111 protein-coding genes, 1 tRNA gene and 1 riboswitch (2 of these 113 only partly in view) are annotated in these 113,616 nt (G+C 70.2%); of the genes, 26 read left to right on the top strand and 86 right to left on the bottom strand.

Features of this window, described 5'->3' with window-relative positions:
• The 4 genes from EW117_RS20465 to EW117_RS20450 all read left to right on the top strand — a co-directional run.
• On the top strand, nt 1-1,136 hold the 3' portion of the coding sequence (locus EW117_RS20465) for an acetate/propionate family kinase (RefSeq protein ID WP_129788541.1). Its footprint begins 139 nt before the window's first position; 1,136 of the gene's 1,275 nt are visible here — the last part of the coding sequence; its start codon lies beyond the left edge, outside the window; it ends in the stop codon at nt 1,134-1,136.
• A 163-nt stretch (nt 1,137-1,299) separates the two neighbouring features.
• Nucleotides 1,300-4,590, top strand: a complete 3,291-nt coding sequence (locus EW117_RS20460) for an RICIN domain-containing protein (protein WP_129788540.1) — start codon at nt 1,300-1,302, stop codon at nt 4,588-4,590.
• Nucleotides 4,591-4,662: 72 nt separating this feature from the next.
• Nucleotides 4,663-5,574, top strand: coding sequence for a DUF4031 domain-containing protein (locus EW117_RS20455; protein WP_129788539.1), 912 nt, complete (start codon nt 4,663-4,665; stop codon nt 5,572-5,574).
• A gap of 98 nt (nt 5,575-5,672) precedes the next feature.
• A complete protein-coding gene (locus EW117_RS20450) occupies nt 5,673-6,296 on the top strand; it encodes a SanA/YdcF family protein (protein ID WP_129788538.1) in 624 nt (207 codons plus the stop codon).
• Nucleotides 6,297-6,341: 45 nt separating this feature from the next.
• On the opposite strand, the gene EW117_RS20445 is transcribed toward EW117_RS20450, so the two are convergent.
• From EW117_RS20445 to EW117_RS20430, 4 genes are all read right to left on the bottom strand, one after another.
• Nucleotides 6,342-6,824, bottom strand: a complete 483-nt coding sequence (locus EW117_RS20445; protein ID WP_129788537.1) for a hotdog fold domain-containing protein — start codon at nt 6,822-6,824, stop codon at nt 6,342-6,344.
• A 57-nt stretch (nt 6,825-6,881) separates the two neighbouring features.
• A complete protein-coding gene (locus tag EW117_RS20440; RefSeq protein ID WP_129788536.1) occupies nt 6,882-8,516 on the bottom strand; it encodes a succinic semialdehyde dehydrogenase in 1,635 nt (544 codons plus the stop codon).
• Nucleotides 8,517-8,642: 126 nt separating this feature from the next.
• Entirely contained in the window at nt 8,643-9,131 is a 489-nt protein-coding gene (locus EW117_RS20435; protein ID WP_242504407.1) for a GNAT family acetyltransferase, read from the bottom strand.
• Complete coding sequence (locus tag EW117_RS20430; RefSeq protein WP_129788535.1) at nt 9,128-10,252, bottom strand: GuaB3 family IMP dehydrogenase-related protein; 1,125 nt, start codon at nt 10,250-10,252, stop codon at nt 9,128-9,130. Before EW117_RS20430 ends, EW117_RS20435 begins: the two co-directional genes overlap by 4 nt.
• A 174-nt stretch (nt 10,253-10,426) precedes the next feature.
• Here EW117_RS20430 and EW117_RS20425 point away from each other — a divergent pair, with 174 nt between their 5' ends.
• Nucleotides 10,427-11,149 (top strand): exonuclease domain-containing protein, encoded by a 723-nt coding sequence (locus tag EW117_RS20425; protein ID WP_129788534.1) that lies wholly within the window; start codon nt 10,427-10,429, stop codon nt 11,147-11,149.
• 32 nt (nt 11,150-11,181) lie between these two features.
• Here the strand turns inward: EW117_RS20425 and EW117_RS20420 are convergent, their stop codons facing one another.
• Nucleotides 11,182-11,826 carry a Rid family hydrolase gene (locus EW117_RS20420; protein ID WP_129788533.1) on the bottom strand — a complete coding sequence of 215 codons (645 nt, stop codon included), beginning with the start codon at nt 11,824-11,826 and terminating at the stop codon, nt 11,182-11,184.
• 355 nt (nt 11,827-12,181) lie between these two features.
• Here EW117_RS20420 and EW117_RS20415 point away from each other — a divergent pair, with 355 nt between their 5' ends.
• The gene (locus EW117_RS20415) at nt 12,182-13,795 is read left to right on the top strand and encodes a flavin monoamine oxidase family protein (protein ID WP_129788532.1); all 1,614 of its coding nucleotides are present in this window, start codon (nt 12,182-12,184) and stop codon (nt 13,793-13,795) included.
• A 102-nt stretch (nt 13,796-13,897) separates the two neighbouring features.
• Here EW117_RS20415 and guaB read toward each other — a convergent pair whose 3' ends face one another.
• Together guaB and EW117_RS29825 are read right to left on the bottom strand one after the other, a co-directional pair.
• Nucleotides 13,898-15,412 (bottom strand): IMP dehydrogenase, encoded by a 1,515-nt coding sequence (gene guaB, locus EW117_RS20410; protein ID WP_129788531.1) that lies wholly within the window; start codon nt 15,410-15,412, stop codon nt 13,898-13,900.
• Between the two features lie 67 nt (nt 15,413-15,479).
• A complete protein-coding gene (locus EW117_RS29825) occupies nt 15,480-16,706 on the bottom strand; it encodes a MerR family transcriptional regulator (protein ID WP_207211956.1) in 1,227 nt (408 codons plus the stop codon).
• Between the two features lie 190 nt (nt 16,707-16,896).
• Here EW117_RS29825 and EW117_RS20400 point away from each other — a divergent pair, with 190 nt between their 5' ends.
• Nucleotides 16,897-17,184: a WhiB family transcriptional regulator gene (locus EW117_RS20400; protein ID WP_020016179.1), complete on the top strand. Its 288-nt coding sequence runs from the start codon at nt 16,897-16,899 to the stop codon at nt 17,182-17,184.
• Nucleotides 17,185-17,274: 90 nt separating this feature from the next.
• On the opposite strand, the gene groES is transcribed toward EW117_RS20400, so the two are convergent.
• The gene (gene groES / locus EW117_RS20395; protein ID WP_129788530.1) at nt 17,275-17,571 is read right to left on the bottom strand and encodes a co-chaperone GroES; all 297 of its coding nucleotides are present in this window, start codon (nt 17,569-17,571) and stop codon (nt 17,275-17,277) included.
• Between the two features lie 333 nt (nt 17,572-17,904).
• Here groES and EW117_RS20390 point away from each other — a divergent pair, with 333 nt between their 5' ends.
• Both EW117_RS20390 and EW117_RS20385 read left to right on the top strand, forming a co-directional pair.
• Nucleotides 17,905-19,173, top strand: a complete 1,269-nt coding sequence (locus EW117_RS20390) for a class I SAM-dependent methyltransferase (protein WP_129788529.1) — start codon at nt 17,905-17,907, stop codon at nt 19,171-19,173.
• Nucleotides 19,170-20,342, top strand: coding sequence for a glutamate--cysteine ligase (locus tag EW117_RS20385; RefSeq protein WP_129788528.1), 1,173 nt, complete (start codon nt 19,170-19,172; stop codon nt 20,340-20,342). Before EW117_RS20390 ends, EW117_RS20385 begins: the two co-directional genes overlap by 4 nt.
• A gap of 76 nt (nt 20,343-20,418) precedes the next feature.
• Here EW117_RS20385 and EW117_RS20380 read toward each other — a convergent pair whose 3' ends face one another.
• Nucleotides 20,419-21,033 carry a malonic semialdehyde reductase gene (locus EW117_RS20380; RefSeq protein ID WP_129788527.1) on the bottom strand — a complete coding sequence of 205 codons (615 nt, stop codon included), beginning with the start codon at nt 21,031-21,033 and terminating at the stop codon, nt 20,419-20,421.
• A 111-nt stretch (nt 21,034-21,144) separates the two neighbouring features.
• Between EW117_RS20380 and tsaD the strand changes: the two genes are divergently transcribed.
• A complete protein-coding gene (gene tsaD / locus EW117_RS20375; RefSeq protein WP_129788526.1) occupies nt 21,145-22,188 on the top strand; it encodes a tRNA (adenosine(37)-N6)-threonylcarbamoyltransferase complex transferase subunit TsaD in 1,044 nt (347 codons plus the stop codon).
• 24 nt (nt 22,189-22,212) lie between these two features.
• On the opposite strand, the gene EW117_RS20370 is transcribed toward tsaD, so the two are convergent.
• The 6 genes from EW117_RS20370 to EW117_RS20345 form a co-directional block, all read right to left on the bottom strand.
• Nucleotides 22,213-23,085: a sulfurtransferase gene (locus tag EW117_RS20370; RefSeq protein ID WP_129788525.1), complete on the bottom strand. Its 873-nt coding sequence runs from the start codon at nt 23,083-23,085 to the stop codon at nt 22,213-22,215.
• A gap of 115 nt (nt 23,086-23,200) precedes the next feature.
• Complete coding sequence (rimI, locus tag EW117_RS20365) at nt 23,201-23,743, bottom strand: ribosomal protein S18-alanine N-acetyltransferase (protein WP_129788524.1); 543 nt, start codon at nt 23,741-23,743, stop codon at nt 23,201-23,203.
• Nucleotides 23,740-24,483, bottom strand: a complete 744-nt coding sequence (gene tsaB / locus EW117_RS20360; RefSeq protein ID WP_129788523.1) for a tRNA (adenosine(37)-N6)-threonylcarbamoyltransferase complex dimerization subunit type 1 TsaB — start codon at nt 24,481-24,483, stop codon at nt 23,740-23,742. The genes rimI and tsaB overlap by 4 nt, the downstream gene beginning before the upstream one ends.
• A gap of 9 nt (nt 24,484-24,492) precedes the next feature.
• Complete coding sequence (gene tsaE / locus EW117_RS20355; protein WP_242504406.1) at nt 24,493-25,077, bottom strand: tRNA (adenosine(37)-N6)-threonylcarbamoyltransferase complex ATPase subunit type 1 TsaE; 585 nt, start codon at nt 25,075-25,077, stop codon at nt 24,493-24,495.
• Nucleotides 25,074-26,309, bottom strand: coding sequence for an alanine racemase (gene alr, locus EW117_RS20350; protein ID WP_129788522.1), 1,236 nt, complete (start codon nt 26,307-26,309; stop codon nt 25,074-25,076). The genes tsaE and alr overlap by 4 nt, the downstream gene beginning before the upstream one ends.
• An 80-nt stretch (nt 26,310-26,389) precedes the next feature.
• The gene (locus tag EW117_RS20345) at nt 26,390-27,421 is read right to left on the bottom strand and encodes a pseudouridine synthase (protein WP_129788521.1); all 1,032 of its coding nucleotides are present in this window, start codon (nt 27,419-27,421) and stop codon (nt 26,390-26,392) included.
• Nucleotides 27,422-27,589: 168 nt separating this feature from the next.
• On the opposite strand from EW117_RS20345, the gene EW117_RS20340 reads away from it, so the two are divergent.
• Both EW117_RS20340 and EW117_RS20335 read left to right on the top strand, forming a co-directional pair.
• A complete protein-coding gene (locus EW117_RS20340) occupies nt 27,590-28,930 on the top strand; it encodes a dicarboxylate/amino acid:cation symporter (RefSeq protein ID WP_129788520.1) in 1,341 nt (446 codons plus the stop codon).
• Between the two features lie 39 nt (nt 28,931-28,969).
• Nucleotides 28,970-29,452 (top strand): glutathione peroxidase, encoded by a 483-nt coding sequence (locus tag EW117_RS20335; protein WP_129788519.1) that lies wholly within the window; start codon nt 28,970-28,972, stop codon nt 29,450-29,452.
• A gap of 34 nt (nt 29,453-29,486) precedes the next feature.
• On the opposite strand, the gene EW117_RS20330 is transcribed toward EW117_RS20335, so the two are convergent.
• Nucleotides 29,487-29,789, bottom strand: a complete 303-nt coding sequence (locus EW117_RS20330; protein ID WP_129788518.1) for a hypothetical protein — start codon at nt 29,787-29,789, stop codon at nt 29,487-29,489.
• Between the two features lie 130 nt (nt 29,790-29,919).
• On the opposite strand from EW117_RS20330, the gene EW117_RS20325 reads away from it, so the two are divergent.
• A complete protein-coding gene (locus EW117_RS20325) occupies nt 29,920-30,393 on the top strand; it encodes a GNAT family N-acetyltransferase (protein ID WP_129788517.1) in 474 nt (157 codons plus the stop codon).
• 27 nt (nt 30,394-30,420) lie between these two features.
• Here the strand turns inward: EW117_RS20325 and EW117_RS20320 are convergent, their stop codons facing one another.
• The 3 genes from EW117_RS20320 to EW117_RS20310 form a co-directional block, all read right to left on the bottom strand.
• Nucleotides 30,421-31,062 (bottom strand): response regulator, encoded by a 642-nt coding sequence (locus EW117_RS20320; protein ID WP_129788516.1) that lies wholly within the window; start codon nt 31,060-31,062, stop codon nt 30,421-30,423.
• On the bottom strand, nt 31,055-32,269 hold the full coding sequence (locus tag EW117_RS20315) for a sensor histidine kinase (RefSeq protein WP_129788515.1): 1,215 nt from the start codon (nt 32,267-32,269) through the stop codon (nt 31,055-31,057). The genes EW117_RS20320 and EW117_RS20315 overlap by 8 nt, the downstream gene beginning before the upstream one ends.
• 126 nt (nt 32,270-32,395) lie before the next feature.
• Nucleotides 32,396-33,505, bottom strand: coding sequence for a hypothetical protein (locus tag EW117_RS20310; RefSeq protein ID WP_129788514.1), 1,110 nt, complete (start codon nt 33,503-33,505; stop codon nt 32,396-32,398).
• Nucleotides 33,506-33,629: 124 nt separating this feature from the next.
• Between EW117_RS20310 and EW117_RS20305 the strand changes: the two genes are divergently transcribed.
• Nucleotides 33,630-34,391: a class I SAM-dependent methyltransferase gene (locus EW117_RS20305; RefSeq protein WP_129788513.1), complete on the top strand. Its 762-nt coding sequence runs from the start codon at nt 33,630-33,632 to the stop codon at nt 34,389-34,391.
• Nucleotides 34,392-34,406: 15 nt separating this feature from the next.
• Here EW117_RS20305 and EW117_RS20300 read toward each other — a convergent pair whose 3' ends face one another.
• The 5 genes from EW117_RS20300 to EW117_RS20280 all read right to left on the bottom strand — a co-directional run bounded on the left by EW117_RS20300 (nt 34,407) and on the right by EW117_RS20280 (nt 44,192).
• A complete protein-coding gene (locus EW117_RS20300) occupies nt 34,407-35,741 on the bottom strand; it encodes a copper amine oxidase (protein WP_242504404.1) in 1,335 nt (444 codons plus the stop codon).
• Nucleotides 35,742-35,904: 163 nt separating this feature from the next.
• Entirely contained in the window at nt 35,905-38,838 is a 2,934-nt protein-coding gene (locus tag EW117_RS20295; protein WP_165362791.1) for a choice-of-anchor G family protein, read from the bottom strand.
• A 403-nt stretch (nt 38,839-39,241) separates the two neighbouring features.
• The gene (locus EW117_RS20290; protein ID WP_129788510.1) at nt 39,242-41,596 is read right to left on the bottom strand and encodes a helix-turn-helix transcriptional regulator; all 2,355 of its coding nucleotides are present in this window, start codon (nt 41,594-41,596) and stop codon (nt 39,242-39,244) included.
• A gap of 281 nt (nt 41,597-41,877) precedes the next feature.
• The gene (locus EW117_RS20285) at nt 41,878-42,342 is read right to left on the bottom strand and encodes a hemerythrin domain-containing protein (RefSeq protein ID WP_129788509.1); all 465 of its coding nucleotides are present in this window, start codon (nt 42,340-42,342) and stop codon (nt 41,878-41,880) included.
• An 83-nt stretch (nt 42,343-42,425) separates the two neighbouring features.
• Nucleotides 42,426-44,192, bottom strand: coding sequence for a bifunctional ADP-dependent NAD(P)H-hydrate dehydratase/NAD(P)H-hydrate epimerase (locus EW117_RS20280; protein WP_129788508.1), 1,767 nt, complete (start codon nt 44,190-44,192; stop codon nt 42,426-42,428).
• Between the two features lie 98 nt (nt 44,193-44,290).
• Here EW117_RS20280 and EW117_RS20275 point away from each other — a divergent pair, with 98 nt between their 5' ends.
• Nucleotides 44,291-45,340 (top strand): TIGR03560 family F420-dependent LLM class oxidoreductase, encoded by a 1,050-nt coding sequence (locus tag EW117_RS20275; RefSeq protein ID WP_129788507.1) that lies wholly within the window; start codon nt 44,291-44,293, stop codon nt 45,338-45,340.
• A 132-nt stretch (nt 45,341-45,472) separates the two neighbouring features.
• Here EW117_RS20275 and EW117_RS20270 read toward each other — a convergent pair whose 3' ends face one another.
• The 4 genes from EW117_RS20270 to glmS all read right to left on the bottom strand — a co-directional run bounded on the left by EW117_RS20270 (nt 45,473) and on the right by glmS (nt 49,343).
• Nucleotides 45,473-45,823 (bottom strand): holo-ACP synthase, encoded by a 351-nt coding sequence (locus EW117_RS20270; protein ID WP_129788506.1) that lies wholly within the window; start codon nt 45,821-45,823, stop codon nt 45,473-45,475.
• Nucleotides 45,824-46,121: 298 nt separating this feature from the next.
• The gene (locus tag EW117_RS20265) at nt 46,122-46,949 is read right to left on the bottom strand and encodes an alpha/beta fold hydrolase (RefSeq protein ID WP_207211955.1); all 828 of its coding nucleotides are present in this window, start codon (nt 46,947-46,949) and stop codon (nt 46,122-46,124) included.
• A 28-nt stretch (nt 46,950-46,977) separates the two neighbouring features.
• The gene (locus tag EW117_RS20260) at nt 46,978-47,367 is read right to left on the bottom strand and encodes a nucleoside triphosphate pyrophosphohydrolase family protein (RefSeq protein ID WP_129788504.1); all 390 of its coding nucleotides are present in this window, start codon (nt 47,365-47,367) and stop codon (nt 46,978-46,980) included.
• Between the two features lie 74 nt (nt 47,368-47,441).
• Entirely contained in the window at nt 47,442-49,343 is a 1,902-nt protein-coding gene (glmS, locus tag EW117_RS20255; protein ID WP_129788503.1) for a glutamine--fructose-6-phosphate transaminase (isomerizing), read from the bottom strand.
• Nucleotides 49,344-49,466: 123 nt separating this feature from the next.
• Here glmS and coaA point away from each other — a divergent pair, with 123 nt between their 5' ends.
• Nucleotides 49,467-50,462, top strand: coding sequence for a type I pantothenate kinase (coaA, locus tag EW117_RS20250; protein ID WP_129788502.1), 996 nt, complete (start codon nt 49,467-49,469; stop codon nt 50,460-50,462).
• 36 nt (nt 50,463-50,498) lie between these two features.
• On the opposite strand, the gene EW117_RS20245 is transcribed toward coaA, so the two are convergent.
• The 4 genes from EW117_RS20245 to rplM all read right to left on the bottom strand — a co-directional run bounded on the left by EW117_RS20245 (nt 50,499) and on the right by rplM (nt 53,878).
• The gene (locus EW117_RS20245; protein ID WP_242504402.1) at nt 50,499-51,182 is read right to left on the bottom strand and encodes a DedA family protein; all 684 of its coding nucleotides are present in this window, start codon (nt 51,180-51,182) and stop codon (nt 50,499-50,501) included.
• A gap of 227 nt (nt 51,183-51,409) precedes the next feature.
• A complete protein-coding gene (glmM, locus tag EW117_RS20240) occupies nt 51,410-52,774 on the bottom strand; it encodes a phosphoglucosamine mutase (protein WP_129788501.1) in 1,365 nt (454 codons plus the stop codon).
• A gap of 125 nt (nt 52,775-52,899) precedes the next feature.
• Nucleotides 52,900-53,385 (bottom strand): 30S ribosomal protein S9, encoded by a 486-nt coding sequence (gene rpsI / locus EW117_RS20235; RefSeq protein ID WP_129788500.1) that lies wholly within the window; start codon nt 53,383-53,385, stop codon nt 52,900-52,902.
• Nucleotides 53,386-53,428: 43 nt separating this feature from the next.
• On the bottom strand, nt 53,429-53,878 hold the full coding sequence (gene rplM, locus EW117_RS20230; RefSeq protein ID WP_129788499.1) for a 50S ribosomal protein L13: 450 nt from the start codon (nt 53,876-53,878) through the stop codon (nt 53,429-53,431).
• Between the two features lie 283 nt (nt 53,879-54,161).
• Between rplM and EW117_RS20225 the strand changes: the two genes are divergently transcribed.
• Complete coding sequence (locus EW117_RS20225) at nt 54,162-54,587, top strand: DUF5709 domain-containing protein (RefSeq protein WP_165362789.1); 426 nt, start codon at nt 54,162-54,164, stop codon at nt 54,585-54,587.
• A gap of 119 nt (nt 54,588-54,706) precedes the next feature.
• Here the strand turns inward: EW117_RS20225 and EW117_RS20220 are convergent, their stop codons facing one another.
• Complete coding sequence (locus EW117_RS20220; RefSeq protein ID WP_165362788.1) at nt 54,707-55,615, bottom strand: tRNA pseudouridine synthase A; 909 nt, start codon at nt 55,613-55,615, stop codon at nt 54,707-54,709.
• Nucleotides 55,616-55,663: 48 nt separating this feature from the next.
• Between EW117_RS20220 and EW117_RS20215 the strand changes: the two genes are divergently transcribed.
• Nucleotides 55,664-56,422, top strand: a complete 759-nt coding sequence (locus tag EW117_RS20215) for an ROK family protein (protein WP_129788498.1) — start codon at nt 55,664-55,666, stop codon at nt 56,420-56,422.
• Between the two features lie 153 nt (nt 56,423-56,575).
• Here the strand turns inward: EW117_RS20215 and rplQ are convergent, their stop codons facing one another.
• The 49 genes from rplQ to EW117_RS19970 form a co-directional block, all read right to left on the bottom strand.
• Nucleotides 56,576-57,145, bottom strand: a complete 570-nt coding sequence (gene rplQ, locus EW117_RS20210; RefSeq protein WP_129788497.1) for a 50S ribosomal protein L17 — start codon at nt 57,143-57,145, stop codon at nt 56,576-56,578.
• Between the two features lie 55 nt (nt 57,146-57,200).
• Nucleotides 57,201-58,217 carry a DNA-directed RNA polymerase subunit alpha gene (locus EW117_RS20205; protein WP_129788496.1) on the bottom strand — a complete coding sequence of 339 codons (1,017 nt, stop codon included), beginning with the start codon at nt 58,215-58,217 and terminating at the stop codon, nt 57,201-57,203.
• A gap of 185 nt (nt 58,218-58,402) precedes the next feature.
• Nucleotides 58,403-58,807: a 30S ribosomal protein S11 gene (gene rpsK / locus EW117_RS20200; protein ID WP_020016139.1), complete on the bottom strand. Its 405-nt coding sequence runs from the start codon at nt 58,805-58,807 to the stop codon at nt 58,403-58,405.
• A 75-nt stretch (nt 58,808-58,882) separates the two neighbouring features.
• Nucleotides 58,883-59,257 (bottom strand): 30S ribosomal protein S13, encoded by a 375-nt coding sequence (rpsM, locus tag EW117_RS20195; RefSeq protein WP_129788495.1) that lies wholly within the window; start codon nt 59,255-59,257, stop codon nt 58,883-58,885.
• 183 nt (nt 59,258-59,440) lie between these two features.
• Nucleotides 59,441-59,554, bottom strand: coding sequence for a 50S ribosomal protein L36 (rpmJ, locus tag EW117_RS20190; RefSeq protein ID WP_003956441.1), 114 nt, complete (start codon nt 59,552-59,554; stop codon nt 59,441-59,443).
• A 128-nt stretch (nt 59,555-59,682) separates the two neighbouring features.
• Nucleotides 59,683-59,904, bottom strand: a complete 222-nt coding sequence (gene infA / locus EW117_RS20185) for a translation initiation factor IF-1 (protein WP_020016137.1) — start codon at nt 59,902-59,904, stop codon at nt 59,683-59,685.
• 295 nt (nt 59,905-60,199) lie between these two features.
• Nucleotides 60,200-60,658 carry a hypothetical protein gene (locus EW117_RS20180; RefSeq protein ID WP_129788494.1) on the bottom strand — a complete coding sequence of 153 codons (459 nt, stop codon included), beginning with the start codon at nt 60,656-60,658 and terminating at the stop codon, nt 60,200-60,202.
• A gap of 55 nt (nt 60,659-60,713) precedes the next feature.
• Nucleotides 60,714-61,601 (bottom strand): type I methionyl aminopeptidase, encoded by an 888-nt coding sequence (gene map, locus EW117_RS20175; RefSeq protein WP_129788493.1) that lies wholly within the window; start codon nt 61,599-61,601, stop codon nt 60,714-60,716.
• Between the two features lie 3 nt (nt 61,602-61,604).
• Nucleotides 61,605-62,162 carry an adenylate kinase gene (locus tag EW117_RS20170; protein ID WP_129788554.1) on the bottom strand — a complete coding sequence of 186 codons (558 nt, stop codon included), beginning with the start codon at nt 62,160-62,162 and terminating at the stop codon, nt 61,605-61,607.
• An 80-nt stretch (nt 62,163-62,242) separates the two neighbouring features.
• Nucleotides 62,243-63,538, bottom strand: a complete 1,296-nt coding sequence (gene secY / locus EW117_RS20165) for a preprotein translocase subunit SecY (protein ID WP_129788492.1) — start codon at nt 63,536-63,538, stop codon at nt 62,243-62,245.
• 214 nt (nt 63,539-63,752) lie between these two features.
• Nucleotides 63,753-64,205, bottom strand: coding sequence for a 50S ribosomal protein L15 (gene rplO / locus EW117_RS20160; RefSeq protein WP_129788491.1), 453 nt, complete (start codon nt 64,203-64,205; stop codon nt 63,753-63,755).
• Nucleotides 64,206-64,207: 2 nt separating this feature from the next.
• Nucleotides 64,208-64,390, bottom strand: coding sequence for a 50S ribosomal protein L30 (gene rpmD, locus EW117_RS20155; RefSeq protein ID WP_020016131.1), 183 nt, complete (start codon nt 64,388-64,390; stop codon nt 64,208-64,210).
• The gene (gene rpsE, locus EW117_RS20150; RefSeq protein WP_020016130.1) at nt 64,390-65,043 is read right to left on the bottom strand and encodes a 30S ribosomal protein S5; all 654 of its coding nucleotides are present in this window, start codon (nt 65,041-65,043) and stop codon (nt 64,390-64,392) included. The genes rpmD and rpsE overlap by 1 nt, the downstream gene beginning before the upstream one ends.
• A 31-nt stretch (nt 65,044-65,074) precedes the next feature.
• Nucleotides 65,075-65,446: a 50S ribosomal protein L18 gene (rplR, locus tag EW117_RS20145; RefSeq protein WP_129788490.1), complete on the bottom strand. Its 372-nt coding sequence runs from the start codon at nt 65,444-65,446 to the stop codon at nt 65,075-65,077.
• Between the two features lie 2 nt (nt 65,447-65,448).
• Nucleotides 65,449-65,985, bottom strand: coding sequence for a 50S ribosomal protein L6 (rplF, locus tag EW117_RS20140; RefSeq protein WP_129788489.1), 537 nt, complete (start codon nt 65,983-65,985; stop codon nt 65,449-65,451).
• Nucleotides 65,986-66,006: 21 nt separating this feature from the next.
• The gene (gene rpsH / locus EW117_RS20135; RefSeq protein ID WP_129788488.1) at nt 66,007-66,405 is read right to left on the bottom strand and encodes a 30S ribosomal protein S8; all 399 of its coding nucleotides are present in this window, start codon (nt 66,403-66,405) and stop codon (nt 66,007-66,009) included.
• Between the two features lie 73 nt (nt 66,406-66,478).
• Nucleotides 66,479-66,664 carry a type Z 30S ribosomal protein S14 gene (locus EW117_RS20130; RefSeq protein WP_021480434.1) on the bottom strand — a complete coding sequence of 62 codons (186 nt, stop codon included), beginning with the start codon at nt 66,662-66,664 and terminating at the stop codon, nt 66,479-66,481.
• A 1-nt stretch (nt 66,665) separates the two neighbouring features.
• The gene (rplE, locus tag EW117_RS20125; protein WP_129788487.1) at nt 66,666-67,238 is read right to left on the bottom strand and encodes a 50S ribosomal protein L5; all 573 of its coding nucleotides are present in this window, start codon (nt 67,236-67,238) and stop codon (nt 66,666-66,668) included.
• The gene (rplX, locus tag EW117_RS20120; protein ID WP_129788486.1) at nt 67,238-67,579 is read right to left on the bottom strand and encodes a 50S ribosomal protein L24; all 342 of its coding nucleotides are present in this window, start codon (nt 67,577-67,579) and stop codon (nt 67,238-67,240) included. The genes rplE and rplX overlap by 1 nt, the downstream gene beginning before the upstream one ends.
• A gap of 2 nt (nt 67,580-67,581) precedes the next feature.
• On the bottom strand, nt 67,582-67,950 hold the full coding sequence (gene rplN, locus EW117_RS20115) for a 50S ribosomal protein L14 (protein ID WP_129788485.1): 369 nt from the start codon (nt 67,948-67,950) through the stop codon (nt 67,582-67,584).
• 136 nt (nt 67,951-68,086) lie between these two features.
• The gene (rpsQ, locus tag EW117_RS20110) at nt 68,087-68,377 is read right to left on the bottom strand and encodes a 30S ribosomal protein S17 (RefSeq protein ID WP_129788484.1); all 291 of its coding nucleotides are present in this window, start codon (nt 68,375-68,377) and stop codon (nt 68,087-68,089) included.
• Between the two features lie 4 nt (nt 68,378-68,381).
• Nucleotides 68,382-68,621: a 50S ribosomal protein L29 gene (gene rpmC, locus EW117_RS20105; protein ID WP_116673593.1), complete on the bottom strand. Its 240-nt coding sequence runs from the start codon at nt 68,619-68,621 to the stop codon at nt 68,382-68,384.
• Entirely contained in the window at nt 68,621-69,037 is a 417-nt protein-coding gene (rplP, locus tag EW117_RS20100) for a 50S ribosomal protein L16 (protein ID WP_129788483.1), read from the bottom strand. Before rplP ends, rpmC begins: the two co-directional genes overlap by 1 nt.
• 2 nt (nt 69,038-69,039) lie before the next feature.
• A complete protein-coding gene (gene rpsC / locus EW117_RS20095; protein ID WP_129788482.1) occupies nt 69,040-69,876 on the bottom strand; it encodes a 30S ribosomal protein S3 in 837 nt (278 codons plus the stop codon).
• A complete protein-coding gene (gene rplV, locus EW117_RS20090) occupies nt 69,876-70,235 on the bottom strand; it encodes a 50S ribosomal protein L22 (RefSeq protein WP_116673591.1) in 360 nt (119 codons plus the stop codon). The genes rpsC and rplV overlap by 1 nt, the downstream gene beginning before the upstream one ends.
• A 67-nt stretch (nt 70,236-70,302) precedes the next feature.
• A complete protein-coding gene (gene rpsS / locus EW117_RS20085; RefSeq protein ID WP_119139906.1) occupies nt 70,303-70,584 on the bottom strand; it encodes a 30S ribosomal protein S19 in 282 nt (93 codons plus the stop codon).
• 14 nt (nt 70,585-70,598) lie between these two features.
• The gene (gene rplB, locus EW117_RS20080) at nt 70,599-71,435 is read right to left on the bottom strand and encodes a 50S ribosomal protein L2 (RefSeq protein WP_129788481.1); all 837 of its coding nucleotides are present in this window, start codon (nt 71,433-71,435) and stop codon (nt 70,599-70,601) included.
• Between the two features lie 31 nt (nt 71,436-71,466).
• Nucleotides 71,467-71,769 (bottom strand): 50S ribosomal protein L23, encoded by a 303-nt coding sequence (rplW, locus tag EW117_RS20075; protein WP_129788480.1) that lies wholly within the window; start codon nt 71,767-71,769, stop codon nt 71,467-71,469.
• Nucleotides 71,766-72,458: a 50S ribosomal protein L4 gene (gene rplD / locus EW117_RS20070; RefSeq protein ID WP_129788479.1), complete on the bottom strand. Its 693-nt coding sequence runs from the start codon at nt 72,456-72,458 to the stop codon at nt 71,766-71,768. Before rplD ends, rplW begins: the two co-directional genes overlap by 4 nt.
• 5 nt (nt 72,459-72,463) lie before the next feature.
• Nucleotides 72,464-73,117 carry a 50S ribosomal protein L3 gene (gene rplC / locus EW117_RS20065; protein ID WP_129788478.1) on the bottom strand — a complete coding sequence of 218 codons (654 nt, stop codon included), beginning with the start codon at nt 73,115-73,117 and terminating at the stop codon, nt 72,464-72,466.
• A 14-nt stretch (nt 73,118-73,131) separates the two neighbouring features.
• The gene (rpsJ, locus tag EW117_RS20060; protein ID WP_019146773.1) at nt 73,132-73,440 is read right to left on the bottom strand and encodes a 30S ribosomal protein S10; all 309 of its coding nucleotides are present in this window, start codon (nt 73,438-73,440) and stop codon (nt 73,132-73,134) included.
• Nucleotides 73,441-73,968: 528 nt separating this feature from the next.
• A complete protein-coding gene (gene tuf, locus EW117_RS20055) occupies nt 73,969-75,165 on the bottom strand; it encodes an elongation factor Tu (RefSeq protein ID WP_129788477.1) in 1,197 nt (398 codons plus the stop codon).
• A 122-nt stretch (nt 75,166-75,287) separates the two neighbouring features.
• Nucleotides 75,288-77,390, bottom strand: a complete 2,103-nt coding sequence (gene fusA / locus EW117_RS20050; protein WP_129788476.1) for an elongation factor G — start codon at nt 77,388-77,390, stop codon at nt 75,288-75,290.
• A 93-nt stretch (nt 77,391-77,483) separates the two neighbouring features.
• On the bottom strand, nt 77,484-77,954 hold the full coding sequence (rpsG, locus tag EW117_RS20045) for a 30S ribosomal protein S7 (protein ID WP_020016110.1): 471 nt from the start codon (nt 77,952-77,954) through the stop codon (nt 77,484-77,486).
• Nucleotides 77,954-78,328 (bottom strand): 30S ribosomal protein S12, encoded by a 375-nt coding sequence (gene rpsL / locus EW117_RS20040; RefSeq protein WP_020016109.1) that lies wholly within the window; start codon nt 78,326-78,328, stop codon nt 77,954-77,956. The genes rpsG and rpsL overlap by 1 nt, the downstream gene beginning before the upstream one ends.
• Before the next feature lie 438 nt (nt 78,329-78,766).
• Nucleotides 78,767-82,651, bottom strand: coding sequence for a DNA-directed RNA polymerase subunit beta' (locus tag EW117_RS20035; protein ID WP_129788475.1), 3,885 nt, complete (start codon nt 82,649-82,651; stop codon nt 78,767-78,769).
• A gap of 98 nt (nt 82,652-82,749) precedes the next feature.
• Complete coding sequence (gene rpoB / locus EW117_RS20030) at nt 82,750-86,262, bottom strand: DNA-directed RNA polymerase subunit beta (protein WP_129788474.1); 3,513 nt, start codon at nt 86,260-86,262, stop codon at nt 82,750-82,752.
• A 405-nt stretch (nt 86,263-86,667) separates the two neighbouring features.
• Nucleotides 86,668-87,054 carry a 50S ribosomal protein L7/L12 gene (gene rplL / locus EW117_RS20025; RefSeq protein WP_129788473.1) on the bottom strand — a complete coding sequence of 129 codons (387 nt, stop codon included), beginning with the start codon at nt 87,052-87,054 and terminating at the stop codon, nt 86,668-86,670.
• Nucleotides 87,055-87,138: 84 nt separating this feature from the next.
• Nucleotides 87,139-87,669 (bottom strand): 50S ribosomal protein L10, encoded by a 531-nt coding sequence (gene rplJ, locus EW117_RS20020; RefSeq protein ID WP_129788472.1) that lies wholly within the window; start codon nt 87,667-87,669, stop codon nt 87,139-87,141.
• A gap of 305 nt (nt 87,670-87,974) precedes the next feature.
• Nucleotides 87,975-90,572 carry a CHAT domain-containing protein gene (locus EW117_RS20015; RefSeq protein ID WP_129788471.1) on the bottom strand — a complete coding sequence of 866 codons (2,598 nt, stop codon included), beginning with the start codon at nt 90,570-90,572 and terminating at the stop codon, nt 87,975-87,977.
• Nucleotides 90,573-90,716: 144 nt separating this feature from the next.
• Nucleotides 90,717-93,320, bottom strand: a complete 2,604-nt coding sequence (locus tag EW117_RS20010; RefSeq protein ID WP_129788470.1) for a CHAT domain-containing protein — start codon at nt 93,318-93,320, stop codon at nt 90,717-90,719.
• A 20-nt stretch (nt 93,321-93,340) separates the two neighbouring features.
• On the bottom strand, nt 93,341-94,864 hold the full coding sequence (locus tag EW117_RS20005) for a S8 family peptidase (RefSeq protein WP_129788469.1): 1,524 nt from the start codon (nt 94,862-94,864) through the stop codon (nt 93,341-93,343).
• Between the two features lie 99 nt (nt 94,865-94,963).
• Entirely contained in the window at nt 94,964-95,524 is a 561-nt protein-coding gene (locus EW117_RS20000; protein WP_129788468.1) for a peptidase associated/transthyretin-like domain-containing protein, read from the bottom strand.
• Entirely contained in the window at nt 95,515-96,147 is a 633-nt protein-coding gene (locus EW117_RS19995) for an RNA polymerase sigma factor (RefSeq protein WP_129788467.1), read from the bottom strand. The genes EW117_RS20000 and EW117_RS19995 overlap by 10 nt, the downstream gene beginning before the upstream one ends.
• 275 nt (nt 96,148-96,422) lie before the next feature.
• Nucleotides 96,423-97,139: a 50S ribosomal protein L1 gene (rplA, locus tag EW117_RS19990; protein WP_129788466.1), complete on the bottom strand. Its 717-nt coding sequence runs from the start codon at nt 97,137-97,139 to the stop codon at nt 96,423-96,425.
• A gap of 94 nt (nt 97,140-97,233) precedes the next feature.
• Nucleotides 97,234-97,665, bottom strand: coding sequence for a 50S ribosomal protein L11 (gene rplK / locus EW117_RS19985; protein WP_129788465.1), 432 nt, complete (start codon nt 97,663-97,665; stop codon nt 97,234-97,236).
• Nucleotides 97,666-97,739: 74 nt separating this feature from the next.
• A complete protein-coding gene (gene nusG, locus EW117_RS19980) occupies nt 97,740-98,567 on the bottom strand; it encodes a transcription termination/antitermination protein NusG (RefSeq protein ID WP_129788464.1) in 828 nt (275 codons plus the stop codon).
• Nucleotides 98,568-98,760: 193 nt separating this feature from the next.
• Nucleotides 98,761-99,006 carry a preprotein translocase subunit SecE gene (secE, locus tag EW117_RS19975; RefSeq protein ID WP_129788463.1) on the bottom strand — a complete coding sequence of 82 codons (246 nt, stop codon included), beginning with the start codon at nt 99,004-99,006 and terminating at the stop codon, nt 98,761-98,763.
• Between the two features lie 101 nt (nt 99,007-99,107).
• A tRNA-Trp gene (locus EW117_RS19970) sits at nt 99,108-99,183 on the bottom strand.
• 261 nt (nt 99,184-99,444) lie between these two features.
• On the opposite strand from EW117_RS19970, the gene EW117_RS19965 reads away from it, so the two are divergent.
• Genes EW117_RS19965 through EW117_RS19945 form a run of 5 tightly spaced genes read left to right on the top strand, consistent with a single transcriptional unit; the run spans nt 99,445 to nt 103,455 of the window.
• On the top strand, nt 99,445-100,380 hold the full coding sequence (locus tag EW117_RS19965) for an ABC transporter ATP-binding protein (protein ID WP_129788462.1): 936 nt from the start codon (nt 99,445-99,447) through the stop codon (nt 100,378-100,380).
• A complete protein-coding gene (locus EW117_RS19960) occupies nt 100,380-101,246 on the top strand; it encodes an ABC transporter permease (RefSeq protein WP_129788461.1) in 867 nt (288 codons plus the stop codon). The genes EW117_RS19965 and EW117_RS19960 overlap by 1 nt, the downstream gene beginning before the upstream one ends.
• A complete protein-coding gene (locus EW117_RS19955) occupies nt 101,236-102,507 on the top strand; it encodes a sensor histidine kinase (protein ID WP_129788460.1) in 1,272 nt (423 codons plus the stop codon). Before EW117_RS19960 ends, EW117_RS19955 begins: the two co-directional genes overlap by 11 nt.
• On the top strand, nt 102,504-103,115 hold the full coding sequence (locus tag EW117_RS19950; RefSeq protein ID WP_129788459.1) for a response regulator: 612 nt from the start codon (nt 102,504-102,506) through the stop codon (nt 103,113-103,115). The genes EW117_RS19955 and EW117_RS19950 overlap by 4 nt, the downstream gene beginning before the upstream one ends.
• Before the next feature lie 43 nt (nt 103,116-103,158).
• Nucleotides 103,159-103,455 (top strand): hypothetical protein, encoded by a 297-nt coding sequence (locus tag EW117_RS19945; protein WP_129788458.1) that lies wholly within the window; start codon nt 103,159-103,161, stop codon nt 103,453-103,455.
• Nucleotides 103,456-103,480: 25 nt separating this feature from the next.
• Here the strand turns inward: EW117_RS19945 and EW117_RS19940 are convergent, their stop codons facing one another.
• On the bottom strand, nt 103,481-105,385 hold the full coding sequence (locus tag EW117_RS19940; RefSeq protein WP_129788457.1) for a serine/threonine-protein kinase: 1,905 nt from the start codon (nt 105,383-105,385) through the stop codon (nt 103,481-103,483).
• Between the two features lie 184 nt (nt 105,386-105,569).
• Between EW117_RS19940 and EW117_RS19935 the strand changes: the two genes are divergently transcribed.
• Nucleotides 105,570-106,643, top strand: a complete 1,074-nt coding sequence (locus EW117_RS19935) for an adenosine deaminase (protein ID WP_129788456.1) — start codon at nt 105,570-105,572, stop codon at nt 106,641-106,643.
• A 206-nt stretch (nt 106,644-106,849) separates the two neighbouring features.
• Entirely contained in the window at nt 106,850-107,827 is a 978-nt protein-coding gene (locus EW117_RS19930; RefSeq protein ID WP_242504399.1) for a L,D-transpeptidase family protein, read from the top strand.
• A gap of 10 nt (nt 107,828-107,837) precedes the next feature.
• Here the strand turns inward: EW117_RS19930 and EW117_RS19925 are convergent, their stop codons facing one another.
• Entirely contained in the window at nt 107,838-109,031 is a 1,194-nt protein-coding gene (locus tag EW117_RS19925; protein WP_129788455.1) for a UDP-N-acetylmuramate dehydrogenase, read from the bottom strand.
• Nucleotides 109,032-109,189: 158 nt separating this feature from the next.
• Nucleotides 109,190-110,434: an MFS transporter gene (locus tag EW117_RS19920; RefSeq protein ID WP_129788454.1), complete on the bottom strand. Its 1,245-nt coding sequence runs from the start codon at nt 110,432-110,434 to the stop codon at nt 109,190-109,192.
• 112 nt (nt 110,435-110,546) lie between these two features.
• Here EW117_RS19920 and EW117_RS19915 point away from each other — a divergent pair, with 112 nt between their 5' ends.
• Nucleotides 110,547-111,668 carry a LacI family DNA-binding transcriptional regulator gene (locus EW117_RS19915; RefSeq protein WP_129788453.1) on the top strand — a complete coding sequence of 374 codons (1,122 nt, stop codon included), beginning with the start codon at nt 110,547-110,549 and terminating at the stop codon, nt 111,666-111,668.
• A gap of 79 nt (nt 111,669-111,747) precedes the next feature.
• On the opposite strand, the gene thiC is transcribed toward EW117_RS19915, so the two are convergent.
• Nucleotides 111,748-113,553, bottom strand: a complete 1,806-nt coding sequence (thiC, locus tag EW117_RS19910; protein WP_422891272.1) for a phosphomethylpyrimidine synthase ThiC — start codon at nt 113,551-113,553, stop codon at nt 111,748-111,750.
• Nucleotides 113,548-113,616: riboswitch (TPP riboswitch) on the bottom strand (it continues 37 nt past the right edge of the window). (Overlaps the previous gene by 6 nt.)

Here is a 113,616-nt window from a genome sequence, read left to right as displayed (position 1 = left end):
CCGCGGGCATCGTCGAGCGCATCGGCGAGACCACCGGGACGGTCAAGCACGAGGCGAAGGGCGAGAAGCTGGTGCGCGACCTGCCGGTGCCCGACCACGGCGAGGCGCTGCGGATCGTCATCGGCCTGTTCGACGAGGTGGGCCCGTCGCTCGCGGAGGCGGGCATCGCCGCCGTCGGGCACCGGGTGGTGCACGGCGGCGAGGTGTTCAGCACCCCCACCCTGATCGACGACGACGTCGTGGCCGGCGTCCGCGACCTCATTCCCCTCGCCCCGCTGCACAACCCGGCCAACGTGACCGGCATCGAGGTGGCGCGCGAGCTGCTGGACGTACCGCACGTCGCCGTGTTCGACACCGCGTTCTTCACGACGCTCCCGCAGGCCGCCTCGACGTACGCGCTGGATCGCAAGGTGGCCGGCGAGCACGGCGTGCGGCGGTACGGGTTCCACGGCACGTCGCACCAGTTCGTGTCGTCCGCAGTCACCGCGCACTCCGCGGTCGCCGAGAAGCTGGCTGCCGAGGGCCGCGGACCGGAAACGCTGCGCCAGGTGGTGCTGCACCTGGGCAACGGTGCGTCGGCGTCGGCGGTGCTGGGCGACCGGCCGGTCGACACCTCGATGGGCCTGACGCCGCTCGAAGGCCTGGTCATGGGCACCCGCTCGGGCGACCTGGACGCGGGCATCGTGTTCCACCTGATGCGCGGCGGGATGTCCGGCGAGGAGGTCGACACCCTGCTCAACAAGCGCTCCGGCATCCTCGGCCTGTCCGGGGTGGGCGACATGCGGGAGCTGCAGAAGCTCGTGGCGACCGGCGACGCCGACGGGCGCCTGGCGCTGGACGTCTACCTGCACCGGCTGCGCAAGTACGTCGGCGCGTACGCGGCGGTGCTGGGCGGTATCGACGTGCTGACCTTCACCGCGGGCGTCGGCGAGAACGACCACCGCATCCGCTCGGGAGTGGTGCACGGGCTGGAGTTCCTCGGGCTGACCATCGACCCGGCGGCCAACGAGGCGCGGTCGGACGACGCTCGCGTGATCTCGGCTCGGCCGGGAGCTGGGAAGCCGCTGGTCATGGTCGTTCCCACGAACGAGGAGCTGGCGATCGCGCGGCAGGCCGTGGCGCTCGTCGAGGCCTAGGCGCGCCAGGAGCGGCAGCCGGGGCTTGACGTCTGCGGCGCGGCCGAGGAGGATCGCCCTCAACCATGATGACGTCAACATGGTTCAGTGACGAGCCGAGTGTTGACGTCAACATCCACCCGCACGTCCTGACATCGCACCGGCGCGAGAGGAGGGCTCATTGATGAGCTCGATACGAAGGAAAGCAGGACGACGACGCGCAGGCGTCGTCATGACGGCGAGCGCGCTGCTCGCGGCCGGTCTCCCGGCGTCGGCCACTGCCCAGCCCGCCGTCGCCTCGCCCACCGTGCTCGCGGCGGCGGCCTCGGCCACCGACGACGCGGTGACCGTGCGCCCGGACCCGTCGTACGCCGGAAAGCCGTTCGAGGGGTGGGGAACCAGCCTCGTGTGGTTCGCCAACGCCACCGGCGGCTACCCGGACGAGATCAAGAACGAGCTCGCCGACATGCTGTTCGGCCCGGACGGGATGAACCTCAACATCGCCCGGTACAACATCGGCGGCGGCAACGCTCCGGACGTCCCGGACTACCTGCGGGCCGGAGCCGACGTCGAGGGCTGGTGGAAGGCGCCTGACGGCACCACCCGCGAGGACGTCGACTGGTGGGACCCGGCGAACCCGGCCCACTGGAACCCGGACGCCGACGCCACGCAGCGCTGGTGGGTGGACCGCATCAAGAGCGACATCACCCACTGGGAGACGTTCAGCAACTCCCCGCCGTGGTTCCAGACCGTCAGCGGCTACGTCTCCGGCGGGTTCGACGCCAACGCCGACCAGCTGAGGCCCGAGAGCATCGACGAGTTCGCGGCCTACGTCGTCGGCGCGACCGAGCGCCTCGAGGACGCGCACGGCATCGACGTCGACACCATCGACCCGTTCAACGAGCCGAACACGAACTACTGGGGCACGCAGCTCGGTGCGGACGGCAACCCGACGGGCGGGCGGCAGGAGGGCGCCCACATGGGGCCGGGCCTGCAGCAGCAGGTGATCCCGGCGCTCGCGGACGCCATCGGCGGCTCGACGACGGACGCCGTGATCTCCGCGATGGACGAGACCAACCCGGGCCGGTTCGCCACCAACTGGAACGCGTACCCGGCCGCCGTCCGCGACCAGGTCTCCCAGCTCAACGTGCACACCTATGGCACCGGGCAGCGCACCACCGTGCGCGACATCGCCAAGGGCGAGGACAAGCCGCTGTGGATGAGCGAGGTCGGCGGCTCGTGGTCCAGCACCGGCCAGGACTTCGAGTCGATGGAGTCCGGTCTGGGCAGCGCGCACCAGATCGTGGACGACCTGCGTGAGCTCGAGCCGTCCGCGTGGGTGTTCTGGCAGCCCGTCGAGGACTACGACAACATGGCGCCCGGCGGCGAGAGCCCCGAGGGCGGCAACTGGGGCGAGATCCAGATCCCGTTCTCCTGCACCGCGCAGGACACGCTGGAGACCTGCCCGATCTACACGAACACCAAGTACTGGGTGACCCAGAACTTCACGCACTACATCACGCCCGGCGACCGGCTGATCGGCGTGGACGACACGGACAGCACGGCCGCCGTGTCCGCCTCGGGTTCCGCCGCGACCGTCGTGCACATCAACGACACGACCGCGGAGCGCGACGTCACCCTCGATCTCTCGGGGTTCGCTGACATCGCCGCCGGCGCGACGGTCACCCCCGTCGTGACCAGCGTCGACGGGTACCTCGTCGAGGGCGAGCCGGTGACCGTGCAGGACGGCGCCGCGACGCTCACGGTTCCCGCCGAGTCGGTCACGACGTTCCTCGTCGACGGCGTGTCCGGCGTCGCGGACGACGCGGCGCTCGCGCAGGACGGCCACGTGTTCCGGCTCGACGGTGTCCAGTCCGGCCTCTCGCTGGCGCCCGACGGTGACGGCGGCGTGCAGATCTCGACCGACGACCCCGCGGCGGCCGAGCAGCTGTGGACGCTCACCGACCTCGGCACGCCCGAGGGTTCCGGCACCCACCGCACGCGCTACGCGGTGACCAATGTCGGCACCGGCGAGCAGCTCGCGATCAGCGCGGACACCTCCGCGGTGCTCGCCGCGGCCCCGGCCGATCCTGCCGACACGCCGGCCGCCGCGCGCTGGGTGCTGTCCACCACGGGTGACGGCACGTACACGCTGGTCAACGCGGTATCGGGTACCCTGCTCGAGGTCGGCGGTGAGGCCAGGGCCGACGGGTCGCCGGTCGGCACCTACCTCGCCAACTCCAACGCCAACCAGCGCTGGGCGATCATCGACGAGACCGTGCTGGGCACCAGCCCGGTCGACGTGTTCACCGTTCCGGGCACCACGCCGGAGCTGCCGCAGACCGTCACCCCGGTGTACCCGGGCGGCCCGCGCGGCGCGCTGCCGGTGACCTGGGACGTGCCCGGGGCCGAGACGTGGGAGCAGGCCGGGGTCGTCGAGGTCAGCGGGACCGTGGCCGTCCCGGCGGGCGGCACCGTGGATGCCACGGCTACCGTCGTCGTCGACACCCTGGACCGGACCCTGCCCGCCGAGGGCGCGGCGTACGTGGGTGGCGCGGCCGAGCTGCCCGCCACCGTCACCGCGGTCGCCACCGGCGGCCCGTTGGTGGAGCGGCCTGTGGCCTGGGACGACGCGCCCGCCGGCGCGTTCGACGAGATCGGCGTGGTCGAGCTGACCGGCGCTGCCGACGCCGGGGACGGCACGACGCTGCCCGCGACGGTCCGGGTGCTGGTCACCGAGCCGGGCGAGACGAACGCGGCCCTCGCGGACGGCACCACCGCGTCCGCGACCTATACCGAGCCCGGCTACCCGGTCGAGCGGGTGATCAACGGCGACCTAGGCGACAAGGGCTGGTCGAACTGGCGGTCCGGCGACAAGAACCCGGAGGACACGCTGACCGTCACCCTCGCCGGTCAGCGCGACCTCACCCGCGTCGTCACGCGCTTCTACCGCGACGGCTCGCACCTGAGCTGGGCGAGCGCGGTAGCGCTCGAGGCCCGGGTCGACGGCGCATGGCAGTCCGTCGGCGACCCGGTCCCGGTGGCGTCCGACGGCGCGGCGCCTGTCGTCGACCTCCCCGCCGGCGTCCGCGCCGACGCCGTCCGGGTCGTCCTGACCGCCCGGGAGAACACGCACATGATCGTCAGCGAGATCGAGGTCATGGCGAAGGCGCCCGGTGAGCCGTCGCCGGTCTGGGACGCGTCGGTCCGGTACCGCACTGGTGACGAGGTCTTCCACGACGGGGCCTTCTACCGTGCTGCCTGGACCACCCGCCAGGAGCCGGGTGGCTCAGCGAACGGACCGTGGCAGGAGATGGTCCGGGCGGGGGACGGCACGGCCGTCTGGACCGCGTCGCGGATCTTCGTGCGGGGAGACGTCGTGGTGCACGACGGCGACCGGTACCGGGCGAAGTGGTGGACCCGCAACCAGGAGCCCGGGGACCGGCACGGCCCCTGGCAGGTCGTCGGGTCGTGACGCGACCGGCCCACGTCAGCGCAGTCCGCTGACGTGGGCCGGGACCGGTCGACCCGCGCGTAGGCTCGCCCTGTGACCGTCTTCATCGACCCGCCGGCCTGGCCCGCGCACGGGACGCTGTTCTCCCACCTGGTCTCGGACGGATCCCTGCAGGAGCTCCGGCTCTTCGCGCGGGCGGCCGGGGTGCCCGACCGCGCGTTCGACCTGGACCACTACGACGTCCCGGCGGCGCGGTACGACGAGCTGGTCGCGGCGGGTGCGGCTCCCGTCGAGGGCGGCGACCTGGCCCGGCGTCTGGCCCGCTCAGGCCTGCGGGTCTCGGGCGGCGAGCGGAACCGGGCCAAGCGGGCCGCGCTCCTGACGCGCTGGGACGGCCTCTGGGCCGACCCGGGCCTGGCCCGCAAGGCCGGCGAGGAGCTCGTGGACCGCTGGCGCGAACCGCACCGCGTCTATCACTCGACCCTGCACCTGGCCGTCGCCCTGGACGCGCTCGACGCCGTCGCGGGCGAGGCCCGGGTCTCCGAGCGAGCGCTCTGGCGCGCCCGCCTCGCCCTGTGGTTCCACGACGCGGTGCACGACGGCGTCGCACGGCAGGACGAGGAGCGCTCGGCGGACCTCGTCGCCGAGCTGCTCGGTCCGCTGGCCGGCGCCGGGGTCTCCGCCGAGGACATCAGCGAGATCGCGCGCCTGGTCATGGTCACCGCCGAGCACGACCCGGCGCCGGACGACGTCGTCGGCGGCCTGGTCAGCGACGCAGACCTGGCGGTACTGGGCGGGAGCCCGGCGGTCTACGTCCGGTACACGCGCCAGGTCCGGGCCGAGTACTGCGACGTGCCCGAGCCGCTGTTCCGCGCGGGCCGCGCCCAGGTGCTGCGCGCCCTCCTGGACGGCGGGCCGCTGTTCCGCACCGCGCCGGGCGCCGCCCGCTGGCAGGACGCGGCCGAGGCAAACCTCCGCGACGAGCTGGCGACGCTCGCGGCGTGAGACTGCGGGCGGCAAAATGTCAGGTCACCGGCATTTCGAGTTACCGACCACCTGACTTTCTGCCGACCACTCGCAGACGGACGCGGTAGCGTTCCGGCGTGACTCCCCTCAAGGTTGCCTCCGTTGTCGCGGGTGCGCTCGCGCTCGCCTTCACCGTGCCTGTCGCCGTCGTGCAGGCCACCGGCCACGCCCGGGTGCGGTACGACGCGACCGAGATCGAGAAGGCCGACGCCGTGATCGTGCTCGGCGCCGGGCTCCGCCCCGACGGCACGCCGTCGACCTACCTGCGCCGCCGTGTCGAGGGTGGCGCCGAGCTGTACCGCGCCGGCGTCGCGCCGACCGTGATCCTGAGCGGCGACGCGCACGACAACGCCGACGGCACCAGGTACGACGAGCCCGGCTCGATGCGCCGCTGGATCCTGGACAACGACCTCGGCGTCCCCGATGACGCGATAGTGCTGGACCGCGAGGGCTTCAACACCACTGCCACGTGCCGACGCGCGTACGACCTGTTCGGTGTGCGCACCGCCGTCGTCGTCACGCAGGACTATCACCTGCGCCGCACGCTCTACTCCTGCGTGGAGGCGGGACTGGACGCCGTCGGGGTGGGCGTGAGCGCCGCGAGCACGGTTCCCGTGCAGGCGGCCTGGTGGCACGTGCGGGAGCTGCCCGCCAGCTGGAAGGCCGCGGTCCGATCCCTGGCCCGCCGCCGCCCCCGCTGACCTGTCAGACGCGCAGGTCGCCCGGGGACGTGAAGGTCTGACAGGTCACTTCTTCTTCGGGGTGACCCACAGGTGGATCGTGCCCTGCACCACCACCGTGCCGTCGTCCAGTGTCGCGCGCACGCGCACCGGCAGGTCCCGGTCGTCGCCGTCCCACTGGTCCTGGTCGGTCTCGGCAACGCAGGTGACGTCCCCGGTCGACTTCGCGAGGTAGGCGACCTCCATACCCTTCGGCAGCCAGCGCTTGTCATCGGGCACCGTGGCCTCGGCGAGCGCGCCCATGGCCATCTCGAGCCCGTTGCAGACGGCGATCGCGTGCACCGTGCCGATGTGGTTCCGGTTCCGCCGCCGGTTGGGCACCACCACCTCGGCGCGGTTCGGCAGCATGTTTACCACTCGCGGCGCGATGCTGCCGAAGTAAGGGGCCTTGAAGGTGTAGGCCAGCGTGAAGATCCGCTTGCCGAGCAGCCCGCCGATGACCGGCAGGGAGTTGGCAGACTTCCAGAAGGCGTGGAGCGGCGTCGTCATGCGGGCGAGCGTACCCGCGCGCGGTGACGACCGTTCACCGCACGCTCGACCTTCGCCTCACGGCATGCGCAGCTTGCGCATCGCCTCCAGGGCGATCGTCAGCACCCGGCTCGGCGTGTCTCCGCCCAGGCCGTAGAGGCTGTCGAGCGTGGCGCCGAACCGCGCGCCGCGGGACGTCACGACGGTCTGCTGCCGCGTCATCCCGTCGATCGACGCCACCCCGTGCCGCGCGCCGACGCCGGAGGCCTTCCAGCCGCCGAGCGGTGCGGAGACAGAGCCCCAGGCCATCGTGTACCCGTCGTTGATCGCCACCGAACCCGTCTCGACGCGCGCCGCCACGCGTCGTGCCCGGGCGATGTCCCGGGACCAGACGGCGGCGTGCAGGCCGTACTCGGTGTCGTTCATCACGGCGACGGCGTCCTCGTCGCAGTCGACGCGCGTGATCGTGACGACGGGTCCGAACGTCTCCTCACGGGCGACCGCTGCCTGCGCCGGGACGTCGTCGAGCACGGTCGGCGCGTAGAAGTACGGGCCGACATCGGCGCGGTGCACACCGCCGGCGAGCACGCGCGCGCCCCGGGCCAGTGCGTCGTCCACGTGCGCCGACACCTTGTCGAGCTGCGCGGCGGACGTCAGCGATCCGACCTCCGCCGAGTAGTCCAGGGCTGGGCTGAGCCGTAGGTTCCGCACGGCGCGCACGAACTTCGCGATGAACTCCTCGGCGATGGCCTCGTGCACCACGAGCCGTTCGATGGACACGCACAGCTGGCCCGCGTTCGAGAAGCAGGCCCGCACAATGCCCGGAATGGCCGCGTCGATGTCCACGTCGTCGGCCACGTAGAGGGCGTTCTTGCCGCCCAGCTCCAGCGTGGCGCCGATCAGGCGTTCGCCCGCGCGCGCCGCGACCTTGCGGCCCGTGGCGGTCGAGCCGGTGAAGGCGATGTGGTCCACGTGCTCGATCAGCGACTCGCCGACGTCGGGACCGCCCGCGACCACCTGGAACAGTCCGGCGGGCAGACCGGCGTCGTCCAGGGCCTCGGCCGCCCACAACGCCGTGAGAGTGGTCTGCGGGTCGGGCTTGAGCACCACGGCGTTGCCGGCCAGGAGCGCGGGCAGCGCCTCCGAGAGCGCGAGCACCAGCGGGTAGTTCCACGGCGAGATCGCGCCGACGACGCCCACGGGCCGGCGGTGCACCTGCACCCCCGCGAGCAGCGGCACCATGCCCGGCACCCGGCGGGCCGTGAGGTAGCGCTCACCACGCACGGCGTAGTGCCGGGAGACCTGGGCGATGTCCGCGACCTCCTCGAAGGCCGCACGCCGCGACTTGCCGGTCTCGAGCTGGATGAGGTCGAGCGCCTCCGACTGCCGTTCCAGGACGATCCGGCCGAGCCGCTGGAGCACACCGGCACGATCTCGTACCGACAATCGCGCCCAGCCGCGCTGCGCCACGCGCGCTCGGACGGCGCACGCGGCGACGTCCTCGGCGGAGGAGACCGGGAACGTCACGAGCGGTGCGCCCGTGAACGGGCACATGGACCGGTGCGTGCCCGATCCCTCGGAGGTCGCGATCCGAGCCACCAGCGGGGCCATCACCCCTGGCTCGAGGACGAAAGTCCCCTGCGGGTGCTCCGGGTCGAGCACACCGCCGACCGCACCACTAGCCGCTGCGTCGGCTGCTGCGTCGTCGATCATGGCGGCCACCCTACGCGCAAAACCCTGCGCCACGTATTGATAGGTGTGTGAAACTGACTTTCATAGCGGTCCGCCCCTGCGACTGCAAGCGCAGGGCCCTCCGCCCTGTGGAATCAGCCCTTGAAATCAGCTCGGCTCGACCCAGCGGCCGAGCACCGCGCACTGCTGGTCGGCATAACCCAGGCGCTCGTAGAAGGCGACCACGTCCTCGTTGGTGGTCCGCACCATGAGCTGGATCTTGCGCGCTCCACGTGCGACCAGCCATGCCTCGGCGGCGACCACCGCCGCCCGGCCCAGGCCCGTGCCCCGCGCCTCGGGTGCCACGGCCACGTAGTAGAGCCAGCCCCGGTGGCCGTCGTGGCCGGCCATCGCGGTGGCGGCGACCCTGCCCTCGGCCCGCGCGACCAGGACCGTCGAGCCGTCGCCCGCGCGGGCCTCGGCGATATCGACGTACGGGTCGTTCCACGGCCGGGTCAGCCCGCAGGCCTGCCACAGCTCGACGACCTGCTCGACGTCGGCATCCGTGATCTCGACGAACACGCCGTCCGCCGCGGGAGCGGCGGCGAGGACAGGGGCGAGCGGCTCTCCGCCGGACAGCGCGTGCACAGAGGTCACCGCGGCTGGTACGGCGACACGACGACCTCGACCCGCTGGAACTCCTTGAGGTCGGAGTAACCGGTCGTGGCCATGGCGCGCCGGAGCGCCCCCACGAGGTTCAGGGTGCCGTCGGCCTGCTTGCCCGGCCCGAAGAGGATCTCCTCGAGCGTGCCCACCGTGCCCACCTCGACGCGCTCGCCGCGCGGCAGCTGCGGGTGGTGCGCCTCGGGGCCCCAGTGGAAGCCCTGGCCGGGCGCCTCGGCCGCCCGCGCGAGCGCGGCGCCGAGCATGACGGCGTCGGCGCCGCAGGCCACGGCCTTGACGACGTCGCCGGAGTGGCCCACCCCGCCGTCCGCGATGACGTGCACGTACCTGCCGCCGGACTCGTCGAGGTAGTCGCGGCGGGCCGCCGCGACGTCGGCGACCGAGGTAGCCATGGGCGCGTGGATGCCGAGGCTGACGCGGGTGGTGTGCGCGGCGCCGCCGCCGAACCCGACGAGCACGCCCGCCGCGCCCGTCCGCATGAGGTGCAGCGCGGCGGTGTACGTCGACGCCCCGCCGACGACGACCGGCACGTCCAGCTCGTAGATGAACCGCTTGAGGTTGAGTGGCTCGGCGTTGCCCGACACGTGCTCGGCCGAGACCGTGGTGCCGCGGATGACGAACAGGTCGACGCCGGCGTCGACCACGGTCTTGTAGAACTCCTGCGTGCGCTGCGGGGTGAGCGCACCGGCGACGGTCACACCGGCGGCCCGGATCTCCTTGAGCCGCTGCGTGATGAGCTCCGGCTTGATGGGCTCCGAGTAGATCGCCTGCATGCGGCGCGTCGCCTCGTCACCGGGCAGGGCCGCGATCTCGGCGAGCAGCGGCTCGGGCGACTCGTAGCGGGTCCACAGGCCCTCGAGGTCGAGCACGCCGAGGCCGCCGAACCGGCCCAGCGCGACGGCACTGGTCGGGCTCATCACGGAGTCCATCGGGGCCGCGACGATCGGCAGGTCGAAGTGGTAGGCGTCGATCTGCCAGCCGACCGAGACGTCCTTCGGGTCGCGCGTGCGACGGGACGGCACCACCGCGATGTCGTCGAAGGAATAGGCGCGCCGCCCGCGCTTGCCGCGTCCGATCTCGATCTCGTTGCTCACCCGGCAAGCCTACCCATCGGACCTGCCACTGCGCGCCGCGGCCCCGTGATGTGCGCGGGTGTCGTGAGCCTCAGTGTCAGTGACCGGTGGCAAGGTTCTCCATGGACGCACCGGGCGCCCCGGGCACAGCTGGACGACACGGCCCGGAAAACCCGGACGAGCAGGGAGGACACCATGAACGAGACCTGGATCAACAGGCCGCTGCTGGGCTTCGACACGGAGACGACAGGGGTGGACGTCGCGGGCGATCGCATCGTCACGGCGGCTCTCGTGCTGCGTACGCCGGGCGTGGGCACGGAGGTCCGCACCTGGCTGATGGACCCGGGCGTCGAGATCCCCGAGGAGGCCGCGGCCATCCACGGCATCTCGACGGAGCATGCGCGGGCGCACGGCGTCGAGCCGTTGGAGGCGCTCGAGGAGATCGCCGCCGTGCTCGCCGGCCACCTGGCTGACGGCGTGCCCGTCGTTGCCTACAACGCGGCCTTCGACCTCTCCCTGCTCGACGCCGAGCTGCTGCGCCACGGGCTCAAGAGCCTCCCCCAGCGCCTGGGTCGCCCGGTCGAGCCGGTGGTGGACCCGCTGGTCATCGACCGCTGGCTCGACCGGTACCGCCCGGGCAAGCGCCGTCTCGGGGACCTGTCCGAGTGGTACGGCGTCACGTCGGACGGCGACCTGCACACTGCCGAGGTCGACGTGCTTGCCACGCTCGACGTCCTGGAGGCTCTGGCCCGCAGGTTCCCGCAGCTCGCCCGGATGCCCCTGACTGACCTGCACCAGCAGCAGATCGGCGCGCACCGCCAATGGGCGGTGAGCTTCAACGACTGGCGCCGTGAGCAGGGCATGGAGGGGCCCGGGGCGTCCGGGACATGGCCGGTGCAGCACGCGGCGGGCGCCTGACCTGCCGTCCCGGACGCCCGGCGCGACTGGGGTCAGCGGGAGCGGGGATACACGGCGTCGACCTCGACCTCGACCAGCCAGCCGTCCACCGGGAGGTTCTCGACCTCCAGGGCGAATCGCGACGGGCGGGCGTCGTTGACGACCATCGGCTCGGTCGTCGCCGACCCGAGCTGGACGTCGAGCACCTCGCCGGTGGACAGGTTCGTGTTGGCGAAGAACTGGCGGTAGGCCCGGTTCCAGCCGGCGAAGTCCATCTTCTCCTCGCCCTCGGGGTTCTGCAGGAACACGCGCATGGAGATGACGTCGTCGTACCCGAGGCCGGCCCGCTCCAGGTTGTCACCGATGCGTGTGAGGGCGTTGATGCCCTGGGCCTCGGTGAGGGTCACGCCGTCGGACAGCTCGCCACCGGGAAAGACGTCGGTCGGGATGTAGCGCTCCTCCGGTGACGCGCCCGGGGTGGTGTTGCTCGCGGCCGGACCCAGCCCGGAGGACTTGTACCAGGAGACGTTCTTGCCGATGGCCACGCCGTCGGCGATGAGCGGAGTCTCTCCGGTGACGAACGAGTGGGCACGATCAGGATCGGGCCGGAAGACGTGCGCGGCGGCGAATGCGGTGCCCGGGACGGCGACCGCGGCGGTGACGACGACGGCGGCGATGAGCTTCGTGCGGTTCTTCATGGTGCTCCTCCAGCTGACCGGTCGGGCACCACGACGACGCCCGGATCCGGCGGCCCGGCGGCTGGCACCGGATGGCGCGTGACGCTAACCACGAGGCGTTTCCGAAGGATGACCGTCGCGGGTCGGTCCGGGAACTTGTCCGGCGACGGCGGCGGCGTTCTCCCAGCAGGGACGGTGATCTGCGGGAATGCCCCGAAACAGCATCGTTACTCCGGGCAATTGCGTCGAAACCGCGCAGACCTGGCTCCGTGACCTGGCTTACATAGCGTCCGACGTGGTGCTGACGGCGGCTCCCGGCGTTCGGGACAGGATCTCGCCGCCCCGTCAGGCCTTTCGAGACGAGAGGTAGTCCAACGTGGTCACCGAGAACAACACCACCAGCGTCTCCCGCCGCAACTTCCTGCAGGCCGTCGGCGCGGGGTCCAGCGCCGGCGTCATGTTCGCGACGATGGGCGCCATGGGGCTGGCGCCTACCGCCGCGGCCCAGCCGAGAGCCGAGTCCTGGGCTCCCCCGCGAGGAAGCGACTTCACGCTCACCGGCCGTTCCGCGAAGAAGGTCGTCGTCGTCGGAGCGGGCCCGGCCGGCCTCACGACCGCCTATGAGCTGCAGAAGGCCGGCTACCAGGTCACAGTGCTCGAAGCCCGGCACCGGCCAGGTGGACGCACCCTCACCATCCGAGGCGGTGACTCCGAGACCGACGTCGACGGGGTCACGCAGACCGCGCGGTTCGCCGACGGCATCTACCTGAACGCCGGCGCGGCCCGCATCGCGCAGTGGATGGTCACCATGGACTACCTCCGCGAGCTGGGTGTGCCGTACGAGGTCTTCACGAACGCGAACGCCGACGCCTATATCTACAACGAGCGGTCCGGCGCGACGCCGGGCAACCCGGTGCGCTACCGGACCGCCAAGGCAGACGTGCACGGCTACACCTCCGAGCTGCTGCACCATGCCACCGACCAGGGGGCCCTGGACCAGAAGCTGACTGCCGAGGACAAGGAGAACCTGCGTGCCTACCTGCGCACCTGGGGCTCGCTCGGGTCGGACGGCACGTACGCAGGCGGCAGCAACCGCGGTTTCGAGGTCTATCCGTCCGCATGGAACGAGCACGGGACCCCGCTACCCGGCCCGGGCACGGTCTCCGACGTGCTGGCCTCGAAGGTGGGTCAGTACTTCCCGTTCGAGCTCAACTGGGAGCAGTCGATGCTCATGTTCCAGCCGAAGGGCGGTATGGACACGATCTACCGGTACTTCGTCCGTGCCATCGGCGAGCGCAACGTGAAGTTCAGGTCCCCGGTCACCGGCGTCGAGAACACGAGCGGCGGGGTCAAGGTCACCTACACCACGCCGAACGGCAGGGAACGGCAGATCGAGGCGGACCTCGCGGTCGTCGCTGCGCCAGCGGGCCTCATGCGCGGGTGGGACACGAACTGGGGGCCGGAGATCGACGCGGCGCTCGGCGAGTTCGCCGTGGGTGCCCCGTCCGGCAAGATCGGCCTGCAGTACCGGTCGCGGTGGTGGGAGGACGACCACCGGATCTTCGGCGGGATCACCGAGACCGACATGGATCTCGCCCACCTCTGGTACCCGTCCTACGGGTACGGCGAGCGGAAAGGGCTGATCGTCGGCTACTACAACACCGGCGCCAACGCCCGCGCGTACGCCGACATGGCTCCGAGGCAGCGCGAGCTGCGCGCCGTCGAGCAGGGTGTGAAGATCCACGGGGAGAAGTACCGCACCGAGCTGGACAGCTCGTTCTCCATCGCCTGGCACAAGGTGCCCTACATCGAGGGCGCCTGGGCCTTCCCGAACACCACCTCGGCGGGCTTCAAGCTACTGCAGCAGGGGGCGGGCAACGTGTATTTCGCGGGCGACTGGATGTCCGAGATCTCCGCGTGGCAGCACGGCGCCTTCTGGTCCGCGAGATACGCGGTCCAGACTCTGCACGAACGCGTCATGTCCAGCTGACGGCCCGACACGTCGATCATGGTTGTGGGCGCGATCGTGCGCCTAAACCGGGCACGTAGGCGCAACGATCACGCCCACAACCAAGATCGAGCAGCGCAAGAATCAGAAGCCGCTGTAGTTGGGGGACTCCACGGTCATCTGCACGTCGTGCGGATGGCTCTCCTTGAGCGACGCCGACGTGATGCGGATGAACTTGCCGTTGGCCTGCAGTTCGGGGACGGTCCGCGCGCCGGTGTAGAACATGGTCTGGTGCAGGCCGCCGATGAGCTGGTGGGCCACCGTGGACAGCGGGCCCTTGTAGGCGACCTGGCCCTCGATGCCCTCGGGCACGATCTTGTCGTCGCTCGTGACCTCGGCCTGGAAGTACCGGTCCTTGGAGTAGGACTTCTTGCCGCGCGAGGACATGGCACCCATCGAGCCCATGCCGCGGTAGGTCTTGAACTGCTTGCCGTTGACGAGCACCAGGTCGCCCGGCGTCTCCTCGCAGCCCGCGAACAGCGAGCCCAGCATCACGGTGTCGGCGCCGGCCACGATGGCCTTGCCGATCTCGCCGGAGTGCTTGAGGCCGCCGTCGGCGATGACGGGCACGCCCGCCGGCTTGCAGGCCAGTGACGCCTCGTACACGGCGGTGATCTGGGGTACGCCGACGCCGGTCACGACGCGGGTGGTGCAGATCGAGCCCGGTCCGACGCCGACCTTCACGGCGTCGGCCCCGGCGTCGACGAACGCCTGGGCGCCCTGGCGGGTGGCGACGTTGCCGCCGATCACCTGGACGTCCTTGGTCGCCGGGTCGGTCTTGAGGCGCTTGACCATGTCGATCAGCATGCGGACGTTGCCGTGGGCGGTGTCGGCGACGAGCACGTCCACGCCGGCCTCGATCAAGGCGGTCGCACGCTGCCACGCGTCGCCGAAGTAGCCGATCGCCGCGCCCACCATGAGGCGGCCCTGGCTGTCCTTGGACGAGTCGGGGAACTGCTCGGACTTCACGAAGTCCTTGACCGTGATCAGGCCGGTGATGCGGCCGTCCGGGTCGATCAGCGGGAGCCGCTCCAGCTTGTGCTTGCGCAGCAGCAGCGTGGCGTCGTCGCGCGAGATGGTCGACGGGCCGGTGATCAGCGGCTGCGGCGTCATCACCTCGTCGACCTTGGTGGTGGCCCACTCGGCGACGGGCGTGAAGCGCAGGTCGCGGTTGGTGACCATGCCGATCAGCTTGTTGTCGGCGTCGACCACGGGGAAGCCGGAGATCCGGAACTGGCCCGCGAGGGTGTCGAGCTCCTCGAGCGTGGCGTCCGGGCCGATCGTGACCGGGTTCGTGATGATGCCCGTCTGCGTCCGCTTCACCAGGTCCACCTGGTAGGCCTGGTCCTCGATGGAGAGGTTGCGGTGCAGGACACCGAGGCCACCCTGGCGCGCCATGGCGATGGCCATGGCGGACTCGGTGACCGTGTCCATCGCCGCTGACAGCAGCGGGATCTTGAGCGAGATCTCGCGCGTCAGGCGAGACGTCGTGTCGATGTCCGACGGCGCCAGGTCGGAGTAACCCGGAAGCAGCAGGACGTCGTCATAGGTGAGCCCGAGGAAACCGAACGGGTCGGCCGGCGAGGTCTGGTCCGTCATGCAGCAAGTCTACGGCCGGTGCGGCAACAGATCCTGGCCGGGCCGTGGTACCGGCCCGAGGCGTGCGTCACCTCGCTTTGATGACCGCCAGCACCTCGTGCAGCAGGCCGGTGAACGAGCGCACTCGCTGCACCGTCGGGCCGAAGGGCAGGTCCGTCGCCGCGGCGTCGGCCCGCAGGCCCACGAAGATCGGCAGCTCGGGGTAGCTCTCGTTCACCGCGTGGACGACGTCGAGGTCCGGCTTGTTCTGCGTCGTCGCCAGCACCACCGCCGTCGGGCGGACCATGGTCACCAGTTCCACCGAGCGGTGGGTGCTCGCAGGGCCGGTGACGATCCGCGCCATCGAACCCTGTGCGGCCAGCGCCGCGGCGAGCGCGTGCGCCGACAGGGGCACCACCTCGTCGGGGGCGGCGAACACCAGGACGATCTTGCGCATCCGGCTCGGGTGGTTGGCCGGTGGGCCGCCCGCCTCGACCATCACGCGCTCGAACTCCTCGGTGTAGTTGCGCAGCGCACGCAGGGCCGACGTCGCGAGCACCACCTCGGGCATCTCACCGGGGCCGGCGAGCACGGTGCGCTCGGACAGCCGCAGCCAGGCCGGCTCCACGAGATCGGTCCACCAGGTCGCCGGATCACCCTCCGGGCCGAGCACCAGGAGGTTGTCGCAAGCGGTCCGGCTGTACGCCAGAGCGGCGTCGACCAGGGCGGAGACCCTTCCGGACGTCGGGGCCGGGCCGGGCACCGCCGTCCGCGGGCCGGACCCGGTGGGGGCGTCGCCGCCCGTCGCCCCGCCGGGCAGGGCGCGCAGGCGTGCCCTGCCGCGTGGTTCCTCGGGCTGGTCGCCGTCCGACGCCGTACCCGGCGCGGGCGCCTCGTCCTCCGCCCCGTCGGGCGCCTCGACGGTGCCGAGAAACTTCTCCGCGAACTCGGGCTCCTCCGCCTCCTCAGAGTCGTCCGACTCGTCCTCGACCTGCACCGCGGGCAGCGCCGGCGCGGTCCGGGTGGCGACCTCGAGCTCCGCGTCACCGGCCTCGACGGCGGCGCGCGCCGCATCCACGGGCGCCACGCCCTCCAGCGTGAGCCGGCGCATCACGAGCAGCCGGGCGACGTCGTCCGGCGTGTAGCGACGGTGCGATCCGGCGGTACGACCCGACGGGCCGAGCCCGTACCGACGGTCCCACGTACGAAGGGTGGCTGGCGCGACCCCGAGGCGTCTGGCTACCGCTGCGACGGCCAGTCCGGGGCTGGAGGTACGTGACCCGCCCGAGTTCTGGGCAGGCCGCGAAGATGTCATGGACTCGATTCTGCCGACCCGGACCTCTCTGCGCCACTGCGAAACCCGGCGTGCCGCCGATCTCGGTGGAATTCGGTTCACATCAAGACAAAACCGGTCAGGCTTGACGCGCTTACGGTGACCGGATTCGAACCCGTTGACTCGAAATTGCCCCTTGAACAACTTCTGCACAACTTGTAGGTTGTTCGCCATGACGGAGATCTCGAGGCTTCCCGGTCCGGTGATGGAACTGTGGGAATGGCAGTACCAGGGAGCGTGCCGCGACGCGGACGACACCCTGTTCTTCCACCCCGAAGGCGAGCGCGGGTCGACCCGCCGGCGGCGTGCAGAGGCCGCCAAGGCGATCTGCCGCTCCTGCCCCGTGATGATGCAGTGCCGCGAGCAGTCGCTCCGCGTCCGTGAGCCGTATGGCGTCTGGGGCGGGCTCAGCGAGGACGAACGGTCGGCGATTCTCGCCGGCAAGTCCGTCTCGGCCTGAACAACTTCCAGCGCCGAAGTAGGCGGGAACGGCAAGGGCCCCGCACCATGTGGTGCGGGGCCCTCGTCTTCTACCTGGCGCGAGCTGAAATCAGCTCGCGACCACGGCGAGGACGTCGCGGGCCGAGAGGATCAGGTAGTCCTCACCCGCGTACTTGACCTCGGTGCCGCCGTACTTGGAGTAGATCACCTTGTCACCGACGGCGACGTCCAGCGGCACACGGTTGCCGTTGTCGTCGATGCGGCCCTGGCCGATGGCCAGAACCTCGCCCTCCTGGGGCTTCTCCTTGGCGGTGTCCGGGATGACCAGGCCGGAAGCGGTCGTGGTCTCGGCTTCGAGAGCCTTGACGACGATCCGGTCCTCGAGCGGCTTGATGGGGACCGACACGTCGGACCTCCTCTTTCATGAGCGGATCGAGAGATCTGCTTCGTGGTGGACTGAGTGGCTCGAACGTTCGACGGTCCGCCGTCGTCGCGGGTGCCGGCGGGCACGAACGTCTGGGCCCTCCGACGCAGGCCCCGGGGACCGGGTCCCGCGGCGGTGGACAACCCCAAATCTAGGTCGGCACTAGCACTCGGTCAAGGCGAGTGCCAATGGCGTGAACCTGGTCACGCGGCGGACGCCGGATCCGAGGCCCGCGCACCGGAATCTCGCCATCCCCACGAAAAGGTTCCGTCGAGCCACTCGTCACGACCAGGACATACGTGGAAAGATCTTCCCATGGATGCGGCGATTCTGAGCAAACTGCTCAGCCCAGACGGCTGGGCCCTGCTTGGCGCCCTGCCGCCCTACGACGAGCGGCACGCGATGAAGACCGTGACGACTCTACGCGCCAAGGGCATCGCACCGGACCTCGCGGCCGCCGTGGTGACCCAGTCCCGGCTGCGCGCCCGGGCGCGGAACAAGTTCGGCGACTTCGCCGACGGGATGCTCTTCACCGCGGACGGCCTGGAGCAGGCCACCCGGCTCCTCGTCGCCGCCCTGCACGCCCGCCGCTACCTGGAGGCGGGCGTCACCGCGCTCGCCGACCTGACCTGCGGCATCGGCGCCGACTCCCTGGCCTTTGCCGGGACCGGGCTCCGCGTCCTGGCGACCGATCTGGACGAGTGCACCGCCGCCATCGCGCAGTGGAACCTGCGCCACTTCCCCGAGGCGGACGTGCGGCACGCCGACGGGTTGTCGCTCGACCTGCGCGCCGAGGGCATCGAGGGCGTCTACGCCGACCCGGCGCGCCGCGTGAGCGGTGGCTCGGGCGGCCGGAGCCGCCGGGTCTTCGACCCGCGGGCCTACGAACCGCCGCTCGACGCCGTCTGGGCGCTGCGCGAGACGGTGCCCGCCGTCGGCATCAAGGTGGGGCCCGGCATCGCGCACGACGGGCTGCCCGACGACGCCGAGACGCAGTGGGTCTCCGTCAACGGCGACGTGGTCGAGGCCGGTCTCTGGTTCGGCCCGCTCGCGCCCGACGGCCCCGGCCGCTCGGCGCTCGTGCTGCGCACCTTCACCGACGACGACGGCAAGGAGCACACGCTCAGCCGCACGGTCCGGGGCGACGACGGCGCGCCGGACGTCGGCGCCGTCGGGCAGTATCTCTACGAACCTGACGGAGCCGTCATCCGCGCCGGCCTGGTGGGCCAGGCTGCCGCCGAGCTGGGCGGACGCCTCGTCGACCCGACCATCGCGTACGTCACCACCGACGACCCCGCCGACCTGCCTCCGGCCCGCCCGGTGGAGACCGCTGGGGCACAGGCCCCGATCGCCACCGGCTACCGGGTGCTCGACACCATGCCGTTCGGCCTGAAGCGGCTCCGGTCGTACCTGCGGGACCGGAACGTCGGGCGGATCACGATCAAGAAGCGCGGCACCGCCGTGGTGCCTGAACAACTTCGCAAGCAGCTCGTGCTCACGGGGACCGAGGAGGCGACGATCGTGCTCACACGCGTGGCAGGCAACCAACAGGTGCTCCTCGTCGAACCACTGGGACCCGTATGAGCTCGCCGGCCCGGCTCGGATTCGGCAAATCTCCACGCTCCACCGTGGGCCTCGAGTGGGAGATCGGACTCGTCGAGTCCGATAGCGCGAACCTCTCCCAGTCCGGGCCGGAGGTGCTCGACGCCGTCGCGCGCGACGCCGCCGCTGCCCCGCGGGACGATGCGGCGGGCTATGTTCCGCACGTCACCGGCGAGTTCATGAAGAACACCGTCGAGCTGGTCACCGGTGTCAGCCGGACCGTGGGCGACGCGGGGGCGGACCTGACCCGCCTCCTCGACCGGGTGCGGGCCGTGACCGACCCCATGGGCCTCGACCTGATGGGCGGCGGGACGCACCCGTTCGCGCGAGCGGCCGACCAGCTGGTGGGCGACAAGGAGCGCTACGCCCGCATCCGCGAGCGCACCGGGGTCTGGGGCGCGCAGCTGATCATCTGGGGCCTGCACGTCCACGTCGGCGTCGAGCATCGGGACAAGGCACTGCCGCTGATGCGCGCGATGCTCACCTACTTCCCGCACCTGCAGGCGCTGTCTGCGGGGTCGCCGTACTGGGCCGGCCAGCGCACGGGGTACGCGTCCAACCGGTCGATGCTGTTCCAGCAGATCCCGAGCTCCGGGCTGCCGGTCGCTTTCCAGACCTGGCAGGAGCTCGAGGCGTACGCGGGCGACATGCTGCACGTCGGCGCCGTCGAGGCGTTCAACGAGGTCCACTGGGACGTGCGCCCGTCGCCGAAGTTCGGCACGCTCGAGGTCCGCGTCTGCGACGGCCCGACCAACCTCACGGAGGCGCTCCGGCTGGCCGCGCTCGTGCACTGCCTCGTGGAGCACCTGTCCACCCAGCTGGACCAGGGCCGGACCCTGCCGGAGCTGCCGCCGTGGTTCGTGGAGGAGAACAAGTTCCGCTCGGCGCGCTACGGGCTCGACGCCACGGTGATCCTGGACGCCGACGGCAACCAGGGGCCGGTCGCTGACGCGATCGGCAAGCTGCTGGTCGAGCTGGAGCCCGTCGCGCAGCGGCTCGGCTGCGCCGCGGAGCTGGCCGGGGTACGGGACATCGTCCGCGGCGGGGCCTCCTACCAGCGGCAGCAGGCGGTAGCGGCGGCGCACGACGGCGACCTGGTCGCGGTGGTCCGCGCGATGGTGCAGGAGATGCGCCAGGGCCACCCCCTTTGACCTTCTTGGTTGTGGGGGTGATCGTTGCGCCTAAAACGGGCGCGTAGACGCAACGATCACGCCCACAACCAAGGCGTCAGACGATCTGTGCCGCGTCCTCGAAGTTCAGACGCGGGGCGCGCGGGCGGGTGGTGTCGGCGCCCTCGGCCGCGCTGACGTTGACGACGAGGAAGCTCTTCCAGCCGTTCTCGGCGAAGAACTCGGCGTCGATCCCGTCGTAGATCCCGTGCACGGGGCCTGCTGCCAGGCCGGCGGCCCGCAGACCGACGATGAGATACCCGGCCTGGAGCAGGGCGCTCGTTCGCGCTGCCTCAGCGCGCCCCTCGGCGTCACCGGCGAACATCTCGCGCGCGCCCGGCATGTGCGGAACCAGCACGTCGAGGCGCTCGTGGAAGTCGGGGTCGGACGCGAGCACGAGGGTGACCGGCGCCTTCGCGATGCGCTCCTGGTTGCCCTCGGGCGCGTTGGCGACGAGGCGCTGCCGGGCCTCGGGGGTGCGGACGACGAGCACGCGCAGCGGGCTCGTGTTCATCATCGTCGGGCCCCACTTGATGAGGTCGTACACCGCGGCGAGCTGCTCGTCGGTCACGTCGGACTCGGCGAACGTCGTCACGGTGCGCGCCGTGCGGAACAGACGGTCGGCGGTCGCGTCGTCGATGGCGAGGCGCGAAGCCTCAAGAGTCTCAGTCATGCCGCCGTCAACAAGGTTGTTCCGGGCGATTGTTCCAGATTCAACTATGAGCCTGGCCACAGCCACGCCGACAATCCGGCCAAGCACCGGCGACCAACTAGGCTGGAGCCCATGGCAGATCCCCTGGTCCTCGGCATCGAGACCTCGTGCGACGAGACCGGCGTCGCGCTGGTCCGCGGAAACGAGCTGCTGGTCGACGCGGTAGCCAGCTCGATGGAGGAGCACGCCCGCTACGGCGGCATCATTCCCGAGGTCGCCAGCCGCGCCCACCTCGAGGCGATGATCCCCACGATCCAGAAGGCGCTCGGTGAGGCCGACGTCGACCTGTCCGAGGTCGACGCGATAGCCGTGACCGCCGGACCCGGCCTGGTGGGGCCGCTCACGATCGGCGCATCCGCCGCCAAGGCCTTGTCGATCGGCCTGAACAAGCCGCTGTACGGCGTGAACCACGTGATCGGTCACGCGTGCGTGGACCAGCTCGTCGACGGACCCCTGCCGGAACGGGCGATGGCGCTCGTGGTGAGCGGCGGCCACAGCTCGCTGCTCCTGGTCGACGACATCGCCACCGACGTCACGGAGCTCGGCTCCACCCTGGACGACGCCGCGGGCGAGGCCTTCGACAAGGTCGGCCGCCTGCTCGGGCTCCCGTACCCCGGCGGCCCGCACATCGACCGGCTCGCCCGCGAGGGCGACCCCACGGCCATCCGGTTCCCGCGCGGCCTCACCGCGGCGAAGGACCAGGCCAAGCACGCGTACGACTTCTCGTTCTCCGGCCTCAAGACGGCGGTCGCCCGCTGGGTCGAGGCCCGCACCGACGTCGGGCAGGAGATCCCCGTGCACGACGTCGCGGCGTCGTTCGCCGAGGCCGTCGCCGACGTCCTCACCGCCAAGACCATCGCCGCCTGCCACAAGCACGGCGTCGACACGCTGGTGATCGGCGGCGGGTTCTCGGCCAACAGCCAGCTGCGCGAGATGGCGGCCAAGCGCTGCGCCGAGGCCGGGATCGACCTGCGGATCCCCCCGATCCGCTACTGCACCGACAACGGGGCGATGATCGCGGCGCTGGGCTCCGCCGTCGTGCGTGCCGGGGTCGCGCCGAGCGCCCTGGACATCCCGGTCGACTCATCGATGCCGCTCACGACCATCACCGTCTGACAGCACCCCGTCTGACGGCGTCGGTCACGCCCCGGTTGCGACCTCGCGCGCCGGGTCGTTCGACCACTGCGACCACGAGCCCGGGTACAGCGCGGCATCCACGCCGGCGACAGCGAGCGCGGCCACCTCGTGCGACGCCGTGACACCCGAACCGCAGTACACGCCGACGGCGCTCCCGCCGGCCGAGCCCGTCAAGACCCCCAGGTCGCCGAACCGACGCCGCAGGTCAGCAGTCGACAGGAAGCGCCCGTCCGCCCGCAGGTTCTCCGTGGTCGGCGCGCTGGCCGCGCCCGGGATGTGCCCGGCCTGCGGGTCGACGGGTTCCACCTCGCCGCGATAGCGCTCGGCGGCGCGCGCATCCAGGAGCATGCCGTCGCCGTCGGCCAGGGCGGCGGCCTCGTCCGCGTCCACGACGGGCATCCCGCCCGGACGCACGTCGAGGTCGCCCGGCTCGGGCGTCACGTCACCCGGTTCGACGGCCAGACCTTCCGCGGTCCAGGCGGCGAGGCCGCCGTCGAGGATGCGTACGTCCGGCGCGCCGAAGTAGCGCAGCAGCCACCAGGCGCGCGCGGCAGAGGTCCCGCCGACGGAGTCGTAGACGACGACGCGCGAGTCCGCCGAGACGCCCCAGCGGCGCGCGGCCTGCTGGAACGCCGACGCCGAGGGCAGCGGGTGGCGCCCTTCCTCCGGAGAACCATGTGCGGCGAGCTCGGTCTCCAGGTCGACGTACACGGCGCCGGGTATGTGGCCGGCGCGGTACCGGTCGTAGCCGTCGGTCATGCCGAGCGCCCACCGCACGTCGAGGACGACGGGGCGCCCCTCGACGGGATCGGTTCCCTCGCCGATCTGCAGGTCCGCCGCCAGCGCGGCGGCGTCGACCAGAACTCGTTCCCTCATGCGGTAGTACCCCTCATCATCTGCGACCAATTCATATCGGCGACCAAGCGAAACCTACTGGTCCGAGGCTCGGATCAGCAGGTTTAGCAGGTTCGCGCAGGTAGCTTCGACGGCCTCAGGCCGCGTCCCCCGCCTCGTCGTTCGGGTCGTCCGGAGTGGCCGGCGCGTCCTGGACGGCCTCCAGCTCGGCGAGCTCCAGGCGCATCGTGTACGCGTCCTTGTCCTCGGGCTGGTAGTAGCGCTTGCGGACGCCGAGAATCTGGAACCCGAACTCCGCGTACAGCGCGATCGCGGCGTCGTTGTCTACCCGCACCTCCAGCAGCACGGCCTCGGCCTTGAGCTTGCGGGAGCGCTCGATCAGCGCGGCCATGAGCTGCCTGCCCACGCCGTGCCGCTGGCAGTGGGGGTCGACGCCGATCGTCATGACCTGCGTGACGTCGCCGTCGAACCACAGGCCCGCGTAGCCGATGACGGGCTGCGGGCCGGCGGCGTCGAGCCGCTCCGGCTCCGCCACGATGTACCAGCGGCCGAGCCCGGCGAGCTCGTCGGCGAGCATCCCGTACGTCCAGGCGCCCCGGCCGAAGAGCTGGCGCTCCATCTCCAGCACGCGGTCGAAGTCGGCGTTGCGCAGCGGGCGGAGCCGCACCTCCGTGATCACGCGACACCCCCGGCGGCGGAAGCGGCCGTCGAGGCCCGAGCCGGCTCATGCACGTCCGGACGCCGCAGGTACAGCGGCTCGGACGGCTGGTCCTCGCCGGCGGCGCGGCGCACGAGCGCCAGCCGGGCCAGGACCGTCGCGTCGGGGATCAGCGGGGCGTCGTCGGCCACGGGCAGGAAGTCGGGGTAGAGCATCGCGCCCTCGCCGATCACGACGGGCAGCTGTCCTTCGGCGGCCTCGGTCGCGACGAGCTGGGCCTGCGCGACGAACCCGGCCCGGTCGACGTCGGGCCCCGCGAGCGGCTCCACCACCGGGAAGCCGTGCGGGCCCTCGTGCGCGATCACGCGGTAGCGCGCCCAGTAGACCTCCTTGCGGCGGGCGTCCGACGTCGCGAGGATCTCGGCGCCCGGCCGGAGCCCGAGGTCGCTGACGGCCTGGACGGCCAGCGCGTCGAGGCTCGGCACGCCCAGCACGGGGATGCCGAGCGTGAGCGCGAGCGTCCGGGCCGTGACCAGCCCGACGCGCAGGCCGGTGAACGGGGCGGGCCCGGTCCCTGCGACGACGGCGGTCAGGTCGGCGCGATCGATGCCCGCCTCGTCCAGGACCTCGGTGATCAGGGGCGCGAGCGACTCGGCGTGCCGGCGGCGCTCGTCCGAGGTGCGGGACGCGAGGCGCGCACCGTCCTCGTCGACGAGCGAGACTGCGACGGCTGCTGAGGTGTCAAGAGCGAGAACGGCCACGTGAACAGCCTAATTCGCGACGCGACCCAGGTGGGACCCCAGGTCCACACCGGCCCACCGCTGGCCGACGGCGCGGATGGTCGCCTTCCGCGTCCCCGCCTCCGGGTCCTCCTCGGCGGCGACGCCGGGGTCGAACGACGGCGCACCGCGCGGGCGCTCCAGGTCGATCTCCAGGCGGTCGTCCGCGAGCGCCTCCGCCAGGCCACGGCCCCACTCGACGACGGTGACGGAGTCCTCGAGGGACGAGTCGAGGTCGAGCGCGTCGAGCTCGCTCAGCCCGCCGAGCCGGTAGGCGTCGACGTGCACGAGGCCGGGGCCGTACGTGCCGTCGGGGCGGGGCAGCGCGGGGTGCTCGCGCGCCACGATGAACGTGGGCGAGGCGACCTGGCCGCGTACGTTCAGCGCCGCCCCGATCCCCTGCGTGAGGGTCGTCTTGCCGGCGCCGAGGTCGCCGGTGAGGATCACCAGGTCCCCGGCGCGCAGCACCTCGGCGAGGATGGCACCGAGGGTGCGCGTCGTATCGGCGTCGGGCAGCTCCAGTGTCACCACCTCTGCGGTCGTGATGTCGCTCTGTCCTCTCGTCGCGCCGCTCACGCGGTCTCCTTTCCTGCCGTACCGACGTACACGCGGGGCACGCGCGCCCCGAGGCGCGTCACGATCTCGTAGCTGATGGTGCCGGCGGCCTGCGCCCAGTCCTCGGCGTTCGGCGCGCCGGCGCGGGCCAGCCCGTCGGACGCGCCGAACAGCGTGACGACGTCGCCGGCCTGCTCCGACGCGTACGGGCCGAGGTCGATCATGACCTGGTCCATGCACACCCGGCCGGCGATGCGGAGCACGCGGGTGGTGCCGAGCCCGGTGCCGGGTGCGGCGACGTCGTCCACGCCGCCGCCGACGAGGACGGGGCCGCCAGGGCCGAGCGAGCCGCCGGACGCGTGCCGCGGGATCCCGTCCCCGTACCCGAGCGGGATCACGCCGAGCACGGTGTCCTGGGCGGTGGTGTAGAAGTGGCCGTAGGAGACGCCGTGGCCCGCGGGTACCCGTTTGACCGTGGCGAGCCGCGCCTCCAGCGTCATCGCGGGGCGCAGCCCGTAGTCGCCCGGAGCACCCAGGTGCGGGACCGGCGACAGCCCGTAGACGGCGATGCCCGGCCGCACCAGGTCGTAGTGCGCCGCGCGGTTGGTCAGGGTGGCCGCGGAGTTGGCGATGTGCCGCACCTCGATGGGCATGCCGGCGGCCTCGACGACGCGCAGGGTGTCCTCGAACGCGTGGAGCTGCATCTTCACCGACGGGTCGTCCGGCTCGTCGGCGATCGCGAAGTGCGACATCAGGCCGACGATCGCCAGTGCCCCCTCGGCCCGCAGCGCGGCGGCCCGGTCGAGCACGGCGGGCAGGTCCTCGGGCGTGATCCCGTTGCGGCCCAGCCCGGTGTCGACCTTGAGGTGCACGCGGGCGGCGCGGCCCCCGGCGCGGGCGCCGTCGGCCACCTCGTCGAGTGCCCACGCGGCGGCGACGGCGACGTCGATGTCCTCCCGGACCAGCTCGGCGAAGGGGGCGCCGGGCGCGTAGAGCCACGTCAGCACCCGCGGTCCGCGCCCGACGGCGGCGCGGACGGCGAGCGCCTCCGCGCTCTGTGCCGCGCCGAGCCAGGTCGCGCCGCCCGCGAGCGCCGCCCGGGCCGCCGGCGCCAGCCCGTGGCCGTACGCGTCGGCCTTGACGACGGCCATGACCTGGGCGGTCGAGGCGGTCGCCTGCAGGGCGCGCACGTTGTCGCGGATCGCGTCGAGATCAACGACCGCGCGGGCGGGATAGTCGGGGGTGGTGCTCATCCCACCGATTCTTGCACCTGACGGTTCCCTCCGGACGTGTCAGACCCTCGAGTCACTCAGGTGACCTGTGGGTCTGACAGCTACCGGGGTGTCTGACGGGTCCAGGCGCTGAGCACGCGCCGGGACTCGAAGCGGCGTAGGCGGCCCGACAGCGGGTCGGTGAGCTCGAGGGAGCGCGCGAGGAGCTGCAGGGCGCGGTCGAAGTCGTCGGGGTCGGTGTCCCGGAGCTCGGGCCAGAACGGGTCGTGCAGGATCGGCAGCCCGAGCGACGCCATGTGCAGGCGCAGCTGGTGGGTCTTCCCCGTGTGCGGTTCGAGGCGGTAGAGCCCCAGACCGCGCGCCGCGTCGGCCGCGGTGAGGCTGACGAGCGACTCGGCGTTGGGCTCGCCCGGTACCTCCTCGGCGCGGGTCACGCCGCGCCGCTTCACGATGCGGCTGCGGACGGTGCGGGGCTCGCCCAGGGCGAACGCGCCGCCGTCGGGCACCATGCTCCCCGACGGCGAAAGGCTGCCCGACGGCGGCAGCGGTGCCACCGCCTCGTAGACCTTGCGCACCTCGCGGCGGGCGAACGCCTCCTGGTACGCGCCCCGTACCTCCCGGCGCACGGTGAGGACGAGCACGCCGGCCGTGCCGCGGTCGAGCCGGTGGGCCGGTGAGAGCTCCGGCAGGTCGAGGGCGGTCCGGAGCCGGACCAGGACCGTCTCGCGCACCCACCGGCCGCGCGGCATCGTCGCGAGGAAGTGCGGCTTGTCCACGACCAGCAGGTTCTCGTCGCGGTGCAGCACCTCCGGCTCGAACGGGATCTCGTCCTCGTGCGCGGGCGGGTCGCGGTACAGGTAGAGGAAGCCGCGCGGCTCGTACGGCGTCGTCGGCGTGAGGGGCGCACCGCCGCCCGTGACGATCTCGCCGAGTGCGAGCTTCTGGCGCAGGCGGGCCTCGTCGTGGCGGAAGCGGTCCAGCAGGTAGTCGAGCGCGAACGGGAACCGCGCCACCACGTCGGGGTCGTGGGGCAGCACGAGCCGGGTGGGATTCAGCCCGTCCCGCACGGGCAGCGGGGGCCGGTGCTTGACGGGACCGGTCCGGCGTCCGGTACCTGACGGCGGGTGGGTCACGCCGTCAACCTAACCCGGGCCGGCCTGCGAGCCGGTGCCCGAAACATTCGTGTCAAAACCCGCACCAGATGAAACAGGAATGCAACGCGCAGTCTTCATGGGCCTAACGACACTCCCCTAGTTTTCCCAGCACGGCCGTGCGGTCGTGCTGGCACACGAGGAGGACCCGTGAAGGCCCTGAAGAACCCCGCCCTGCAGATCGGCATCGCGGCGATCGCCGGAATCGCCTTCGGCCTCGTCGCCGGCGAATGGGCGAGCAACCTGAAGTTCGTGGGCGACCTCTTCGTCCGCCTCATCCAGATGTCGATAGTGCCGCTCGTCATGGCCTCGGTGATCGTCGCCACCGGCTCCATGAGCGGCAAGGGCGCCGGCCGCCTCGCAGCGCGCACCTTCGGCTGGATGATCTCGTTCTCCGTGGTCGCGGCCCTGCTCGCCTGGGGCCTGAGCGAGCTCATCAGGCCCGGCGCTGGGATGGTGTTCGCCGGCGAGCTCGACCCGGCACTGGCCCCGCCGGAACCTACGAGCTGGCAGGACACCGTGCTCGGCTTCGTGTCGACCAACATCTTCGAGGCGATGTCGACGGCGAACATGGTGCCGATCATCGTCTTCTCGCTGCTGTTCGGCGCCGCGCTCAACGCCTACGTCGCCACGACCGGCAACCGGCTCGTGCTCGGGTTCTTCGACCAGGTGCAGCAGATCGTCCTCACGATGATCCGGTTCGTCATGTACATCGCGCCCATCGGCGTGTTCTGCCTGCTGGCGGCGCTCGCCGGCGACGTCGGGTTCGCCGTCGTGACCACGGCGCTCAGCTATCTCGGCACGACGCTGCTCGGCGTGGTCATCCTGCTGCTCCTGTTCGTCACGATCGTCGCGCTGCGCACTCGGCTGAGCCCGTGGAAGCTGCCGCGCAAGCTCGCGGAGCAGACGGCCATCGCGGTCACGACGACGAGCTCCGCCGTCACGTTCCCGACGGTGCTGCGCAACGCGGTCGAGAAGGTCGGCATCAGCCAGCGCGTCGCGAACTTCACCCTGTCGGTCGGCCTCACGATGGGCTCGTACGGGGCAGTCCTCAACTACACGATCGTCGTGCTGTTCCTCGCTCAGGCCGGCGCCGTCAGCCTCACGCCCGGGCAGATCGCCATGGGGATGGCGCTCGCCGTGCTCCTCAACATGGGCACGATCACTGTGCCGGGCGGATTCCCCGTCGTGGCGATGTTCCTCGCCACGTCGCTCGGCCTCCCCTTCGAGGCCGTGGGGCTGCTCATCGCGGTGGACTGGTTCACGGGCATCTTCCGCACGTTCCTCAACGTCAACGGGGACACTCTGGTCGCGATGCTCGTCGCCGGCGCGAGCGACGAGATCGACCGGGACGTGTACAACGGGACGAAGGCGGTCCCGGCGGCGAGCGACGACGATCCCGCTGTCGAGGAAGGCACCTCCGCGCCTGAGGGCGAGGCGCCAGAGAGCGAGGCGAACGCCACAACCGCCGCAGTGAAGGAGCCCGCCTGAACCTTGCAGTGAGTGCAAAAAAGGTGGGACGATGCGGGAATGGGCCTTTACGACATTCCATTCCACACGATGGACGGCACCGAGATCTCGCTGGCAGAGCACAGGGACGACGTCGTGCTCGTGGTGAACGTGGCCTCGCGGTGCGGTCTGGCGCCGCAGTACGAGACCCTGGAGAAGCTGCAGAAGAAGTACCAGGACCGTGGGTTCACGGTGCTGGGCTTCCCCAGCAACCAGTTCCTGCAGGAGCTGAGCTCGAACGAGAAGATCGCCGAGTTCTGCTCCATGACATACGGCGTCACGTTCCCCGTGCTCGACAAGATCAGGCTGAACGGCCGACACGCGCATCCGCTGTACGAAGAGCTCAAGAAGACTGAGGACGCCGGGGGCCATTCGGGCAAGATCCGCTGGAACTTCGAGAAGTTCCTGGTCCTGCCCGGCGGCGACGTGCGCAGGTACGCGCCGAAGACCCTGCCCGACGACCCGGCGATCGTCGAGGAGATCGAGGCGCACCTGCCGCGCTGACGTTCCGGGCGCCGCCTCGGCGGCGTCCGGCGCCTCAGCCGTCGCCCGGGGCGAGCGTCAGCCGCATCGCGACGGGCACCACGTCCGAAGCGTCCCCCAGCCAGCCGGTCCAGACCTTGGTCAGGCCCAGCTCCCGGCCGGGGTCCGGATATTCCGGGGCCAGCTTGTGCCTGCTCACCAGCGGCATGGCTGTGAGCTCGCTGACCGTCAGAATGTCGATGACCAGCACGTCCACCCGATCGAGGCCGAACGCGAGCCAGTCCTGACTCACTCGCAGCGAGAGCGTGTCGAGCGCCGACAGGCGGGACATCACTGCGCTGAATGCTGTATCTGTCATGCAGCCTTGACGCTCGAACCGCACTGAGGTCACAGCACTTCGCGAGAATGTTGCAGACCGATTTTCACCCTGTCGGATCCGGCGCCGCAGCGCCCGTGCCCCGGGCACCCGCTGGGCCTACGCTGGGCCCATGGACCCGACCCGGTTTCGGCAGGCGACGCTCGAGGACGCTCAGGCGCTCCTCGACGTCGAGCGCGCCGCCGGGATCGCGGCCCTGGGCCATATCTTCCCGCCGGGCATGTACCCCTTCCCCGCCGACGAGGTCCGGGCCAAGTGGGAGGCGGCGCTCACCGAGCCCGGCGTCCGCGTGCTGGTCCTGGACGACGATGTCGACGGCGGGCGGCTGGCCTGCTTCGTCGCGCACGACGAGCGGCTGCTGCGGCACCTGGCCGTGCACCCGTCCCGCTGGGGCGCCGGCCTCGCCCGCGCCGCCATGGACGCGGCGGTCGCGGAGATGAGCGACCCCCGGCTCTGGTGCCTCGCCGACAACGACCAGGCGATGGGTTTCTACGAGCACCTCGGCTGGCGCCGCACGGGCCGCAGCCAGCCGTCGGAGTTCCCGCCGTTCCCGGACCAGGTCGAGATGGTCCTCCCCCGGGACTGACCGGGACCGACGGCGCCCCGGAGCGGGTTACAGCTCGACCAGCCCCGCCCGGTACCCCAGCACCACGGCCTGGGTCCGGTCCCGAGCCTGCAGCTTCGCCAGCACGGACGCCACGTGGGTGCGCACGGTCTCGACCCCGACCACGAGCGCCGTCGCGATCTCCGCGTTCGTCATCCCCTGCGCCACCAGCGCCAGCACCTCTCGCTCGCGCGGGGTCAGCACCGGCGCCCCGGCAATGGCGCGCGGTCGGGTCCGGACCAGGTCCCGCAGCGCCTGCGGGTACAGCAGGCTCTGTCCGACGGCGACGGTCCGGACCGCCTGCACCATCTCGTCGGCGCCCGCACGCTTGAGCAGGAATCCCGAGGCGCCGGCGGTGAGCGCGTCGAGCACGTAGCCGTCGTGCTCGAACGTCGTCACCACGAGCACCCGGGGCGGGTCCGGCAGCCGCAGCACGAGCTCGGTCGCACGCAGGCCGTCGACGCCCGGCATCCGCACGTCCATGCAGACGACGTGGGGCCGCAGCGCGCGCGTCAGCTCTACCGCCTGCGCGCCGTCGCCCGCCTCCCCGACCACCTCCAGGTCGGGCTCGGCGTCCAGGATGAGGCGCAGGCCGCTGCGGACGAGCGGCTCGTCATCGGCGACGAGCACGCGCACCGTGGTGTCAGGCATCGAGATCCTTCCGATAGGGCAGCGTCGTACGAAGTACCCAGCGGTCGCCGTCGGCCCCCGCGTCCGCGGTGCCGCCGAAGAGAGCCACCCGCTCCCGGATGCCGGACAGGCCGCGGCCCCCCGAGGGACGACGGCGCGGGCGCGCGCCCGCGCGGACCGGGTTGACCACCTCGATCCGCACCTCGTCGCCGTCATGCCCCACGACGAGCCCCACGGGCCCGGGGGCACCGTGGCGGTGGGCGTTGGTGAGCGCCTCGGTGACTATGCGTTGCACGGTCCGGCTGAGCAGGGCCGGCAGCCCCGCGGGCAGGTCGATCCGGGCGCTCAGGTCCAGCCCCGCGCGGCGGTGCGCGGAGACGACGTCGTCCAGCGCGGGCGCGAGGGCCGTCGGTGTGCTGTCGTCGGCGTCGTCCCGCAGGACCGCCAGGAGCTGGTCGAGCTCGGCGAGCGCCGACCGGGCGGTGTCCTCGATGGCGCTCAGGGCGTCGGCCGCCGCGTCCGGGTCGGCTGCGACGACGCGCCGGCCGGCGGCCGCCTGCACGCTGACGACGGTGAGCGCGTGGCCGATGCCGTCGTGCAGCTCGCGGGCCAGGCGGGTGTGCTCGGCCTCGCGGCGGGCGCGGGCCAGCGCGGTCTCCAGCCGGTCGTGCGAGGTGGGGCCGAGCACCCGGCCCGCGAGCGCGGCGGCCGCCGCTCCCAGGGGCCAGGTCGCCACGAGCGCCGCCAGCCCGACGACGGCGCAGGCCCCCAGGCGCACGGCGACCTCGACAGGACCGGCCGGCACCGGGATCCCGGACCCGAACGAGCGCCCGGCCACCGCCTCGACGCCGACCAGCACGGTCCCGGGGACCATGGCGAACAGGCAGAAGCCCACGAGCATGCCCGTGAACAGGTGCAGCACCACCCAGGCCGCGGTCCGGACGCGGTGGGCGAGCCGGGGGTCGGCGGGGACCAGCAGCTCGTCGTCCACGTCCAGCAGGGCACGGGCAGCCGTGACCTCGAGCTCCCGTGCCCCGGGGACGAGGCCCAGCCCTGCTGCGGCGGCGACCGCCACGGCCGCCACCGCCCAGCCGGGCAGTCCCGTGACCGAGGTGTCCAGCAGCGCGTACACGAGCAGCGCGAGGGCCAGCCCGATCGCCGCGCCCAGCATGTGCCAGGCGAACCGTCGGGCGAGATACCGCGCGAGGTGCCGCGTCGTCACCTGCATGCCGTCATCCTCTCTGCTAGCCACCCCCACCCGCCAACCCACCCCTTGGTTGTGGGCGCGATCGTTGCGCCCACAACGGGCAGATAAGCGCAACGATCGCGCCCACAACAAAGGGGTTTTGGTGGGTCAGGGCGCTACGGGGGTCACGGTGCTTCGCGCCGGGTCACCCTCGGGCTGGGGGGCGGTCTGGATCCGGTGCGCCACGTAGCCCCAGACCGCGAGCGCCAGGGCCGGTCCCCAGTACCAGCACGGGAAGGTGAGGGCGCCCAGCAGGCCGGCGACCAAACCCTCCTCGCTGAACATAATCAGCATGGGGACGGCGGTGAAGATCAGCGTCACGGCGATCATGCCGCCGGGTACGGCGGCAGCGGCGATCGGCACGCGGCGGCCGGCGAGGCCCGGCATCCACCGGGGGAACACCTCGCCCCAGGGCCGGATCAGGCCGATCGTGAGGAAGACACCGAGCCAGGCACCGCTGGACAGGGCCAGGCCCCAGATCCTGGTCGACAGGTCCAGGCCGTCCCCGAGATGCGGCCAGGGGGTGAGCCAGGTGAGCCGGACCAGGGCGTACGGCAGAGGCCCGGTCGCGGCCACGATGGTGATCGCGCGGCGGTGGCGCAGCACCCACGCGGTGGCCCGGTCCAGGGCCGGGGTCTCGGACAGTGCCTGGATCCCGACGGTCGCCCAGAGGCTCCCGACCGCGATGAACAGCAGCGAGGTCAGGAGGCCGGTGCCGTAGGTGGCGAACCCGGTGCCGAGGTTGACGCCGATCTCGGCGATGGCGTCCCGTGCGAGGAAGCCGCCGATCGCGAGCGCCGCCAGGCCGGGCACGCCGACGGCCCAGCGCAGCACCCGGTACCGGCGCACCACCTGGACGAGGAGCACCACGACGACGACCGGCATCGCCGCCGCGACGAGATAGCCGGCGGTGGACAGGGTGCCTCCGCTCTGCAGCACCAGGCCGAACACGAGGAGCTGCAGCGCGGCGGCCCAGATGCGGCCGCGGGTGCCCAGTGCCCCGGCCAGCGCGGCGATCCCGGTCGCGACACCGACCAGGGCAGCGACCGTGTGAACGGTCGCGGCGACGTCCGGCCCGGCGAAGCGGGCCAGGAGAGCGCGCTCAGGGTCGACGTAGAGGTTCGGCCAGAACCCGGTGGTCCAGGCGAGGCCGAGCAGCGCGGTGACGCAGCTCGCGATGGTGGCGCCGAGGAGCGTGGCGCGGGTGAGGCGATGCATGACGGTTCCCTTCGGTCGGTCGTGCCGTATGCCTGCACACTCCCGCCCGCCGGGTGCCCGCCCCCTCCCCCGTTCGGGGGATATGCGCTGGTGGGTGGGGGATTCCCGGGGATAGTTTCGACGTATGACGTTCGACGAGGAGATCGCCGAGGGCCTGGCCGTCCCGACCGACGGCTGGGACTTCTCGTGGTTCGACGGCCGGGCCACCGAGGAACGCCCCGGCTGGGGCTACGTCCGGCTGTGCGGCGAGCACCTGGGCCGGGTCGATGCGGTGCTCGACGTCGACACGGGCGGCGGCGAGGTCTTCGCGGAGGCACTCGGGCTGGCCGCCCGCGTACCGGGCACGGTGCGGGCCACCGAGGGCTGGGCGCCCAACCATGCGATCGCCTCGGCGGTGCTGGAGCCGTTCGGCGGGGTCGTCACCCTGGTCGACGACGCCATCGCCCCGCTCCCCTACGACGACGGCACGTTCGGCCTGGTCACGAGCCGCCACCCGGTCTCGTTCCCGTACGCGGAGGCGGCACGGGTCCTGGCACCCGGCGGGACGCTGCTGGTCCAGGAGGTCGGCGCGGGTTCGAACCGCGCGCTCTACGAGTTCCTCATGGGGCCGCAGGAGGACCGGGACGCCGAGTACCTGGACCAGGTCCGCGAGCGGGTGGCCGGCGTCGGCCTGGAGATGGTGCTGCTGCGGGACAAGCTCACGAAGGTCGAATTCTTCGACCTGGCGGCCGTCGTGCATTTCCTGCGCAAGGTCCTGTGGACGGTGCCCGACTTCTCGGTCGAGAAGTACCGCGACCGCCTCCAGGCGCTGCGTACCCACATCGCGGAGCACGGCTCGTTCGTCTGCCACAGCCGCCGCACGCTCGTGGAGGCGCGGAAGCCCTGAGCGGGCGAGGGCGCCTCAGGGCACCTGGGCGGGCTTCCCGTTCACGTCCTCGCGGGCCGACGGCGGATCGACACGCTGGGCCGTCAGGTCACGCGGGGTCAGGGTGAAGCCCTGCCAGTGCATCTCCATGGGGCTCTGGTCCTCGTCGCGCGCGACGTGGTGGAACCCGACGGCCACCCAGGTGACGACGTCGGACAGCTCCGCCTCGTCCTGCGCGAAGTCGAGCACGCCCGATCCGCACCTGCCCTCCTTGTTCGCCGTGGCGAACAGCTGGCAGTCGTCCGCCTCGGTGAACGCGACGGTGTAGCCGGCCCGGTCGCCGTCGTCGTGATGGTCGTCCTGGGTGAGCTCGAACGGCGTCGTCGCGCCGAGGTCCACCTGGTAGGAGATCTCGTGCCCGTCCTCGTTCAGCACGTCGGGGTTGACCACGCGCCACCAGCGCCGGTCCGCGGCCTCCGCGGTGCCCTCGCGCGAGATCGGGGTGAGCCCGCCGGAGACGAGCGGCGACCGCGGGCCCTGCTCGCCGGTCGGCTCGGCGTCGTACTGCTCCACCACCTGGCCGCCCTGCCCGCCGAGCGCCCAGTGCACCCGCCACACCGCGTTGTGCGAGTGGCTGGTCGCGTAGTCGGTGTCCCCGGGGCCGACGGGCCAGCCGTGGGCCGGGTCGTCCCCGTAGTCCTCGGGCGAGAGGTCACCGGTGGCGCCGAGGTCGGACCGGATGCTGCCGTCGCCGCCGAACGTGTACTGGCTGACGTACTCGTACCAGCCCACCTTCGAGATCGTTGCGAGCCGGAGGTCCGTGCGCCGGGCCACCTCGGCCCCGCTGCCGTCGTCGCTGCGGTACGCGATGCCGCCGTCGACCACCTCCTGGCACAGGACCGCGCGCTGCTCACCGCCGCCGCCCATCGAGCCGTCGCCGATCTTCGGCACGTACGTGTCGAGACGCTCGCCCAGGCACTCCGTCTCGGTGAGGGTCATCATGTGGCTGCCACCGAAGCCCTGGGTGGTGATGTCCTCCGTGTTGCGCAGGCCGGTGTCGTACGGCACCTCCAGCTGCCCGATCGACAGCTCGGCGAGCACCTGCACCGGCCGGTGCCCGGCGGGTGTGAAGTGCACGTCCTCGAGCACCAGCCCCCGGCTAGCGTCCACCCGCCAGCACATGGACCACATGGAACCGCTGAGCAGCTCCTGCGTGATCGGGTCGTTCTCCGCACAGTCCAGGTCCACGCCGCTCGACGTCGTCGACTCGTCTCCGCGCGGAGCCGGCGCTGCGGGTACTGCTTGTTCCACGACCAGGATCGCGGCCACGACGAGCGCGACGATGGCCGCTGCCGCGATGATCGTCGGCACCGCCCTCCGCCTCGACGACAGTTCAGGCACAACTCCCCCTTGGTTTCACGCTCCGGCCCTGGACGGGCCATTCCCAGCACAGGACCGGCCCGGTGCGACGACGTCGCACCGGGCCGGTCTTACTGCGTCAGACACTTGCTTCCTGCGTCAGAGACTCAGCTCATCAGACGGCAGGCTTGTCGTCCGAGAACCGGCCCATCGCGGTAGCGAAGGCCGCACTGATCTCGCGACGACGCTTGATCATGACCGCACCGGCGCCGAGCAGCAGCACCGTGGCGGCGATCAGAGCCGTCACGTTCGCACCCGTGTTGGCGAGCGGACCGCCGTCGCCGTCACCGGCACCCGCACCGGCGTCACCGTCACCGTCGCCACCACCGCTGAGCGAGGGCGCGACGACGTCGAAGGTGGCCATGGCCGAGTCGCCCGCGACCGTGCTGACGGCGATGCCCTGGTGGCGACCGACGTCGATACGCTCGTCGACCGTGAAGGTCCACTGGACGTTGCCGTCCGCGTCGGCCTCCTGCTCGGGCAGTGCGAAGGCGGTCGAGTTGATGACCGCGACGACGGGCTCGCCGGCGTCGAAGCCCGAGGCGTAGAAGGTCTGCTCCCCGCCCTGCTCGACGGACGGCTTCTCGAAGCGCGCCGTCAGGTCGCGCTCGCCACCAGCGAAGCTCTCGGTGACGACGATGGGCGTCTGCGCGCCCTCGCTGCCGTCGTCCGGCTGCGCGTCCACGATGATGACGCCCGGCGGGGTGCCCTCGGGCACCGTGATCGGGGTCTCGAAGCCGCAGTCGTCGCCGACCGTCACGGTGACGGGGTCACCGATCTCGTTGCCCTCGGTGTCGAAGAGCTGCACGGTGACCGTCGCGCCGGCCGGGAAGCCGGTACCGGTGATCATGACCTCGTCGCCGGCCTCGACCGAGACCGGGTCGGCGGTGATGGCCGGGTCGGTGCACTCACCCGGGGGGTTGGTGCCCGGGTCGAGGATCTCGAGCGGTGCCTCGGCACCCTCGCTGCCGTCCTCGGGCTGGGCCTCGACGACGTGGTCGCCGGGCTCGGCGTCCTCCGGGACCGTCAGGTCCGTGATGAAGCCGCAGGCCTCGTCCGGGGTGACCGTGATCGGCTCGCCGACCGCGTTGCCCTCGGCGTCGCGCAGCTGAACGACGACCGGGACGCCGGCCGGGAAGCCCTGGCCCACGACCGAGACGGTGTCGCCCGGGTAGGCAGAGCCCGGCTCGACCGTCAGGGTCGGGTCCATGGCGCAGATGTCGGAACCGGCGACCACGGCCAGCGGAGCCTCGGCGGCCTCGCCTGTCGTGTCGTCGGTGCCAACGACCGTGTAGTCGCCCAGCTCGGCGTCGGCCGGAACCGGGACCGGAGTCGTGAACGAGCCGTCCGCGTCCGTCTCGACCTGGATGGCGTCACCCACGGGGTTGCCCTCGGGGTCCTCCAGCTGAACGGTGGCCGTCGAGTCCGGGGTGTAGCCCTCGCCCGTCGCGATGGTCGACTGACCGGGAGCGACCGACTCGGGGTTGACCGTCAGTGACGGGTCGATCTCGCCCGGGCCGCCATCGCCGTCCGGAGAGATGCGCACGGCGGCGTTGCCCAGGTTGACGCGAGCCACCTCGTTGTCCGGCAGCAGGGCGATGCTCAGCGCCGACAGATCGAGCGAGGTGACGACCTCGGCAGCCTCGGCCTCGGTGGAGGTCGGGGACACGGAGGTCTCGGTGACCTGGCGGTTGATCTGGATCGACAGGACCTTCGCCAGCACGTCGAAGACCGGCGAGAGCATCTCGCGGATCGGCGTGGTGATGGAGTCCGTCTTGAGGTCGTTGATCAGCAGCTCGAAGATGTTGTCACCCTCGTCGCTGATCAGCAGGTCGTACACCGGGGCCAGGATCGGCGCGAGCGCCGGACCGACCGTGTTGATGGTGTTGACCAGGACCGTGGCGACCGGCGCCATGGTGCCCGTGCTGTTGTCGACGGCCTCGGGGAAGTCGCCGTTCACGGCGTCCGCCAGCGGGAGCGACCACGACACGTCGAGGGTGCCCAGGGCGCCCTCCTCGTAGAAGGCGATGTTGACCGTGACGGAGTTCAGCGAGTCCTCGATCGCACCGATGAGGATGCGGGTGACTTCCTGCATCAGCTCGTGCACGGTCTCCGCGATCAGCGGGTAGGTCGTGTCGTCGATGAGCTCGTAGTTCGGGGGCAGCTCGTTGAGGCCGCCCTCGGTCTCGTCGGGGTTGTCCACCAGCTTGTCGAGGTGGATCTGCAGCTCACCGGTCGACAGGTCGATGGTGATGAGCTGGTTCGCCGAGGTGATCGGCTCGCCCACGACGGACTGGAACAGGTTCTCCTGCATGTTGCTGTCGACGGTGATCGAGGGCGTCGGAACACCCGGGACCGCGTCGAACAGACCGGTCAGCGCGCTGTCGTCGAGGTTCTCGTTGACGAGGTCCTCGACGGCTCCGTCGATGGTGCCGCCGATGTCGTAGATCGACGAGGCAGCGTTCTCGATGACCGGGGAGTGCATGGACAGGTCCAGGTCGGCAACACGGTACTGGCCGAAGCCACCCACGCCGTCCTGGTCCAGGATCACGCCGTCCTCGGCCTTGGCCTCGGCCGCGGCGGCACCTGCCTCGAGCAGGAGCTGGTCGACGATCTGGTCGGTGAGGCCGTCGACGCCCAGCAGGCGCGCGGCGGACAGGACGTCCACGGTCGCCTTGCCGAAGTCCTCGGTCTCGCCGTCCAGGGTCACGCCGCCGTCCGCGCCGAGCAGGCCGGAGACCGCGTACGCGTCGACCGGGGACGACGCCTCGCTCTTGCTGGCCAGCGCACCGAGCTGACCGAAGTCCATGATCTGGTCGAGGGGTACCTCGACGTCACCGATCCGGACGAGCTCCGAGCCGAGCAGCTCGACATTGAGGTTGCCCTCGTTCGGCCCGGGGTTCGACTCCGAGTCTGCGTCCGAGTAGGCAGCTGCGAGCAGCGCCTCCTGGAAGAGCGTCGAGTCGAGGACGCTCGCAGCAGCGGCCTCCGACGGCTCGTCCTGGTAGTTGTCCACTGCGACCGCCGGCAGTCCGGTGGTCGTGACCACCACTGCTGCTGCCGCGGCCGTCGCCAGGGACCGGCGCCACGGGACGCTTCCCCTCCGGCGTCGGGACGGTACTTGCGTTCGGTTCAAGAGAACTCACTCCTCCATATTCACGCTTCAAAAAAACGTCCGGATCGGTACGTGATCACGTCCGGATCGGTTGGGGGCGGTGGCGTAGAACACACCGGTGCCCGGGCTTCAGCGAACAGTGGTTCACAGGGACCTGCCAGGCAGAGCGGTAATCGTGCGCTGACGCAACGGAACGCAAGTTGCCGTGCGTTCGAGGCGCTCAGGTGCGTGTTAAAGCCATCCGCACGCACATTGGCGGGGAGAAGTGAAGGTCGTCCGAAATGCCGGTTGAAAAAGACCCGCAATTTCGGGTGAAAAACCTGCGTTCCGGCAGCGGTCAGCCGCGGACGAGCCAGGCCGGCGGACGGGTCTCGGCGAGCCGGACCAGGTCCCTCCGGTCCCGGATGCCGAGCGTCGCGTACGCCCGGCGCAACCGGTTCACGACCGTCCGCTCGGACACGAAAGTCGCCTGGGCGATCTGCGAGTTCGTCGCGCCGTGCACTGCGAGCCGGACCATCTCCCGCTCGTGGCCGCCGAGCACCTCCCACTCGGGGTCGGCACCTCCGCTCGCGTCCGCCTCCGCGAGGAACGCGTCGATGCCGCGCAGCCATCCGGCCATCCCTGCCAGGCGCACCAGCGTCCGGGCCTCGTCGAGCATCGCCCTGCCCGTCGCGCGCCCGCCGCGCGCCACGGCGTACCGGCCGTAGGCGACCAGCATGCGCACGCGCTGCCACGGCGACATCGGGGCCTGCGGCGCGTGCAGCGCCGCCTCGAAGGTGGCCGACGGCGTGCCTTCGTCCGCCAGGAGCGCCCGGAGCCGGGAGTAGGCCGCCGCGACGTCCGGGGCCGCCCGCTCCTCCGGCGCGACCGCCGGTTCGAGCAGCCGCTGGGCCCGCGGGCCGACCTTGTCGGCCGGCGCCGAGGCCAGGACGGCCTCCACGAGGTCGCACCGCACCTGCACCCGACCGCGATACGGCCACGCGCAGTGCTCGAGCGCGATGGTCAGCAGCGCCACCGCCCCTTCCGCCTGGCCGACCACGAGGTGCGCGGCGCCGAGGTCGGCGGCGTACTCGCCGAGCACCCGCGCCGACCAGCTGCCCGCCTGCGCCGGCATGGTGCTCGCGGGGACGGTCCCGTCGACGACGGCGTCCGCCGAGGCCCGCATGCCGCGTGCCGGCAGCCACTCGTCGACCGAGGGGCGCAGCTCCGCCGCGTGCGCGAGATGCGCCCGGACGTCGACGGCCCGCCCGTCGAACGCGGCGACCCGGGCGGCGGCGAGGTCGCGCGCCACGATCTCCGCCACGGTGCGGTCCGACGTCGCGCCCGAGTGGTCGGCGAGGAGCCCGCGCGCGCCGACCACGTCGCCCAGCATCAGCAGCGCACGCACCTGGATGTCGACGCCTACCCAGTCCTGGCCGGGCGTCGGCCCGAGCAGGCGGAGATCGGCCCGGAGCGCGCCGGAGTGGAGCAGGTCGCCGGAGTCCTCCAGGCGCAGCAGCATCTCCGCGACCCGTGCACCTGCTGCGCGCGCCTCCGCACCGACATGTACCGGGTCCCGCCACCACAGGTGGTCGGTCCACTCCAGGCCGACCCCGTCCGGCACGAGCGGGCCGTCCGCGTGGTCCACCCAGGCGCGACCGGTCATCAGCGACACCCCGACGGCGCGCGCGGCGAGGCGCGGGTCGGGCGTCGCAGCCACCACCGACCAGGCGCGCGCCGGCAGCTCGTCCAGGTGCAGCCCGTCCAGGATGCCCGCCGCTGGACCGGCGCCGGCCGTCTCGACGTCCACGAGCGGGACCTCGCGGCCGTCCGCCGGCCCGTCGGCCGCTCGCGCCTCACGGCACAGCAGGGCCAGCAGCGGATGCCGCACGGCCGTGCGGCCGTCACGGCGGTCCGGGCCGTGCCTGCCCAGCGGACCGGGTCCGCCCAGCGGCGCCGTCGCGAGCGCGGTCATCGTCGCCGGGTCGAGCCCCGCGAGCATCGCGCGGTAGGCGCGCCGGGCAGCCGATCCGACGGTGTCGGGTCCCGCCCAGGAGGCGTCCCCGCGCAGCTCGGCGGTGCTCAGCGTGCCCGCGAGCTCGAGCGCGAGGCGAGGGTTGCCGGCGCTCCACCAGCGCAGGTGCTCGACGACGTCGGCGGCCACCGGGACGCTCAGCTCCGTGTCGAGCACGTGGCGCAGCGAGATCCGGTCGAGCGGGCCGAGCTCGAGCACCTCGACGTCGTCGGAGAGCGGTTCGACGGCGATGCTCCGCACGGCGGCGATCACCCGCCAGTCCTGCCCGTAGGCCTCGTCCGCCAGGCGCTGGAGCCAGCGCGCCCGCTCGGCGGTGAGCACCCCGACGTCGTCGACGAAGAGGACGCGCGGCCCGGAGGCGCCGTCGCCGGCCCACGCCGAGACGGCGCGCAGGAACCCCGCGGCGTCGAAGTCGGCGTCGTGCTCCAGATGGTCCGGGACCGACCAGGCCGACAGGTCGATGCGCCGGCCGTGGTCCAGGTCGTGGGCGGACGGCCGTGGCGAGCACGGCCGGACCACCCGTACCGCGGACTTGCCGGCTCCGACCTGCTTCAGCGCATGGAGCACCGTCGCGGTCTTCCCGATCCCGGTCAACCCGCGCACGACCAGGACCGTCGGGTCCAGATCGGTCGCGAAGTGCCCGATGACCCGCAGCTCTCGATCACGCCCGTGGACCACGCGGTCCCTCCCCCTGCTGCCCGCCTGGCTCGTCCATACCCCCGGAACTACCGAAGGAACGGCCACGGAAGGCCCGTAACTTGATGGCACGCAAACCCCAGTTCGCCACTTACATGAACATTGATCAGTAGCGCTTCAGGAGTCTATGGCAGGAGATAAATCGTGCAGATTGAGACTGTGGTACGGGAAAATACCGCCGCAGCCTGCGCATCTCGGGCAGCAATGAGAATGTGCGACATGCCCCAAATTACCTCGTAATGCCCATTTCATGCGGTACTGGGTCAGGCCAGCGGACCGAGCATCTTCTGCCTGTCGGCCGCGGGATGGTCCGCAGCGTCGAGCACCTCGACGAGCTTCTTCTCCTCGAACCGGAAATGCGTCTCCATGACGGCCTCGATGCCGTCGAGGTGCCGCAGCAGCTCACCCTGTTCCGCACCCGACCGAGCGGCGCGCTCCAGCCCGCCCAGCAGGTGGTCCAGCATGGAGTGGTCCCGCTTCAGGTCAGCGATCACCGGCGCGAGGTCCGGCTCGGCCGCGAGCACGACGTCGAACAGGGTGGCGTCCTCGCTGCGGTGGTGGCCGGTCAGCGCCGCGCAGAAGCCGACGCAGTAGAGCTGCAGGTCCCGCGCCGCCGTCGGCCCGGAACCGCCTGCCTCGACCGCCGACCGGGCCAGCCCGAGGGCATCCCGCAGCCGCTTGTGGACCTCACGGAGCTCCCGGCCCCAGGCAACGACACGTTGGCTCATCGTGATCACCCTAGTGTGCGCCGGCCCGGCCCGCGTCGGGGACGCCGTCGGACGCGTCCGAGCCGGCCGCGGGGCCGACGGCGTCAGGCGCGCAGGAGCTCGGCGACCACTGCGGGCACCGCCTGCGCGATCTCGAGCGCGGCGACCGGACCGCCCGCCGACGCCCGAGCCGCGGCGCGGCCGTGCACCAGCACTGCGGCCGCCGCGAGCCGGGCCGCGAGCGTCTCGTCCTCGACGACGTCGGCGGAGCGGCCGGCGAGCAGCGTCCCCAGGATGCCCGCGAGCACATCGCCCGAGCCGGCGGTGGCGGTCCAGGCCGGAGCGTCCGCCTGCGCGTAGGTGTCGCCCGGGCCCGCCACCACGGTGATCGCGCCCTTGAGCAGCACCGTGGCACCGGTCGCCTGGTGCGCCGTCCGCACCCAGTGCAGCGGCCGTGCTTCGACCGCCGATCGGTCGACGTCGTGCCCGAGTCCCTGCAGCAGCTCGGCCAGCTCACCGGCGTGCGGGGTCAGTACCGCCCAGGCCGGGAGCCGGTGCTCCAGCATCGTGAGCGCGCCCGCGTCGATGACGGCGGGCATCTTGCCGCCCGTCACGTCCTCGGACAACACCCCGGTCACCGCCGCGAGCGCCCCGAAGATCCGGCGGGCCTGGCCGTCGCCGTCCGGCTCGCGCTCGGGGTCCAGCGGGGGGACGCCGGGTCCCAGCACCCAGGACTGCACCCGTCCGCCCGCCACGACCACCTCGGGCCGGGCGAGGAGCACGCGCGTGCCGACCGCCTCGGGCCCCAGGTAGCGCACCATGCCCGAGCCGGCCAGCACGGCGCCCGACGTCGCGAGGACCGCGGCGCCCGGGTAGGTGCCCGTCCCCGCGATCACGCCGACCACGCCCCGCGTGTACTTGTGGTCGCGGGCGCCGGGGGTGGGCCACAGGGCGGCCACGTCGGCGGGCTCCATCCGCAGCACGCGGCCTGACGCCGTGTCCGTGCCGCTCATGGCGTGCCGGCCCAGGGCGACGCGGCGCGCGGCCGCGGAGCGCTCGGCGTCCGAGACGACAGGGAAGCCGACGTCGATCAGCTCGACCTCTCCGGCGAGGTGCGCCGCCGGCGGCAGGATCAGGCCCGGCTTGAGCGCGCCGAAGGTCACCGTGCGGTCCGCGGGTAGCACGGGGCCGGGCGCCGCGCCGTCGTCCACGCCGATGCCGCTCGGGATGTCGACGGCGACCGTGTGCGGCCACCGCTCCCCGGCGGTCTCGCGGGCCTCGGCGAGCGTGCGCACGAGGCCGCCCGCAGGCGGGCGCAGGGCGCCGCGTGCGCCCACGCCCACGAGGCCGTCGAGCACGACGTCGGAGGCGAGGGCGGACCGCACCACGGACGGCACCCGGATCTCCGCGAGCGTCACCACCTGCCCGCCGGCGGCCCGGAAGGTGGCGAGGCCCTCCTCGTGCGCACGCGCGGACGCGAGGACGGCGGTCACCGTCATGCCGCGCCGCAGGAGGTGCGCGCCGGCGAACAGGGTGTCACCGCCGTTGTTGCCGGGCCCGACGAGCAGCAGGGCGCGCGCGCCACGCACGTCACCCCGGGCACCGGTACCGCGCGCTGTGCCGGCGCGGCGCGCCGGCCGGATCCGGGCGGTATCGGGGAGCCCGTCGGAGCCGAGGCTGCCGCGGAGCCGGACGCCGCTCGGGCGTACTGCCCGGCCGGGCGCCGTGCCGCCGTCGGCACGGCGGGCCGCGACGTCCCGGACCACAGCCTGGGCCAGCGCGTACGCAGCCCTGGCCATGAGCGGCTCACCGGCTGCGATCAGTGGCTCTTCGGCCTTTCGTACGTCGTCGGAACTCCACGCGTCTTTCACTGTCCTATAGTGCCGCTTCCCCCGCCGTCCGAGGTACCAATACTGGGCGATTTGGACCGGCCCTCCCGCCCGGAACCCTGTCGGCATAGGGTCGAGCCATGCGATTCGGACTCTTCATCCCGCAGGGCTGGCGCCTCGACCTGGTCGACATCGCGCCCGCCGACCAGTGGGCTTCCATGCTGTCCCTTGTGCACCGCGCAGAGAACCAGGCGGCAGGTGAGGCCGTCCCCGGTGGGGAGTTCGCCTGGACCTCCGCGTGGGTGTACGACCATTTCCACACCGTCCCGCAGGTCACCACCGAGGCCACGCACGAGGCGTGGACCCTGATGGCGGCGTTCGCGGCGGCCACCCAGCGCATCCGCCTGGGCCAGATGTGCACCTGCGTGGCGTACCGCAACCCGGCGCACCTGGCCAAGATCGCCTCGACCGTCGACACCGTCTCCGGCGGCCGCGTCGAGATGGGCATCGGCGCAGGCTGGTACGAGCACGAGTGGCGCGCCTACGGCCACGGTTTCCCGTCCGCCGGCGAGCGCCTGCGGGCGCTCGACGAGGGCGTGCAGATCATGGCGAACATGTGGCGCACCGGGTCGTCGGGCACGTTCGAGGGCAAGCGGTACCAGGTGGACGGCGCGCTCTGCTACCCGCAGCCGCTGCAGCAGCTTCCGGTGGGCGACGGCGGCGCCGAGGTGCCGTCCATCCCCTTGTGGATCGCCGGCGGCGGCGAGAAGAAGACGCTGCGCATCGCCGCGCAGCACGCCCAGTACACCAACTTCGACGGGTCGCCCGAGGGCTTCGTGCACAAGTCGGGTGTGCTGGAGGCGCACTGCAAGGACGTGGGCCGGGACTTCGGTGAGATCACCCGTTCGGCCGACTACAACGTGGTGATCGGCGAGACCGAGGCCGACGTCGCGGACCGCATGGCCTGGATCGAGGCGCACCTGCGCAAGTGGGCCCCCGAGAAGGCCGAGCAGGAGATCAACACCTGGCGGACCGGGCTCCTGGTCGGCACCCCCGAGCAGATCGTCGAGCGGCTGCAGGACATGCGCACCCGCGGCCTGGAGTACGCGATCACGTACTTCCAGGAGGCGGCCTACGACCAGACGGGCCTCGAGCTCTTCGAGAAGCAGGTCATCCCGGAGCTCCAGTAGCCCCTTGCGCCGAGGTAGAACCAGGGCGAGGTAGGACTGTGGCGAGGTAGGAGTGTGGCGAGGTAGGACTCTGGCGGCGCTGCGGCCCTACCTCGCCACACTCCTACCTCGCCCCAGTCCTACCTCGGCGGGTCAGCCTTCCGCGATCACCATGGCCGACGCGATGCCCGCGTCGTGCGAGATCGTGATGTGCCAGGTGCGCACGCCGAGCTCAGCCGCCCGGGCGGCGACGGTGCCGCTCGCGTCGATCCGAGGCGGGCCACCCACCGTGCGGTGCACTGTCACGTCGTGCCAGCGGAGGTTCCCCGGGGCGCCGAGCGACTTGGCGATGGCCTCCTTAGCCGCGAACCTGGCGGCCAGGGACGACGGCGGTAGGTCACGTTCGGCCTCGGTGAACAGCTTCTCGCGCAGGCGGGGCGTGCGGTGGAGCGTCTCCATGAACCGGTTCACGTCGACCACGTCGATGCCCGTCCCGATGATCATTCGCCCAGCCTAAGGTCGCCGCCGCCGGCCACCGATCCCCTACACCTCCGGCACGCTCCAGTCTTGCGCATCATGCCCGGTTTGCGGCATCCTGATCCAGTAATGCAGAGGTAAAGGTGGCGCCTGCATCGTACCGGCAGAGCGCCATCTTTCACGTGTAGGAGGCCGCCATGACCGAGGACGACGACAAGCTCCCCTTCCCCGTGATCATGGTCGTCGTGTTCGGCGTCGTGATCGCCGCGATCATCACGTTGCTGGTGTTCGTCGCCGTGTCGAACTGACCCCTCCGCCGTCGGGCTCAGGCCGAGCGGGCCTCCTCGACCCGGTCCAGCCACTCGCCCACCAGAGCCTCGAACAGACCTCGTTGCTCCAGGTCCAGCCCGTGTCCCGCCCGGTCCAGCACGGCGAAGGTCGCGCGCGGGTACTGCTCGACCAGCTCCCACGCGTCGCGGTAGCCGGTCACCGAGTCCTGGCGCCCGACGAGGATCAGCGCCGGCTTCTCGAACGACGCCGTCTCGACCGGGAAGGTTCCCCCGTAGCTCGCCTCGATCCGAGCGGTCACGACCGGATCGGCCGCGGCGAGCCCTGGATCCACGTCCTCGCGCATTCGGCGCCAGGACTCGTCGGTCTGCACCACGAGGATCTCCTCCGCCTCGAGGGTCTCGACCCCGACCCGCTCGGCGAGCGTCGGGTCCCGCACGAGCACCTGACGTTCCGGGAGCGTACGCAACTCGTGCCGCGCCTCGACCACTGTCACCACCGCGGCCATCCCCGCCACCCGTTCCGGATCTGCGGCAACCAGCCCCCGCGCCAGATACCCGCCGTACGACTGCCCGACGACGGCGTACGGCCCCTCGGGCACCAGCGCCTCGACCGTCCCCAGCAGGATCCGGAAGACGTCGTCCGTGCTCGCGATGTCGGGCGCCGTCGTGCGGCCCATGCCCGGTAGGTCGACGTAGAGGCGACGCCAGTCCGGCCGGTCAGCGAACACCGGCTCGAACGCGCCGACCATGATCCGGTGGTCCACCGGAAACCCGTGCACCAGCAGTGCCGTCATCACCCCGGGCCCGGCCGCCCCGTGCTCCACGTAGTGCACCTGAACACCGTCGACCTCCACGTACGCCACGTACGCCCCCCTCTCGTCCGCCCACAGGCTAGACGGGGTCACTGACATCCCCGTCCGCCTCCAGGACACCGTCCCGGACGCCCGCGGTGTCCTCCGGCCGGACCAGATGCCGCCAGCGGAACCACTTGCGCTCCAGCTCCCCCGGCAGGTCGACGTCGAACCGCCGGGCGACCAGCAGCAGCTGCGCCAGGGCGTCGGCCACCTCGCCGCAGAACGCCTCGCGCGTCTCGTCGTCGGTCAGGCCCCTGTCCCGCGAGCGGCCGGACAGATTCAGGAACGCCTGGGTGAGCTCGCCGATCTCCTCGTGCAGCTTCAGCATGAGCCAGTCGTCGGTCCGCTCGACGCCGTGCACGCGCGCGTACACACGGCTGATGATCTCGACCTCGTCGGACAGGTCGGAAAGGTCGTTGAGGTCCACGACGCCGAGCGTGCCACAGTGGGTGCGCCCACCGGGCCCAGCGCCGCAGACCCCGGCGCCGGGACCTGGCCCGGCTACTCCACCGTCACGGACTTGGCGAGGTTGCGCGGCTGGTCCACGTCCAGGCCCTTCGCGGTCGCGAGCGCCATCGCGAAGATCTGCAGCGGCACCACCGCCAGCAGCGGCTGGAGCAGCGTGGGTGCCTGCGGGATCCAGAAGATCTCGTCGGCGTAGGGCCGCACCGCGTCGTCGCCGTCCTCGGCGATCACCAGGGTGCGCGCGCCGCGCGCCCGGATCTCCTGGATGTTGGAGACGACCTTGGAGTGGAGGGAGTCGCGCCCGCGTGGCGACGGCACGACGACGAAGACCGGCTGGCCCTCGTCGATCAGGGCGATCGGTCCGTGCTTGAGCTCGCCGGCCGCGAAGCCCTCCGCGTGGATGTACGCGAGCTCCTTGAGCTTGAGGGCACCCTCCAGCGCCACCGGGAACCCGACGTGCCGCCCCAGGAACAGCACCTTGTCGGACTTCTCCATGGACCGGGCCGTCGCGCGCACGTACTCGCCGCGCTCGATGACCGTCTGAATCTTGCGCGGCATGTCACGCAGCTCGTCGAGCAGGACGGCGATCTCGTCGGGGAACTTGTTGCCGCGCAGCTGCGCCAGGTACAGGCCCAGCACGTACGCGGCGGTGATCTGCGCGAGGAACGCCTTGGTGGAGGCGACGGCGATCTCGGGGCCGGCGTGCGTGTACAAAACGGCGTCGGACTCGCGCGGGATCGTCGAACCGTGGGTGTTGACGATGGAGACCACCTTGGCGCCCTGCTCACGCGCGTGCCGCACGGCCATCAGGGTGTCCATGGTCTCGCCGGACTGCGTCACGGCGACGACCAGGGTGCGCTCGTCGACGATCGGGTCGCGGTAGCGGAACTCGTGCGCCAGCTCGACCTCGACGGGGATGCGGCACCAGTGCTCGATCGCGTACTTGGCCACGTGCCCGGAGTAGGCGGCCGTGCCGCAGGCGACGACGATGATCTTGTTCACGGCGCGCAGCACCGCCTCGTCGATGCGCAGGTCGTCCAGCACCAGTGCGCCCGAGGCGTCGGTGCGACCGAGCAGCGTGTCGGCGACGGCCTGCGGCTGGTCGTGGATCTCCTTGTCCATGAAGGACGCGAAGCCGCCCTTCTCGGCGGCGGCCGCGTCCCAGTCCACGGTGTAGCGCTTGGCCTCGGCGGGCTTGCCGTCGAAGTCCGTGACGGTGACGGACGTCGGCGTGATGGTCACCACCTGGTCCTGGCCCAGCTCGAGCGCCTCCTTGGTGTGTGCGATGAATGCCGCGACGTCGGAGCCGAGGAAGTTCTCGCCCTCGCCGAGGCCCACCACGAGCGGGGAGTCGTGGCGGGCGCCCACCACGGTCTCCGGTGCGTCCGCGTGCACGGCGAGCAGCGTGAACGTGCCGTGCAGACGGCCGGCGGCGGCCGTCATGGCCTCCGTCAGGTTCCCCGTCTCGCGGTACGCCTTGGCCACGAGCTGGGCGGCCACCTCGGTGTCGGTCTCGGAGCGGAACGTCACGCCGTCGGCCAGGAGCTCGGCCTTGAGCTGCGCGAAGTTCTCCACGATCCCGTTGTGGATGACGGCGAGCCGGTCGCCGTCGGCCAGGTGCGGGTGGGCGTTGGCGTCGGTGGGGCCACCGTGCGTGGCCCAGCGGGTGTGGCCGATCGCCGCGGTGGCGGCGGGCAGCGGGTTCTGCTCCAGTGCCTCGATCAGGTTGGCGAGCTTGCCCGACTTCTTGGCCCAGGCGACGCCGTCCAGCCCTGGCGCGACGAGCGCGACCCCGGCCGAGTCGTACCCGCGGTACTCCAGCCGTCGCAGGCCCTCGATGGTGACGTCGAGGGGCGTGCCCGACGGCGCGGCGGCGCCCGAGGCGTCACCGTCCGCCGTAGTCGCTGCAGTTCCCGTGTAACCCACAATCCCACACATGCGGGCGAGTCTAACGACGGTTCGGGTGCGCCCCGCATGACCGGGCTCACAGGACCGCTGTGCCGCCCGCCACGGGCGGCCCGCCCACGGCCGATAGCGATCCACCCCGCCAGGTGGGGCACAATGCTGCAGGTGGTTTCACAGTTTCCGACGACGGACCTCGGCGAGCACCTGCTCGCCCTCGCCCCGTCCTCGCCCTATGTGGATCTCGACCGCGCGGCCTGGAGCCGCCTGTCGGCGTCCACACCGCTGCCGCTGACCGACGAGGACGTCGAGCGCCTGCGCGGACTCGGTGACCCGATCGACCTGGCCGAGGTCGATGCGATCTACCGCCCCCTGTCGCGCCTGCTCAACCTGTACGTGCAGGCCACCGGCGGCCTGCACGACGCGACGTCCACCTTTCTGCACGAGGACCCGCCCCGCACCCCGTACGTCATCGGGGTGGCCGGCTCGGTGGCCGTCGGCAAGTCGACGACGGCGCGCGTCCTGCGTGAGATGCTCGCCCGCTGGCCCGAGACGCCGCGCGTCGAGCTGATCACCACCGACGGCTTCCTCTACCCCAACGCCGAGCTGGAACGGCGGGGCCTGATGGAGCGCAAGGGCTTCCCCGAGTCGTACGACCGGCGCGCCCTGATCCGGTTCCTGTCCCGCATCAAGGCGGGGCAGGCCGAGGTCCGCGCGCCCGTGTACTCGCACGTCATCTACGACATCGTGCCGAATCAGGAGATGGTGGTCCGCAAGCCCGACGTGCTCATCGTCGAGGGCCTGAACGTGCTGCAGCCGGCCCGGCCGTCCGCCGTCGACGAGTCCACGGTGGCGGTGAGCGACTTCTTCGACTTCTCGATCTACGTCGATGCCCGCACGCGGAACATCCGGCAGTGGTACGTGGACCGCTTCCTGGAGCTGCGCCGCACCGCGTTCACCAAGCCGGACTCCTACTTCCGGCGGTTCGCTTCGCTGTCCGACCAGGAGGCCACCGAGCGGGCCCTCAAGATCTGGGAGTCCATCAACGCGCCCAACCTCGAGCGGAACATCCTGCCCACGCGAGGCCGGGCGACGCTGGTGCTGACCAAGGGCTCGGACCACGCGGTCCAGCGGGTGCGCCTCCGCAAGCTCTGACGCCGCCCGGTCGTCGGACGCTCGGTCCTCCGACGCTCAGTCGTCCGACGGAGGGACGGTGACCTTCTTGTCGGACTCGTCGACCGGGGACTCGTCCTCGAGGTGCCGGTGCGAGAACCAGCCGACCACCTTGTCGACGACGAAGCCCATGGCCACGCCCAGCACCACACCGATCACGATCGCCAGCAGCGGCTCATGGCCGAGCCACTGCGCGGCGACCAGGCCGATCCCGGCGGAGTACAGCGCCCACATGACTGCCGCGATGGACGCGATGACCATGAACCGGCGGCGAGGGTAGCCGACGGCGCCCGCCGTCATGTTGACGGCCACGCGGCCGATCGGGATGTAGCGTGCCGCCAGGATGAACGAGGCTCCGCGGCGGGCCAGCGCGCGCTCCGCCCAGGCCACCGCCCGGCGTCCGCGCGGCGTCTGCAGGAACGGCACGCGGTCGGTGCCGATCATTCGCCCGATCTGGTACGCGATCTGGTCGCCCACCCAGGCGCCGGCCGCGGCTGCGACCAGCACCAGCCACATCCAGGGCGTGCCCGTGCTGTGCGCGGAGACCGCCAGGGTGATCACCACGGACTCGCTCGGCAGCGGCGGGAAGAAGCCGTCGATGGTCGCGAACGCGAACATCGCCGGGTAGATCCACGGTGAGGCGGCCATCGCGAGGATCCATGCCTCGGTGGCGCTCAGTACTGTGGAAATCAGATCGAGCACGGGACCTCGAAAGTCTCGGCCGGGAAGATGCCCTTCGACAAGCTCAGGGTGGCACCCGGGTGGCTGGGGACGGCACCTCGTAGTGCCTGCTGCCAGCCTACGCAAGGGGTGCCCCTGAAAGGCATCAGGGGTCCCCCTGGTAGAACCCCGCTTCCCAAGGATTCACGGGCCGTTCACGGCTGGCGCCGCGACCGCCCATGACCGCGAGGGCGCTCCACCGACAGTTGCTACAGCGCGAGCCGCTCCCGCACGACGGCGGCCAGGTCCTCGGCCACCTTGTCCGCCTCGTCCTGCGCCGGGGCTTCGACCATGACGCGGACCAGCGGCTCCGTGCCGGACTGGCGCAGCAGCACCCGGCCGGTGTCTCCGAGACGAGCCGTCGCGTCGGTCACGGCCGCCTGGACACCCTCGTCGGTACCCGCGCGGGACTTGTCCACGCCCCGCACGTTGACGAGGGTCTGCGGGAGCCGCTCGATCTCACCCGCAAGATCACCCAGTCGCTTGCCCGACGCCTTGACCCGCGCAGCGAGATGCAGCGCCGACAGGACGCCGTCGCCCGTCGTGGCGTGGTCGGCCAGGATGATGTGGCCGGACTGCTCACCACCCAGGCCGAAGCCCTTGGCGCGCATCTCCTCCAGCACGTACCGGTCGCCGACCGCGGTCTGCACGGTGGTGATCCCGCGCTCCCGCATGGCCAGGATCAGGCCGAGGTTGCTCATCACGGTGACCACGAGGGTGTCGCCGGGCAGGCGGCCCTCCTCCTTGAGCGCGGTGGCGAGGATCCCGAGGATCTGGTCCCCGTCCACGATTGCGCCGGTGTGGTCGACGGCGAGGCAGCGGTCGGCGTCGCCGTCGAACGCGACGCCGAAGTCCGCCTCGGACGCCACGACGACGGCCTGGAGCTGCTCCGGGTGCGTGGAGCCGCACTTCTCGTTGATGTTCCGGCCGTCCGGGCTGGCGTTCATCACGACGACGTCGGCGCCCGCGGCGCGCAGCGCCTCCGGACCCACCTCGCTCGCGGCGCCGTTGGCGCAGTCCAGGGCGATCCGCAGGCCCTCGAGAGGCCGGTGGTCAGGGGTGGTGCCGACGCTGTCGGTCAGGTGCCGCACGTAGCGCACGGCGGCCGCCTGGCCGTCCGTGCGGATGCGTCCGACGTCGGCGCCCGTGGGCCGCTCCCAGTCGTCGCCGAGCGTGGCCTGGATGGCGTCCTCGACGGCGTCGTCGAGCTTGAGCCCTCCGCGGGCGAAGAACTTGATGCCGTTGTCCGGCATCGGGTTGTGCGAGGCGGAGACCATGACGCCGAGGTCGGCCTCCAGCTCGGTCACCAGATAGGCCAGCGCGGGCGTGGGCAGCACGTTGAGCATCACCACGTCGACGCCCGCCGACGCGAGGCCCGCGGCGACGGCGCCCGCGAGGAACTCACCCGACGCCCGCGTGTCCCGGCCGACGACGGCCCGCGGACGCGGGCCCAGCAGCTCACCCTGCGCGGTCAGCACCCGCGCGGCCGCGGCGCCCAGCTCCAGCGCCAGCTCCGCCGTGATGTCCTTGTTGGCGAGACCCCGAACCCCGTCGGTGCCGAACAGCCTGCCCATACCGCTTCTCCTCAGATCGTTCGGATCCCCACCGTAGCGGCGTCCGATCCCCGGGCTGAAATGCGGATGACCCCGCTGAACAGTGTCGATACTGTTCGGCGGGGCCATCCGGCCGAGCGCTGAGATCAGCGCTTCGAGTACTGCGGAGCCTTACGGGCCTTCTTCAGACCGGCCTTCTTGCGCTCGACCTTGCGGTCGTCGCGGCGGAGGAAGCCGGCCTTCTTGAGCTCGGCGCGGTTGGCGTCCTCGTCAATGGCGTTCAGCGCACGGGCGATGCCCAGGCGCAGCGCGCCGGCCTGGCCCGACGTGCCACCACCCGTGATACGGGCGATGACGTCGAAGCGTCCCTCGACCTCGACCAGGTTCAGCGGGCTGTTGACCAGCTGCTGGTGCACCTTGTTCGGGAAGTACTCCTCGAGGGTGCGGCCGTTGATCTTCCAGGTGCCGGTGCCGGGGACGAGGCGCACGCGCGCCACTGCCTCCTTGCGGCGCCCGAGGGCCTGAGCCGGAGCGGTGATGGACGAACCGCGCGTTGCCGGCGCAGCAGTCTCGGTGGTGTAGTTGCTGGGCGTCTCTGCGCCCTGCTCGATGTCGACGGTGGTCTCGGCCACTGTGATGTCCTCGCGTCCTTCGCGTTGCGATCCGGCAGCGGCCTCAGGCCTGCTGCGAAACCTGGGTGATCTCGAACGGCTTGGCCTGCTGCGCCGTGTGCGGGTGCTCAGAGCCTGCGTAGACCTTCAGGTGGGTCATCTGCGTCCGACCGAGCGAGGTCTTGGGGATCATGCCGCGCACGGCCTTCTCGATGGCGCGCTCCGGCTTGGTGTCCAGGAACTCGCCGTACGGGGTGGCAGTGAGGCCGCCCGGGTAACCCGAGTGGCGGTAGGCCATCTTGGTCTCACGCTTGTTGCCGCTCAGCGCGACCTTGTCCGCGTTGATGATGATGACGAAGTCACCACCGTCGACGTGCGGGGCGAAAGTCGGCTTGTGCTTCCCGCGCAGCAATGTGGCGACCTGGCTTGCCAGGCGGCCCAGGACGACGTCGGTCGCGTCGATGACGTACCAGTCGCGCTGGACGTCGCCGGGCTTGGGGGTGTACGTACGCACGGTTCGTAACCTTTTCGTTTTCGGTGTCGTCGGGCGAGAAGCAGCGCCCGAAGAGTCAGGTCGTTGTGCGCGGGGGTCAGAGTGACGTCCGGGCCGTTCGTCGGCACGCGAGTGGGCTCGGTGTTGACGCAGGACGTCGTGACAAAGCACAACGACTCATTAGAGTACCTGGCGGCTTCCCCGGGGGTCAAAGCGAAGCGGGTCACCAGGGCGGATCGGCGACCATGATGTTGGACACGTCCGGCCTCTGGCGTCTGCGCCGAACTGGTGTCACGGTAGGAACATGACCGAGGAAACCCCAGCCACCATGCCAGGACCGGACGGGATCGCCGAAGGCGATACCGACCAGCTGTCGTCCGAGGACGCCCTGTACAGCCGGGGTACCAAGGACCTCCTCGACGAGGGCTACTCGCCGCCCGACCGCCCCCGCAAGAACCACTGGGGCGAGACCTCGTGGGAGGAGCGGCACGGCGAGCCGATGGACCAGCGACTCAATGAGGAGGAGCCGGACATCTGGCAGGCCGACCCGCTCGACCGCGCCGACACGTCGCGGGCCGGACGGCTCGTCTCCGACCCCGACGCCGACCCCGGCAGCTACGCCCGCGAGGACGGCAACCGCGAGAACGACCTGTACGGCATCGACGAGGGCATCGACGGCGCGGGAGCGAGCGCCGAGGAGGCCGCCGTCCACTGGGTAGAGGAGCCCTGACCCACCCCGCCGAGGTAGAACCGTGGCGAGGTAGAACCGTGGCGAGGAAGAACCGTGGCGAGGAAGAACCAGGGCGAGGTAGAACCGCAGGTTCGCTGCGGTTCTATCTCGCCACAGTTCTACCTCGCGGCGGTGGTGTCGTCCCAGACGTCCTCGTCCATGCGCTTCGCCCGGACGGCGTCCGCGCGAAGCGCGAGCTCGGCGTCCGGCGGGAACGTGATCTCCTCGAGGCACAGGCCCTCCGGCGGCACCACGAAGACGCCCGCGTCCCGGCGCCGGCTCGCCAGGAGCTCTGCGGGCCAGCTCGTCGGGCGGCGTCCCTCCCCCACGGCAATCGACGCGCCGACGAGGGCGCGCACCATGTTGTGACAGAACGCGTCCGCGACCACGTGCCCGACCGCGAGCCCGGCGTCGGGTCCGTCGACTGGCCGCTCCCAGGCGATCCGCTGCAGCTCACGGATGGTCGTCGCACCGGGGCGGGGCTTGCAGTACGAGGCGAAGTCGCGCACCCCGGTGAGCGGACGGACGGCGTCGTCCATCGCGGCGACGTCGAGCGGCTTGCGGGTCCACAGGACGTGCCGACGGCGCAGGGGGTCGCGCAGGCCGGGCGCGTCGGCGATCCGGTAGGTGTACCGGCGGCGCAACGCGGAGAAGCGCGCGTCGAAGCCCGCGGGCGCGGGCACGGCCGCGCGGACAACGACGTCGGCGGGCAGCACGCCTGACAGGCGGGAGACCAGCGCTTCCGCCGGGGTACGGCTGGACCGCCCGGGGCGCCCCGGCAGCGCGGCCCAGGCGCCCGCCTCGATGTCGACGTGCGCCACCTGGCCGCGTGCGTGGACGCCCGAGTCGGTCCGCCCGGCCACCGTGAACCGGGGCGTCGGCAGGCCGAGCTGCTCACTGCGCAAGACGCGCGCAAGGCCGGTCTCGAGGGCGCCCTCCACGGTGCGCAGGCCGGGCTGGCGCGCCCAGCCGGCGAAGTCCGTTCCGTCGTAGGCAAGGTCGAGACGGACCCTGATGAACTCGTTCACGCCAGCTATCCTCTCCGATTCGCGCGCCAGGGTTCGTACAGTGACTTCATGGCAGACACCCTTACGCTGGCTGTGGACTGCGGTGGCGGCGGGATCAAGGCCGCCGTCCTCGACAGCTCCGGCACCGCACACGCTTCCCCGGTCCGCGTGCCGACGCCGTACCCGCTCCCGCCTGAGCTGCTCGTCGACACGATCGCCAAGATCGCCACCGACCTGCCCGCGGCCTCACGGGTCACGGTCGGGCTCCCCGGCATGATCCGGAGCGGCGTCGTGGTGCACACGCCGCACTACATCACCCGTTCCGGACCGCGCTCGCGCGTGGTTCCCGCCCTCGCGGACGCGTGGCACAACTTCGACATGCGCGCGGCGGTCGCCGATGCCCTCGGCCTGCCGGCGCTCGTCCTGAACGACGCGGAGGTGCACGGCGCGGGAGTCGTCGCTGCGTCGGGCCTCGAGCTCGTGATCACGCTCGGGACCGGCCTGGGGACGGCGATGTTCCACGGCGGGCGCATCGCTCCCCACCTCGAGTGGTCGCACGCCCCCGTGCGGCGCAGCCTGACGTACGACCAGTACATCGGCGAGCCGGAACGGCGCCGGCTCGGCGACGGGCTGTGGTCCCGGCGGGTGGTGACCGTCGTCGACGGGCTGCGGCCCGTCTTCCACTGGGACCGGCTCTACATCGGCGGGGGCAACTCGCGCCGCATCACGCCGTCGGCCCTCGCTCGTCTGGGCGACGACGTCGTCATCGTCCCGAACTCCGCGGCCCTGGTGGGCGGCGCGCGAGCCTGGGACCTCCCGCCCTCCTGACCCACATTGGTTGTGAGCGTGATCTTTGCTGCTACGCGCCCGTTTTGGGCGCAACGATCACGCTCACAACCAAGGCGGCTTACGCACGACGGCGCCGGGCCGCACCCTCCGTGCGGAAGGTGCGGCCCGGCGTCGTGCAGGGGAGAAAGAGGCTCAGGCCTCCTTCTTCTCCTCGGTGCTCTCGTTTGCGGACGCCTCGGCGGCGTCCTCGGCCGGGGCGTCGGTGACGTCCTCGGCCGGGGCGTCGGTGACGTCCTCGACCGGGGCGTCCTCGACGACGGCGTCCTCGACGGGCGCCTCGGCCGCGGGGGCGGCCTTCTCGGCGGCCTTCGTGGCCTCCTTGACGACGGCCTGCTTGGGGCTCACGGGCTCGGTGATGAGCTCGATGACCGCCATCGGCGCGTTGTCGCCCTTGCGGGTGCCGATCTTGGTGATGCGCGTGTAGCCACCGTTGCGCTCGGCCATGGCCGGGGCGATCTCGGTGAAGAGCGTGTGTACCACGCCCTTGTCACGCACGACGGTGAGCACGCGGCGACGGGCGGACAGGTCGCCCTTCTTCGCGAACGTGATCAGACGCTCAGCCAGGGGACGCAGGCGCTTGGCCTTCGTCTCCGTGGTCGTGATGCGGCCGTGCTCGAAGAGGGAGGTCGACAGGTTCGCGAGAATCAGGCGCTCGTGAGCCGGGCTACCGCCGAGCCGCGGACCCTTGGTGGGGGTAGGCATTACTTGTCTCCTTGGAAGTGGTTCCGCGCGTCCGGCCTAGGCCGGACGCGGGACGTCAGTACGACTGCTCGTCGCCGCTGTAGGCCGCGGAGTCGCCACCCTCGAAGTACGAAGCGCCGGCCGGATCGAAGTCCAGCGGCGAGTCCTTGAGGCTGAGGCCGAGCTCGGCCAGCTTCTCCTTGACCTCGGTGATCGACTTGGCACCGAAGTTGCGGATGTCGAGCAGGTCCGCCTCGCTGCGAGCCACGAGCTCGCCCACCTGGTGGATGCCCTCGCGCTTGAGGCAGTTGTACGAACGGATGGTGAGGTTGAGCTCCTCGATCGGCAGCGCCAGGTCCGCGGCCAGCGCGGTGTCCGTCGGCGACGGGCCGATCTCGATGCCCTCGGCCTCGACGTTCAGCTCACGTGCCAGGCCGAACAGCTCGACCAGGGTCTTGCCAGCCGATGCGAGCGCGTCGCGAGGCGTGATCGCCTGCTTGGTCTCGACGTCGACGATGAGCTTGTCGAAGTCGGTGCGCTGCTCGACTCGGGTGGCCTCGACCTTGTACGTGACCTTGAGGACCGGCGAGTAGATCGAGTCAACCGGGATGCGCCCGATCTCCGCGTCGAACTGCTTGTTCTGCGCGGCGGACACGTACCCACGACCCCGCTCGACGGTCAGCTCGATCTCGAGCTTGCCCTTGTCGTTGAGGGTGGCGATGTGCAGGTCGGGGTTGTGGACCTCGACCCCCGCCGGCGGAACGATGTCCGCGGCGGTCACGATGCCGGCGCCCTGCTTGCGCAGGTACATCACGACGGGCTCGTCGTTCTCCGAGGAGACGACGAGGTTCTTGATGTTGAGGATGATCTCGGTGACGTCCTCCTTCACGCCCGACACGGTGCTGAACTCGTGCAGCACACCGTCGATACGGATGGACGTGACGGCCGCGCCCGGGATGGACGACAGCAGGGTGCGACGCATCGAGTTGCCGAGCGTGTAGCCGAAGCCAGGCTCGAGCGGCTCGATGGAGAAGCGGGAACGGCTCTCCGAGATGACCTCTTCGGTCAGCGTGGGGCGCTGTGCGATGAGCACTGTGGGTGTCCTTTCAGTGTGCGTCCGCTATATGACGCATCACGGCATGCGATCTCTCGCGGCCCGGGCGGATCTCTGTCACCGTCCGGGCGAAGGTGCCCACCGCAAGGGGTGGGCGGACGTCGCGGTCGCGGTGCGGTCCCACGGCCCGAAGGCAGTGCGGACGCACCGCGCCGCGACAAACATCAGACGCGGCGACGCTTCGGGGGGCGGCAGCCGTTGTGCGCCTGGGGCGTCACGTCCTGGATCGAGCCGACCTCGAGGCCGGTCGCCTGGAGCGAGCGGATGGCGGTCTCGCGACCGGAACCCGGGCCCTTCACGAAGACGTCGACCTTCTTGACGCCGTGCTCCTGCGCGCGGCGAGCGGCCGACTCGGCTGCCATCTGCGCGGCGTACGGGGTGGACTTGCGGGAGCCCTTGAAGCCGACGTGGCCTGCGGACGCCCACGACACCACGGCGCCGGACGGGTCGGTGATCGAGATGATCGTGTTGTTGAACGTGGACTTGATGTGCGCCTGGCCGAGCGGGACGTTCTTCTTGTCCTTGCGGCGCGGCTTGCGGCCGGCGGCGGCGCGAGTCTTGGGAGGCATGTGTTCTGAAATCTCCTGGTCTGATCGGACCGGGGCGGTCTCAGCTCGGTGAGCTGACCGCTCCACGGACTGCTATCAGCGGGCCTTCTTCTTGCCCGCGACGGTGCGCTTGGGACCCTTGCGGGTACGCGCGTTGGTCTTGGTGCGCTGACCACGCACCGGCAGGCCGCGACGGTGGCGCAGGCCCTGGTAGGTGCCGATCTCGACCTTGCGGCGGATGTCGGCCGCGACCTCACGGCGGAGGTCACCCTCGAGCTTGAAGTTGCCCTCGAGGTGGTCACGGAGCGCGACGAGCTCGGCGTCGCCGAGGTCCTTCACGCGGACGTCCGGGCTGATGCCCGTGGCGGCCAGGGTCTGCTTCGCGCGGGTACGACCCACACCGAAGATGTAAGTGAGCGCAACCTCAAGCCGCTTGTCGCGGGGGAGGTCGACGCCGATAAGACGTGCCATGTGCCTTCCGGCTCCTGTACTGCTCGTCGGAGGTCTGCCGCACCGCCATCCCGCGATTCACGCGGGCCCCGGCCTCCGGACCGAGGGTTCCCCTCTCCCGCACGGTTGCCCGCTGGGTGAGGTTCGAGGTGGTGCGCTGGTGGTGGCCTCAGCCACCGACCCGGGCGGATGCCCGGGGAGTGATCAGCCCTGGCGCTGCTTGTGGCGCAGGTTGTCGCAGATCACCATGACGCGACCGTGCCGGCGAATCACCTTGCACTTGTCGCAGATCTTCTTGACGCTCGGCTTGACCTTCATCGGATTTTTCCTCCGCGACGCACATCCGGTCTCCCGGGACGCACGCAGCAGTGTCGTGGGTGGTCGATCATGCGGCGACGTCACCTCCGGCCAGGCCGTGGACGACGTAGCCCCGGATCGGGGACTGACTACTTGTAGCGGTAGACGATCCGGCCGCGGGACAGGTCGTACGGGCTGAGCTCCACCACCACGCGGTCCTCAGGAAGGATCCGGATGTAGTGCTGACGCATCTTGCCCGAGATGTGCGCGAGAACCTTGTGACCGTTCGACAGCTCCACGCGGAACATCGCGTTCGGCAGAGCCTCGATCACGCTGCCCTCGATCTCGATGACACCGTCCTTCTTTGCCATATCCTCCGCTAACTCTCGTCGTGACTGCTTCCACGCCCACGGCATCGCAGGAGCCCTGCGAAGCCGACAGTCGGGTGTGGATGTCGTGTGCGTCCGTGTGCCGCCTACCTCGTGTGCCTCGGCCTGCGCCCCGCGTGCGCGGGGACCGGCAGGCGCCGATGGCACCCGTTGAAGAACTGGAGGCGTTGAACGGACTACACCCAGCGGTCTAGCCTACGTCACTTCGGAAAGCATTCAAAGCGCAGGCGGACGCCGGCATGCGCCGCAGGCCGTGAGTCTCGCCACGCGACGCCGTTCAGAGGTCGTACTCGACGCCGGGCAGGCCGATCATCGTGTGCGGCAGGCTGTTGACGAAGAAGAACAGCATCGGGAGCCACCCGAGCACGATACCCAGGCCGAGCGCGACGAGCACCGTGCTGCCGCGCGCCACCCAGAGCCACACCCCGAGCAGCCAGACCGCTATGCCGAGCAGCAGCACCGACTCCCACACGAGGAGCGACGTGCCGAAGCCGAGCACTATGCCGACCCAGACGAAAGGGCTCGGTGCGAGGCGACGGCACCAGACCGCGAGCCAGAGCCCGAACCGCTTGAGACCGCGCCCCACAGCGGCGAGGACCCGGATGTACCAGGGACCTCGCGCCGTTCCGGGCACGGCGTGCGCAGGCGTCGCATAGGTGGTGTCCCCGTGCGGCGCGGCTTCCCCACCGGACGGAGAGCCGGCGGTGCTGGGCGGGGTGTGCGCTTCGTCGGTCACAGGGCCGATCGTAGCCAACTGACTCCGAGTTAAATAGACCCCGGGTGAAAGTTTGTCAGTCGAGCGAGGCCGGCTCGATGCCGAAGACCCCGAGGCGCTCCGCTCCCCCGTCGACAGCGGTCAGGACGATGATCCCGTCCTCCATGACCGCCGTGGAGTGCTCCCAGTGCGCCGCGCGGGAACCGTCGCCGGTGACCACCGTCCAGTCGTCCGCCAGGACCTTGGTCTCGGCGCCGCCGCGCGTGATCATCGGCTCGATGGCCAGACACATCCCGGACCGGAGCCGCGGACCCGATCCCGACGTCCGGTAGTTGTGCACGTCCGGCGGCTGGTGCATGGCGCTGCCGATGCCGTGCCCGACGTACTCCTCGACGATGCCGTACTCGACGCCCTGGAACTGGCCCGCCATCTCGACGGCGGCCTCCACGGCCGCGCCCACGGCGTTCAGCCGCTTGGCGGAGGCCAGCGCCGCGATACCCGCCCACATGGCGGCCTCCGTGGTCCTGACCAGCCCGATGTCGGCGATGTCCGCGCCCGCGGCGACCAGGTCGCCGTCGGGCAGCTTGTGGTCCAGTGCACCCTCGGCTCCCAGGACGAACGAGATTGCCGAGTCGCCGTGCCAGCCCTCCACGATGGCGCCGCAGTCGATCGAGACGAGGTCTCCCGCGGCGAGCACCCGGCTGCCCGGGAGGCCGTGGATGACCTCGTCGTTGACCGACGTGCAGACGACCCCGGTGAAGCCGTGGTAGCCGAGGAACGACGGCGCCGCTCCGGCATCGTCGATCGCCTTTGCGGCGACCGCGTCCAGGTCCGCGGTGGTCAGGCCGGGCCGGGCCGCCGCGCGGACCGCGGCGAGCGTGTCCGCGACAACCAGACCGGCGCGCCGCATGAGGCGCACCTGGTCCGGTGTCTTGTACTCGACTCGCTCCCGCCCGAATACCACGCCTCAGCCCAGCTGGGTCGCGAGCGAGGCGACGATGCGGTCGGTGACCTCGGCGATCTCGCCGAGCCCGTCGACCTGCACCAGCAGATCGCGCTCGCTGTAGGCCGCCGTCAGCGGGGCCGTCTGCTCCGCGTAGATGTCGAGGCGGCGGGTGATGGCCTCCTCGGTGTCGTCGTCACGGCCCTCTTCCTCGGCCCGCTTCGCGATGCGCTTGAGCAGCTCAGCACGATCCGCCGTCAGCTCGATGACGCCGTCCAGCTCCCAGCCGAGGCTGGCGAGGATCTGGTCGAGCTCCGTCACCTGGGCCGAGTTGCGCGGGTACCCGTCGAGGATGAAGCCCTCCTTGACGTCGGGCTCCGAGAGCCGGTCGCGGACCATCGCGTTGGTGACCTCGTCCGGGACCAGGTCGCCCTTGTTCGTGTACTCCTGCGCGAGCTTGCCCAGCTCGGTCTCCCCCGCGATGTTCGCGCGGAAGATGTCGCCCGTCGAGATCGGGACGATCCCGAAGACCTCGGCGAGACGGGCTGCCTGCGTACCCTTGCCCGCGCCCTGCGGGCCCATGATGACCAGACGCGTGACCTGGCCCTCCTGGTCCGGACGAGCATGCAGCTCGCGGCGAGAGGTGGTCGTGGGGGTCTGGCTCAACGGAGAAATCCTTCGTAGTGGCGCTGCTGCAGCTGCGAATCGATCTGCTTGACCGTATCCAGCCCGACGCCGACCACGATGAGGATCGAGGCACCGCCGAAGGGCAGGTTGGTGCTGACGCCCAGGAAGACGAGCACCAGCGTCGGGATCAGCGCGATCAGCGCGAGGTACACGGAACCGGCGGAGGTGATCCGGGTGATCACGAAGTCGAGGTACTCCGCCGTGGGGCGGCCGGCGCGGATGCCGGGGATGAAGCCGCCGTACTTCTTCATGTTGTCCGCGACCTCGTCCGGGTTGAACGTGATCGAGGTGTAGAAGAAGCAGAAGAAGATGATCATCAGCGTGTAGACCGCGATATACAGCGGCGACGACTGCTGGACCAGGTTGTTGGAGACCCAGACGACCCAGTCGGCCCCCTGGTCGCCGAACTGCGCGAGCAGGCCCGGGATGGCGAGGATCGACGCGGCGAAGATCACGGGGATCACACCGGACATGTTGATCTTGATCGGGATGTACGTGCTGGTGCCGCCGTACATGCGCCGGCCCACCATGCGCTTCGCGTACTGCACCGGGATGCGGCGCTGCGACTGCTCGACGAAGACCACGAGGCCGATCACCAGGATGATGACCAGGAGCATGATCGTGAAGTTCAGGGCGCCGTTGGCGCCACCGGCGATCGACCACAGCGACGTCGGGAAGCTCGCCGCGATCGACGTGAAGATCAGCAGCGACATGCCGTTGCCGACGCCACGCTCGGTGATCAGCTCGCCGAGCCACATGACGAGGCCGGTACCGGCGGTCATGGTGATGACCATGAGGATCGAGGTCAGGATGCTGTCGTCCGCGATGACGTCGAGCCCGCAGTTCTGGAAGAGCACGCCCTGGCGTGCCGTCGTGATGACGGTCGTGGACTGCAGGATCGCGAGGGCGATCGTCAGGTAGCGCGTGTACTGGGTCAGCTTGGTCTGGCCCGACTGACCCTCCTTGTGCAGCGCCTCGAAGCGTGGGATCACCACACGAAGCAGCTGCACGATGATGCTTGCCGTGATGTACGGCATGATCCCGAGGGCGAAGATCGACAGCTGCAGCAGTGCGCCGCCACTGAAGACGTTGATCAGGCCCAGCAGACTGTCGTTGTTCTCCGATGCGATACATTGCTGCACGTTCGTGTAGTCCACGCCGGGAGTCGGGATGAACGACCCGAGCCGGAAGATCGCCATGATCGCGATCGTGAACAGCAGCTTGCGCCGCAGGTCTGGCGTCCGGAAAGCCCGGCCGAAAGCGCTGAGCACCCTATCCTCCTGGCCCGCCGTTGCGGGATCTCGTGTCGCCGGCGGGACGCCGGCGAGGTGTGTCGAACGTGGGCCGGACCACAACGGTGCAGCCAGACCGAGTCGGATTCTACGTTGCCCACGGGGTCTCTCGGACCACGTGCGCTCCAGAAATTTCTCAAGAGAGCACACAGGGCCGGCCGCGCATCGCGCGCCGCCGGCCCTGCCAGCTGTCTCAGGCCTCCGAGACCGTACCGCCGGCCGCCAGGATCTTCTCCTTGGCGGACGCCGAGACGCGGTCGACCGCGATCTCGAGCTTGACGTCGATCTCACCGTTGCCCAGCACCTTCACGGGCTGACCCTTGCGGACCGCCCCCTTGGCGACGAGGTCCTCGACGGTGACGGTGCCACCCTCGGGGAACAGCGCGGAGAGCTTGTCCAGGTTCACGACCTGGAACTCCACGCGGAACGGGTTCTTGAACCCACGCAGCTTCGGGAGGCGCATGTGCAGAGGCATCTGCCCACCCTCGAAGCCAGCGGGGACCTGGTAACGAGCCTTCGTACCCTTGGTACCACGACCTGCCGTCTTACCCTTCGACGCCTCACCGCGACCCACACGGGTCTTCGCGGTCTTGGCGCCGGGGGCCGGACGGAGGTGGTGCATCTTCAGCGGCTTGTTCTCCGCCATGATCACTCGACCTCCTCGACGGCGACGAGGTGCGCCACCGTCTTGACCATGCCACGGATCTCCGCACGGTCCTCCTTCACGGCGGTGTCGCCGATCCGCTTGAGGCCGAGGGTCCGCAGCGTGTCGCGCTGGTTCTGCTTGCCGCCGATGGCGGACTTGGTCTGAGTCACCTTGAGTCGAGCCATCACGCACCCGCCTTCGCAGTCGACTCGGCACGACCGGCGGCCTGGGCGCGCAGGAGCGCGGCCGGGGCCACGTCCTCGAGCGGGAGACCACGACGAGCGGCAACAGCAGCCGGCTCCTCGAGGCCCTGCAGGGCCGCGACCGTGGCGTGCACGATGTTGATCGCGTTCGACGAACCGAGCGACTTGCTCAGCACGTCGTGAATGCCCGCGCACTCCAGCACGGCGCGGACCGGACCACCGGCGATCACACCGGTACCCGGCGACGCCGGACGCAGGAACACGACACCGGCGGCAGCCTCACCCTGGATGGGGTGCGGGATGGTGCCCTGGATGCGAGGGACGCGGAAGAAGTTCTTCTTCGCCTCCTCGACACCCTTGGCGATCGCCGCCGGCACTTCCTTGGCCTTGCCGTAGCCGACGCCGACGGTACCGTCACCATCGCCCACCACGACGAGCGCGGTGAAGCTGAAGCGACGGCCGCCCTTGACGACCTTGGCGACGCGGTTGATGGAGACGACCTTCTCGACGAAGGCGCTCTTCTCCTCGCGCCCCCCGCGACGGTCGTCCCGACGCCCGCCACCACGGCGGTCGTTTCGGTCCTTGTTCTCGGTGGCGGCACCCTGGGGGGCGCCGCTGCGCTGCCCTGCAGCCATCAGAGAGTCCTCTTCTTCCGTGCGTTGGTCATCACAGGGCCAGACCGCCCTCGCGGGCGCCGTCAGCCACTGCAGCGACGCGACCGTGGTACTTGTTGCCGCCGCGGTCGAACACGACGGTGTCGACGCCGACAGCCTTGGCACGCTCGGCGACGAGCTCGCCGACCTTGCGGGCCTTGGCCGTCTTGTCGCCGTCGAACGCACGCAGGTCGGCCTCGAGGGTCGACGCCGACGCGACGGTCTTGCCCACGGTGTCGTCCACGACCTGCGCCACCATGTGGCGCGAGGAACGGGTGACGACCAGACGCGGACGAACGGCGGTGCCGGTGATCTTCTTGCGCAGGCGCAGGTGACGACGCTGGCGAGCGACGGACTTGCCCTTGCCCAGGATCTTGATAGCCATCGTCACTTACCAGCCTTTCCGACCTTGCGGCGGACGTTCTCGCCGGCGTAGCGCACGCCCTTGCCCTTGTAGGGCTCGGGCTTGCGGATCTTGCGAATGTTCGCTGCGACCTCGCCGACCTGCTGCTTGTCGATGCCCGAGACCGAGAACTTGGTGGGGCTCTCGACCGCGAACGTGACACCCGCAGGGGGTTCGATGACAACAGGGTGGCTGAAGCCGAGCGCGAACTCGAGGCTCGAACCCTTCGCCACGACGCGGTAACCAGTACCGACGATCTCGAGCTTCTTCTCGTAGCCCTGCGTCACACCGATGATCATGTTGGCGATCAGGGTGCGGGTCAGGCCGTGCAGCGCACGGGAGTTCCGCTCGTCGTCCGGGCGGGACACCACGAGCTGGGCGTCCTCCTGAGCGACATTGATGGGGGCGGGCACGTTGTGCTCGAGAGAACCCTTGGGGCCCTTCACGGTCACGAGCGCGCCGCTGACAGTGATGTCCACGCCGGCTGGGACCGGAACGGGAAGCTTGCCGATTCGAGACATTGGCGTTTTCTCCTTTCCGGATTACCAGACGTAGGCGAGGACTTCGCCGCCGACGCCCTTGGCCTGTGCCTGCCGGTCGGTGAGGAGGCCGGAGGACGTGGACAGGATCGCCACGCCCAGGCCGCCGAGCACCTTGGGCAGATCGGTGGACTTGCGGTAGACACGCAGGCCGGGCTTCGAGACGCGGCGCACGCCCGCCAGGGCGCGCTCCCGGTTCTGGCCGTACTTCAGCTCGAGCGTGAGGGTCTTGCCCACCTGGGCGTCCTCCACGTTCCAGCCGCTGATGTAGCCCTCGGCCTGCAGGATCTCGGCAATGTGCGTCTTCAGCTTCGACGACGGCATGGAAACCGTGTCGTGGTGCGCCGAGTTCGCGTTACGCAGACGGGTCAGCATGTCTGCGATCGGGTCGGTCATAGTCATCGGGCTCTTGCCCTTCCTCGCCGGGGTATCCGAGCGGCCATGAGAGGCCGAACAGACCTACGGCGTAGTTGTGTTACCAGCTGCTCTTGGTGACGCCGGGAAGCTCGCCACGGTGGGCCATCTCCCGCACGCAGATGCGGCACAGGCCGAACTTGCGGTAAACGGAGTGCGGGCGACCGCACTTCTGGCACCGGGTGTAGGCGCGAACCGCGAACTTCGGCTTGGCGGCCGCCTTGTTGATCAGGGCCTTCTTCGCCATGTCAGTTCTCCTTGAAGGGGAAGCCGAGACGGCGCAGCAGAGAGCGGCCCTCGTCGTCGGTCGTCGCCGTCGTCACGACCGTGATGTCCATACCGCGGACCCGGTCGATCTTGTCCTGGTCGATCTCGTGGAACATCGACTGCTCCGTGAGACCGAACGTGTAGTTGCCGTGCCCGTCGAACTGCTTGGGCGACAGGCCGCGGAAGTCGCGGATACGGGGCAGCGCGACAGCCAGCAGGCGGTCGAGGAACTCCCACATCCGGTCACCGCGAAGCGTCACGTGCGCGCCGATCGGCATGCCCTCACGCAGCTTGAACTGCGCGATGGACTTGCGAGCCTTGGTGACCTGCGGCTTCTGACCGGTGATCGCCGAGAGGTCGCGGATGGCGCCCTCGATGAGCTTCGAGTCCTTGGCCGCGTCGCCCACACCCATGTTCACGACGATCTTCGTGAGACCGCCGGCCTGGTGGAGGTTCTTGTGGCCGAACTCCTCGATCAGCGCCGGGAGGATCTCCTCGCGGTACTTCTGCTTGAGGCGCGGCTGGGCCGGGGCCTCGATGGTCGTCTCGGTCATCAGATGTCCTTCCCGGAGCGCTTCGCGACGCGGATCCGGACGGTCTTGGTGCGACCGTCGCGCTCCACCTGCTCGAGGCGGTACCCGACACGGGTGCCCTTCTTGGTCTCCGGGTCGACGATCATCACGTTGCTCACGTGGATCGGCGCCTCGACCGTCTCGATGCCACCGGTGCGGGCGCCGCGCTGCGACTGGCCCACCTTGGTGTGCTTCGTGACACGCTGAACACCCTCGACCACGAGACGGTCGGAGTCCTTGAGGACCTCGAGCACACGGCCGGTCTTGCCCTTGTCGCGACCCGAGATCACGATGACCTGGTCGCCCTTCTTGATCTTCGCCATGGTCAGAGCACCTCCGGAGCCAGCGAGATGATCTTCATGAACTTCTTGTCGCGCAGCTCGCGACCCACCGGGCCGAAGATGCGGGTGCCGCGAGGCTCGCCGTCGGCCTTCAGGATGACGGCGGCGTTCTCGTCGAACTTGATGTAGGAACCGTCGGGACGGCGGCGCTCCTTGGCGGTCCGGACGACGACAGCCTTGATGACGTCGCCCTTCTTCACGTTGCCGCCCGGGATCGCGTCCTTGACGGTGGCGACGATGGTGTCGCCGATTCCGGCGTAGCGACGGCCGGAGCCACCGAGAACGCGGATGCAGAGAATCTCCTTGGCACCCGTGTTGTCGGCGACCCGAAGTCGCGACTCCTGCTGGATCATTTGAATGAACTCCTGTCGTCGAACTGGTTCTCGCGCGGACTGATTCCGGCGAGCCTGGTCGAACGGATAGTTGCTGTACTGGCCGGGGCGGCACGCGTACGTGTGTCACGCATCGCCCCGGCCGAGGTAGAAGTCCTTACTTGGCCTTCTCGAGGATCTCCACGAGCCGGAACCGCTTGGTAGCGGACAGCGGGCGGGTCTCCATGATGACGACCAGGTCGCCGATGCCGGCGCTGTTCTGCTCGTCGTGCGCCTTGACCTTCGTGGTGCGACGGATGACCTTGGCGTAGAGCGGGTGCTTCACCCGGTCCTCGACCTCGATCACGATGGTCTTGTCCATCTTGTCGCTCACCACGTAGCCACGGCGCACCTTACGCGTCGCGCGCTGGGCCGCAGGGGCCTCAGCAGCAGTCGTGTTGTCGCTCATTGCCTCACTCACTCACGCTCGGAGCCGTACGGATGCCGAGCTCGCGCTCGCGCAGGATCGTGTAGATCCGGGCGATGTCGCGACGCACGGCCTTGAGACGACCGTGGCTCTCGAGCTGGCCGGTCGCCGACTGGAAGCGGAGGTTGAAGAGCTCCTCCTTGGCTTCCTTCAGCTTGGCGACGAGAGTCTCGTCGTCCATGCCATCCAGATCGATGGGGGCAAGCCCCTGCGTACCGATAGCCATCAGACACCACCCTCGCGCACCACGAAACGGCACTTCATCGGGAGCTTGTGCATCGCGCGGCGCATGGCCTCACGAGCAAGGGACTCGTCGACACCGGACAGCTCGAAAACGATACGGCCAGGCTTGACGTTGGCGACCCACCACTCCGGCGAACCCTTACCGGAACCCATGCGGGTCTCGGCAGGCTTCTTCGTCAGCGGACGGTCCGGGTAGATGTTGATCCACACCTTGCCGCCACGCTTGATGTGGCGAGTCATTGCGATACGCGCCGCCTCGATCTGGCGGTTGGTGACGTACGCCGGCTCCAGAGCCTGGATACCGAAGTCGCCGAACGCGATCTGGGTGCCACCCTTGGCCGCGCCGGAGCGCGAGGGGTGGTGCTGCTTGCGGTGCTTGACCCTGCGCGGGATCAGCATGGTCAGGCCTCCGTTCCGGTCTCTGCGGCCGGAGCAGCAGCTGCCTCAGCCGCGGGGGCTGCGTCAGTGCTGCGCTCGGCCGGACGCTCGTTGCGACGGCCGCCGCGACGCTCGCCGCCGCGCTCACCACGCTCACCGCGCTCGCCACGGCCACGGCCCTGACGGGGAGCGGCAGTAGCCTGCTGAGCGGCGAACTCCTTCTCGGTGACCTCGCCCTTGTAGATCCACACCTTCACGCCGATGCGGCCGAAGGTGGTGCGGGCCTCGTAGAAGCCGTAGTCGATGTACGCACGGAGGGTGTGCAGGGGCACGCGGCCCTCGCGGTAGAACTCCGAGCGGCTCATCTCCGCGCCGCCGAGGCGGCCGGCGACCTGCACGCGGATACCCTTCGCGCCGGCGCGCTGGGCGGACTGCATGCCCTTGCGCATCGCACGACGGAACGAGACACGGCTGGCCAGCTGCTCGGCAATGCCCTGAGCAACGAGCTGCGCGTCGATCTCCGCGTTCTTGACCTCGAGGATGTTGAGCTGAACCTGCTTGCCCGTGAGCTTCTCGAGCTCACCGCGGATGCGGTCGGCCTCAGCACCTCGACGGCCGATCACGATGCCCGGACGCGCCGTGTGGATGTCCACGCGGACGCGGTCGCGGGTGCGCTCGATCTCGACCTTGGAGATACCCGCACGCTCGAGGCCAGTGCCCATGAGCTTGCGGATCTGCACGTCCTCGCGGACGTAGTCGCGGTACCGCTGACCGGGCTTGGTGCTGTCGGCGAACCAACGCGACCGGTGGTCAGTCGTAATACCCAGGCGGTACCCGTGCGGGTGAACCTTCTGTCCCACTATCGGGCCCCTTCCTTGTCGGCGAGCACCACGGTGATGTGGCTGGTGCGCTTGAGAATGCGCGTTGCACGTCCCTGAGCCCGCGGGCGGAAACGCTTGAGCGTCGGCCCCTCGTCCACGAACGCGGCGGAGACGACCAGGTCGCCCTCGTCGAAGCGCTCGCTCGCGCGGTCGGCCTTCACCCGAGCGTTCGCGATCGCGCTCTCCACGACCTTGCGGATCGGCTCACTGGCGGCCTGCGGTGCGAACTTCAGCACCGCGACGGCCTCAGAGGCCTGCTTGCCACGGATGAGGTCCACGACGCGCCGGGCCTTCTGGGGCGTGACACGGACGAACCGCGCCTGCGCCTTGGCTTCCATTGCTGTCCTGCTTCCTTTTCTCAGACAGTCCAGATCATCACTGCTTCAGCGGGGAGAACCCCACGCCTCAGCGGCGACGACCCTTCCTGTCGTCCTTCACGTGGCCGCGGAAGGTCCGCGTGGGAGCGAACTCGCCGAGCTTGTGGCCGACCATCGCCTCGGTCACGAAGACCGGGACGTGCTTGCGACCGTCGTGCACGGCAAAGGTGTGACCGAGAAAGTCGGGCGTGACTACCGACCGACGGGACCAGGTCTTGATGACATTCTTGGTCCCCTTCTCGTTCTGGACGTCCACCTTCTTCTGGAGGTGGTCGTCTACGAAGGGGCCCTTCTTCAGGCTACGAGGCATGTTTCAGGCTCCTATCAGCGCTTCTTGCCGGTACGACGGCGACGGACGATCATCCGGTCGCTCGACTTGTTCGGACGGCGGGTACGACCCTCGGCCTGGCCCCAGGGGCTCACCGGGTGACGTCCGCCGGACGTCTTGCCTTCACCACCACCGTGGGGGTGGTCCACCGGGTTCATAGCGACGCCACGCACGGTCGGGCGCTTGCCCTTCCAGCGCATGCGGCCGGCCTTGCCCCAGCTGATGTTCGACTGCTCGGCGTTGCCGACCTCGCCGACCGTCGCGCGGCAGCGCAGGTCGACGTTCCGGATCTCACCGGACGGCATGCGCAGCTGCGCATAGGGGCCGTCCTTGGCGACGAGCTGCACGGACGCACCAGCCGAACGGGCGATCTTCGCACCGCCACCGGGCCGGAGCTCGATGGCGTGGATGACCGTACCGGTCGGGATGTTGCGCAGCGGCAGGTTGTTGCCCGGCTTGATGTCGGCACCCGCACCGGCCTCGATGCGGTCGCCCTGCGACAGCTTGTTCGGCGCGATGATGTAGCGCTTCTCGCCGTCCGCGTAGTGCAGGAGCGCGATGCGCGCCGTGCGGTTGGGGTCGTACTCGATGTGAGCGACCTTCGCGGGCACGCCGTCCTTGTCGTGACGACGGAAGTCGATGACGCGGTAGGCACGCTTGTGGCCACCGCCCTTGTGACGCGTCGTGATGCGACCGGTGTTGTTACGACCACCGGTCTTGCTCAGCGGGCGGATCAGAGACTTCTCCGGCTGCGACCGCGTGACCTCGACGAAGTCGGCGACGCTGGAGCCGCGACGGCCGGGCGTTGTCGGCTTGTACTTACGGATTCCCATGGAAACCTGTCCTCAATCGTCTCTCGTCAGCTCAGCCGACCGGACCACCGAAGATGTCGATCGTGCCCTCGCGGAGGGTGACGATCGCACGCTTCGTGTCCTTGCGCTTGCCGAGGCCGAAACGCGTACGACGCGTCTTGCCCTTGCGGTTCATCGTGTTCACCGACGCGACCTTGACGCTGAAGACCTTCTCGATAGCGATCTTGATCTCGGTCTTGTTCGCGCTCGGGTCCACGATGAAGGTGTACTTGCCCTCGTCGAGAAGGTTGTAGCTCTTCTCGGAGACGACCGGCGCGAGCAGGATGTCGCGCGGGTCCTTCACGGTGACGGTCACTTTGCGGTCTCCTCAGCGGTCTCGGCCTCGGACTCCGTGGCGACAGCCTTCGCACCCTTGGAGGGGCCCTCGAGGAACGCGGCGAGCGCGCCCTCGGTGAAGATGACGTCGTCGGAGACGAGCACGTCGTAGGTGTTCAGCTGGTCAGCGACCAGGAGGTGCACCTCGGGCACGTTGCGCAGGGACTTGACCGTGGCCTCGTCGTCGCGCTGCGTCACGACGAGCACGTGGTCACGCGTCGTCAGCTTCGTGATCGTGGCGAGCGCCGTCTTGGTCGACGGGACACCCTCGATGCCGAAGCCGGCAACGACGTGCACGCGACCGGCACGAGCGCGGTCCGAGAGGGCACCGCGCAGGGCGGCGGCCTTCATCTTCTTCGGGGTGCGCTGGTCGTACTTGCGCGGCTGCGGGCCGTGGACGACGCCACCACCGGCAAACTGCGGAGCACGCGTCGAACCCTGACGGGCGCGGCCGGTGCCCTTCTGCTTGTACGGCTTGCGGCCACCACCGCGGACCTCGCCACGAGTCTTCGTGGAGGCGGTGCCCTGGCGAGCCGCGGCGCGCTGCGCAACGACCACCTGGTGGATCAGCGGAATGTTCACGGCGACGTCGAACACCTCAGCGGGGAGCTCGGCGGTGCCGGACTTCTTGCCCTGGGCGTCCAGGACGTCGACAGTCAGAGCGGTCATCGGGTTCACGCTCCCTTCGCGGCGTTACGCACGAGGACGACGCCACCCTTGGGGCCGGGAACCGCGCCCTTGACGAGCAGCAGACCCTTCTCGACGTCGACCGCGTGAACGGTCAGGTTCTGGGTGGTCTGACGGGCGTTACCCATCCGACCGGCCATCCGCAGGCCCTTGAAGACTCGCGACGGCGTCGAAGCGCCACCGATCGAGCCAGGCTTGCGGTGGTTGCGGTGCGCACCGTGCGAGGCACCCACGCCGGAGAAGCCGTGACGCTTCATCACACCGGCGGTGCCCTTGCCCTTGGTGGTACCGACGACGTCGACCAGGGCGCCGGCCTCGAAGGCCTCGGCGGTGATCTCCTGGCCGAGCGTGAACTCGCCGGCGTTCTCGGTGCGGATCTCGGCGACGTGACGACGCGGCGTCACACCGGCCTTCTCGAAGTGACCCTTGAGGGGCTTGGTGACCTTGCGCGGGTCGACCTGGCCGGCCGCGAGCTGAACAGCCGCATAACCGTCGGCGTCCACCGTGCGGATCTGGGTCACCACATTGGTGCCCACGGAGACCACGGTCACCGGCACGAGGCGGCCCGCCTCGTCCCAGAGCTGCGTCATACCGAGCTTGGTACCGAGCAACGCGGTCACGTTCTTCTGCTGGTTGGTCATGATGTCCTCCAGCCTCAGAGCTTGATCTCGATGTTCACGTCCGCCGGCAGGTCGAGTCGCATGAGCGAGTCGACGGCCTTGGGCGTGGGATCGATGATGTCGATGAGCCGCTTGTGCGTACGCATCTCGAAGTGCTCGCGGCTGTCCTTGTACTTGTGAGGCGACCGGATCACAACGAAGACGTTCTTCTCCGTCGGCAGCGGCACCGGACCCACGACCGTCGCACCAGCGCGAGTGACCGTGTCGACGATCTTGCGCGCCGAACTGTCGATCACCTCGTGGTCGTAGGACTTGAGCCGGATGCGGATCTTCTGTCCCGCCATGGCGTCGTCTGACTCTCTCTCTCGAACCGCTACTGTCCGACCCACGCACTCGGGCGTGTCGCTTAAAGCGGCACAGCCGGGCGCAGAACACCGTTACTGGTGCCGGGGCCGTTGGGAAGTGATCTTGTCCTGGCTGTACAGCCTGGACCGATCACGACGTTTGCCGAGCCTGCTCGGAACAGTCCCTCCGGAAGACCGGAGGACGTGTGCTCCGCGGGGCGCCCTGTCCACATCGAACAGCTAGCGACAAACCCCGCGACCCCTCACCCGGTTTCTCCCCGGGAGGGTGACCGCTCCAGCCTCTGTTGACCCCGGACGAGCCGGAACCAAGGACTGCGGTTCTGCACACTGTTCGATACTTGAAAGAGCACGCCTGTGACAGGCAACTATGCAATCTTGCCATACGTCTCCGCATGTACCAAACGGAAGACGTGTGACGCGGGCTACTTACGCGATGAGGCCCGGGTGCCGAAGCACCCGGGCCCCATCGTTCAGCTGACTTCCGTCAGGTGAGTCCGTGCTCCAGGATCACTTGAGGATCTTGGTCACGCGGCCTGAACCGACCGTGCGGCCACCCTCGCGGATGGCGAAGCCCAGACCCTCCTCCATGGCGATCGGCTGGATGAGCTCGACCGACATCTCGGTGTTGTCACCGGGCATGACCATCTCGGTGCCCTCGGGCAGCGTGATGACGCCGGTGACGTCCGTGGTGCGGAAGTAGAACTGCGGGCGGTAGTTCGAGTAGAACGGGTTGTGACGGCCACCCTCGTCCTTGCCCAGGATGTAGACCTGTGCCTCGAAGTTCGTGTGCGGGGTGATCGAACCCGGCTTCACGACGACCTGCCCGCGCTCGACGTCCTCGCGCTTGATGCCGCGCAGGAGCAGACCGGTGTTGTCGCCGGCCTGAGCCTGGTCCATCTGCTTGTGGAACGTCTCGATACCGGTGACCGTGGTCTTCTGCGGCTCGCGGATACCGACGATCTCGACGTCGGAGTTGATGTCCAGCGTGCCACGCTCGACCTTACCGGTGACGACGGTGCCACGACCGGTGATCGTGAAGACGTCCTCGATCGGCATGAGGAACGGCTTGTCGAGGTCGCGCACCGGCTCCGGCACGTTCTCGTCGACGGCGTCCATCAGCTCGACGACCTTCTCGACCCACTCGGGGTCGCCCTCGAGCGCCTTGAGGCCCGAGACGCGAACAACGGGGGCGTTGTCGCCGTCGAACTCCTGCGAGGAGAGGAGCTCACGGACCTCCATCTCGACGAGCTCGAGGATCTCCTCGTCGTCGACCATGTCGGCCTTGTTGAGCGCCACGAGCAGGTACGGCACGCCGACCTGGCGGGCGAGCAGCACGTGCTCACGCGTCTGGGCCATCGGGCCGTCGGTGGCGGCGACCACCAGGATCGCGCCGTCCATCTGGGCGGCACCGGTGATCATGTTCTTGATGTAGTCGGCGTGACCCGGAGCGTCGACGTGCGCGTAGTGGCGCTTCGGCGTCTCGTACTCGATGTGCGCGATGTTGATCGTGATACCGCGCTGCTTCTCCTCCGGCGCGGCGTCGATCTCGTCGAAGGCGCGCTGCGTGTTCGCCGGGAGCTCCGGGTACTTGTCCGCAAGCGTCTTCGAGATCGCGGCGGTCAGCGTCGTCTTACCGTGGTCGACGTGACCGATCGTGCCGATGTTGACGTGCGGCTTGGTCCGCTCGAACTTGGCCTTAGCCACTGGGGTCCTCCTGGGACTTGGGTAGATGTTCCGAACGTTGCAGATGCTCGGCCAAGAAGCCTACAACTGCGGGGCGTGCGGTTCTTCCTACAGGTTGGTTGTGCGGGTCGACCTGTGGGGACTCACTCGCCCCGGGTCTTCTTGATGATCTCTTCGGCAACTGCCTTGGGAACCTCGGCGTAGCTGTCGAACTGCATCGAGTACACCGCGCGACCCTGGGTCTTCGACCGGAGGTCACCGATGTAGCCGAACATCTCGCTGAGCGGCACCTGGGCGCGAACGACCTTGACGCCGGTCGCGTCCTCCATGGACTGGATCATGCCACGGCGGGAGTTGATGTCGCCGATCACGTCGCCCATGTACTCCTCGGGCGTACGTACCTCGACGGCCATGACCGGCTCGAGCAGGACCGGGTCGGCGCGCTTGACGCCTTCCTTGAAGACCATCGAACCGGCAATCTTGAACGCCATCTCCGAGGAGTCGACGTCGTGGTACGCACCGTCGATCAGCGACGCCTTGACGCCGACGACCGGGAAGCCGGCCAGCACACCCTGCTGCATGGCCGACTGGATACCAGCGTCCACGGACGGGATGTACTCGCGGGGGATGCGGCCACCGGTGACGGCGTTCTCGAACTCGTAGAGCTCGCCCTCCGTCGTCTCCAGCGGTGCGAAGGTCACCTGGACCTTGGCGAACTGGCCGGAACCACCGGTCTGCTTCTTGTGCGTGTAGTCGACCTTCTCCGCAACGCGGCGAATGGTCTCGCGGTAGGCGACCTGCGGCTTACCGACGTTCGCCTCGACCTTGAACTCGCGACGCATGCGGTCGACGAGGATGTCGAGGTGGAGCTCGCCCATACCGCCGATGACGGTCTGGCCGGTCTCGTCGTCCAGGCGCACGCGGAAGGTGGGGTCCTCCTGCGCGAGCTTCTGGATGGCGGTCGACAGCTTCTCCTGGTCGGCCTTCGTCTTCGGCTCGATCGCCACGTCGATGACGGGCTCCGGGAAGCTCATCGACTCGAGGATGACCTGGTTCGACGGGTCGGACAGGGTGTCACCGGTGGTGACGTCCTTGAGCCCGATGAACGCGTAGATGTGACCAGCGTGTGCTTCCTCGACCGGGTTCTCCTTGTTGGAGTGCATCTGGAAGAGCTTCCCGATGCGCTCCTTCTTGCCCTTGGTCGAGTTCTGCACCTGCGCGCCCTGCGCGACCTTGCCCGAGTACACCCGGACGTAGGTGAGCTTGCCGAAGAACGGGTGCGTGGCGACCTTGAACGCGAGGGCCGAGAACGGCTCCGTCTCGTCCGGGCGGCGCACGATGACCTTCTCGGCGTCCTTGGCGTCGTGGCCTTCCACGGCCGGGACGTCGAGCGGCGAGGGGAGGTAGTCGATCACGGCGTCGAGCATGGGCTGCACGCCCTTGTTCTTGAACGCCGAGCCGCACAGGACCGGGAAGGCCGCGGAGGCGATGACGAGCTTGCGGATGCCGGACTTGATCTCGGCAACCGTCAGCTCCTCGCCACCGAGGAACTTCTCGAGCAGGTCGTCGTCCGCCTCGGCGACGGCCTCGACGAGCTCGGCGCGGTACTTCTCCGCCTTCTCGACGAGGTCGGCCGGGATGTCCTCGACCTCGTACTCCTCGCCCATCTTGGTGTCGCCGCGCCACGTGAGCGCCTTCATCTCGATGAGGTCGACGACGCCCTCGAAGTCGTTCTCAGCACCGATCGGCAGCTGGATGACGAGCGGCTTCGCCTTGAGGCGATTGATGATGGTGTCGACGGTGAAGTAGAAGTCCGCACCGAGCTTGTCCATCTTGTTGACGAAGCAGATGCGCGGGACGTCGTACTTGTCCGCCTGGCGCCAGACCGTCTCCGACTGGGGCTCGACACCCTCCTTGCCGTCGAACACGGCAACGGCACCGTCGAGCACGCGGAGCGACCGCTCCACCTCGACCGTGAAGTCGACGTGACCCGGCGTATCGATGATGTTGATCTGGTTGTTCTTCCAGTAGCAGGTCGTCGCGGCGGACGTGATCGTGATGCCGCGCTCCTGCTCCTGCTCCATCCAGTCCATCGTCGACGCACCGTCGTGCGTCTCACCGATCTTGTAGTTCACACCCGTGTAGAACAGGATGCGCTCGGTCGTCGTGGTCTTGCCGGCATCGATGTGGGCCATGATGCCGATGTTGCGGACCTTGTTCAGGTCGGTCAGCACGTCGAGTGCCACGGTGTCTTACCCCTTGGTCTAAAGGTGGGCTGGGGGCCGGCGGTTATGCATCCACCGACGGCCCCGGGGTGACCCGGGGCCGCTCGGAAGCTACTACCAGCGGTAGTGCGCGAAGGCCTTGTTGGAGTCGGCCATCTTGTGCATGTCCTCGCGGCGCTTGACCGCAGCACCGAGACCGTTCGACGCGTCGAGGATCTCGTTCATGAGACGCTCCGTCATCGTCTTCTCGCGACGAGCGCGGGAGAAGTCGGTGAGCCAGCGCAGCGCGAGCGTGGTGGCACGCGTCGGGCGGACGTCGACCGGCACCTGGTAGGTGGCGCCACCGACGCGGCGGGAACGCACCTCGAGGGCCGGGCGGACGTTGTCGAGAGCGCGCTTGAGCACCACGACCGGGTCGCCGTCAGTCTTGGCACGGACGCCCTCGAGGGCGCCGTAGACGATCGCCTCGGCGGTCGACTTCTTGCCGTCGAGCAGGACCTTGTTGATCAGCTGCGTGACGACCGGGGACCCGTAGACGGGGTCGACGATGAGCGGCCGCTTCGGGGCCGGACCCTTGCGGGGCATCAGCTCTTCTCCTTCTTGGCGCCGTAACGGGACCGGGCCTGCTTGCGACCCTTCACGCCCTGCGTGTCGAGCGCGCCACGGACGATCTTGTAACGGACACCGGGGAGGTCCTTCACTCGGCCGCCACGCACGAGCACGATGGAGTGCTCCTGCAGGTTGTGGCCGACACCAGGGATGTACGCGGTGACCTCGACCTGGGAGGAAAGCTTCACACGGGCGACCTTGCGGAGGGCCGAGTTCGGCTTCTTGGGGGTGGTGGTGTACACACGGGTGCACACGCCGCGCCGCTGGGGGGAGCCCTTGAGGGCCGGAGTCTTCGACTTCCCGGCCTTCGAGGTCCGCCCCTTGCGGACGAGCTGCTGGATCGTAGGCACTACGTCTCCGTCGTCTTCTTGAGCTTCGGCGACGCCCTGCCGGCGTCCCCGTCAATGGTTCTGGCTTGTGCGTGCCGATCGCATGCGGCACCCACAGCCCCCACGGGGACTGCTACGCCACTTACCACCGGCTCGATGGCCCGGCTCCACCCATCGGGGCACGACGTGCCCCGGGAGGTTCTCGCCGGGGTGCCCACGCACTCACATCGGCCGCTTCCGAAGCCACCCTGAGGTGGCCTTCAAGAGGTGCGGCCCGACGGCGCAGGCACGGATTCCTAGGTTACCCGCGTGTTTACGGGGGGTCAAAACGAATCGGGTGTGAGATGCACCCGAGAACCGCGAAGTAGAGCGCCTGCCGGGCCTCGACGGGGCCCGACCACCGTGGGTCGAGCCTGTCGAGACCGACAGGCGCTCTACTTCGCGGTCAAAGGATCGGGATCAGCGGAAGTCGCCGAGGTCCAGGTCCTCCAGCGGGATCGCCTCGCCCGAGCCCATACCGAGCGTCGGAAAGTCGATCTCGTCGTAGCCGAAGCTCGGGTAGAGCTCGGCCTTGGCCTGCTCGGTGGGCTCGACCTCGACGTTGCGGTAGCGGGGCAGACCCGTACCGGCCGGGATGAGCTTACCGATGATGACGTTCTCCTTGAGGCCGAGCAGCGGGTCACGGCGACCGCTCATCGACGCCTCGGTGAGCACCCGGGTGGTCTCCTGGAAGGAGGCCGCCGAGAGCCACGAGTCGGTCGCGAGCGAAGCCTTCGTGATACCCATCAGCTCCGGACGGCCGGCGGCCGGCTGGCCACCCTCCGACACGGCCTTGCGGTTCGCGTCCTCGAAGCGCATGCGCTCCGCGAGCTCACCGGGCAGCAGCTGCGAGTCACCCGAGTCGAGCACGGTCACGCGCCGCAGCATCTGCCGCACGATGACCTCGATGTGCTTGTCGTGGATGTCCACGCCCTGGCTGCGGTAGGTCTCCTGGACCTGGTCCACCAGGTGCGTCTGCGTGGCACGCGGGCCGAGGATGCGCAGCACCTTCTTCGGGTCGACAGCACCCTGCACGAGCTGGGTGCCCACGGTGACGTGGTCGCCGTCCGCGATCTTGAGGCGCGCACGCTTCGTGACCGGGTACTTGATCTCCTCGCCACCGTCGTCCGGCGTCAGCACGAGGTGACGCGTCCGCTCGGTGTCCTCGATGGTCACGCGTCCCGTGTACTCCGCGATCGGCGCCTCACCCTTGGGGGTACGGGCCTCGAAGAGCTCGGTGACACGCGGGAGACCCTGCGTGATGTCCTCGGCGGCCGCCACACCACCGGTGTGGAAGGTACGCATCGTCAGCTGCGTGCCCGGCTCACCGATCGACTGCGCCGCGATGATGCCGACGGCCTCGCCGATGTCCACGAGCAGACCCGTGGCCAGGGAGCGGCCGTAGCACTTGGCGCAGGTGCCGACCCGGGACTCGCACGTCAGGACCGAACGGACCTTGACGCTCGAGATGCCCGCGGCGATCACCTTGTCGATGACGACGTCGCCCGCGTCCGACCCGGCGGTCGCGATGACGTTGCCGTCGGCGTCCACCACGTCGGTCGCGAAGGTACGCGAGTAGATGCTGGTCTCGACGCGGTCGTCCGGGACGAGCGAGCCGTCCGGGAGCTTCTCCGCGACCGGCAGCGTGAGCCCACGCTCGGTACCGCAGTCCTCCTCGCGGATGATGACGTCCTGCGAGACGTCCACCAGACGACGGGTCAGGTAGCCCGAGTCCGCCGTACGGAGAGCCGTGTCGGCCAGACCCTTACGGGCACCGTGCGTCGCGATGAAGTACTCGAGGACGGACAGGCCCTCGCGGTAGTTGGACTTGATCGGGCGAGGGATGATCTCACCCTTCGGGTTCGCCACCAGACCGCGCATACCGGCGATCTGACGAACCTGCATCCAGTTACCACGGGCGCCCGAGCCCACCATGCGCATGACGGTGTTGCGCGCGTTGCTCTCGAGGTTGACCCGCATGGCCTGTGCGACCTTGTCGGTGGCCTGCGTCCAGATCTCGATGAGCTCCTGACGGCGCTCGTCGTCGGTGATCAGACCCTTGTCGAACTGCTGCTGGACCTTGAGGGCCCGAGCCTCGTGCTCGTCGAGGATCTCTCCCTTGACCGTCGGCGCGGCGACGTCGGAGATGGCGATCGTGACGCCGGAGCGCGTGGCCCACCGGTAGCCGGCGTCCTTCAGCGCGTCCAGCGCCGCGGCCACCTCCACCTTCGGGTACCGCTCAGCGAGGTCGTTGACGATCGTCGACAGACGCTTCTTGTCGGCCACACCGTTCTCGTACGGGTAGTCGACGGGCAGCGCCTCGTTGAACAGGTACCGGCCGAGGGTGGTGTCGAACAGGAGCTGCTGCCCCTGCTCCCAGCCCTCGGGCGCCTCGAAGTCCTTCAGCGGCGGCACGAGGTCCGACATCCGAAGCTTGATCTTGGCGTTGATGTCCAGCTCACCCCGGTCGAAGGCCATGATGGCCTCGGCCACGGAACCGAACGCACGGCCCTCGCCCACGGCGCCCGGACGGTCGCTCGTGAGGTGGTGCAGACCGATGATCATGTCCTGCGAAGGCATGGTCACCGGACGGCCGTCCGACGGCTTCAGGATGTTGTTGCTCGAGAGCATGAGGATGCGGGCCTCGGCCTGCGCCTCGGCGCTCAGCGGCAGGTGCACGGCCATCTGGTCACCGTCGAAGTCGGCGTTGAACGCGCCGCACACGAGCGGGTGCAGGTGGATGGCCTTGCCCTCGACGAGCTGCGGCTCGAAGGCCTGGATGCCCAGGCGGTGCAGCGTCGGCGCACGGTTCAGGAGCACAGGGTGCTCCGTGATGACCTCTTCGAGCACGTCCCAGACCACGGGACGCGTGCGCTCGACCATGCGCTTGGCGCTCTTGATGTTCTGCGCGTGGTTGAGCTCGACGAGCCGCTTCATGACGAACGGCTTGAACAGCTCGAGCGCCATCTGCTTGGGCAGGCCGCACTGGTGCAGCTTGAGCTGCGGGCCGACGACGATGACCGAACGGCCCGAGTAGTCGACTCGCTTACCGAGCAGGTTCTGGCGGAACCGGCCCTGCTTGCCCTTGAGCATGTCGGAGATCGACTTCAGCGGCCGGTTGCCGGGGCCCGTCACCGGGCGGCCACGGCGGCCGTTGTCGAACAGCGAGTCCACGGCCTCCTGCAGCATCCGCTTCTCGTTGTTGACGATGATCTCCGGCGCGCCCAGGTCCAGGAGCCGCTTGAGGCGGTTGTTCCGGTTGATGACGCGGCGGTACAGGTCGTTCAGGTCCGACGTCGCGAACCGGCCACCGTCGAGCTGCACCATCGGGCGCAGGTCCGGCGGGATGACCGGGACGGCGTCCAGCACCATCGCGGTGGGCGAGTTCGTGGTCGTCAGGAACGCGTTCACGACCTTGAGGCGCTTGAGGGCGCGGGTCTTGCGCTGGCCCTTGCCCGAGCGGATGGTCTCGCGCAGCGACTCGGCCTCGGCCTCCAGATCGAAGTTCTGGAGGCGCTGCTGGATCGCGTTCGCGCCCATCGCACCCTCGAAGTAGGTGCCGTAACGGTCCTGGAGCTGCCGGTAGAGCATCTCGTCGCCCTCGAGGTCAGCGACCTTGAGGTTCTTGAACCGGTCCCAGACCTGCTCGAGGCGGTCCAGCTCCTGGTCCGCACGCTTGCGGAGCTGAGCCATCTCACGCTCGGCGGAGTCGCGCACCTTGCGGCGCGCGTCGGCCTTGGCACCCTCGGCCTCGAGCTCGGCCAGGTCGGCCTCGAGCTTCTGGGCGCGGGTGTTGATGTCGTTGTCCCGGCGGTCGGAGATCTCCTTCTTCTCGAGATCGATCTCGTTCTGCAGGTTGGGCAGGTCCTCCTGGCGGGCCTCGTCGTCGACCGACGTGATCATGTAGGCCGCGAAGTAGATGACCTTCTCGAGGTCCTTCGGGGCCAGGTCCAGCAGGTAGCCCAGGCGGGACGGCACACCCTTGAAGAACCAGATGTGTGTGACGGGCGCGGCGAGCTCGATGTGGCCCATGCGCTCACGGCGCACCTTGGAGCGCGTGACCTCAACACCACAACGCTCGCAGATGATGCCCTTGAAGCGCACGCGCTTGTACTTGCCGCAGTAGCACTCCCAGTCGCGGGTCGGACCGAAGATCTTCTCGCAGAAGAGCCCGTCCTTCTCCGGCTTGAGGGTGCGGTAGTTGATGGTCTCTGGCTTCTTGACCTCACCGTGCGACCAGGCACGGATGTCCTCGGCCGTGGCGAGGCCGATACGCAGCTCGTCGAAGACGTTGACGTCGAGCAAGATGTCCTACTTCCTGAAGTTCTCGAAAATCCTCGTGGTGTCCAGGTCCGCGCCTGGAGTCCAGGTCCGCGCCCGGTGCAACGGGCGCGGACCGGTTATCAGATCTCGTCGACGCTGGAGGCGGCGTTGGGCCGCCGCGAGAGGTCGATCCCGAGCTCCTCAGCGGCGCGGTACACCTCGTCGTCCGACTCCTTCATCTCGATGGAGACACCGTCGCTCGAGAGCACCTCGACGTTCAGGCACAGCGACTGCATCTCCTTGAGAAGCACCTTGAAGGACTCCGGGATACCCGAGTCGGGGATGTTCTCGCCCTTGACGATCGCCTCGTAGACCTTGACACGGCCCGGGACGTCGTCGGACTTGATGGTGAGGAGCTCCTGGAGCGTGTACGCGGCGCCGTACGCCTCGAGAGCCCAGACCTCCATCTCACCGAACCGCTGACCACCGAACTGCGCCTTACCACCCAGCGGCTGCTGCGTGATCATCGAGTACGGACCGGTCGAACGCGCGTGGATCTTGTCGTCGACCAGGTGGTGCAGCTTCAGGATGTACATGTAGCCGGTCGAGACGGCCTCGGGGAACGGCTCGCCGGAGCGGCCGTCGAACAGCATCGCCTTGCCGTCCTGGTTGACCATGCGCTGGCCGTCCCGGTTCGGCAGGGTGGCGCCGAAGAGACCGCGGAGCGCGACCTCCTCCAGACCGTCGAACACCGGCGTGGCGACAGGGCGGCCCGGCTCGCTCTCGTGAGCGACCGCGGGGAGGCTCTCCAGCCACTCCCCACCCTTGTCCTCGGCGAGCGAGACGTCCCAGCCCTGCTTGGCGATCCACCCGAGGTGGGTCTCCAGCACCTGGCCCACGTTCATGCGGCCCGGCACACCCAGCGGGTTCAGGATGACGTCGACCGGCGTGCCGTCCTCGAGGAACGGCATGTCCTCCTGCGGGAGGATCTTGGAGATGACGCCCTTGTTGCCGTGACGGCCGGCCAGCTTGTCGCCGACCGTGATCTTGCGGCGCTGCGCGATGTACACCCGCACCAGCTGGTTCACGCCGGCGGGCAGCTCGTCGCCGTCCTCACGGTTGAACTCGCGCACGGCGATGACCGTGCCCTGCTCGCCGTGGGGCACCTTGAGCGAGGTGTCGCGCACCTCGCGCGCCTTCTCGCCGAAGATCGCACGCAGCAGGCGCTCCTCCGGGGTCAGCTCGGTCTCGCCCTTGGGGGTGACCTTGCCGACCAGGATGTCGCCGGCGCCGACCTCGGCACCGATGCGGATCACGCCGCGCTCGTCGAGGTCCGCGAGGACCTCCTCGGAGACGTTCGGGATGTCCCGCGTGATCTCCTCGGGGCCGAGCTTGGTGTCGCGGGCGTCGACCTCGTGCTCCTCGATGTGGATCGAGGAGAGGACGTCGTCCTCCACGAGGCGCTGCGACAGGATGATCGCGTCCTCGTAGTTGTGGCCCTCCCACGACATGAACGCGACCAGCAGGTTGCGGCCGAGCGCGAGCTCGCCCTCGTCCGTGGCCGGGCCGTCGGCGAGGACGGAGCCGACCTCGACCCGCGCACCCTCGTCGACCAGCACACGCTGGTTGTAGCTCGTGCCCTGGTTCGAGCGGACGAACTTGTGCACGCGGTACGAGCCCGTCGTGCCGTCGTCGTTCGCCACGAGCACCAGGTCGGCCGAGACCTCGGTGACCACACCGGGCTTGGTCGCCACGATGACGTCGCCGGCGTCGACCGCCGCACGGCGCTCCATGCCGGTACCGACCACGGGGGCCTCGGACCGGACCAGCGGCACCGCCTGGCGCTGCATGTTCGCACCCATGAGGGCGCGGTTCGCGTCGTCGTGCTCGAGGAACGGGATCAGGGCAGTCGCGACCGACACCATCTGGCGCGGCGAGATGTCCATGTAGTCGACCTCGGCACCCGGGATGTCGTTGGTCTCGCCACCCTTGGTGCGGACGAGCACGCGGTCGAGGAGGAACGTGCCGTCCTCGGCCAGCGGCGTGTTCGCCTGCGCGATGATGTAGCGGTCCTCGTCATCGGCCGTCAGGTACTCGATGTTGTCGGTGACCTTGCCGTTCTCGACCTTGCGGTACGGCGTCTCGATGAAGCCGAACGGGTTGATGCGACCGAACGACGCGAGCGAACCGATCAGACCGATGTTCGGACCCTCAGGAGTCTCGATCGGGCACATGCGGCCGTAGTGCGACGGGTGGACGTCACGGACCTCCATGCCGGCGCGGTCACGGGACAGACCACCCGGGCCCAGCGCGTTCAGACGACGCTTGTGCGTCAGACCGGCCAGCGGGTTGTTCTGGTCCATGAACTGCGACAGCTGCGAGGTGCCGAAGAACTCACGGATCGACGCAACGACCGGACGGATGTTGATCAGCGTCTGCGGCGTGATGGCCTCGACGTCCTGCGTGGTCATGCGCTCACGAACCACGCGCTCCATGCGGGACAGACCCGTGCGCACCTGGTTCTGGATGAGCTCGCCGACCGCGCGGATCCGACGGTTGCCGAAGTGGTCGATGTCGTCGGTCTCGACGCGCACCTCGACCGGCTGGCCGTTGCGCATGCCCGAGAGGGCCTGCTTGTCGGCGTGCAGGGCGGCGAGGTACTTGATCGTGGCCACGACGTCGGTCAGCGACAGCGTGGACTCGGCCAGCTGTGCGTCGACACCGAGCTTCTTGTTCGCCTTGTAGCGGCCGACCTTCGCGAGGTCGTAACGCTTCGGGTTGAAGTAGAAGTTCTCGAGCAGCGCGCGGCCGGCCTCGACCGTGGGCGGCTCGCCCGGGCGGATCTTGCGGTACAGGTCGACAAGAGCCTCGTCCTCGGTGTGGACGTGGTCCTTCTCCAGCGTGTCCAGCACCGACGGGAACTCGGCGAACTCCTCGCGGATCTCCGCCTCGCTCATGCCGAGAGCCTTGAGCAGCACGGTGACGGACTGCTTGCGCTTGCGGTCGACGCGGACGCCGACGGCGTCGCGCTTGTCGATCTCGAACTCGAGCCAAGCACCACGCGACGGGATGATCTTCGCGGAGAAGACGTCCTTGTCGCTGGTCTTGTCCGGGGTGCGCTCGAAGTAGACACCCGGCGAACGCACCAGCTGGGAGACGACGACACGCTCGGTGCCGTTGATGATGAAGGTGCCGCGCGCCGTCATGAGCGGGAAGTCGCCCATGAAGACGGTCTGGCTCTTGATCTCACCAGTGGTGTAGTTGACGAACTCCGCGGTGACGAACAGCGGGGCCGCGTAGGTGAAGTCCTTCTCCTTGCACTCGTCCGCCGAGTACTTCGGCGGCTCGAAGCGGTGGTTCGAGAAGGAGAGGGACATCGAGGAGCCGAAGTCCTCGATCGGGGAGATCTCCTCGAAGATCTCCTCGAGGCCCGAAGTTTCCGGGACGTCATTACGGCCAGCCGCCTTGGCAGTTTCTACCCTGGCCTGCCAGGCTGGGTTACCAAGAAGCCAGTCGAAGCTCTCGGTCTGAAGGCCAAGCAGGTCCGGGACCTCGAGTGGCTCATAGATCTTTGCGAAAGAAACGCGACGGGAAGCGGTACGGTTCGCAATGGCTTCGGCGGACGGAGCTGAAGGGGTGCGCGAGGCAGCCAAGAGGGGTCCTTCCCTGCAGTTCGGGTGAACGCTGTACGCTCTGCGGTGCTGCAGGAAGCTCTGCCGGACTTCACCGGTCGCCGGAGGGCATCCCGCAAGCGGGGATGCAACCGGGACATTCGGGAAGCAGGGGGAGGCGTCGAGGGCACACGCGGGCGCAAAGCGCTAGCATACCTATCTGGTTCTAGTATGTCCAGTAGCCCTACTACGTGCACGCCGAGACCGCAATAATCCTCGAATCGTTGCGTATCCGCACTGCCCGCCATGGTCCACGGCGCGACGGCTCAGCAGCACGAACACGAGAGGCCCGCACCCCGAAGGGTGCGGGCCTCTGCAGTCGGCGGACGGCGCCCGGGACGAACCCGGGCGACCGTCACACCAGCCCGAAGGCGGTACAGCCAGAGGTCACTTGAGGGTGACGGTGGCGCCGGCGCCCTCCAGGGCGGCCTTCGCCTTCTCGGCGGCGTCCTTGTCGGCGCCCTCGAGAACCGGCTTCGGCGCGCCGTCGACCAGGTCCTTGGCCTCCTTGAGACCGAGGGACGTGAGCGCGCGCACCTCCTTGATGACCTGGATCTTCTTGTCACCAGCAGCCTCGAGGATGACGTCGAACTCCGTCTTCTCCTCGGCGGCCTCGGCCGGCGCGCCACCCGCGGGGCCCGCGGCGACGGCGGCGACCGGAGCGGCCGCGGTGACGTCGAACTTGTCCTCGAAGGCCTTCACGAAGTCGGACAGCTCGATGAGCGTGAGCTCCTCGAAGGCGGACAGGAGCTCGTCGGTGCTGAGCTTCGCCATGATGGCGTTCCTTTCAGTAGGCGCTTCGCGGGCCGGTGCGGCCCGCGAGAAGCAGGGGTTTTTGTTTCTAGCGCTACCGCCTGGTCAGGCGGCAGCGCCCTCCGACTCCTGCTTCTGACGCAGGGCATCGATGACGCGGGCGACCTGGGCGGGCTTGGCGGAGAAGGCGTATGCAGCACGCGTCAGCGTGGCCTTCAGACCGCCGGCCACCTTGGCCAGCAGAACCTCGCGGGACTCGAGGTCCGCGAGCTTCGTGATCTCTGCGGTGGACATCGGGCGGCCGTCGAGCACGCCACCCTTGATGACCAGAGCAGGGTTCGCCTTGGCGAAGTCACGCAGACCCTTCGCAGCCTCGACCGGGTCACCGGTCACGAATGCGATGGCGGACGGGCCCTTGAGGTCGGCGTCGAGCGAGTCGATACCGGCTTCCTTGGCCGCGATGTTGGTCAGCGTGTTCTTCACCACGGCGTAGGTTGCGTTGCCGCTGAGCGACCGACGCAGCTCCTTGAGCTGCGCGACGGTGAGCCCGCGGTACTCGGTCAGCACGGCTGCGCTCGAGTCGCGGAACTTGTCCGCGATCTCTGCGACAGCGGCTGCCTTGTCCGGCCTCGCCATGGCAATCCTTCCGGTGGTGGTACCACCGTCCCCTGGGGCGTGAGCCCCGGGCGGGCCCCGGAACAGAGAAAGAGCCCCGGCGCAGGCGCACGGGGCTCGGTTTGCGCGGCGGGGCCGCACTCGAGTTCGTCACCTGCGCAGGCCCCCGCTCTCAGCGGGACTTCGGTCTTCTTCCGCCCAGTGCTCGTGAAGAGCGGGCAGCGTCGGACGACCGGCGGTCTTGGGTTACCCGGGAAGCATACACGGATACCCGTGTGTCGTGACACCGGCGGGCGGTGGCACGCGCCACAGGCTGCCCGACGGCGTCAGCGGGGCAGGCCCTCCAGGGAGCCGAAGCACACGAGCGGCGCTGGCTCGGGCTCGCCCGCGAGCGCCGCGGCCAGGGAGGCCTCCGGGTCGTCGGTGGCGCGCAGGTGCGCGTGGAACCGTGGCATCACCCGGGCGGCGACGGCGTCCGACAGCGGGGCGACCGCCGCGACGACGGCGCGGGCGCCGAGCCGCAGGAGCACCGCCGTCAGGCCGAGTACCTCGCCGCCGACGACCTGGGAGGAGCCGCCGACCTCGCACGCCGAGAGGATCACGACCGAGCCGGGCAGCCGCGTGCCGTCGAGCTCGTGCGCGTAGAGCGGGCCGTCGGCGAGGTCGATCGAGGCGAAGAGGGGGTTGTCGGCGTCGTGCGTACCGTGCGTCGCCAGGTGCACGATGTCGTGGGTGGCAAGCGCCTCGCGCACCGCGGCGGTGGTAGCGGCCGCGCCGGTGAGGACGGTGGCGCCGGACCACACCTCGCCCACCGCCCGCACCTCGCTCGCGCCGAGCGTCACGCCCGGGCCGTGCGCGGCGAGCAGCCGGTGCCCCTCCCCCGGCCGTGGGTGTGCTCTCCCCCGCGCAACATACGAGCGCATGGTGGTGCGCCGGCCCCGCCGGGACGGGAGCGCGGTCCACGGGACGCCGACCAGCGGGTCCCGGCCCACGACGTACAGCGGGCCGTCCGCCTCCAGGGGGAGGGCCAGGAGCGCGTCGAGCGCATCGAGGTTGCGGCAGAGCGACCGGCGGGCGACCTCGCGCAACGCGAAGGGCACGAGGTCGTTGGCGCACACGCCGAGGTCGGCGCGGGCTCGCAGCACCCGTTCGGCGACGTCGGCCCGGGGACCCAGCTCGACCATGCGCGTGCCGTGCGCGTCCACGCGGACGCAGCGCAGCATGCCGTCGAGCACGAGGAAGTTGGCGACCACCGCGCCGTCGTCGCGGGCGCCGAGCAGCTCACGCACCTCGGCCACGGTCGCCGGGCGTTGCTCGACGGTGGCGTCGTCGCCCCCGGTGCGGTGCCAGGCGCGTTCGCGCGCCGTCGCCAGAAGCTGGCGGGAGCGCTCGAACAGGGAGGCACGCTCGGCCGCGCCCTCCGGGTGGGTAAGCCTGCGGCCCTGCACGACGAGCCCGCGGGCCTCCGTGACGAGCCCACGCACGGCGGGGTCGTCCGGCGCGGCGGCACCGCCCACCCCGGCGAACGTGGCACGGCCCCGTTCGGCTGCCTCGAACAACGCGTCGGGGCGGCCGGTCCGGACGGCTGCCGCGACGTCGGTCCGCTGCAGGTCGACGCCGTGCACCGCGGCGGCGGTCACGGACTCCACGGAGCCGAGCCCCATGCTGTGGTCGGCGAGCAGGCCGAAACCCTTGCGGACGGCAGCGACGCCGGCGTCCTGTTCCCCCGACGCGAACGCCAGCTGGGCGAGCACCGTCTGCTGCTGGATCCGGGTGGTCAACGGGGCGTCGACCATGCCATCCGGGAGGTTGTCGAGAACGGCGCGGGCGGCGACGACGTCGTCGGCCAGGAGGTACCAGTGGGCGGCGACGAACCGCGCGGCCAGGCCGGGGTGCTGCCCGAGCAGTGGGTCGACCTCGTCTCCGGCCTCCGCGGCTTCGAGTGCCTGCTCGGCACGGCGACGGGCGTCGTCGGGCACGGGGGCCTCGCCGCGCCGGATCGGCAGGAGGATCGCCTCCAGCTCGGCGACGCGCGCGATCGCGGCCCGCTGCGGGTGGCCGATGCCCGCGTAGTACTGCCGGGCGAACGCCGCGCAAGCACGGGCCTCGTCCCAGCGGTGCAGCGCCATGAGACAGCGCGCGCGGAAGTACTCGGCCTCGGCGCGGTGGGTCGCCCGACCGGGCCCGACCATTCGGGAGATCGCCTGGGTGAGGACCTGCTCGGCGTCCTCCAGCAGGCCTGCCTCGTAGAGGACGGCGCCGCGGCCGATGTCGAGCAGCCCGTCCGCGCGCTCCGGGTCGACGGCGCGCGCGGCCGCCATGGCCTGCAGCGCGCCCGGAAGGTCGCCGATCGCGTACCGCACGAAGCCGGTGTTGTGCAGGGCGAGGGAAGCGACGTTGGTCAGATCGGCGCGCATCGCCCGCTCGTGACAGGCGTCGAAGTCGCGCAGCGCCGCGTCCAGGCGCCCGAGCTCGATGGCGGTCGCACCCCGATTGAGCAGGGCCGTCGCGTAGTCGCGCGCGGGAAGCAGCGCCGGGTCCGCGAGCACGCGGTCGAAGGCCGCCATGGCATCGTTGTGCCGGCCGGAGCGCTGGAGCAGCAGGCCGCGCGTCCCCTCGACGACGGCGGCGAGCCGCACCCGGGCCTCCGGTGGGGCTGTGTCGGCGCGGGCGTCGGCGTCGTCGAGGATGGCCAGCGGCTTGTCCAGCGTGTCCTCGATCGCGTGAACGGCTACCGCCTCGCCCGTCAGGGAGCGCACCATGCCCTCGGCCCAGCGTTCGTGGTCCGCGGGGCCGAGATCCGCGAGGTCCATGACCCGGAGCCGGTCGAGCACCTCCCGGAACCGGGGCAGAGCGTCGCCAGGCCGCGACCGGGAGTTCAGCTCCCGGGCGGCCAGCAGCTCCGCCTCAAGTTCCGGCCACATGGTGTCCCCTTGCGATCTTTCACACCTCTGATAGGTATCAGGCGGGACACGGTAGCGGGGCGAGCCGCCCCGTGTCACCGGCCGTTCTGACGCCGCAGGTCAGGGGCTTGAGGCCAGGGAGAAGCAACTCGCGCGGGCGCGGAATCACCCGGCAGCCAGGCCCTCGACGGAGCTGAAGCAGACGAGCGGCACCGGCTCCGCCACGTCGGTGAGTGCCGCCGCGAGCGCCGCCTCCGGATCGTCGGTCTCGCGCAGGTGAGCGTGCAGGCGTGGCATGACCCGGGCGGCGAGCTCGTCCGACAGCTTGGCGACCGAGGCGATCACCGCGCGGGCGCCGAGGCGCAGGAGCACCGAGGTCAGGCCCAAAACCTCACCGCCGAGCACCTGGGTGGAACCGCCGACCTCGCACGACGACAGGATCACGACCGATCCTGGCAGCGGCGTCCCGTCGAGTTCGTGGGCGAACAGCGGGCCGTCGGCCAGGTCGATGCTCGCGAAGAGGGGGTTGTCGGCGTCGTGCTGGCCGTGGGTCGCCAGGTGCACGACGTCGTGCGTGGCGAGGGCCGTGCGCACCTGCTCGGTGACGGCGTCGTCGCCGGTCAGCACGGTTGCGCCGGGCCATTGCTCGCCGACGGCGTGGGCTTCTTCGGTGCCGTGGGTGACTCCGGGGCCGGCTGCTGCGAGTAGGCGTCGTTCGCCCGTGGGCCGGGCGTGCGTGCGGCCGCGGGCGACGTATGAGTTCACTGCTGTGCGGAGGCCGCTGCGGGACGGGAGCGCGGTCCACGGGACGCTGAGGAGGGGTTCGCGGGCGACGACGTAGAGGTCGCCGTCGGCGCGAAGCGGGGCGAGCAGGATACCGTCGAGGACCTTGAGGTTGCGCTCAAGGGAGGAGCTGGCGGCTGCGCGTAGCGGGGCCGGGATGAGGTCGTTGGCGGCCATAGCGAAGTCGGCGCCCAGGCGGCGGACGCGTTCAGTGACGTCCTCCGCCGATCCATACTCGATGGTGGTAACGCTCTGCGCGTCCACGCGGACGCAGCGCAGCATGCCGTCGAGCACCACGAAGTTGGCAACCACGTCTGTGTTGTCGCCCCGCTCGAGGAGCACACGTCGTAGCTCGCGGGCCGAAACCGGGCGTTGCACGGCGCCCGCGTTGCCCGCGTGCCGCCAGGAACGTTCACGCACCTCGTCCTGGATGCGACGAGCACGGCGGGTGAGACGCTCACGCTCCTTGGCATCGCCGGCACTCAGTTCGCGGGCTCTGGCCAGCAGACCCCGTGCCTCCGTGAGGAGAGCTGCGGCCTCCGGATCGTCGGGCGGTGTGACCCTGCCGGTGCCGGCGAATGTCGCGCGGCCGCGCTCCAGGGCATCGAACATCGCGGCGGAACGGTCTGTCCGAACGGCGGCTTCGACGTCAATGTAGTTCAGATCCTCACCGTGCACAGCGGCAGCCGTGACCGACTCGACCGAGCCGAGCCTGTTGCGGTGGTCGGCGAGGAGACCCAGACCAGCCCGCACAGCGCGCAAACCCCTAGGACGATCCCCCGTCGCGAAGGAGAGCTCCGCCTGCACCGTGTAGTACTGGATCCTCATGGTCAGCGGGGCGCTTGCGAGGCCTCGAGGAAGACCTTGTAGCGTCGTTCGCGCCGCTTCGAGGTCGCCTGCGAGAAGCAGCCACTGCGTGGCCACTAGCCGTGCGGCATGACCTGGGTGTTGGCCCAGGACCGGACCGGCGACATCGCCGTCCCGTGCGGCTACGAGGGCATGTGTTGCACGACGCAGAGCATAGGCACGGGATGTCTCCGCGCGCTTGGCCTGGACGTGTTCGGCCTCAAGCTGCAGCACGCGAGCAAGCACCGCCCAAGACTCGTAACCGACGGACTTGAAATGCGTACGCGCACGCTTGGCTAGATCTTGAGTCTCACCAAAGCGCTGGAGCTGCAACAGGCATCGTGCGCGAAAATACTCGGCGATCGCCCGGTCGGTACGCATCCCAGAACGCAGCAGCTGCGGAATCGCATCCTCAAGGAGCGCCTCGGCCTCTGCCACCAGACCGACCCCATAGAGAGCTTCTGCCATGCCGAGTAGCGGGATCCCATCGTCTTGGTCGGGCGCCAGCCTTCGCGCGGCTGTCATTTCAGCAAGCGCCGCAGGGAGGTCGCCGAGCATACTCAGGTCGAAGCCCGCGTTGTGCCTAGCAAAGGCAAGCAACCTGTTGTTATCAGATGCCTCGGCGTGCCACGCAGCTGCAAGGTCATCGGCAAGTGCCCGATCGAAGGCGCCAAGGTCTGAATACGCCACACCACGATTCAGATAGGTCATCGCGAGGTCTCGGTGCGCTTCGTGATGGCTTACCTCAAGGACCCGATCGAAGAGTGGGATGGCCTCCTTGTGTCGACCAGCATGTAACAGGATCATGCCGCGCTGACCAGCAGTCACAACTTCGACGTGCTCACGTTCGGGCCCGGCAAGCGCGCCTGCGGCGGCAACAGCGCTATCAAGCGATGTGACCGCCGCATGCGCGTCGCCCGAGAGCGCAAATTCCGCCTGCGCCAATCCCATCCATGACCGCGCCGTAAGCCACACCCAGGTCTCGAGCGCGCGACTGTCGAGTGACGCGCGATCCACGCGCTCAAGATCCTCCAGCAACTTACGGAAATCGCGGAGAGCCCGGCGTGGACGGGCGCGCAGATTCCACTCTCGCGCTCGCTCAAACCGATTGGTGAGCACCTCAAATTTGATGCCACCCACCGCCCCTCCCCCTCACGACGTCAGACTGGCACTCCGGGCATCTCTGAATAGAGATCGTCGACACGAACGACAGCATGCCAGGCGTCGCGGACACGGCCATGCGGGTCCCGTGCCGGAACTTCACCCGAAACGCGCCGTGCCAGGAGGGCCGCCGCCAGTTGTCCGGCTAGATACGGCGACGCAAAGGACGTACCGCTCCAAGTACCGAAGCCTCGCGTGAAGTCATCCAGGTCGATCGTGTGTCGCAGACCGTCCGCGCTCTGTTCGCCTCGCGATGCACCGTCGAATGTAGTGGGCATGGTGCTCAGCACGTTGACACCGGGCCGTACAGCCGCGACCCATTGCCCGTCGTTGCTGAACTCCGCGAGGGTGCCGTCCGGATTTGACGCCGCAACGGCAAGAAGTGGCGTATAGCCGGGCGTCAGGTCGTGCGGATCGACCGGAACGGTGCCGTCGGCTGTCCGTCGCACCGGGGGTGCCCAGCCAGCGGGGAAAGACTTGCGGGTGGATCCGTCGTTGCCCGCTGAGACCACAACGAGCACGCCCGCTCGACGCAGATCCCGGAGTCGACCGCGATAAATGCCCTCGTAGTCATCGTCGTCCTCGGGGTGCTCCAGGTAGTAGCCGCTGGCAATCACCACGACATCGATGGGGAAGTGTCCTGACACCCCTGCGAGCCCGCGGAGGTGGAACTCAAGGAGCCTCTCCAAGGTTCGCGCAAAGTCCCACTCGGACACCGTTCCCGCTCCGCCGTAGACCCGCACCGGTAGGAGCGCCGCATCGGAGCACACCTGGTGCACCACACCGGCAATGAACGTGCCGTGCCCGGCGAAAGTATCGAGACGTGAGGCGTGCCCGTCGCGACGACCACCGCGCTCTGCGTCGACGTCGTCCTCGGGGTAGGTGCCGATAGGCCGTCCGTCGAGCATGGCATCCCGCAACACAACCGTGCCAGGCTCGTCAAACCACGGATGCGCGCCGATCCCCGTGTCTAGGATGGCGACCACGGGCCGTTCCACGCCAGCCACCGTCACCAGGGGCGACGTTCCGTCCGCTGCTCTGACCGGTGGGGAACCTGGGTAGAACGCAGGAATGCGCTCATCAGGATCTCCGTACCCACCCTTGTTCTTATGACCGGTCACAACATGGTCCAGCGCAACCCGCTTGCGGTTGTCCCCCGCGTCGTCCGCCACCGCAGCCAACAGCCCCAGCGCGTCCCAGTCCTCCCGCACCTCGTCGAGCCGAACCTCGACGTCCGGCCGAGCGCCCAGAACGTCTGCACCTTCACGCGACGGTGCCTGGTCGAACTCGCCCGTCGTCACGCTCACGCCGTTCTCGCGGGCACGGGCCGTGATCATCTCGAGCAGCGCGTTGTGACCACCTTCGGCGTCACCGCGGACGATCACCCGGTCTCGTACGTATCGGGTCGGCGCGATGCGCCCGCCGCCGGGAAGCTGGTCCGACGTCGGATCGAGCTCCCGGACCGGCCGCCATCCTCCAGCGTGGTCCCGGACGTGCATTCCCTCGGGCATGGGCTCACTCACAGCAGTACCTCTCCATCGATAGGCATACTCGGTAGACCCCGCCGCGCCCCTCGGCAGGATCAGAGATTCAGGAATTCAGAAGTTCAGGAACTCAGCAGTTCACAGTTCGATGACCGGCGTACTCACAGCCCCGCCGCCGCCGTCCGTCCGGCGCACCACGAGGCTCGCCCGCCCTCGCTCGACGGAGTCGAACGAAAACCGGCCGTCCTCGTCGGAAGCGGTCGTGACGACGTCGACCCCCGGGCGGTGCAGCTCCACGTCCAGGCCGGCCGCCGGGGCGGCCCACCCGTCGATCCGGACCTTGCCCCCGGCGGCCGGGGACAGACTGATCATGACGGTCAGCGAGTCGTGCGTGAAGGTAATTGTCTTGGCCTCAGCAGGCGCGGTGTCGTCGGCACGTGCTGCTGCGGCGGCCCCCCGGACGCCTGCGAGCGGCGCGTCGAGATAGACGGCCTCCATCAGGTCGGCCTCCAGGCCGGCCAGAGTGATCGCGAACAGCGAGCGCTCGACGAGGTCGCTCGGCACCGGGTCGATCTCCTCGACCACATGGGCGAGACGGGTCAGCAGAGCCCCGTCCTCGGCGTCCAGCATGCCCTTCGGGTCGAACGAGAGGTCCCCCACGGCCTCGTCGTCCTTGTTCGGTTCCGGCGTCAGGTCCACGAGAAGTCCCCCTGCTCGTCGAGGATGGTGCGCAGCTTCGCCAAGCAGCGCCCACGAGTCGAGCCGATGGAACCCATCGGCATTCCGATCGCCGCCGAGATGTGCCGGTAGTCCGGTCGGTCGGCGAGCGAAACCAGACGCAGCAGCTCTTGGCAGCGTCCGGGAAGTTTCTGGAGCGACGTCCACAGGATGCGGTCGCGTTCCTCGCGCAGCACCTCGGCGTCGGGCAGCGGGTCCTTCGCGGGGAGCGCCATCGGATGCTCCGGGCTGTCGTCCGGGAGCTCGGTGCGGCGCTTCTCGTCGTCGCGGTGCTTGCGCACGGCCTCCCAGGCGGCGCGCTTCGCCGTCACCAGGAGCCACTTCAGCACCGCCTTGGGCTCCGTGATGGTCTCCGCGTGCCGTACGAGCGCCACCCAGGTGCTCTGCACCACGTCGTCCGCGGCGTCGTGTTCGACCCCCTGCGCGCGGACGGTGTGCCACAGCAACGGCGTGGCCTCGCGAACGAGGTCCCCCAGGGCCTGATGATTGCCCTCGCGGTACTCGGTCAAAGCGATCGCGGCGCGATCGCCGAGCGTGAGCCCGGACCCGTCGACGTCGGGCAGGGCCTCCCTTGATCCTGTCATTGCACCACGGGATTCTCTGCTGGCGGTTGTTTCCACGTCCGATACCGGTCGTGGAGCACTTGGACCAGCCGAGTCTACGGCCGAGATCACCGAACCGGGGAGGACGAAGATAGTGCCCAACGGGCGCTCCTCTCTCCTCGGCTCACGTCGGCACGATGCCGCTCATCAGACAAGAGGGGCTAATGCCCGGTTCGATACATAGTGTGGAAAAGAAACGAGAAGGCCCGCATCCCCCTTCGGGATGCGGGCCTTCTCGCGCTCAGGAGCGCATCGGATCAGGCCGAGGCGTCTTCCAGGAGCTTGGTGGTCTTGCTCTGGTCCAGCGGGATGCCGGGGCCCATCGTCGTGGTCATGGTCGCCTTGCTGATGTAGCGACCCTTCGAGGACGACGGCTTGAGGCGCAGGACTTCGTCGAGCGCGGCGGCGTAGTTCTCCAGCAGCTGGGTCTCCGTGAAGGAGGCCTTGCCGATGATGAAGTGCAAGTTCGCGTGCTTGTCGACGCGGAACTCGATCTTGCCGCCCTTGATGTCGGACACGGCCTTGGTCACGTCCATCGTCACGGTGCCGGTCTTCGGGTTCGGCATGAGGCCGCGGGGGCCCAGCACCTTACCGAGGCGACCGACCTTGCCCATGAGGTCCGGCGTGGCGACGGCCGCGTCGAAGTCGGTGTAGCCGGCGGCCACCTTCTCGATCAGGTCGTCGCCGCCGACCTCGTCGGCACCGGCCGCGCGGGCCTCCTCCGCCTTGGCGGCGTTGGCGAACACGATGACCTTGGCGGTCTTACCCGTGCCGTTCGGCAGGTTGACCGTGCCACGGACCATCTGGTCCGCCTTGCGCGGGTCGACGCTCAGCCGGAACGCGACCTCGACGGTCGCGTCGTACTTGACGGTGGCGGTCTCCTTGGCGAGACGGATCGCGTCCAGCGGCGCGTACAGCGTCTCGCTGTCGATCTTCTCTGCGGCGGCGATGTACGCCTTGCTGCGCTTTGCCATGTTTCTCTCTCCTTGTGGTCGTAGCGGGCCTGCGGCCCTGCCACTGCTGGTGCCCGACGACGTCCGCCGGGTCACCGTGGTCTGACGGGTCTCGTCACTCCGAGACGGTGATGCCCATCGAGCGGGCGGTGCCCGCGATGATCAGCGACGCGGCGTCGAGGTCGTTCGCGTTCAGGTCCGGCAGCTTGGTCGTCGCGATCTCGCGGACCTGCTCCTTGGTGATCGAGGCGACCTTGACCGTGTGCGGCGTCGGCGAGCCCTTGGGCACGCCCGCGGCCTTCTTGATGAGCTCAGCGGCCGGCGGGGTCTTCGTGATGAAGGTGAACGAGCGGTCCTCGTACACGGTGATCTCGACCGGGACGACGTTCCCGCGCTGCGACTCGGTCGCCGCGTTGTACGCCTTGCAGAACTCCATGATGTTCACGCCGTGCTGACCCAGGGCCGGGCCGATCGGCGGAGCCGGCGTCGCGGCGCCGGCCTGGATCTGCAGCTTGATGAGGCCGGAGACCTTCTTCTTCGGGGGCATGCTTGTCTACCTTCTGTTCGGTTGGGCCGACGCCGTGGGCGATGACCCGGTTGCAATGCTGAGGGACGAACGACTCAGATCTTGGCGACCTGGTTGAACCCCAGCTCGACCGGGGTCTCCCGGCCGAAGATGGAAACGAGGACCTTGAGCTTCTGGGCCTCGACGTTGATCTCGGAGATCGAGGCGGGCAGCGTGTCGAACGGCCCGTCGGTCACGGTCACCGACTCGCCGACCTCGAAGTCGACGTGGACCGGGGCCTTGCCACCGGTCGACGCGGCGCCGGCGGCGGCCGGCTGACCGGCCTGGGACGGCTCCGGGAGCATCGACGGCGCGAGCATCGAGTAGATCTCGTCGAAGCTCAGCGGCACCGGCTGGTGCGTGTGCCCGACGAAGCCCGTGACGCCCGGCGTGTGCCGCACGGCGCCCCACGACTCGTCGGTCAGCTCCATGCGCACGAGGACGTAACCCGGGATGCGGACCCGGCTCACGATCTTCTTCTGCGCGTTTTTGATCTCGGCGACCTCTTCCATCGGAACCTCGACCTGGAAGATGTAGTCCTCCATGTTCAGGCTCTGGATGCGGTTCTCGAGGTTGGTCTTCACGCGCTTCTCGTAGCCCGCGTACGAGTGGATGACGTACCAGTCGCCCGGCTGGCCGCGGAGGGTTCGCTTGAACTCCTCGACCTCGTCCACGATGACGTCGCCATCGGCGTCGACGGTGCGCTCGTCGGTGGCGTCGCCCTCGACCTCGCCCTCGTCAGTGGTCTCGGCGTCGGAGTCGGCCGGAGTCTCGGCGTCCGCAGGCACGTCAGCGTTCCCGGCGTCCAGGGGCGCGTCGACAGCCGCATCGGAGGCGTCGGACGGCGAGACGTTCTCCGTCTGGTCCAGAGAGTCCTGGGACACGAAACGAACCTGCTTTCTCTTCGTGCGCCGGGGCTGCGCCCGGCACGGGTGTGCGTACCTCTACGAGCTGTGTCCGCCCATTGTCGCGCGAAAGTGCCGCGAAGGAACAATCGGCGTCAGGCGAGAACGGTCACAGCGAAGTACTGCGCAGCGTGCCGCATGTGCTGGCCCGGCGCACCCGGACCGGCGTCGGTCAGGCGAAGACCCAGCCGGCGAGAAGGCCGAACCCGTAGTCCAGCGCCACCACGAAGATCATGACGACGACCAGGAAGACGAGCACCACCGTCGTGTACGTCACGAGCTCGGAACGCGTCGGTGCGACGACCTTCTTGAGCTCGGCCACCACCTGGCGCACGAAGAGCGCGATTCGGGCGAAGATGTTGCCGCCGCCCTTGCTCGGACGCTCCGCGGCGCTCTGGATCACCTCGGTGTCGCTCACTGCTACCCCACTCCTGTGGCCCGGCGCGCCGGGCGGCGCGGACTGGCTTGCCAGGTCCACTCACGTGGGCCCGCTGCGCGCGGCCCCGCTGGGGTTCACGCTGGCAGGGTAGACAGGACTCGAACCTGCAACCTGCGGTTTTGGAGACCGCTGCGCTACCAATTGCGCCACTACCCTCTGTGTCCGATGCCTTCGTCATGCGGTGTGATGCGCCTTGGAGGGGCACACGACATCAGGTGAGCATCGAATCACCGAGGCACAACTGTACGGTACCGACGGCCGTAGGTCGAACCCGTTCCGGGCGGGCCCGTGGCGGTCCCGGGAGCTCGGCCGACGGGAGGACGAGCTCGACCGACGGACCGTCCACCGAACGGACGACAGCGGAGGCAGCCGAACGGGCGTCCCGCCGCGGACACCGCCCGGAGCATGCTCGATGCCATGCAGACTTCCGACTCCCAGGTCGTGCGTGTGCGCGGCCTCCGCAAGCGATACGGCAGCGCTCGCGCCGGCTTCAAGGACGCCGTCGCGGGTCTCGACCTCGACGTCGCCCCCGGCGAGATCGTCGCCGTCCTCGGTCCCAACGGCGCCGGCAAGACCACCACCGTCGAGATCCTCGAGGGCTTCCGTGACCGGGATGCCGGCGAGGTGCAGGTCCTCGGCGAGGACCCTCGGCGAGCCGGCCGCGCCTGGCGGGCACGCATCGGCGTCGTCATGCAGGACTCCCGCGACATGAGCGAGCTCACCGTCCTGGAGAAGGTGCGGGCCACCGCCGCCTCCTATCCCGACCCGCGCGACCCGGCGGAGGTCATCGGTGCCGTCGGGCTCGAGGAGAAGATGCGAGCGCGGACCCGCGCGCTGTCCGGCGGGCAGCGCCGTCGGCTCGACGTCGCGCTCGGGATCATCGGCAGGCCCGAGCTGCTGTTCCTGGACGAGCCCACGACGGGGTTCGACCCGCAGGCCCGCCGATCGTTCTGGGACCTGGTGACCGGGCTGCGCGACAGCGGCACCACGATCCTGCTGACCACCCACTACCTCGACGAGGCCGCCATGCTGGCCGACCGGGTCGTCGTCGTGCGGGACGGCGTGGTGGTCGCCTCGGGCACACCCGACACCCTGGGCGGGCCAGAGGCACGCACGCCGGTGGTCGCGTGGGACGACGACGGCGTGCGGCGTACCGAGCGCACGGACCGGCCGACAGCCGTCGTGGCCCGGCTCATCGCAGCGGCCCGACCCGACAGCGAGATACCCGGCCTGTCCGTGACCCGCCCGACGCTCGAGGACGTGTACCTGTCGCTGATCGGCGAGGCCGCGATCAGCGACGGCGTCGGTGTCGGCGCCGGCGCCGGCGTTGACGACAGCAAGGAGGCGGCGTGATGAGCACGACGGCGACCACGACAGGACTCGACCAGCGGGAGGGCACCGCGCGGCGGCAGCCCGGGACGCTCCGGCAAGGGCTGGTGCGTGGCGGCGTCGAGCTGCTGCAGTTCGTCCGCGAGCGGGACTCGGTGATCTTCGGCTTCGCCTACCCCATCCTCATGCTCGCGATCTTCGCGACGGTCTTCGGCGACGACGACCCGATCGTCGTGGACGGCGTGACGGTCAGCTTCGCGCAGTACTTTCTGCCCGGCATGGTGGCCACCGGCGTGATGCTCTCCACCTACCAGACGCTCGCGATCTCGATCGCGGTCGAGCGCGACGACGGGACCCTCAAGCGCCTGCGAGCCACGCCGCTGCCCGCGACCTCGTACTTCCTGGGCAAGGTGTTGCTGTCCCTGGTCACCGTGCTCGCGCAGACGGCGCTGCTGCTCGCGGTCGCGGCCCTCGCCTTCGGGGTGCCCCTGCCCGACGACGCGGGGCGCTGGACCACGTTCGCCTGGGTGTTCGTGCTCGGGACAGCGGCTGGGGCCGTGTGCGGGGTCGCGTACTCGTCGGTGCCGAGCTCCGGCCGGTCCGCGAGCGCCGTCGTGGTCACGCCGATCCTGGTGCTGCAGTTCACGTCCGGGGTGTTCTTCCCGGTGACCCAGCTCCCGGGCTGGATGCTCGACCTGTCCTCGCTGTTCCCGCTCAAGTGGATCGCGCAGGGCATGCGCTCGGTGTTCCTGCCGGACGTCATGGCGTCGGCCGAGCCGTCCGGGGCCTGGCAGCACGGTGCGACGGCTGCTGTACTTGCGGCATGGCTGGTGGTCGCTCTCGTGGTCGGCGCTCGGACGTTCCGGTGGCGACGCCACGATGACGGCTGACCGCGGCGCGGCTGAGGACCCCGACTACGGTCTCGATCGTCTGTACGCCGGGTGGGAGCGCCAGGTGCACTGGTGGGACGCCGCGTTCGGCGTGATCGTCGCCCTGACCGCGGTGGCCATGGCGCTGGAGGGTACGCGGGGCACGCAGCTCGCGGTCGCGTACGCGGCGATGGGCACGATCGTCGTGGCCTACGTGCTGCTGGGTGCGCGGGCGGCACGGACGCGGAACCAGCGGGTCGCCGTGGTGTATCTGGTTGTGCTGGTCGTCGGCACCGGCGTGGCCGTCTCGCAGGGCGGCATCGCCTCGCTCCTGCTGTTCATCGCGTTCGGGCAGATGTGGATGCTGCTGGAGTCGATCCGGCGGGGCGTGATCGGGTGTGTCGCGCTGGCGGTCGCGGTGTCGGTCGGCATCTCCGCGCAGTACGGCTTCGACCTCGCGGTCATGGGTGAGGTCGTGCCGCAGATGCTGGTGACCCTCGTGTTCGCGATCGGCCTGGGGCTCTGGTTCCACGTGGCGATGCGGCGTGCGGAGGACCACGTCCGGCTGCTCGGCAAGCTGCATGTCGCACAGGCCCGGCTGGCGCAGACCAGCCACGAGGCCGGCGTCCTGGCCGAGCGTGAGCGGCTCGCCCGGGAGATCCACGACACGCTCGCCCAGGGGTTCACGAGCGTGGTGATGCAGGCGCAGGCGGCGTCGGCGGCACTCGACGTCGGGGACGAGCGCGCCGCGCGCGAGCGCCTGCACGTCGTCGAGGACACCGCCCGGGACAACCTCGCCGAGGCCCGTGCTCTGGTGGCCGCCTTCGCGCCCGTCGCGTTGCAGGACGCCTCGCTGCCGCAGGCACTCGGCCGGCTCGGGACGCGGTTCGCGGAAGAGACGGGGCTGGAGGTGACCGTCCGCGCGGACGGCGTCGGCGCTCTCCCGCCCGCGGTCGAGGTGGTGCTGCTGCGGGCCGCCCAGGAGGCCTTCGCGAACGTGCGGCGGCACGCGCAGGCGCGCGCCGTCGTCGTGCGGCTGGCGCAGGACGACGAGGGAGAGGTGACACTCACGGTGTCTGACGACGGGCGCGGTTTCGGCCCCGATACCGCTGACGGATTCGGGCTGGCCGGGATGCGCGACCGGGTGCGGTCGGCGGGCGGCAGGCTGGCGGTGGGGCCGGGGCCGGACGGCGGTACCGTCCTGTGCGCCCGGGTTCCGGTCGACGCTCACGTGGACGCAACGGCCGGGGCACAGGACGAGAACCAGGAGGTGGCGGGATGATCCGGGTGCTGGTGGTGGACGACCACCCGGTGGTGCGGTCGGGCTTGGCGGGCATGCTGAGCGTCGAGGACGACCTGGAAGTGGTGGGCGAGGCGGCCGACGGGCAGGAGGCGGTGGCACTGGCGGCGTCGCTGCGGCCTGACGTCGTGCTCATGGACCTGCGCATGCCGGTGCTCGACGGCGTCGCCGCGACCACCGGGATCGTCGGGACCGGACCCCGCGTGGTGGTGCTGACCACCTACGACACCGACGCCGACATCCTGCGCGCGGTCGAGGCCGGAGCGACCGGGTACCTGCTCAAGGACACGCCGCGCGCCCAGCTCGTGGCGGGTGTCCGGGCGGCGGCCCGCGGCGAGACGGTGCTGGCGCCCAGCGTGGCGACGCGGTTGGTCAGCTCGGTCCGCACGGCCGCGGAGCGTCCCTCCGCGCGGGAGGCCGAGGTGCTCTCGCTTGTGGCGCGCGGCCGGTCGAACGCCGAGGTGGGGCGCGCGCTGTCCATCACGGAGGCGACGGTCAAGACGCACCTCATCCGGGCCTTCGCCAAGCTCGGCGTCGCCGACCGGACGGCCGCCGTGACGGTGGCCCGGGAACGCGGCTGGATCGACTGACCTTTCCGGGACTTGCCTGGGCCTCTGCCGGTACCTTGCGCCCATGAACAACTCGGACAAGATCGACATCACGGCACGCGTCGAGGCGGCGGTCGCATCTGCGATCTACGACGTCGCGCTGCCGATCGACACCATGGGCGTGACCTTCCACGACGCCGCGCTGGACGACGTCACCGAGGCGTACCGCGCCGAGCCGGACGCCACGCTCGCGGCGGCCGAGGCCCGGTTCGCGGCGCACATGGCGACGGTGGCCGCCGCTTCGTCGGACGACGAGGCCGAGGGGCCGATGCTCCGGGCGCGCGCCGCGATGGCCCTGAAGGAGCGTCTCCAGGAGCTGTGACCGACCCGGTCCTGTCGGAGCCGGCTCAGCGGCTGCCGACGGGATCGGTGCCCGTCTCCCCGCCCGCCTCGCCGCCGTCGGGCGGCTCTTCCGTGGGCGTCGGCTCTTCCGTGGGCGTCGGCTCTTCCGTGGGGGTCGGCTCGTCCGACGGCGTCGGTGTCGGCGTCGGGGTGGGAGTCGGTGTCGGCGTCGGGGTAGGTGTCGGCGTCGGGGTGGGCGTAGGTGTGGGAGTGGGGGTAGGCGTCGGCGTGGGAGTCGGCGTCGGCGTGGGAGTGGGCTCGGGCGCCGGCGGCGGCACCCATTCCTCGGTCTGCGTCTCGCTCGGGGTGGGCGACGGCCTCCGCGACGGCTCCTGGCTCGACTGGCTGGGGCTCGGGTCCACCACCGGCGTCCCGTCGTCGCCGAGGATGTTCGCGATCACGAGGCCCGCGCCGCCGAACACGAGCAGCGCGAACACGATGATCGTGGCCACACGCCCACGGCCGCGCGTGAAGGTGTGCCACCACTTGCGCTCCTCCACGGGAGGCTCCAGCGGCGGTGGTACGGCAGCCGCCGCGGGCACGGCGTCCGCGGCACCAGCAGCGCCCACCGCGGTCGCGGCGCCGATGGCGGCGACCGTCGTGGTGCGGCCGTGGTCCTCAGGGACCTGGCCCAGCTTCATCGTGCCCGAGCCGGCTGCCCCGGCGACCGGGTCGATCACCTCGGTGCCGCCGGCGCCCACGCCGAGCTGCATGGTCTCGCCGCTCGTGCCCAGGCGGCCCGCGGGGCCGCCGAGCAGGATCGTCACCGTGCCGCGCATCGCCTCGGCGGTCGGGAACCGGCGGTTGGGGTCCTTGGCCATGGCCCGCGAGACGAGGCGGTCCACGGATGCCGGGACCGCCGCACGGCGGGCCGACGCCGCCGGCACCGGCGCGTTCACGTGCGCCCGCAGGACGTCCTCCGCCTGCGCGCGCTCGTACGGCGCGTGGCCCGTCAGCGTGTAGTAGGCGAGCGCGCCGACGGCGTAGATGTCGCTGCGCGCGTCGAGGGGCTTGCCGCGGGCCTGCTCCGGCGACATGCCGATGACCGAGCCGGCCACCGTGTCGCCGTCACCATCGCCGCCCGCCGGACGGGTCAGGCCCAGGTCCAGCAGCCCGACGACGAACGTGCCGTCGGCCTGCTTGTCGACCATCACGTTGCGCGGCGCGACGTCCCGGTGCACCAGGCCCGCCGCGTGCACGGCCGCGAGCGCCTCCAGCAGGCCGTCGATGATCGCCAGCGCATCGCGCCAGGGCAGGCCGCTGTCGCCCGCGAAGTCGGACAGGGACACGCCGGCCATGCGGTTCATGACGGTCCACGGGACGTTTGCGCCGGCAACGTCCTCCTCGCCGGAGTCCAGGACCTTGACGACGCCCGGGTGGTCCACCAGGGCCGAGGCCTCGACCTCGCGCCGCAGGGAGGCGCGTGCGCTCTCGTCGTCGACCAGGTGCGGGTGCAGCACCTTGACGACGAGCGGCTGGTCGAGGTCGGGCTCGGGCTCGTCCGGCTCCTCGGGGGAGGCGATCTCGGCGGTCGCATCGGGATCGGCGTCGGCGTCCGCGTCCGTCTCGGTGGCGTCCGAGTCGGCGTCGGTCTCGGCGTCCGCGTCTGCGACCGCGTCGGCCGCCGTCGTGTCGTCGGCACCGGACTCGTCGTCGGTCGTGTCGCCGGCTTCGCTCGTGTCGGCGTCGTCCGTGCCGTCGTCCGTGCTCGCGTCGGCGTCGGCGGGCTCGCCCGGCTCGCCGTCCTCGCTCGCCGAGGGCTCAGGAACGGCCAGGGTCGCTACGCGCTGCGCCTCGTAGACGGTGAACGTTGCCCCAGTGCCCAGGACGTCGACCAGCTCGTACTTTCCGCCGAGGACGACGTGGACCGGGAGGTCTGCTGCGTTCTCAGGGGTGGTCTCTTCGTTCACTGGTTCACCGGTGTCCGTGGTTGCGCATCGAGCAAATCAGTCATTTCGGCTATCTGGGGCATGTTCTTCTCAGGATACTTAGCGCGGCGCACGCGCACCAAAGATCGACGCCGGGATGTGTGAGTAGTGCGGAGTATCACGACCCGCGGCTGCCGCCGGACCTCCGCTTTGCCAGACTACGCAGATGCGAGACCTCGCACTTCTCCCCAAGGCGCACCTCCACCTGCACTTCACCGGATCCATGCGGGTGCCGACCCTCGTCGACATGGCCGCCGCATACGGCGTCCGGTTGCCCGAGGCGCTCATCGACAACGACCCCCTGCGCCTGCCCGCCACCGAGCGTGGCTGGTTCCGCTTCCAGCGCCTGTACGACGCCGCTCGCGCGTGCGTGCGCTCCGAGGCCGACATGCGCCGCCTGGTCGACGAAGCTGCGGCCGACGACGCCGCCGAGGGCTCCGGCCGGCTCGAGATCCAGGTCGACCCGACGTCCTACGCCCCGTTCGTCGGCGGCATCACCCCCGCCGTCGAGGTAGTCATCGACGCCGCGCAGGCTGCGAGCGCCGCGCACGGGATCGAGGTGGGTGTGATCATCGCGGCGTCGCGCATGAAACATCCGCTCGACGCGCGCACGCTGGCGCGCCTGGCCGCCCGGTACGCGGGCGACGGTGTCGGCGAGGTGGTCGGCTTCGGGCTGTCGAACGACGAGCGCCGCGGAGACACGTCCCAGTTCGGGCCCGCGTTCGACATCGCGCGGCGGGCCGGGCTCGCGGCGGTGCCGCACGGCGGCGAGCTGCTCGGGCCGGATCACATCAGCGAGGTCATGCGCGAGCTCGTCCCCGACCGGATCGGGCACGGTGTCCGCGCGGCGGAGGACGAGCGCGTCCTCGCCGACATCGTGGAGCGAGGGGTCGCCCTGGAGGTGAACCCCGGCTCGAACATCGGCCTGGGCGTGTACAGCGATGCGAGCGAAGTGCCGCTGCGCGCCCTGGTGAACTCGGGCGCTCTGGTGGCGCTCGGCGCCGACGACCCGCTCCTGTTCGGGTCCCGGCTGGTGGACCAGTACGAGATCGCGCGGAGCTCGCACGGGTTCACGGACGTCGAGCTCGCCGCGCTCGCGTCGTCGTCCATCCGGGCGAGCCGGGCGTCGTCGAGCAGCAAGGCACGCCTCCTGGCCGGCGTCGACGCGTGGTTGCTGGCTCCCGATCCCACTGAGACGCTGGAAGCTCTCCCCGCGGGCGGCACTGTCACGATTGGATGACGATAGACCCGCCCAACCGTCCGGAGTCCCCGCGCGTCAGTGAGAGATACAGGACACTCGCGGGGGGACGACGTCGTCTCGCGTGTGCGGTGCCGCGCCACCCCAGACGGTGCGGCCGAGGAGGAGTCACGATGCGGGTAATGCATGGTAGGGCGACCCATGGTGTGCGCAGGGTCGGTAGCAGGGTCCTCGGGACGCTGGGCGCGATGGCGCTGACGGCGGGCCTGCTGTCCGCGTGCGGCGGCCAGGAGGAGCCTCCGGCCGACGCGGGCGCCACGACCAGCTCGCCCACGCCCGAGGAGAGCGCCCCGAGCGCGGAGCCCGGGGCGGGAGAGCCCGGGGCCGAGGAGCCGGGGTCGAGCTCGCCGTCGGCGTCGGCCGAGGGCGACACCGGTGCAGGTGCCGGGGACGAGACCGGGGACGGCCGTGACGACGTGAGCGACGACGCCGGCAGCTCCGGCGACGACGAGCAGCCCGGCCAGGGCAACGGCTCGTCGCAGGGCGACGACAGTTCCGACGGCAAGAGCAACGGCAACGCCAAGGGCAACGGGAAGGACGAGAAGGACGACGAGCCGGAGGAGCCCGACTACATCGCGTTTGGCGAGTCCAGCGACCGCGTGGGTGACCTGCAGCAGCGCCTGCAGGACCTGGGCTACTTCGTGACCTCGGTCGACGACTCCTTCGGCGGCGAGACGCAGCAGGCCGTGTTCGCCCTGCAGAAGGCCGGCGGCCTGTACCGCGACGGCGTGGTCGGCGACGCGACGAAGGCCGCGGTGGACAACGGGGTCGTGCCGCAGGCACAGACGTCGTCCGGCAAGGTGCTGGAGATCGACATCAACCGGCAGCTCGTGCTCGCGGTCGAGGACGGCCAGGTCGTGAAGATCATCAACGCGTCGTCCGGCAACGGGGAGACCTACGAGGCGAAGGGCAACACCTACACGGCGTACACGCCGCGCGGGTCGTTCGCGGTGTACCGCGAGGAGAACCGGATGTACTCGTCGTCGCTCGAGCTGGGCGATATGTGGCGGCCGAAGTTCTTCACGGGTGGCATCGCGGTGCACGGCTCGTCGTCGGTCCCGGCGTTCCCGGCGTCGCACGGGTGCGTGCGGGTCTCGAACAGCGCGATGAACTGGATCTGGGACACCTGGGGCGCGCCGTCGGGCACTCCGGTCGTCGTCTACTGATGGTCGCCCACTAAAGGGAGACGCCGACCAGGACGGTCTCCGGGACCAGGGTCACGCCGAACCGGTCCCGGACGCCGTCGCGCACCGCCCGGGCGAGGGCTACGACGTCCTCGGCCCGGGCGCCGCCGCGGTTGGTCATCGCGAGCGTGTGCTTGGTCGACAACCGCGCCGGGCTCCGCTCCCCCGCCAGGCCGAACCCCTTGCCGAAGCCGGCCCGCTCGATGAGCCAGGCCGCGCTCGTCTTCACGAGGGCCGGGTCGATCGCCCCGAGGCTGGGGCCGGTGGTCGTCTCCGGTGTGGACGAGCGGACCGGATACCGGGGCGCGTCCTCGGGCAGGTGCGCCAGGTGCTCCACGGGGATCACGGGGTTGGTGAAGAACGACCCCGAGTTCCAGCGGTCGTGGTCCGGCTCCGCGCCGAACGACGGGGCGTCGAGCAGCATGCCCTTGCCTCCGCGCAGCCCCAGCACGGTCTCCCGGACGTCCTTCATCGGGGCGCGCTGCCCCACCTCGACGCCGAGCCGGCGGGCCAGCTCCCCGTAGCCCACGGGCGCTGACAGCGTCCCGAGCCGGAACTGGAACTGCACGTTCAGCACCACATAGCGCGGCGACGGGTACCAGGGCGCGCGGGGATCGTCGTCGCGGCCCTCGCTGTGCATGGAGCGCTTGAGCAGCGACGTGCGGTACCCGAAGTCCAGCTGCCCGACGGCGAACGTGCGCACCCGGCGCTCCGCCCGGTCCCAGGTGCGGACCAGCGAGACGACGCCGGAGAGCTCCTGCCCGTACGCGCCGATGTTCTGTACCGGGGCGGCGCCGACCGTGCCCGGGATACCGGAGAGCGACTCCACGCCTACCCAGCCCTCGTCGACGGCGCGCTCCACGAGCTCGTCCCAGTTCTGCCCGGCCGGGGCGCTCACCACGGCACCGCCGCAGGAGTCGGCCGACTCGACCGTGATCCCGCTGCGGACGTCGCGGACGACCACACCGTCAAAGCCCTCGTCCGCCACCAGCAGGTTCGAGCCACCACCCACCACGAGCAGCGGAACACCGTCGTCGTCGGCGGTGCTCACCGCCTCGATCAGGGCGGCCTCTTCCTCTGCCTCCACGAACGAGGCGGCCGGGCCACCCACACGGAGCGTGGTGAGGTCGGCGAGGCTGGGGGCCACCGCTTGCGCCTGGACGGTGTCTGCCGGATATGGGCTCACCGTGCAAGCCTATCTACCTGACGCGTTGGATTTGTGCACATCTTCGACATGGCGTGGGTGATGTCTGCCATTTCTGGAACCTTTTGATGGCGGCAGACGTGTTCAATGCTCGCGCTCGCGGGCATGTCCTGGCCGGATAGCGCGCTCCGCTCCCTGCACTACCTCTTCACACCAGCGGCCGACGGCAGCGGCCGGACGGAACGCGCCACCGCCAGACCCAGCACCATCGGGACCAGCAGCACGAGCACCGCCAGGCGGTAGCCCGTCGTGTGCGCGACGAAGCCGATCAGCGGCGGCCCCACGAAGAACGCGGTGTACGCGATGGTCGAGACAGCGGCCACCCGCATGGCGGCCCGCCGCGGCTCGTCGGACGCCGCGCTCATGCCCATCGGAAAGCCCATCGCCGCGCCCAGGCCCCACAGGCCGACGCCGACCAGGGCCAGCCACAGGACCGGGACCAGCGCGAACGTCAGGACGCCCACGAATGCGAGCAGCGCGGAGAGCACCAGCACCGGGACACGCCCGAACCGGTCGATGGCGCGCGTCCCGGCGAGCCGGGCGGTCGTCATAGCCGTGAGGAACACCGCGAGACCGACCGCGCCCATCCCGTCGGACGTCTCGAACCCGTCCACCACCGCGAGGCTCACCCAGTCGTTGGCCACACCCTCGGTGAGGGCAGCGGCGAGCACCACGAGCCCGATCGCCAGCGTGCGCGGCTCTCGCCACGCGGCGAGCAGGCCCGCGATGCCCGACGGCGGCGGGGTCACCTCTCCCGGGTCGGCGCCGTCCGCGCTGCCCGCCCCGGCGGTGGCCGCGCCGTCGGGCAGCGCCGCCGCGACGACGTTCGGCGAGAAGTAGCGGACCGCGATCACGACCGACAGGAGGGCCACCGCGCCGGCGGCCACGATGTGCCAGACCACCGGGACGCCCACGGTCGCGACCAGCGCGCCGAGTCCCGCACCGAGCACCGTGCCGAACGAGAACCCGGCATGGAAGACCGGCATGATCGCGCGGCCGAGGCGCTGCTCCACGGCGGCGCCCTCGAGGTTCATCGCAGCGTCCCAGACACCGGCGCCCACCCCGAACAGGATCAGGCCGAGCCGCACCGCGAGATGCTCGCCCGCGGCGACGCCGTACCCCGCCACGGCGAGGCCCGCCACGAGCACCCCGGCGAAGCCCAGGACGGTCCGCGCGGTGCCGAATCGTTCGGCGACGAGGCCCGACAGCGGGATGGCCGCGACGGAGCCGATGGACCCCGTCAGGAGCAGCAGGCCCATCTCCTGCTCGGAGAAGGACAGGCCGTCCCGGACCGCGGGGAGACGCGATGCCCAGCTCGCGAAAGCGAACCCGCTGGCCGCGAAGACGACGAAGACCGCACGGGCGGCGGCGTGTGCAGTAGGCACGAAACTCCTTGGTGCGATTGAATCTCCCGACCGTAAGCCACAATCTGGGATCAGCCCAGCAGATTCCTGGGTCCCGCACCACTGGTGCCCGAGGCGAGAGAAGGAACCCGCGATGAGCCGCCAGACCGTACGACCGACCCTCGCGAGGGTCGCCGAGCTGGCAGGCGTCTCGGTCTCCACCGCGTCGCTCGCTTTCTCCGGTGCGGGACCGATCACCCCCGAGACCCGGGAGAAGGTCCTGGCCGCCGCGCGCGAGCTCGACTACTCCGGGCCCAACCCCCTGGGGCGGCAGCTCCGGTCGGGGCGCTCCGGGATCGTAGGCGTGGTGATCGGTGACCAGCTGGGCCGGTCGTTCCGGGACCCCGTCTCCACCCAGGTGCTGCACGGCCTGGTCTCCGCGATCGGCGAGCAAGGGCTGGGCGTGCTGCTCGTGCCCGGTATGCCCCAGGGCGCCACCGCGCAGTCCATGGGGCTCGCGGCCGAGGCAGGGCTGCCACCCGCCGTCGACCCGCTGGTCGAGGCCGCCGCGATGGACGTCGCGGTACTCGTGTGGGGCACCCTGAAGGACGACCCGAACCTCGCCGCCCTGCAGCGCCGCGGCGTGCCCGTGGTGATCGGCGAGGGACACGACGTGCCCGACGTACCGGTGGTGAGCGTCGACGACCGCCGAGGCGCCGCCGAGGCCGTGCGCCACCTGGTCGAGCTCGGTCACACGCGGATCGCGGAGATCACGCTGCCGTTCGGGCGGGACGAGCGGTCCGGACTGGTCGACGCCGAACGGCTCACCACCGCGGAGCGCACGCCCACGCGGAACCGGCTGGCCGGCGTCCGGGACGTCATCGAGCCCGTCATGTCGTGGGAGACGCCCGCCTCGCTCGTGGAGCACGGGCGCGACGCCGCCACCGAGATCCTGTCCGAGTGGGCGCCCGCCCGGGACCGCCCGACGGCGATCATCGCTCACTCCGACCTGCTCGCCGCGGGCGCCGTGATCGCCGCCCGCGAGCTCGGCCTGCGGGTGCCCGAGGACGTGTCGGTGGCCGGGTTCGACGGGCTCGACCTGCCCTGGCTGTCCCCCGACGTCCTCACCAGCGTGCACCAGCCGCTCGTCGAGAAGGGCCGGGCGCTCGGCCTGGCCGTCGTCGCGCTGCTCGCCGGCGAGCAGCCGGAATCGGTGGTGCTCCCCGTGAACCTGGTCGAGGGCACGACGACGGGCCCGGTCCCGGACCTGAGCTAAGGGACCTTGGTTGTGAGCGCGATCGTTGCCACTACCTGCCCGTTTTAGGCGCAACGATCGCGCTCACAACCAAGATGGGTCAGGCGCGTACCTGCGGGTGCGGGAGGTAGACCTCGCCGCCCGCGGCGCGGAACTCCGCGGACTTCTGGGCCATGCCTTCCGCGACCAGGCCCTCCGGGGCTACGCCCGCGAGCGCCGCCTGGTCGCGCGCCCCGCCGAACTCGTCGCGGATGTCCTGCGAGATGCGCATCGAGCAGAACTTGGGCCCGCACATCGAGCAGAAGTGCGCGGTCTTCGCGGCCTCCGCCGGGAGCGTCTCGTCGTGGTACGCCTCGGCGAGCTCCGGGTCGAGCGACAGGTTGAACTGGTCCCGCCAGCGGAACTCGAAGCGGGCCTTGGACAGCGCGTCGTCGCGGTCGCGGGCGCCGGGGTGGCCCTTGGCGACGTCGGCCGCGTGCGCGGCGATCTTGTAGGTGACGACGCCGGTGCGCACGTCGTCGCGGTCCGGCAGGCCGAGGTGCTCCTTGGGCGTGACATAGCAGAGCATCGCGGTGCCGTACCGGGCGATCTCGGTCGCGCCGATGGCGGAGGTGATGTGGTCGTACCCGGGTGCGATGTCGGTCACGAGCGGGCCGAGCGTGTAGAACGGGGCGCCGTCGCACAGCTCCTGCTGCCGCTCCACGTTCTCGCGGACCAGGTGGAACGGGATGTGCCCCGGCCCCTCGACCATCACCTGGACGTCGTGCTCCCAGGCGCGCTTGGTCAGCTCCGCGAGGGTGTCGAGCTCCGCGAACTGTGCGGCGTCGTTGGCGTCGGCGAGGGATCCGGGGCGCAGGCCGTCGCCCAGGGAGAAGGCGACGTCGTAGGCCGCGAAGATCTCGCAGAGCTCGTCGAAGTGCGTGTAGAGGAAGTTCTCCTGGTGGTGCGCCAGGCACCAGCCGGCGAGGATCGACCCGCCGCGCGAGACGATGCCGGTGACCCGGTCGGCGGTGAGCGGCACGTACCGCAGCAGCACGCCGGCGTGCACGGTCATGTAGTCGACGCCCTGCTCGCACTGCTCGATCACGGTGTCGCGGTAGACCTCCCAGGTCAGCGCGCTGGCGTCGCCGTTCACCTTCTCCAGCGCCTGGTAGATCGGCACGGTGCCGATGGGCACCGGCGAGTTCCGCAGGAGCCACTCGCGGGTTGTGTGGATGTCGTCCCCGGTGGACAGGTCCATGACGGTGTCGGCGCCCCACTTCGTGGCCCACTCGAGCTTCTCCACCTCCTCCGCGATCGAGCTGTGGACCGCCGAGTTGCCGATGTTCGCGTTGATCTTCACGAGGAACGCCTTGCCGATGATCATCGGCTCCGACTCGGGGTGGTTCACGTTGTTCGGGATGATTGCCCGGCCGGCGGCGACCTCGCTGCGCACCAGCTCGACGTCGCAGTTCTCGCGCACGGCGACGAACCGCATCTCCGGCGTGATGATGCCCTGGCGTGCGTAGTGCATCTGGGTGACCGTCCGGCCGGGAGCCGCCCGGCGCGGCCGACGTCGTTCGCCCTGCCACTCCTGGGTCGCGGCACCGCGGCGCAGTGCGCCGCGGCCGTCGTCGGCGAGGGCCCGACGGCGGCCGTCGTACTCCTCGGTGTCTCCCCGGGCGACGACCCAGGGTTCGCGGGCCGGCGCGAGGCCGCGGACCGGGTCGGAGCCGGGCCCCTGGGTGCGGTAGACCCGCACCGGCTCGTTCGGGGTGCCGTCAGGCGACGGCGCCAGCGTGATCTCGGTGACCGGCACGCGCAGGCCGCCGTCGTCGTGCGGTGTGCTGTGCCCGGCGTCGTGCGCCGTGTCCTGCGCCGTGTCGTACTCGTACGCGAGCGTGCGGGACTGGGTGTTCTCCATCATCAGACTCCTGCTTCCTACGCCGGTGTTAACCGGACAGGTTCAACGGTCCCGGGCCGTCCAGCC

Origin of the sequence: Promicromonospora panici (genome assembly GCF_900608595.1) — a bacterium.
Classification (GTDB): domain Bacteria; phylum Actinomycetota; class Actinomycetes; order Actinomycetales; family Cellulomonadaceae; genus Promicromonospora; species Promicromonospora panici.
Note: the sequence above shows the minus strand (reverse complement) of the source record. Positions and strands in the feature narration are given on the sequence as shown.

What these genes read in the sequence shown, in the direction of transcription:
- EW117_RS20460 (WP_129788540.1), top strand. Translation starts at nt 1,300, where the DNA reads ATGAGCTCGATACGAAGGAAAGCAGGACGACGACGCGCAGGCGTCGTC.
- EW117_RS20445 (WP_129788537.1), bottom strand. Translation starts at nt 6,824, where the DNA reads ATGACGACGCCGCTCCACGCCTTCTGGAAGTCTGCCAACTCCCTGCCG.
- EW117_RS20440 (WP_129788536.1), bottom strand. Translation starts at nt 8,516, where the DNA reads ATGATCGACGACGCAGCAGCCGACGCAGCGGCTAGTGGTGCGGTCGGC.
- EW117_RS20425 (WP_129788534.1), top strand. Translation starts at nt 10,427, where the DNA reads ATGAACGAGACCTGGATCAACAGGCCGCTGCTGGGCTTCGACACGGAG.
- EW117_RS20420 (WP_129788533.1), bottom strand. Translation starts at nt 11,826, where the DNA reads ATGAAGAACCGCACGAAGCTCATCGCCGCCGTCGTCGTCACCGCCGCG.
- guaB (WP_129788531.1), bottom strand. Translation starts at nt 15,412, where the DNA reads ATGACGGACCAGACCTCGCCGGCCGACCCGTTCGGTTTCCTCGGGCTC.
- EW117_RS29825 (WP_207211956.1), bottom strand. Translation starts at nt 16,706, where the DNA reads ATGACATCTTCGCGGCCTGCCCAGAACTCGGGCGGGTCACGTACCTCC.
- EW117_RS20400 (WP_020016179.1), top strand. Translation starts at nt 16,897, where the DNA reads ATGACGGAGATCTCGAGGCTTCCCGGTCCGGTGATGGAACTGTGGGAA.
- EW117_RS20390 (WP_129788529.1), top strand. Translation starts at nt 17,905, where the DNA reads ATGGATGCGGCGATTCTGAGCAAACTGCTCAGCCCAGACGGCTGGGCC.
- EW117_RS20385 (WP_129788528.1), top strand. Translation starts at nt 19,170, where the DNA reads ATGAGCTCGCCGGCCCGGCTCGGATTCGGCAAATCTCCACGCTCCACC.
- EW117_RS20380 (WP_129788527.1), bottom strand. Translation starts at nt 21,033, where the DNA reads ATGACTGAGACTCTTGAGGCTTCGCGCCTCGCCATCGACGACGCGACC.
- tsaD (WP_129788526.1), top strand. Translation starts at nt 21,145, where the DNA reads ATGGCAGATCCCCTGGTCCTCGGCATCGAGACCTCGTGCGACGAGACC.
- EW117_RS20370 (WP_129788525.1), bottom strand. Translation starts at nt 23,085, where the DNA reads ATGAGGGAACGAGTTCTGGTCGACGCCGCCGCGCTGGCGGCGGACCTG.
- alr (WP_129788522.1), bottom strand. Translation starts at nt 26,309, where the DNA reads ATGAGCACCACCCCCGACTATCCCGCCCGCGCGGTCGTTGATCTCGAC.
- EW117_RS20335 (WP_129788519.1), top strand. Translation starts at nt 28,970, where the DNA reads ATGGGCCTTTACGACATTCCATTCCACACGATGGACGGCACCGAGATC.
- EW117_RS20330 (WP_129788518.1), bottom strand. Translation starts at nt 29,789, where the DNA reads ATGACAGATACAGCATTCAGCGCAGTGATGTCCCGCCTGTCGGCGCTC.
- EW117_RS20325 (WP_129788517.1), top strand. Translation starts at nt 29,920, where the DNA reads ATGGACCCGACCCGGTTTCGGCAGGCGACGCTCGAGGACGCTCAGGCG.
- EW117_RS20320 (WP_129788516.1), bottom strand. Translation starts at nt 31,062, where the DNA reads ATGCCTGACACCACGGTGCGCGTGCTCGTCGCCGATGACGAGCCGCTC.
- EW117_RS20315 (WP_129788515.1), bottom strand. Translation starts at nt 32,269, where the DNA reads ATGCAGGTGACGACGCGGCACCTCGCGCGGTATCTCGCCCGACGGTTC.
- EW117_RS20310 (WP_129788514.1), bottom strand. Translation starts at nt 33,505, where the DNA reads ATGCATCGCCTCACCCGCGCCACGCTCCTCGGCGCCACCATCGCGAGC.
- EW117_RS20305 (WP_129788513.1), top strand. Translation starts at nt 33,630, where the DNA reads ATGACGTTCGACGAGGAGATCGCCGAGGGCCTGGCCGTCCCGACCGAC.
- EW117_RS20285 (WP_129788509.1), bottom strand. Translation starts at nt 42,342, where the DNA reads ATGAGCCAACGTGTCGTTGCCTGGGGCCGGGAGCTCCGTGAGGTCCAC.
- EW117_RS20275 (WP_129788507.1), top strand. Translation starts at nt 44,291, where the DNA reads ATGCGATTCGGACTCTTCATCCCGCAGGGCTGGCGCCTCGACCTGGTC.
- EW117_RS20270 (WP_129788506.1), bottom strand. Translation starts at nt 45,823, where the DNA reads ATGATCATCGGGACGGGCATCGACGTGGTCGACGTGAACCGGTTCATG.
- glmS (WP_129788503.1), bottom strand. Translation starts at nt 49,343, where the DNA reads ATGTGTGGGATTGTGGGTTACACGGGAACTGCAGCGACTACGGCGGAC.
- coaA (WP_129788502.1), top strand. Translation starts at nt 49,467, where the DNA reads ATGCTGCAGGTGGTTTCACAGTTTCCGACGACGGACCTCGGCGAGCAC.
- glmM (WP_129788501.1), bottom strand. Translation starts at nt 52,774, where the DNA reads ATGGGCAGGCTGTTCGGCACCGACGGGGTTCGGGGTCTCGCCAACAAG.
- EW117_RS20225 (WP_165362789.1), top strand. Translation starts at nt 54,162, where the DNA reads ATGACCGAGGAAACCCCAGCCACCATGCCAGGACCGGACGGGATCGCC.
- EW117_RS20215 (WP_129788498.1), top strand. Translation starts at nt 55,664, where the DNA reads ATGGCAGACACCCTTACGCTGGCTGTGGACTGCGGTGGCGGCGGGATC.
- rplQ (WP_129788497.1), bottom strand. Translation starts at nt 57,145, where the DNA reads ATGCCTACCCCCACCAAGGGTCCGCGGCTCGGCGGTAGCCCGGCTCAC.
- rpsK (WP_020016139.1), bottom strand. Translation starts at nt 58,807, where the DNA reads ATGCCTCCCAAGACTCGCGCCGCCGCCGGCCGCAAGCCGCGCCGCAAG.
- rpsM (WP_129788495.1), bottom strand. Translation starts at nt 59,257, where the DNA reads ATGGCACGTCTTATCGGCGTCGACCTCCCCCGCGACAAGCGGCTTGAG.
- rpmJ (WP_003956441.1), bottom strand. Translation starts at nt 59,554, where the DNA reads ATGAAGGTCAAGCCGAGCGTCAAGAAGATCTGCGACAAGTGCAAGGTG.
- infA (WP_020016137.1), bottom strand. Translation starts at nt 59,904, where the DNA reads ATGGCAAAGAAGGACGGTGTCATCGAGATCGAGGGCAGCGTGATCGAG.
- EW117_RS20170 (WP_129788554.1), bottom strand. Translation starts at nt 62,162, where the DNA reads ATGGGCCCGCAGGGCGCGGGCAAGGGTACGCAGGCAGCCCGTCTCGCC.
- rplO (WP_129788491.1), bottom strand. Translation starts at nt 64,205, where the DNA reads ATGGCGGAGAACAAGCCGCTGAAGATGCACCACCTCCGTCCGGCCCCC.
- rpmD (WP_020016131.1), bottom strand. Translation starts at nt 64,390, where the DNA reads ATGGCTCGACTCAAGGTGACTCAGACCAAGTCCGCCATCGGCGGCAAG.
- rpsE (WP_020016130.1), bottom strand. Translation starts at nt 65,043, where the DNA reads ATGGCTGCAGGGCAGCGCAGCGGCGCCCCCCAGGGTGCCGCCACCGAG.
- rplR (WP_129788490.1), bottom strand. Translation starts at nt 65,446, where the DNA reads ATGGCTATCAAGATCCTGGGCAAGGGCAAGTCCGTCGCTCGCCAGCGT.
- rplF (WP_129788489.1), bottom strand. Translation starts at nt 65,985, where the DNA reads ATGTCTCGAATCGGCAAGCTTCCCGTTCCGGTCCCAGCCGGCGTGGAC.
- rpsH (WP_129788488.1), bottom strand. Translation starts at nt 66,405, where the DNA reads ATGACTATGACCGACCCGATCGCAGACATGCTGACCCGTCTGCGTAAC.
- EW117_RS20130 (WP_021480434.1), bottom strand. Translation starts at nt 66,664, where the DNA reads ATGGCGAAGAAGGCCCTGATCAACAAGGCGGCCGCCAAGCCGAAGTTC.
- rplE (WP_129788487.1), bottom strand. Translation starts at nt 67,238, where the DNA reads ATGACCGAGACGACCATCGAGGCCCCGGCCCAGCCGCGCCTCAAGCAG.
- rplX (WP_129788486.1), bottom strand. Translation starts at nt 67,579, where the DNA reads ATGGCGAAGATCAAGAAGGGCGACCAGGTCATCGTGATCTCGGGTCGC.
- rplN (WP_129788485.1), bottom strand. Translation starts at nt 67,950, where the DNA reads ATGATCCAGCAGGAGTCGCGACTTCGGGTCGCCGACAACACGGGTGCC.
- rpsQ (WP_129788484.1), bottom strand. Translation starts at nt 68,377, where the DNA reads ATGAGCGACAACACGACTGCTGCTGAGGCCCCTGCGGCCCAGCGCGCG.
- rpmC (WP_116673593.1), bottom strand. Translation starts at nt 68,621, where the DNA reads ATGGCTATCGGTACGCAGGGGCTTGCCCCCATCGATCTGGATGGCATG.
- rplP (WP_129788483.1), bottom strand. Translation starts at nt 69,037, where the DNA reads ATGCTGATCCCGCGCAGGGTCAAGCACCGCAAGCAGCACCACCCCTCG.
- rplV (WP_116673591.1), bottom strand. Translation starts at nt 70,235, where the DNA reads ATGGAAGCCAAGGCGCAGGCGCGGTTCGTCCGTGTCACGCCCCAGAAG.
- rpsS (WP_119139906.1), bottom strand. Translation starts at nt 70,584, where the DNA reads ATGCCTCGTAGCCTGAAGAAGGGCCCCTTCGTAGACGACCACCTCCAG.
- rplB (WP_129788481.1), bottom strand. Translation starts at nt 71,435, where the DNA reads ATGGGAATCCGTAAGTACAAGCCGACAACGCCCGGCCGTCGCGGCTCC.
- rplD (WP_129788479.1), bottom strand. Translation starts at nt 72,458, where the DNA reads ATGACCGCTCTGACTGTCGACGTCCTGGACGCCCAGGGCAAGAAGTCC.
- rplC (WP_129788478.1), bottom strand. Translation starts at nt 73,117, where the DNA reads ATGACCAACCAGCAGAAGAACGTGACCGCGTTGCTCGGTACCAAGCTC.
- rpsJ (WP_019146773.1), bottom strand. Translation starts at nt 73,440, where the DNA reads ATGGCGGGACAGAAGATCCGCATCCGGCTCAAGTCCTACGACCACGAG.
- rpsG (WP_020016110.1), bottom strand. Translation starts at nt 77,954, where the DNA reads ATGCCCCGCAAGGGTCCGGCCCCGAAGCGGCCGCTCATCGTCGACCCC.
- rplL (WP_129788473.1), bottom strand. Translation starts at nt 87,054, where the DNA reads ATGGCGAAGCTCAGCACCGACGAGCTCCTGTCCGCCTTCGAGGAGCTC.
- rplJ (WP_129788472.1), bottom strand. Translation starts at nt 87,669, where the DNA reads ATGGCGAGGCCGGACAAGGCAGCCGCTGTCGCAGAGATCGCGGACAAG.
- EW117_RS20015 (WP_129788471.1), bottom strand. Translation starts at nt 90,572, where the DNA reads ATGTGGCCGGAACTTGAGGCGGAGCTGCTGGCCGCCCGGGAGCTGAAC.
- EW117_RS19995 (WP_129788467.1), bottom strand. Translation starts at nt 96,147, where the DNA reads ATGACAGGATCAAGGGAGGCCCTGCCCGACGTCGACGGGTCCGGGCTC.
- rplA (WP_129788466.1), bottom strand. Translation starts at nt 97,139, where the DNA reads ATGGCAAAGCGCAGCAAGGCGTACATCGCCGCCGCAGAGAAGATCGAC.
- rplK (WP_129788465.1), bottom strand. Translation starts at nt 97,665, where the DNA reads ATGCCCCCGAAGAAGAAGGTCTCCGGCCTCATCAAGCTGCAGATCCAG.
- EW117_RS19965 (WP_129788462.1), top strand. Translation starts at nt 99,445, where the DNA reads ATGCAGACTTCCGACTCCCAGGTCGTGCGTGTGCGCGGCCTCCGCAAG.
- EW117_RS19960 (WP_129788461.1), top strand. Translation starts at nt 100,380, where the DNA reads ATGAGCACGACGGCGACCACGACAGGACTCGACCAGCGGGAGGGCACC.
- EW117_RS19955 (WP_129788460.1), top strand. Translation starts at nt 101,236, where the DNA reads ATGACGGCTGACCGCGGCGCGGCTGAGGACCCCGACTACGGTCTCGAT.
- EW117_RS19950 (WP_129788459.1), top strand. Translation starts at nt 102,504, where the DNA reads ATGATCCGGGTGCTGGTGGTGGACGACCACCCGGTGGTGCGGTCGGGC.
- EW117_RS19945 (WP_129788458.1), top strand. Translation starts at nt 103,159, where the DNA reads ATGAACAACTCGGACAAGATCGACATCACGGCACGCGTCGAGGCGGCG.
- EW117_RS19935 (WP_129788456.1), top strand. Translation starts at nt 105,570, where the DNA reads ATGCGAGACCTCGCACTTCTCCCCAAGGCGCACCTCCACCTGCACTTC.
- EW117_RS19930 (WP_242504399.1), top strand. Translation starts at nt 106,850, where the DNA reads ATGGCGCTGACGGCGGGCCTGCTGTCCGCGTGCGGCGGCCAGGAGGAG.
- EW117_RS19915 (WP_129788453.1), top strand. Translation starts at nt 110,547, where the DNA reads ATGAGCCGCCAGACCGTACGACCGACCCTCGCGAGGGTCGCCGAGCTG.
- thiC (WP_422891272.1), bottom strand. Translation starts at nt 113,553, where the DNA reads ATGATGGAGAACACCCAGTCCCGCACGCTCGCGTACGAGTACGACACG.